83 protein-coding genes and 2 pseudogenes (1 of these 85 only partly in view) are annotated in these 89,885 nt (G+C 65.6%); 52 read left to right on the forward strand and 33 right to left on the reverse strand.

Annotation, left to right across the window (positions count from 1 at the left end; genetic code table 11):
* From ACK5JE_RS04905 to ACK5JE_RS04935, 7 genes are all read left to right on the forward strand, one after another.
* A protein-coding gene (locus tag ACK5JE_RS04905; RefSeq protein WP_416800577.1) for an amino acid ABC transporter permease crosses the window boundary here: on the forward strand, positions 1 to 123 show its 3' portion. Its footprint begins 552 nt before the window's first position; the window shows 123 of its 675 coding nt (coding positions 553-675); its start codon lies off the left edge, out of view; it ends in the stop codon at positions 121 to 123.
* Positions 120 to 776: an amino acid ABC transporter permease gene (locus ACK5JE_RS04910; RefSeq protein ID WP_416800578.1), complete on the forward strand. Its 657-nt coding sequence runs from the start codon at positions 120 to 122 to the stop codon at positions 774 to 776. Before ACK5JE_RS04905 ends, ACK5JE_RS04910 begins: the two co-directional genes overlap by 4 nt.
* A gap of 78 nt (positions 777 to 854) precedes the next feature.
* Positions 855 to 1,664: a transporter substrate-binding domain-containing protein gene (locus ACK5JE_RS04915; RefSeq protein WP_416800579.1), complete on the forward strand. Its 810-nt coding sequence runs from the start codon at positions 855 to 857 to the stop codon at positions 1,662 to 1,664.
* 19 nt (positions 1,665 to 1,683) lie between these two features.
* A complete protein-coding gene (locus ACK5JE_RS04920; RefSeq protein WP_416800580.1) occupies positions 1,684 to 2,454 on the forward strand; it encodes an amino acid ABC transporter ATP-binding protein in 771 nt (256 codons plus the stop codon).
* Positions 2,455 to 2,463: 9 nt separating this feature from the next.
* On the forward strand, positions 2,464 to 3,279 hold the full coding sequence (locus ACK5JE_RS04925; RefSeq protein WP_416800581.1) for a sugar phosphate isomerase/epimerase family protein: 816 nt from the start codon (positions 2,464 to 2,466) through the stop codon (positions 3,277 to 3,279).
* A 24-nt stretch (positions 3,280 to 3,303) separates the two neighbouring features.
* Positions 3,304 to 4,254, forward strand: a complete 951-nt coding sequence (locus ACK5JE_RS04930; protein WP_416800582.1) for a sugar kinase — start codon at positions 3,304 to 3,306, stop codon at positions 4,252 to 4,254.
* A 48-nt stretch (positions 4,255 to 4,302) separates the two neighbouring features.
* Positions 4,303 to 5,271, forward strand: a complete 969-nt coding sequence (locus tag ACK5JE_RS04935; protein WP_416800583.1) for a 2-hydroxyacid dehydrogenase — start codon at positions 4,303 to 4,305, stop codon at positions 5,269 to 5,271.
* A gap of 2 nt (positions 5,272 to 5,273) precedes the next feature.
* Here ACK5JE_RS04935 and eda read toward each other — a convergent pair whose 3' ends face one another.
* Entirely contained in the window at positions 5,274 to 5,900 is a 627-nt protein-coding gene (gene eda, locus ACK5JE_RS04940; protein ID WP_416800584.1) for a bifunctional 4-hydroxy-2-oxoglutarate aldolase/2-dehydro-3-deoxy-phosphogluconate aldolase, read from the reverse strand.
* A 218-nt stretch (positions 5,901 to 6,118) separates the two neighbouring features.
* Here eda and ACK5JE_RS04945 point away from each other — a divergent pair, with 218 nt between their 5' ends.
* Complete coding sequence (locus ACK5JE_RS04945) at positions 6,119 to 6,853, forward strand: 2-C-methyl-D-erythritol 4-phosphate cytidylyltransferase (RefSeq protein ID WP_416800585.1); 735 nt, start codon at positions 6,119 to 6,121, stop codon at positions 6,851 to 6,853.
* Positions 6,854 to 6,880: 27 nt separating this feature from the next.
* Entirely contained in the window at positions 6,881 to 7,399 is a 519-nt protein-coding gene (ispF, locus tag ACK5JE_RS04950; protein ID WP_416800586.1) for a 2-C-methyl-D-erythritol 2,4-cyclodiphosphate synthase, read from the forward strand.
* Positions 7,400 to 7,402: 3 nt separating this feature from the next.
* Here ispF and ACK5JE_RS04955 read toward each other — a convergent pair whose 3' ends face one another.
* The 3 genes from ACK5JE_RS04955 to ompR all read right to left on the reverse strand — a co-directional run bounded on the left by ACK5JE_RS04955 (position 7,403) and on the right by ompR (position 10,236).
* Positions 7,403 to 7,951 (reverse strand): peroxiredoxin, encoded by a 549-nt coding sequence (locus ACK5JE_RS04955; RefSeq protein WP_416800587.1) that lies wholly within the window; start codon positions 7,949 to 7,951, stop codon positions 7,403 to 7,405.
* A 95-nt stretch (positions 7,952 to 8,046) separates the two neighbouring features.
* On the reverse strand, positions 8,047 to 9,426 hold the full coding sequence (locus tag ACK5JE_RS04960) for an ATP-binding protein (protein WP_416800588.1): 1,380 nt from the start codon (positions 9,424 to 9,426) through the stop codon (positions 8,047 to 8,049).
* Between the two features lie 75 nt (positions 9,427 to 9,501).
* Positions 9,502 to 10,236, reverse strand: a complete 735-nt coding sequence (gene ompR, locus ACK5JE_RS04965; RefSeq protein WP_416800589.1) for a two-component system response regulator OmpR — start codon at positions 10,234 to 10,236, stop codon at positions 9,502 to 9,504.
* A 127-nt stretch (positions 10,237 to 10,363) separates the two neighbouring features.
* On the opposite strand from ompR, the gene tsaB reads away from it, so the two are divergent.
* Positions 10,364 to 11,602 carry a tRNA (adenosine(37)-N6)-threonylcarbamoyltransferase complex dimerization subunit type 1 TsaB gene (gene tsaB / locus ACK5JE_RS04970; RefSeq protein WP_416800590.1) on the forward strand — a complete coding sequence of 413 codons (1,239 nt, stop codon included), beginning with the start codon at positions 10,364 to 10,366 and terminating at the stop codon, positions 11,600 to 11,602.
* The gene (locus ACK5JE_RS04975) at positions 11,599 to 12,462 is read left to right on the forward strand and encodes a uracil-DNA glycosylase family protein (RefSeq protein ID WP_416800591.1); all 864 of its coding nucleotides are present in this window, start codon (positions 11,599 to 11,601) and stop codon (positions 12,460 to 12,462) included. The genes tsaB and ACK5JE_RS04975 overlap by 4 nt, the downstream gene beginning before the upstream one ends.
* A gap of 46 nt (positions 12,463 to 12,508) precedes the next feature.
* Here ACK5JE_RS04975 and lplT read toward each other — a convergent pair whose 3' ends face one another.
* Entirely contained in the window at positions 12,509 to 13,813 is a 1,305-nt protein-coding gene (lplT, locus tag ACK5JE_RS04980; RefSeq protein WP_416800592.1) for a lysophospholipid transporter LplT, read from the reverse strand.
* Between the two features lie 181 nt (positions 13,814 to 13,994).
* Here lplT and smc point away from each other — a divergent pair, with 181 nt between their 5' ends.
* Genes smc through ligA form a run of 3 tightly spaced genes read left to right on the forward strand, consistent with a single transcriptional unit; the run spans position 13,995 to position 20,793 of the window.
* Positions 13,995 to 17,528, forward strand: coding sequence for a chromosome segregation protein SMC (smc, locus tag ACK5JE_RS04985; protein ID WP_416800593.1), 3,534 nt, complete (start codon positions 13,995 to 13,997; stop codon positions 17,526 to 17,528).
* A gap of 17 nt (positions 17,529 to 17,545) precedes the next feature.
* Positions 17,546 to 18,535, forward strand: a complete 990-nt coding sequence (locus ACK5JE_RS04990) for a cell division protein ZipA C-terminal FtsZ-binding domain-containing protein (RefSeq protein ID WP_416800594.1) — start codon at positions 17,546 to 17,548, stop codon at positions 18,533 to 18,535.
* A 44-nt stretch (positions 18,536 to 18,579) separates the two neighbouring features.
* Positions 18,580 to 20,793: an NAD-dependent DNA ligase LigA gene (gene ligA, locus ACK5JE_RS04995; protein ID WP_416800660.1), complete on the forward strand. Its 2,214-nt coding sequence runs from the start codon at positions 18,580 to 18,582 to the stop codon at positions 20,791 to 20,793.
* Between the two features lie 63 nt (positions 20,794 to 20,856).
* Here the strand turns inward: ligA and ACK5JE_RS05000 are convergent, their stop codons facing one another.
* From ACK5JE_RS05000 to msrB, 4 genes are read right to left on the reverse strand one after another with little or no spacing between them, the layout of a single operon-like run.
* A complete protein-coding gene (locus ACK5JE_RS05000) occupies positions 20,857 to 21,645 on the reverse strand; it encodes a peptidylprolyl isomerase (protein ID WP_416800595.1) in 789 nt (262 codons plus the stop codon).
* Positions 21,646 to 21,653: 8 nt separating this feature from the next.
* Complete coding sequence (locus ACK5JE_RS05005) at positions 21,654 to 21,929, reverse strand: BolA family protein (protein WP_416800596.1); 276 nt, start codon at positions 21,927 to 21,929, stop codon at positions 21,654 to 21,656.
* Positions 21,930 to 21,960: 31 nt separating this feature from the next.
* Positions 21,961 to 22,545, reverse strand: a complete 585-nt coding sequence (locus ACK5JE_RS05010) for a septation protein A (RefSeq protein WP_416800597.1) — start codon at positions 22,543 to 22,545, stop codon at positions 21,961 to 21,963.
* The gene (gene msrB / locus ACK5JE_RS05015; protein WP_416800598.1) at positions 22,542 to 22,937 is read right to left on the reverse strand and encodes a peptide-methionine (R)-S-oxide reductase MsrB; all 396 of its coding nucleotides are present in this window, start codon (positions 22,935 to 22,937) and stop codon (positions 22,542 to 22,544) included. Before msrB ends, ACK5JE_RS05010 begins: the two co-directional genes overlap by 4 nt.
* A 252-nt stretch (positions 22,938 to 23,189) precedes the next feature.
* On the opposite strand from msrB, the gene ACK5JE_RS05020 reads away from it, so the two are divergent.
* The 4 genes from ACK5JE_RS05020 to ACK5JE_RS05035 all read left to right on the forward strand — a co-directional run bounded on the left by ACK5JE_RS05020 (position 23,190) and on the right by ACK5JE_RS05035 (position 28,195).
* Positions 23,190 to 24,359, forward strand: a complete 1,170-nt coding sequence (locus tag ACK5JE_RS05020) for an ABC transporter substrate-binding protein (protein WP_416800599.1) — start codon at positions 23,190 to 23,192, stop codon at positions 24,357 to 24,359.
* 184 nt (positions 24,360 to 24,543) lie between these two features.
* On the forward strand, positions 24,544 to 25,488 hold the full coding sequence (locus ACK5JE_RS05025) for a branched-chain amino acid ABC transporter permease (protein ID WP_416800661.1): 945 nt from the start codon (positions 24,544 to 24,546) through the stop codon (positions 25,486 to 25,488).
* Positions 25,488 to 27,365, forward strand: coding sequence for an ABC transporter permease subunit (locus ACK5JE_RS05030; protein ID WP_416800600.1), 1,878 nt, complete (start codon positions 25,488 to 25,490; stop codon positions 27,363 to 27,365). Before ACK5JE_RS05025 ends, ACK5JE_RS05030 begins: the two co-directional genes overlap by 1 nt.
* 77 nt (positions 27,366 to 27,442) lie before the next feature.
* The gene (locus tag ACK5JE_RS05035; protein ID WP_416800662.1) at positions 27,443 to 28,195 is read left to right on the forward strand and encodes an ABC transporter ATP-binding protein; all 753 of its coding nucleotides are present in this window, start codon (positions 27,443 to 27,445) and stop codon (positions 28,193 to 28,195) included.
* A 75-nt stretch (positions 28,196 to 28,270) separates the two neighbouring features.
* On the opposite strand, the gene ACK5JE_RS05040 is transcribed toward ACK5JE_RS05035, so the two are convergent.
* From ACK5JE_RS05040 to ACK5JE_RS05085, 10 genes are all read right to left on the reverse strand, one after another.
* Positions 28,271 to 29,239 (reverse strand): branched-chain amino acid ABC transporter permease, encoded by a 969-nt coding sequence (locus tag ACK5JE_RS05040; RefSeq protein ID WP_416800601.1) that lies wholly within the window; start codon positions 29,237 to 29,239, stop codon positions 28,271 to 28,273.
* Complete coding sequence (locus tag ACK5JE_RS05045) at positions 29,236 to 30,123, reverse strand: branched-chain amino acid ABC transporter permease (RefSeq protein WP_416800602.1); 888 nt, start codon at positions 30,121 to 30,123, stop codon at positions 29,236 to 29,238. The genes ACK5JE_RS05040 and ACK5JE_RS05045 overlap by 4 nt, the downstream gene beginning before the upstream one ends.
* Positions 30,124 to 30,207: 84 nt before the next feature.
* Positions 30,208 to 31,419, reverse strand: a complete 1,212-nt coding sequence (locus ACK5JE_RS05050) for an ABC transporter substrate-binding protein (protein WP_416800603.1) — start codon at positions 31,417 to 31,419, stop codon at positions 30,208 to 30,210.
* A gap of 63 nt (positions 31,420 to 31,482) precedes the next feature.
* The gene (locus ACK5JE_RS05055) at positions 31,483 to 32,196 is read right to left on the reverse strand and encodes an ABC transporter ATP-binding protein (protein ID WP_416800663.1); all 714 of its coding nucleotides are present in this window, start codon (positions 32,194 to 32,196) and stop codon (positions 31,483 to 31,485) included.
* 64 nt (positions 32,197 to 32,260) lie between these two features.
* Positions 32,261 to 33,046, reverse strand: coding sequence for an ABC transporter ATP-binding protein (locus ACK5JE_RS05060; RefSeq protein WP_416800604.1), 786 nt, complete (start codon positions 33,044 to 33,046; stop codon positions 32,261 to 32,263).
* A gap of 180 nt (positions 33,047 to 33,226) precedes the next feature.
* Positions 33,227 to 33,865 carry an endonuclease III gene (gene nth / locus ACK5JE_RS05065; RefSeq protein WP_416800605.1) on the reverse strand — a complete coding sequence of 213 codons (639 nt, stop codon included), beginning with the start codon at positions 33,863 to 33,865 and terminating at the stop codon, positions 33,227 to 33,229.
* Positions 33,862 to 34,500, reverse strand: coding sequence for an RnfABCDGE type electron transport complex subunit B (locus tag ACK5JE_RS05070; protein ID WP_416800606.1), 639 nt, complete (start codon positions 34,498 to 34,500; stop codon positions 33,862 to 33,864). Before ACK5JE_RS05070 ends, nth begins: the two co-directional genes overlap by 4 nt.
* Before the next feature lie 31 nt (positions 34,501 to 34,531).
* Positions 34,532 to 35,749: a polyhydroxyalkanoate depolymerase gene (locus ACK5JE_RS05075; protein WP_416800607.1), complete on the reverse strand. Its 1,218-nt coding sequence runs from the start codon at positions 35,747 to 35,749 to the stop codon at positions 34,532 to 34,534.
* Positions 35,750 to 35,928: 179 nt separating this feature from the next.
* Positions 35,929 to 36,255 carry a ferredoxin FdxA gene (gene fdxA / locus ACK5JE_RS05080; protein WP_416800608.1) on the reverse strand — a complete coding sequence of 109 codons (327 nt, stop codon included), beginning with the start codon at positions 36,253 to 36,255 and terminating at the stop codon, positions 35,929 to 35,931.
* 109 nt (positions 36,256 to 36,364) lie between these two features.
* The gene (locus ACK5JE_RS05085) at positions 36,365 to 36,868 is read right to left on the reverse strand and encodes an NAD(P)H-dependent oxidoreductase (RefSeq protein ID WP_416800609.1); all 504 of its coding nucleotides are present in this window, start codon (positions 36,866 to 36,868) and stop codon (positions 36,365 to 36,367) included.
* A 104-nt stretch (positions 36,869 to 36,972) separates the two neighbouring features.
* Between ACK5JE_RS05085 and ACK5JE_RS05090 the strand changes: the two genes are divergently transcribed.
* The 4 genes from ACK5JE_RS05090 (at position 36,973) to accD (ending at position 42,233) form a co-directional block, all read left to right on the forward strand.
* Positions 36,973 to 39,171: a RelA/SpoT family protein gene (locus tag ACK5JE_RS05090; RefSeq protein WP_416800610.1), complete on the forward strand. Its 2,199-nt coding sequence runs from the start codon at positions 36,973 to 36,975 to the stop codon at positions 39,169 to 39,171.
* 138 nt (positions 39,172 to 39,309) lie between these two features.
* Entirely contained in the window at positions 39,310 to 40,509 is a 1,200-nt protein-coding gene (gene trpB, locus ACK5JE_RS05095; protein WP_416800611.1) for a tryptophan synthase subunit beta, read from the forward strand.
* 15 nt (positions 40,510 to 40,524) lie between these two features.
* Complete coding sequence (gene trpA / locus ACK5JE_RS05100) at positions 40,525 to 41,358, forward strand: tryptophan synthase subunit alpha (protein WP_416800612.1); 834 nt, start codon at positions 40,525 to 40,527, stop codon at positions 41,356 to 41,358.
* The gene (gene accD / locus ACK5JE_RS05105; RefSeq protein WP_416800613.1) at positions 41,355 to 42,233 is read left to right on the forward strand and encodes an acetyl-CoA carboxylase, carboxyltransferase subunit beta; all 879 of its coding nucleotides are present in this window, start codon (positions 41,355 to 41,357) and stop codon (positions 42,231 to 42,233) included. The genes trpA and accD overlap by 4 nt, the downstream gene beginning before the upstream one ends.
* Before the next feature lie 101 nt (positions 42,234 to 42,334).
* On the opposite strand, the gene ACK5JE_RS05110 is transcribed toward accD, so the two are convergent.
* Complete coding sequence (locus ACK5JE_RS05110) at positions 42,335 to 45,367, reverse strand: Rne/Rng family ribonuclease (protein ID WP_416800614.1); 3,033 nt, start codon at positions 45,365 to 45,367, stop codon at positions 42,335 to 42,337.
* Between the two features lie 481 nt (positions 45,368 to 45,848).
* Between ACK5JE_RS05110 and ACK5JE_RS05115 the strand changes: the two genes are divergently transcribed.
* From ACK5JE_RS05115 to ACK5JE_RS05130, 4 genes are all read left to right on the forward strand, one after another.
* Positions 45,849 to 46,808 (forward strand): RluA family pseudouridine synthase, encoded by a 960-nt coding sequence (locus tag ACK5JE_RS05115; RefSeq protein WP_416800615.1) that lies wholly within the window; start codon positions 45,849 to 45,851, stop codon positions 46,806 to 46,808.
* Between the two features lie 107 nt (positions 46,809 to 46,915).
* Entirely contained in the window at positions 46,916 to 47,554 is a 639-nt protein-coding gene (locus tag ACK5JE_RS05120) for an HAD-IA family hydrolase (protein ID WP_416800616.1), read from the forward strand.
* Between the two features lie 177 nt (positions 47,555 to 47,731).
* Positions 47,732 to 48,694, forward strand: coding sequence for a protein-methionine-sulfoxide reductase catalytic subunit MsrP (gene msrP / locus ACK5JE_RS05125; RefSeq protein ID WP_416800664.1), 963 nt, complete (start codon positions 47,732 to 47,734; stop codon positions 48,692 to 48,694).
* A complete protein-coding gene (locus tag ACK5JE_RS05130; protein ID WP_416800617.1) occupies positions 48,694 to 49,323 on the forward strand; it encodes a sulfite oxidase heme-binding subunit YedZ in 630 nt (209 codons plus the stop codon). Before msrP ends, ACK5JE_RS05130 begins: the two co-directional genes overlap by 1 nt.
* Before the next feature lie 102 nt (positions 49,324 to 49,425).
* Here ACK5JE_RS05130 and ACK5JE_RS05135 read toward each other — a convergent pair whose 3' ends face one another.
* Entirely contained in the window at positions 49,426 to 50,133 is a 708-nt protein-coding gene (locus tag ACK5JE_RS05135; protein ID WP_416800618.1) for an SAM-dependent methyltransferase, read from the reverse strand.
* A complete protein-coding gene (locus ACK5JE_RS05140) occupies positions 50,130 to 50,723 on the reverse strand; it encodes a Maf family nucleotide pyrophosphatase (RefSeq protein ID WP_416800619.1) in 594 nt (197 codons plus the stop codon). The genes ACK5JE_RS05135 and ACK5JE_RS05140 overlap by 4 nt, the downstream gene beginning before the upstream one ends.
* Positions 50,724 to 50,958: 235 nt before the next feature.
* Here ACK5JE_RS05140 and ACK5JE_RS05145 point away from each other — a divergent pair, with 235 nt between their 5' ends.
* The 17 genes from ACK5JE_RS05145 (at position 50,959) to recO (ending at position 66,207) form a co-directional block, all read left to right on the forward strand.
* Complete coding sequence (locus tag ACK5JE_RS05145) at positions 50,959 to 51,459, forward strand: YceD family protein (protein WP_416800620.1); 501 nt, start codon at positions 50,959 to 50,961, stop codon at positions 51,457 to 51,459.
* Positions 51,460 to 51,524: 65 nt separating this feature from the next.
* A complete protein-coding gene (gene rpmF / locus ACK5JE_RS05150; protein WP_416800621.1) occupies positions 51,525 to 51,707 on the forward strand; it encodes a 50S ribosomal protein L32 in 183 nt (60 codons plus the stop codon).
* Positions 51,708 to 51,738: 31 nt separating this feature from the next.
* Positions 51,739 to 52,767, forward strand: coding sequence for a phosphate acyltransferase PlsX (plsX, locus tag ACK5JE_RS05155; RefSeq protein ID WP_416800622.1), 1,029 nt, complete (start codon positions 51,739 to 51,741; stop codon positions 52,765 to 52,767).
* Positions 52,768 to 52,790: 23 nt separating this feature from the next.
* Complete coding sequence (locus ACK5JE_RS05160) at positions 52,791 to 53,765, forward strand: beta-ketoacyl-ACP synthase III (RefSeq protein WP_416800623.1); 975 nt, start codon at positions 52,791 to 52,793, stop codon at positions 53,763 to 53,765.
* A 10-nt stretch (positions 53,766 to 53,775) separates the two neighbouring features.
* A complete protein-coding gene (fabD, locus tag ACK5JE_RS05165; protein WP_416800624.1) occupies positions 53,776 to 54,708 on the forward strand; it encodes an ACP S-malonyltransferase in 933 nt (310 codons plus the stop codon).
* 1 nt (position 54,709) lies between these two features.
* On the forward strand, positions 54,710 to 55,450 hold the full coding sequence (gene fabG / locus ACK5JE_RS05170) for a 3-oxoacyl-ACP reductase FabG (protein WP_416800625.1): 741 nt from the start codon (positions 54,710 to 54,712) through the stop codon (positions 55,448 to 55,450).
* Between the two features lie 187 nt (positions 55,451 to 55,637).
* The gene (gene acpP, locus ACK5JE_RS05175) at positions 55,638 to 55,877 is read left to right on the forward strand and encodes an acyl carrier protein (RefSeq protein WP_043680887.1); all 240 of its coding nucleotides are present in this window, start codon (positions 55,638 to 55,640) and stop codon (positions 55,875 to 55,877) included.
* 270 nt (positions 55,878 to 56,147) lie between these two features.
* On the forward strand, positions 56,148 to 57,377 hold the full coding sequence (gene fabF, locus ACK5JE_RS05180; protein ID WP_416800626.1) for a beta-ketoacyl-ACP synthase II: 1,230 nt from the start codon (positions 56,148 to 56,150) through the stop codon (positions 57,375 to 57,377).
* An 81-nt stretch (positions 57,378 to 57,458) separates the two neighbouring features.
* Positions 57,459 to 58,058, forward strand: a complete 600-nt coding sequence (gene rpoE, locus ACK5JE_RS05185; RefSeq protein WP_416800627.1) for an RNA polymerase sigma factor RpoE — start codon at positions 57,459 to 57,461, stop codon at positions 58,056 to 58,058.
* 9 nt (positions 58,059 to 58,067) lie between these two features.
* Positions 58,068 to 58,574 carry a sigma-E factor negative regulatory protein gene (locus ACK5JE_RS05190; protein WP_416800628.1) on the forward strand — a complete coding sequence of 169 codons (507 nt, stop codon included), beginning with the start codon at positions 58,068 to 58,070 and terminating at the stop codon, positions 58,572 to 58,574.
* The gene (locus ACK5JE_RS05195; protein WP_416800629.1) at positions 58,574 to 59,563 is read left to right on the forward strand and encodes a MucB/RseB C-terminal domain-containing protein; all 990 of its coding nucleotides are present in this window, start codon (positions 58,574 to 58,576) and stop codon (positions 59,561 to 59,563) included. Before ACK5JE_RS05190 ends, ACK5JE_RS05195 begins: the two co-directional genes overlap by 1 nt.
* A 26-nt stretch (positions 59,564 to 59,589) precedes the next feature.
* Positions 59,590 to 61,071 (forward strand): Do family serine endopeptidase, encoded by a 1,482-nt coding sequence (locus tag ACK5JE_RS05200; protein ID WP_416800630.1) that lies wholly within the window; start codon positions 59,590 to 59,592, stop codon positions 61,069 to 61,071.
* Positions 61,072 to 61,280: 209 nt separating this feature from the next.
* Positions 61,281 to 63,074: a translation elongation factor 4 gene (gene lepA / locus ACK5JE_RS05205; protein ID WP_416800631.1), complete on the forward strand. Its 1,794-nt coding sequence runs from the start codon at positions 61,281 to 61,283 to the stop codon at positions 63,072 to 63,074.
* Between the two features lie 14 nt (positions 63,075 to 63,088).
* Complete coding sequence (lepB, locus tag ACK5JE_RS05210; protein ID WP_416800632.1) at positions 63,089 to 63,976, forward strand: signal peptidase I; 888 nt, start codon at positions 63,089 to 63,091, stop codon at positions 63,974 to 63,976.
* The gene (gene rnc, locus ACK5JE_RS05215; RefSeq protein ID WP_416800633.1) at positions 63,976 to 64,740 is read left to right on the forward strand and encodes a ribonuclease III; all 765 of its coding nucleotides are present in this window, start codon (positions 63,976 to 63,978) and stop codon (positions 64,738 to 64,740) included. Before lepB ends, rnc begins: the two co-directional genes overlap by 1 nt.
* Positions 64,737 to 65,624, forward strand: coding sequence for a GTPase Era (gene era, locus ACK5JE_RS05220; RefSeq protein WP_416800634.1), 888 nt, complete (start codon positions 64,737 to 64,739; stop codon positions 65,622 to 65,624). The genes rnc and era overlap by 4 nt, the downstream gene beginning before the upstream one ends.
* Entirely contained in the window at positions 65,617 to 66,207 is a 591-nt protein-coding gene (gene recO / locus ACK5JE_RS05225) for a DNA repair protein RecO (protein ID WP_416800635.1), read from the forward strand. The genes era and recO overlap by 8 nt, the downstream gene beginning before the upstream one ends.
* Before the next feature lie 97 nt (positions 66,208 to 66,304).
* Here the strand turns inward: recO and ACK5JE_RS05230 are convergent, their stop codons facing one another.
* From ACK5JE_RS05230 to ACK5JE_RS05240, 3 genes are all read right to left on the reverse strand, one after another.
* On the reverse strand, positions 66,305 to 67,006 hold the full coding sequence (locus tag ACK5JE_RS05230) for a Bax inhibitor-1/YccA family protein (RefSeq protein ID WP_416800636.1): 702 nt from the start codon (positions 67,004 to 67,006) through the stop codon (positions 66,305 to 66,307).
* A gap of 154 nt (positions 67,007 to 67,160) precedes the next feature.
* Entirely contained in the window at positions 67,161 to 67,622 is a 462-nt protein-coding gene (locus ACK5JE_RS05235) for a DNA polymerase III subunit chi (RefSeq protein WP_416800637.1), read from the reverse strand.
* A 19-nt stretch (positions 67,623 to 67,641) separates the two neighbouring features.
* Positions 67,642 to 69,138 carry a leucyl aminopeptidase gene (locus tag ACK5JE_RS05240; RefSeq protein WP_416800638.1) on the reverse strand — a complete coding sequence of 499 codons (1,497 nt, stop codon included), beginning with the start codon at positions 69,136 to 69,138 and terminating at the stop codon, positions 67,642 to 67,644.
* A gap of 62 nt (positions 69,139 to 69,200) precedes the next feature.
* Here ACK5JE_RS05240 and lptF point away from each other — a divergent pair, with 62 nt between their 5' ends.
* Complete coding sequence (lptF, locus tag ACK5JE_RS05245; protein WP_416800639.1) at positions 69,201 to 70,316, forward strand: LPS export ABC transporter permease LptF; 1,116 nt, start codon at positions 69,201 to 69,203, stop codon at positions 70,314 to 70,316.
* Between the two features lie 7 nt (positions 70,317 to 70,323).
* On the opposite strand, the gene ACK5JE_RS05250 is transcribed toward lptF, so the two are convergent.
* On the reverse strand, positions 70,324 to 71,289 hold the full coding sequence (locus tag ACK5JE_RS05250) for a LysR family transcriptional regulator (protein ID WP_416800640.1): 966 nt from the start codon (positions 71,287 to 71,289) through the stop codon (positions 70,324 to 70,326).
* A gap of 207 nt (positions 71,290 to 71,496) precedes the next feature.
* Here ACK5JE_RS05250 and ACK5JE_RS05255 point away from each other — a divergent pair, with 207 nt between their 5' ends.
* The 3 genes from ACK5JE_RS05255 (at position 71,497) to ACK5JE_RS05265 (ending at position 75,437) form a co-directional block, all read left to right on the forward strand.
* A complete protein-coding gene (locus tag ACK5JE_RS05255) occupies positions 71,497 to 72,711 on the forward strand; it encodes an ABC transporter substrate-binding protein (RefSeq protein WP_416800641.1) in 1,215 nt (404 codons plus the stop codon).
* A gap of 35 nt (positions 72,712 to 72,746) precedes the next feature.
* Complete coding sequence (locus ACK5JE_RS05260; protein ID WP_416800642.1) at positions 72,747 to 74,240, forward strand: CoA-acylating methylmalonate-semialdehyde dehydrogenase; 1,494 nt, start codon at positions 72,747 to 72,749, stop codon at positions 74,238 to 74,240.
* Between the two features lie 228 nt (positions 74,241 to 74,468).
* A complete protein-coding gene (locus tag ACK5JE_RS05265) occupies positions 74,469 to 75,437 on the forward strand; it encodes a CysB family HTH-type transcriptional regulator (protein ID WP_416800643.1) in 969 nt (322 codons plus the stop codon).
* A gap of 19 nt (positions 75,438 to 75,456) precedes the next feature.
* On the opposite strand, the pseudogene ACK5JE_RS05270 reads toward ACK5JE_RS05265, so the two are convergent.
* The 5 genes and pseudogenes from ACK5JE_RS05270 to ACK5JE_RS05290 all read right to left on the reverse strand — a co-directional run.
* Positions 75,457 to 76,101 (reverse strand): annotated as a pseudogene (locus tag ACK5JE_RS05270) (ABC transporter ATP-binding protein); the annotation flags it as partial.
* An 89-nt stretch (positions 76,102 to 76,190) separates the two neighbouring features.
* On the reverse strand, positions 76,191 to 77,021 hold the full coding sequence (locus ACK5JE_RS05275; RefSeq protein ID WP_416800644.1) for an ABC transporter ATP-binding protein: 831 nt from the start codon (positions 77,019 to 77,021) through the stop codon (positions 76,191 to 76,193).
* On the reverse strand, positions 77,018 to 77,968 hold the full coding sequence (locus ACK5JE_RS05280; protein ID WP_416800645.1) for a branched-chain amino acid ABC transporter permease: 951 nt from the start codon (positions 77,966 to 77,968) through the stop codon (positions 77,018 to 77,020). Before ACK5JE_RS05280 ends, ACK5JE_RS05275 begins: the two co-directional genes overlap by 4 nt.
* Positions 77,965 to 78,828, reverse strand: a complete 864-nt coding sequence (locus ACK5JE_RS05285) for a branched-chain amino acid ABC transporter permease (protein WP_416800646.1) — start codon at positions 78,826 to 78,828, stop codon at positions 77,965 to 77,967. The genes ACK5JE_RS05280 and ACK5JE_RS05285 overlap by 4 nt, the downstream gene beginning before the upstream one ends.
* 33 nt (positions 78,829 to 78,861) lie before the next feature.
* Positions 78,862 to 80,079 carry an amino acid ABC transporter substrate-binding protein gene (locus ACK5JE_RS05290; protein WP_416800647.1) on the reverse strand — a complete coding sequence of 406 codons (1,218 nt, stop codon included), beginning with the start codon at positions 80,077 to 80,079 and terminating at the stop codon, positions 78,862 to 78,864.
* 333 nt (positions 80,080 to 80,412) lie between these two features.
* Here ACK5JE_RS05290 and ACK5JE_RS05295 point away from each other — a divergent pair, with 333 nt between their 5' ends.
* The gene (locus ACK5JE_RS05295; RefSeq protein WP_416800648.1) at positions 80,413 to 80,817 is read left to right on the forward strand and encodes a DUF2325 domain-containing protein; all 405 of its coding nucleotides are present in this window, start codon (positions 80,413 to 80,415) and stop codon (positions 80,815 to 80,817) included.
* A gap of 207 nt (positions 80,818 to 81,024) precedes the next feature.
* Here ACK5JE_RS05295 and ACK5JE_RS05300 read toward each other — a convergent pair.
* Positions 81,025 to 81,666, reverse strand: a pseudogene (locus tag ACK5JE_RS05300) (C40 family peptidase); the annotation flags it as partial.
* 322 nt (positions 81,667 to 81,988) lie between these two features.
* Here ACK5JE_RS05300 and ACK5JE_RS05305 point away from each other — a divergent pair.
* From ACK5JE_RS05305 to ACK5JE_RS05320, 4 genes are all read left to right on the forward strand, one after another.
* The gene (locus tag ACK5JE_RS05305; protein ID WP_416800649.1) at positions 81,989 to 83,875 is read left to right on the forward strand and encodes a propionate--CoA ligase; all 1,887 of its coding nucleotides are present in this window, start codon (positions 81,989 to 81,991) and stop codon (positions 83,873 to 83,875) included.
* 101 nt (positions 83,876 to 83,976) lie between these two features.
* On the forward strand, positions 83,977 to 85,236 hold the full coding sequence (locus ACK5JE_RS05310) for an MFS transporter (RefSeq protein WP_416800665.1): 1,260 nt from the start codon (positions 83,977 to 83,979) through the stop codon (positions 85,234 to 85,236).
* Positions 85,237 to 85,375: 139 nt separating this feature from the next.
* On the forward strand, positions 85,376 to 87,355 hold the full coding sequence (gene acs, locus ACK5JE_RS05315; RefSeq protein ID WP_416800650.1) for an acetate--CoA ligase: 1,980 nt from the start codon (positions 85,376 to 85,378) through the stop codon (positions 87,353 to 87,355).
* Between the two features lie 64 nt (positions 87,356 to 87,419).
* A complete protein-coding gene (locus ACK5JE_RS05320) occupies positions 87,420 to 88,124 on the forward strand; it encodes a glutamine amidotransferase (RefSeq protein ID WP_416800651.1) in 705 nt (234 codons plus the stop codon).
* A gap of 39 nt (positions 88,125 to 88,163) precedes the next feature.
* On the opposite strand, the gene ACK5JE_RS05325 is transcribed toward ACK5JE_RS05320, so the two are convergent.
* Positions 88,164 to 89,810: an electron transfer flavoprotein-ubiquinone oxidoreductase gene (locus tag ACK5JE_RS05325; RefSeq protein WP_416800652.1), complete on the reverse strand. Its 1,647-nt coding sequence runs from the start codon at positions 89,808 to 89,810 to the stop codon at positions 88,164 to 88,166.
* Positions 89,811 to 89,885 lie beyond the last annotated feature (75 nt).

Here is an 89,885-nt window from a genome sequence, read left to right on the forward strand (position 1 = left end):
TTCCGCAGTTTCGAGATCTACATCGTCATCACGCTGATCTATCTGGCGCTGACGCTGTGCTTTTCCTATGTTTTCCGCCGGATCCACGACCGGTACCTGAGCTATCCGGACGGCCGCGCATGAGAACCTTCGGCTCCTCCGATTTCTGGTACATCCTGCAGGCCGCCCAATGGACCGTGCTGCTGTCGATCATCGCCTTCATCGGCGGCGGGGTGGTCGGACTGGTCGTGGCGCTGGCGCGCACGGGCGCGAACCGCACGGCCCGGGCGCTGGCGACGGGGTTCATCCAGGTGTTTCGCGGCACGCCCCTGCTGTTGCAGCTGTTCCTGGTGTTTTTTGGCGCGCCGGTGATCGGTTTCGAGGTCGATCCCTGGACGGCGGCCGCCGTCGCCCTGACGCTGAATGCGGGATCGTTTCTGGGCGAGATCTGGCGCGGCTGCATCGAGGCCGTTCCGCGCGGCCAATGGGAAGCCGCCGCCGCGCTGGGGCTGAGCTATCGAGACCGCCTGCGCGATGTGATCCTGCCTCAGGCGCTCAAGATCGCCGTACCGCCCACGGTCGGCTATCTGGTCCAGGTCATCAAGGGCACGTCGCTGGCAGCCATCATCGGATTCACCGAGCTGACCCGTGCGGGGCAGATCGTGAACAACGCCACGTTCGAGCCCATGGTGGTGTTTTCCATCGTGGCGGCCTTGTACTTTCTGCTGTGCTGGCCGTTGTCGCTGCTGGCGGGGCGGATGGAAAAGCGTCTGGCGCTTGCCCAGGCGCGTGGATAGGCGGACGGGATGACGGGGCATGTCCGGCCCCATTTCGATGTCAACAGGCCTCGGGCCGACAACCTCACGGAGACTTCCATGTTCAAGAATCATACGTTACGCGGCATCCTGGGCGGCGCCCTGCTGGCCACCTGCGCCACGCTGGCCATCGGTCTGGCGCCCGCGGCCTCGGCCGAGACCATCGATCAGGTCAAACAAAAGGGCGAGCTGACCATCGGCATGCTGGTCGATTTCCCGCCCTACGGCATCATGAACACCGAAAACCAGCCCGACGGCTACGATGCCGATGTGGCCAGGCTGTTGGCCAAGGATCTGGGCGTCAAGGTCAAACTCGTGCCGGTGACCGGCCCCAATCGCATTCCCTATCTGCTGACCGACAAGGTCGATGTGCTGGTGGCCTCGTTGGCGATCACGCCGGAACGCGCCAAACAGGTGCAGTTCTCGCATCCGTACTCGGCCGCGCAGATCGTGGTGTTCGGTGGCAAGGACCTCGAGATCTCCGGACCGGAAGGTCTGTCGGGCAAGCGGATCGGTGTGGCGCGCGCCAGCACCCAGGATATCGCGGTCACCAAGATCGCCCCCAAGGACGCCGATGTCCGTCGCTTCGACGATGACGCTTCGGCCATGCAGGCGCTGCTGTCCGGCCAGGTCGATGCGATCGGCTGCTCGACCACGGTCGCTGCCGGCATTGCCAAGCGCGCCCCGGACCGTTTCGACAACAAGTTCGTGCTGCTGCAGCAGGAAATGGCCGTGGCCATGCGTCCGGGACAGCCCGAAACCCTGAAGGTCATCAATGAACTGATCGATCGCAACGTGCAGAACGGCGAATTCAGCAAGCTCTACCAGAAATGGCTGGGCACGCCGCTGCCGACGCTGAAGCAATCCTGATCTCTTGCGGTCCGCCGACATGACTGCGACTTCGACCCGGGATGCGCCTGCCGGCGCCCCGATCATCCAGATCGAGAAACTCAACAAATGGTACGGGCAGTTTCATGCCCTGACCGACATCGACCTGACGGTGGCGGCGGGTGAACGCATCGTGATCTGCGGCCCCTCGGGCTCGGGCAAGTCCACCCTGATCCGTTGCATCAACGGCCTGGAAACCATCCGGGACGGGCGCATCGAGGTGGACGGCATCACCCTGGGTGCCGATGGGCGCGGGGTCGATGCCGTGCGCCAGGAAGTCGGCATGGTGTTCCAGCAGTTCAACCTGTTCCCCCACATGACGGTGCTGCGCAATTGCATGCTGGCGCCGATGCGGTCGCGGGGGCTGAAAGCCGATCAGGCCGAGGCCCTGGCGATGGAGTATCTGTCGCGTGTGCGGATCGCCGAGCAGGCGCACAAATATCCCAGCCAGTTGTCAGGGGGGCAGCAGCAGCGCGTGGCGATTGCCCGTGCGCTGTGCATGACGCCCAAGGTCATGCTGTTCGACGAGCCCACTTCCGCGCTCGATCCGGAAATGGTCAAAGAGGTTCTCGACACCATGATCGGCCTGGCGCGCGAGGGCATGACCATGCTGTGCGTGACCCACGAGATGGGCTTTGCCCGCAGTGTGGCCGACCGGGTGATTTTCATGGCCGACGGGCGCATCATCGAGCAGGCGCCGCCGGATCAGTTCTTCGACGCGCCGAGTCATGAGAAAACGCGCAGTTTCCTCGGCCAGATTCTGAATCACTGAGGCGCGACCATGCATGCGCAGATCCCGGCGCGTGGTGCGCTGGTTTCCCTGACGGCCTTTGGCGCGGACGCCGTCCGCCTTCATGGCCAGGCTTTTTTCGCCCGTCTGGCCGCCGAGGCCGGCGCCGACGGGATCGAGGTGCGTGGCGAACTGCTGCGCGACGACGTGAACCGCGAACTCGACGTATTGGCGGCCTGGGCTGACGAGGCAGGCCTGGCGCGGGTCTATTCGAGTCCGTCGGGCCTGTGGGATGCCGCGGGCTGTTTCGACGCGGCAGCGGTCCGGGAAAGTCTGGATCGCGCCGAAAGGCTGGGCGCCGGCTGGTTGAAAATGTCGATCGGCGGCTTCGGGCCCGATGCGCTGTCTGGCCTGGGCGCGTTGCAGGCGATGCTGGCCGGCCGGCCGGTCGAATTGCTGATCGAGAACGACCAGACCGAATCCGCGGGGACGATTCCCGCGTTGACGGCGTTTTTCCGCGCGACCGATGAGGCCGGGATGCTGCTGGGCATGACCTTCGACATGGGCAACTGGCATTGGGTGGGCGAATGTCCCCTGCGGGCGGCCGACGCCTTTGCGTCCCGGATCCGCTATGTGCATTGCAAGGGGGTGCTGCGCGGCCCCGACCGCTGGGTGGCCGTGCCGCTGGAATCCTCCGCCGCGCCCTGGCGCGCGGTGCTGCGGGCGCTGCCCGTCATGTCGCCCCGGGCCATCGAGTATCCTTTGACCGGCGCGGATCTCGTGCGGGTCACTGGTCAGGCGCTGGTTGCCTTGCGCCGGCTGGAGCGTTCTTTCCCTGATGCGCCGGCGGGCGCGGTCTTGCCCTGACATGCCGAAAGGAGCCGTCTTTTTATGACTGTGAGTGAATCGTTCGATGTCGTCACGCTGGGCGAGGCTATGGTGATGCTGGTGGCCGGACAGCCCGGGCCGCTGGAACAGGTGGATGTCTTTCACAAGCGCACGGCAGGGGCGGAGACCAACGTGGCCATCGGGCTGGCGCGGCTGGGCCTGCGGGTGGGCTGGGGCAGCCGCCTGGGACAGGACTCCATGGGCCGTTATCTGCTCGACAGCCTGCGAGGCGAGGGCGTGGATTGCTCGCAGGTGATTCTGGCGCCGGGGGAACGAACCGGCATGCTGTTCAAGGACCGGGTCATGGATGGCAGCGACCCCGCGGTCGAATATCATCGCGCCGGTTCGGCAGCCAGCCGCATGCGCCCGGGCGATGTGGACCGGGACTGGCTGCTGTCGGCGCGCCACCTGCATGCCACCGGGGTGTTCGCGGCCGTGTCGGCAGACAGTTTCGACGTCATGGGGCAGGCCATGCGCCTGATGCGAGAGGCTGGCCGGAGCGTCTCCTTCGATACCAATCTGCGACCTTCGCTGTGGGCTTCGACCGAGGCCATGCGTCAGGGCATCCACGAACTGGCCGCGCTGGCGGACTGGGTGCTTCCAGGCATCGAGGAAGGCCGCCTGCTGACGGGCGAGCACACGCCCGAGGCGATTGCGCGCTTTTACCTGGATCTGGGCGCGCGCCTGGTGATCGTCAAGCTTGGCCCCGACGGGGCGTATTACGATGATGGCGCGCGCCGTGGTCATGTGCCGGCCTGTCCGGTGCCCCGTGTGGTGGATACGGTGGGGGCGGGGGACGGGTTTGCCGTGGGGGTGATCAGTGGCCTGCTCGAAGGCCTGCCGTTGGATCGCGCCGTGATGCGTGGCGCCTGGATCGGCGCCCGCGCTGTGCAGGTGCCGGGCGATACCGAAGGCTTGCCGACGCGAGCGGTGTTGCAACAGGCCGGGCTGTAGCGGCTGTCATCGCGCCTGCCGGCGAGATTGTTTTCTTGAGAGTCTGACATGTCACGACATACCGTCCTCGTCTACCGCGATCTGCCCGGGCCGCAGTTGGCACGGATTCAGGCTGAGCACGACGTCATCCTGGCCGATCCCCGGCGCGAGGATCAGCGGGAGGCGTTCTTCCGGGCGCTGGGCCGGGTCCAGGGCATGATCGGCTCCAGCTTCCGCCTGGATGCCACGCTGCTGGACCGGGCGCCGTCCCTGCGGGTGGTGTCCAGTATCTCGGTCGGGGTCGATGTTTATCCGCTGGCCGCCTTGCGTGAGCGCGGCATTGTGCTGTGCCATACGCCGGGGGTGCTGACGGAATCGGTCGCGGATCTGTTGTTCGGCATGGTGCTGGCCACCAGCCGCCGCCTGTGCGACATGGCGAACCTGGTGCGTGACGGCCGCTGGCGGCAGAATGTGGGGCCCGAGGAATATGGATGGGACGTGCATGGCAAGACGCTGGGCATTGTCGGCTATGGCCGGATCGGGCAGGCGCTGGCCCGCCGGGCGGCTCTGGGTTTCGGCATGCCGGTGATCTATCACGCGCGCCGCCCGGTCGAAAGCGGCCTGCCACCCGGAATGGCGCGGGCCGCCGGGCTGGACGCATTGCTGGAGGCGGCCGATTTCGTCGTGCTGGTGCTGCCATTGACCGAGGCCACGCGGGGGCTGATCGGACCCGAGGCATTCGCCCATATGAAGCCCGGCGCGATTCTGATCAATGGCGCGCGCGGCCCCATCGTCCAGGAGCGCGCCCTGCTGGATGCCTTGGACAGCGGCCGGCTGCGCGCCGCCGGGCTGGATGTGTTCGATGTCGAACCCCTGCCGCTGGATTCACCGCTGCGCGACCATCCGCGCATCCTGGCGCTGCCGCATGTCGGTTCGGCCACGCACGAGACGCGCACGGCCATGGCGGTCATGGCGGTCGACAATCTGCTGCAGGTGCTGCGAGGCGAGGCGCCTGCGGCGGCCTATCCTCTGGACTGAGTTCACCCTGCGGAGAGGGCCGAGGCCTGACGGGCGAGGACGGTAATGGCGTCCCACTGACGGGACTTAATGGCCGCTGCCGGCGTCAGCCAGGATCCGCCGACACAGCCGACGTTGGGCAGTGCCAGGTACTGGGCCGCGTTGCCCGCGTGGATGCCCCCGGTGGGGCAGAAGGTCAGGTCGGGCAGGGGGCCATGCAAGGCCTTGAGCAGCGCGACGCCGCCCACGGCCTCGGCCGGGAACAGTTTTTGCACCTGGAAGCCCAGTTCCGCCGCGCGCATGGCCTCGGATGCTGTGGAGACGCCCGGCAGAAAAGGGATGCCTGCGTCGCGCGCGGTGCGCGCCAGTGATTCGGTCAGTCCCGGGCTGATGCCAAAGCGGGCGCCCGCGTGCACGGCGGCCTCGAGCTGCCCGGGCGTGCGCACGGTGCCCACGCCGACCACGGCGTTGGGGACTTGCGCCTGGATGGCGGCGATGGCGTCCAGCGCGGCGGCCGAACGCAGGGTGATTTCCAGTGTGCGGATGCCGCCCGCGACCAGGGCGCGCGCCAGGTCCACGGCGGTCTCGGCGTCGTGAACCACGATGACCGGCATGACGGGACTGAGCTGGATCAGTTCGGAGGCATTCATGGACATGGGATTCGGGGCTCCAGGCTGGCAAGGCCGCCATTCAAATGCCGTTATTTTACAGAGCATGGGCAGCGATCCTGCGTCCAGTGGCGGAACGGTTTTCATGGACCTTCGCCGGTTATGTGGTTTTTCCGGATCCCGTGGGTGCCTTTCTCCCCGGGGGGCGGCGCGTGCGCTGGCCCGGGATATGCGTTTTCGGTAGGCTAAAATTGTTTCCCATGAAAACAAGGCCATCCCTGATCGCCCTGGTGCCGGCCGCCGGTATCGGCGCGCGCGCCGCCGACCCCGAGGGCCGGCCCAAACAATACCGCCGCCTGGGTGATGCGCCCATGTTGCGTCATGCCGTGCAGGCATTGCTGGCCGATCCCCGTATCGGACAGGTCCGGGTGGCAGTGGTCGCCGGTGATCCCTGGGTGGATGCGGCGCTGGCCGGGCTGCCGCGTACGGTCTGGCGGCCCTGCGGCGGGCCGACACGGGCAGAGACCGTGCGTGCCGCGCTGCGGGATGCGGCGCTGGCCGACGAGACCTGGGTGCTGGTGCATGATGCGGCCCGGCCGGGCCTGCCGGCCGATGTCCTGGGACGCTTGATCGATGCCTGCCAGTCGCAGGATCGTGGCGGGCTGCTGGCCTTGCCGGTAGCCGACACGGTCAAGCAAGGAGGGGGCGTATCGGGAGATTTTTCCCGGGTGGCGCGGACGCTGCCGCGCAAGGGCTTGTGGCTGGCCCAGACGCCGCAGATGTTTCGTGCCGGGGAATTGCGGGTGGCGCTGGAGGCGTGCGCCGGTGATCCCCTGGTGACCGATGAGGCTTCGGCCGTGGAGCTGGCTTGCTCCGCCGACCGGGCGCCCTTGCTGGTGCGTGGGGCGCGGATCAATGACAAGCTGACCTGGCCGGAGGATTTCCTCTGGTTCGAGGAGCGGCTGGCGGCGGCCCATGCGCCGCCTGGCCGTTGAGCGGCATTCCACTGGAGCAGTCTCATCATGACGTCTTCCTTTCCATTCCGCATCGGCCAGGGCCATGACCTGCACGTGCTGGCCGAGGGCCGGCCGCTGATCATCGGCGGTGTGTCCATCCCCTACGAGCGGGGCCTGGTCGGCCATTCCGACGCGGATGTGCTGCTGCATGCGGTCACGGACGCCGTGCTCGGCGCGGCGGGGCTGGGGGACATCGGCCGCCATTTCTCGGATTGTGATCCCCGCTGGGCCGGGACCGACAGCCGTCTGTTTTTGCGCGAGGCGGCGCGCCTGGCCCGCGAGGCGGGCTGGGAGGTCGTCAATGTGGACGCCACGATACACGCCCAGGCCCCCAAGATCGCTCCCCACGCGCCGGCCATGGCCGCCTGCATCGCCAGCGATCTGGGGATCGAGTCGGCGGTGGTCAACATCAAGGCCAAGACCAATGAGGGGCTGGGCCATCTGGGGCGTGGCGAGGGCATCGCGGCCAGCGTCGTGGCATTGCTGGCCCGCGCCGAGCCCCCGGCCGATCCGGCGAGCCCTTAGGGTTTACAGGGTCGTCCCCCCGATGGGACGGTTGCAGGCGCACAGCCCCTCGGTCAGCAGCGCGTCGAGCACGCGCAGGGTTTCTTCGGGATTGCGGCCGACATCGAAATTGTTGACCGACACATGCTGGATGATGTTGTCCGGGTCGACGATGAAGGTGGCGCGCAGGGCGACGCCTTCGGATTTTTCGCGGATGCCCAGCGGATCGACCAGCGCGCCCGCTGTGTCGCTGAACTGGTAGTGATTGAGTTTGCCCAGTTCGGGACTGGCGCGGCGCCAGGCGAGCTTGACGTATTCATTGTCGGTCGAACCGCCCATGAGCACGGCGCCGCGTTCTTCGAATGCGTCCGCCAGGGCGTTGAAGCCGACGATTTCCGTGGGGCAGACCTGGGTGAAGTCCTTGGGGTAGAAATAGATCACCTTCCATTTGCCTGGGAAGGATGATTCCGTAATGTCCTCGAAGGCCGAGACGCCGTTTTCCTCGTGCTGATTGAATCCGGGTTTGACGCCGGTGACGTGGAAGGCCTCGAGCTTGTCGCCTATGGTTTTCATCGGGGCTCCTGAGAAATGCGCGGCCATCGCAGCCGGCATTCCATTCTACGCTATGGTCCGGCCTGCCGTGCCGCGCGTCTTCGTGGGAGGGGGTGTCAGGCTTTTCCCTGCGGCTTGACCTTTGGGATCTCGATGCGGGCCAGGAGGCCCCGGGGCGCATTGGGCACGAGCGTGAACTTGCCGCCGACCTGACCCAGCAGCCGTTCGACGATGGACAGGCCCAGGCCCGCGCCACTGACGCCGGTGCGGGCGGATTCGCCGCGCGAGAAGGGGCGCAGCAGGCGCTGGATGTCGGTCTGGGGGATGCCGACGCCCTGATCCCGGACCTCGATGGTCAGATGGTTGCCGCTCTGGTAGGCGACCAGGCTGATGTGGGCGCGCTGGTCACTGGCGCTGCGGCCATAGCGGCGGGCGTTTTCGATCAGGTTGCTGACGATGCGCTTGAGATCGTTGGCGCTGATCCGCGCCTGCAGATTGGGCTGGATGGAGGCGTCCATTTCGCCGCCCAGGGATTCGGTATGGCTGCGTTCGCGCTCGAACAGTTCTTTCAGCACCAGCGAGACGTCGATGCCGGCCTCCGGCACGTGGCCGGCTGGTCGCGCGTATTCCATCAACTGTCCGATGCTGTGGTTGATCTGGGCCAGATCATCGTCGATGGCCTGGCGGGCCTCGTCCGTCATGTGGCTCATTTCGATTTCCAGGCGGATGCGCGCCAGGGGGGTGCGCAGGTCGTGGGAAATCCCCGCCAGCATGATTTCCCGGTCGGCTTCGTTTTGCCTCAGGTCGCGCGCCATGCGGTTGAAGGCGATGTTCATGTCGCGGATCTCGACCGGTCCTTTTTCGGGCAGCGGGGTCGGCGTCATGCCGCGCGCCAGTTGCTGGGCGACCTTGGCCAGCTGGGACAGCGGCTGATTGATGAAGCGCACGCTGATGGCCGCGCCCAGCAGGGCCAGCGTCAGGGAGGCCGCCACCCAGCCCAGCCATTCGCGGCCGGTGGTCAGGCGCAGCTGGTCGCGGTCGAAGACCAGCCAGTACAGGTCCTCGTTGATGTTGAAACTGATCCAGATGCCCGGGGCCTGATTGACCGACCACATGATGGCGGTCTCGTTGCCCAGGCGCTTGCGGACCTCGCCGGAGACGTTGTTCCAGTAGCTGGAATGAGGCAGTGGCTCGAGGATGTCGGCGCGTTCGCGGGGCTGGACGCGCAGGCTTTCCTGCGTGGCCAGATCCAGCAGCAGGGAAGGGCGCTCGGGTGGCGCGGCGTAGATCAGGGCCGAGCGTGTGATGCTGACCGTGGTGGCGATCCGCTGCGCGAGCTGCGCGGCGCGAGGGCCTTCCTCGATGTTGAAGACGATCTGCAGCCACGCGCCCAGACTGACCAGCATCAGAAAGGCGATGAGGACGAAAGAGCGACTCAACAGCCCGAGCCGCAGCCAAGGCCGGAAGACGCGCCCGAGCTGCTTCAGAAAAGTCATGGGGGCCTCGTACTCCGTTGGTCTGGCCGGACGGGCCGCTGCCGGCGGGCGCGCATCCGGAGAACGGATAAGAGTTTACTGGCCGCCGTCGGGGACGAACACATAGCCCAGCCCCCAGACCGTCTGGATGAAGACCGGTTTGGAGGGATTGGGCTCGATGAGCTTGCGCAGTCGCGAGATCTGGACGTCCAGACTGCGGTCGAACGCCTCGTATTCGCGGCCCCGGGCCAGTTCCATGAGCTTGTCGCGCGAGAGCGGGACTTTTGGGTGGCGGGCGAAAACCTTGAGGACGGAGAATTCGCCGGTGGTGATGGGCACGGCCTCGCCGCTGCGCATCAGGGTGCGGGTGGACAGATTCAGCACATAGGGGCCGAATTCGACGGATTCGTTTTCCTGGCTGGGGGCGCCGGGGTGTTCCTCGGTGCCGCGCCGGCGCAGAATGGCGTTGACGCGGGCCAGCAGCTCGCGCGGATTGAAGGGCTTGGTGAGGTAATCGTCGGAGCCCATCTCGAGGCCGACGATCCGGTCGATTTCCTCGGCCTTGGCGGTCAGCATGATGATGGGCGTGTTGTCGTGATTGCCTCGCAGCCGTCGGCAGATCGACAGGCCGTCTTCTCCAGGCAACATCAGGTCCAGCACCAGGAGGTCGAAATGTTCCCGCTGCCAGAGCTTGGCCATTTCCTTGGCGTCCTCGGCGACATACACGTTGAAGCCCTGTTCAGACAGATATCGGCGCAGCAGATCGCGCAGTCTGGGATCATCGTCAACGATGAGAATTTTGCGGGAGAGGGTCTGGGTTTGCGTGTTCATGCGGAAAATGTAACAGGGACGAATAGAGGGGTTCCAGTGCTTACACAACAAATTACATAAGAATCGTTTGGTCTTCGTTTTTGAAACAAAACGGCTGCGGCGGCCTCTCCTTTAAAATGGCCGGGCCATGGACGATTTTCACATTCTAGCGTTTGAGACATCAAGCATTTTGTGCGGTGTCGCGCTGCTGTCACGGACGGCCGGCCGCACGCGGCTGCGCACGGCCATGCACGAGGGCCGCAGCGCCCATGCTGAACGCATCCTGCCCATGGCCTGGGGCCTGCTGGACCAGGCCGGCCTGGCCCGGTCCGATCTGACCGCCGTCGCCTTCGGCCAGGGGCCGGGGGGATTCACGGGCCTGCGCGTGGCCTGTGGGGTGGCGCAGGGCCTGGCCATGGCGCTGGGTATTCCCGTGCTGCCGGTGGATTCCCTGTGCGCGGTGGCGCTGCAGGGGGCAGGCGAGGATCCCGCCGGGGTTCATGTGGTGGTGCAGGACGCCCGCATGAACGAGGTCTACGCGGCTGCCTACCGGATCGATGGCGCGGACTGGGTGACGCTGCGGGCGCCCGCCTTGCTGGCCCGCGCCGACGTGGCGGCCTGGGCCGCCCGCGAATCAGCCGGCTGGGGCATGCGGGCGGGCGGCGGCTGGACGGTGCATGGCGATGCGCTCGATGTCTTTCCCGGGCTGGATCGCGAGCTCGAGGCCCTGGGCGCGCGGCGCGCATCCCCGACGCCGGAGGGCGTGCATGCCCAGGCAGGCACCATTGCCCGGCTGGCGGAAAGCGCCTGGCGCAAAGGGCGGGCGGTGGACCCCGCCCTGGCGGCCCCCGCCTATGTGCGCGACAAGGTGGCCTACACCACGGTCGAGCGGGCCGGCGGTCTCGGGGGCAACCCCCAGGTCGATGCCGCGACCCTGACCCTGCACGACATGACGGCTTCCGATATCGATGAGGTTGCCGCCATCGAAAGCCAGGTGCAGTCCTTTCCCTGGACCCGGAAAAATTTCGCCGATGGCCTGACGGCCGGCTATCGCGGCTGGGTGGTGCGCCGCATGGGAGCGATGCTCGGTTTTGCGCTGGTGATGGACGCGCCGGACATGGCGCATTTGCTGGTCATCGGGGTGCGGCCGGATGCTCAGCGTCAAGGGGCGGGCGCGCGTCTGCTGCGCCGTTGCGTCGACCATTGCCGCCAGACCGGCCTGCCGGCGCTGACCCTCGAAGTTCGTCCCAGCAACGCGCATGCGATCGCTTTCTACCAGCGGCATGGCTTTTCCCGGGTCGGCGTGCGGCGCGGTTATTATCCGGCGGCCCAGGGCCGCGAGGACGCCTGGGTCATGACCCTGGCGTTGCAGGCGGACGCCGCATGATGCCGCGCGCCTTGCTGCGTCCGGGCCAGATCGCCTGGCTGTCCGAAATCGGACTGGATACGCATTGGCTGGCGACCCGTACGCAGCGGGCGGCCGGGCCCGCTCCGGCGGTATCGGCGTCCGTTCCCGCGCAGGACGCGCCGGGGGAGGGCCGTCCCCCCGCCGGGCATGCCCGAGCCACGGCCGGACATGGCGAAGCCCTGGCCGGGCAAGCCCCGTCTCCGCTGGCGCGTGTCGCGCCTCAGGCGCCGGCCGTCGAGGTCGCTGCGCCGACGGATTGCCCGGATGTGGCTGCGCTGGGGCTCGCGGTATCGGCCTGCGGCCAGTGCGAGCGCCACGGCCAGCGCGCCCGGGCGGTGTCCGGAGCGGGTCAGGCCGTCCGGCCGTACTACCTGGTGATCGGCGAGCAGCCCGGCATCGAGGACGACACGGCCGGCCAGCCGTTTCTCGGCGATCAGGGGCGCCTGTTGGCCGCCATGCTGGCGGCTGCGCGGCTGCCGCATGCCGATTCGGTCTTCTTGACCCATGTGGTCAAATGCCGCGCCGTGGGCGGGCGTGAGCCATCCCCGCAGGAGATTGCGGCCTGTCTGCCCTGGCTGCGCCGGCAGATCGCGCTGCTGCGGCCCCGCTGGATTCTGGCACTGGGCCGGGTGGCCGCGCAGGTCGTGACCGGCATGGACGCGGATCTGGATGGATTGCGTGGTGGGCCACATCGGCACACGCCCGATCAGGGCGACCCGATTCCGGTATGGGTCACGCATCAACCCTCATCGCTGCTGGTGCGATGCGCCTGGAAAGCCGAGGCCTGGCGTGACCTGGCGGGTCTGGCGCGGGCGGTGAACGCGGATCAGGAGGCGTAGCTGAACGGGGTGCGGTCCGCGCCCGTGCGGACGATTCACCGCCGGATCAGTGCAATGCCGTGCCGTGACCCGTCTGGCCGATCGACTGGCTCAAGCCGGGATCGGCGCGGTGATTGAGCCGGTTCCATTGGATGAAGACGAGCATCAGGCAGGCCACCAGAATGCCGAACAGGGCGATGATCAGATTGATGGACAGGCCCAGCCACAGCATCAGGCTGTAGATGGCCAGCATCAGCAGGATGTTCAATTGCTCATTGAAATTCTGCACGGCGATCGAATGGCCGGCCGACAGCAGGACGTGGCCGCGGTGTTGCAGCAAGGCATTCATGGGCACCACGAAAAAGCCCGACAGTCCGCCGATGAGCAGCAACAGGCAGTACACCGCCCAGGTCGCGTGGACGATCGGCATCAGCAGCACCACCAGTCCCATGGCGACCCCCACCGGCAGGACCGACAGCGCGCGGCGCAGGGGGACCCGGCCGGCGCAGATGGCACCGATCACGGTGCCGAAAGCGGCCGCGCCCATCAGCACGGAGGCCTGGTCGAGACGATAGCCCAGATGCTGGGCGCCCCATTCGATGACGATGAATTGCAGGGTCGCGCCCGCGCCCCAGAACAGGGTGGTGACCGCCAGCGAGATCTGGCCCAGTTTGTCAGACCACAGGATGCGGACATAGCGGCCGAAATTGCGGATCAACGCGACGGGGTGGGGCTGCTGGCGGGGGTAGAAGGCGTGCGTGTCGGGGATCAGCAGATTGCACACGGCGGCGGCGATGTAGACCAGCCCGATCATCAGGATGGCGCTTTGCGCGGAATTGTTCGTCAGATGGTCGACCCAGTCGAAGGACATCAGCCAGATCGAGACCGACGGACTGATGAGCAAGCCGCCCAGCACCGTGCCGACAATGACCGACAGCACGGTCAGGCCCTCGATCCAGCTGTTGCCCTTGACCAGCAGCTCAGGCGGCAGCATCTCGGTAACGATGCCGTATTTGGCGGGGGAGTAGGCCGCGGCGCCGATGCCGACGATGGTGTAGGCGATGAAAACCAGGATCAGCTGGTGCCCGTGGTGCAGTCCGAAGGCGCCGTAGCTGAACATCAGCAGACAGCCACAGGTCTTGAGCGCGTTGGTGGCGAACATGACCCGGCCCTTGGGGAAGGCATCCGCGAAGGCGCCGACAAAGGCGGCCAGCACCACGTAGGCCAGGGCGAACCACCATTTCATCATGGGCGCCATCCAGTCCGGACCATCGAGGTCGGTGATCAGTCCGATGGCAGCGATGAGCAGCGCATTGTCCGCGATGGACGACAGGGCCTGCGCGGCCATGACCATGTAGAAGCCCTTGTTCAATCGCTGATCCCGAGATGGTTGAGGAATGGCGCGGCTGCCGCGAGGCGCGTCCGTAAGAAAGAGTTGCAGTATAGCGGGTGGCTGTTTCGGTGATGGTGGCGAGGGGGGCTGCCGTCCGGCTCTGGTGCGTTATCATACGCTGTCCATTCATATACCCTGATTTTTCGTCCGCCTCAGCATCGTGCGCCTCACGCAGATCAAACTTGCCGGATTCAAGTCCTTCATGGATCCGACCGTGATCCCCACGCCCAGCGAACTGGTCGGCGTGGTGGGCCCCAACGGCTGTGGCAAATCCAACATCATCGATGCCGTGCGCTGGGTGCTGGGCGAGACCAAGGCGTCCGAATTGCGCGGCGCTTCGATGCAGGACGTGATCTTCAACGGGTCGGATCAGCGCAAGCCGGCCGCGCGCGCCTCGGTCGAACTGGTCTTCGACAACAGTCAGGGCCGGGCCGCGGGCCAGTGGTCCACCTTTGCCGAGATCGCCGTGCGCCGGGTACTGACCCGCGACGGCAACAGCAGTTATTTCGTCAACAACCAGCCGGTGCGCCGCCGCGACATCCACGATATCTTTCTGGGGACGGGGCTGGGCACGCGCGGGTACGCCATCATCGGCCAGGGCATGATCAACCGCCTGATCGAGGCCCGCCCCGAGGAGCTGCGCGTCTATCTCGAAGAAGCCGCCGGGGTCTCGCGCTACAAAGAACGCCGCCGCGAAACCGAGAACCGCCTGGCGGACACGCGCGAGAACCTGACCCGGCTGGACGACATTCTGCGCGAACTCGCCAGCCAGCTCGAAAAACTCGAATCCCAGGCCCGCGTGGCGGCCGATTACCGGACGTTGCAGACGGAGGGCGAGCTCAAGCAGCATGCGCTGTGGCTGCTGCGCGAGCAGGCCGCGCGCGAAAGTCGCCAGTCCCTGGCCGTGGACACTGAACGTGCCCAGGCCGAACTGGAATCCGCCATCGCCGGCCTTCGTTCGCTGGAATCCGACCTGGAAACCCGCCGCACCGCGCATTTCGAGGCCAGTGAGCGGGTCCATCAGACGCAGGGCCGGCTGTTCGAGGCTGGCGCCCAGGTCAGTCGCCTGGAAGCCGAAATCCGTCATGTGGTCGATTCGCGCAATCGTTTGCAGGTCCGGCGCACCCAATTGCAGGCCCAGCAGCAGGAATGGGGCGACCAGCGCGTGCACAGTCAGGCGTCGATCGAAGACACCCAGGCGCAGATCGAGGAGGCCGAGGCCCGGGCCGAACAACTGGCCGAACAGGCGCAGAACGCCCAGAGCGGCCTGCCGGAACTCGATGCCCGGCTGCGCGATCTGGCGGCCCGGCGCGATGAGGATCGTCGCACCCTGGCGCGGACCGAACAGGATCTGGCCCTGGCCGCGCAGTCCCAGCGGGACGCCGACAGCCAGTGGCGCGCACTCGAAGACCGCCGTGCGCGGCTCGAGCAGGAGCGCGCCACCCTGGGAGCGCCCGATTCGGCCGAATTGCAGCGCTGGGCGGGAGAATGCGCGGTGGCGCAGGAGCGTCTCGAGGAGGCTCAGGCGCGCCTGCTCGAACTCGAATCCCGCCTGCCGGAACTCGAATCCGCCCGGACAGAGGCCTTGCAGGCCAGCCAGGCGGCCCGCCTGGACCTCGAAAAACTCGACGCGCGCCGCCAGGCGCTGATCGCGCTCCAGGAAAAGATTCAGTCAGAGGATGCGCTGGAGCCCTGGTTGCAGCGCCAGGAACTGGGCGGCCTGACGCGCCTGTGGCAGCAATTGCAGGTCGATGCAGGTTGGGAAACCGCCCTGGAGGCCGTGCTGCATGAGCGCATGAACGCGCTGGGCCTGCGCACGCTGGAACATGTGCGCGCCTTTGCCCAGGATGCGCCGCCTGCGCGCCTGGCGTTCTACCAGACGCCAGGCGAGATCCGGCAGCCCGTCAGGTCGGGGCCGGATGCGCCCGGCCTGCTGGATTTCGTCCATGCGCGCGATGCCGCGCTGCAATCCCTGCTGGCTGCATGGCTGCAGGGGGTATATGTGGCTGACGATCTGGGAGGCGCGATTGCCCGCCGGGGCGAGTTGCCTCCGGGCGGTGTCTGGGTGTTGCGCGACGGCCACCGGGTCGATGCCTGCAGCGTGCGGTTCTACGCCGCCGATTCGGACCAGGCTGGCCAGCTGGCGCGCCGTCAGCAGATCGATAATCTGGCCCTGGAAATCCGCGCGTCGCAGCTGATTGCCGATCAGACGCTGGATGCGCATGCCCAGGCCGATGCGGCCTGCCGCAATCTGGTCCAGGCGCTGCAGCCCGCGCGCCAGCAGATCGCCGAGCGCATGCGCGCACAGCATGACGCCCAGATCCGCCACCAGCAGCTGACCCAGCAGGCCGCGCAGTCCGATGAGCAGTCCCGCCGGCTGGATCGTGATCTCGAGGATCTCGCCGGGCAGCAGGAGACCCTCGATGCCCGGCGCGCGGAATCCGAGGCCCGTTTCGAATCGCTGGATCAGGTGCTGGCCGAGCAGCAGGAACGATTGGCCGAACTGGACCTGCAGGCCGAGGACCTGTCGCGTCAGGCCGAGCAGTCCCGCCAGCAGGGTCGCGACCAGGAACGCGCCGCCCAGGAGGCGGAATATGCCGTGCGCACGTTGCGCCACCGGCTGGATGAATTGCGCCGCACGCTGCAACTGGCCGAGGAGCAGGCCCGCCGTTCCGGGGCCGAACTCGAGTCCCTGCAAGGCGAGTTGTTCGAGCTGGACGAATCCATGGCCCAGGCGGGCCTGCAGGATGCGCTCGAGGCGCGCGCCGCGTGCGAAGAGGCGTTGCGCGAGGCGCGCCTGGAGCAGGACCGGGCTGCGGCGGTGCTGCGCGAGGCCGATGAGGGCCGGCTGACGCTGGAACGCGGTCTCGATCCTCTGCGGGCGCGCATCACCGAATTGCAACTTAAGGAACAGGCTTCGCGCTTGTCGATCGAGCAGTTCGCCGAACAGCTCGACACGCGCGAAGTCGATCGCGATGCCTTGCGCCGCCACTTGGACGAACAGCCGCCCCAGTGGCGGCGTCTGGACTGGCTGCAGTCCGAGGTCCAGCGCATCACGCGCAGCATCGAGTCCCTGGGGGCCGTCAATCTGGCGGCGCTGGACGAACTGATGGCGGCGCGCGAGCGCAAGGGGTTCCTGGATGCTCAGCATGCTGACCTGCTGACGGCCATCGACACGCTCGAGAACGCCATCCGCCGCATCGATCGCGAGACCCGCGAACTGCTGTCGCAGACCTTCGAGACGGTCAACACGCATTTCGGCGAGCTCTTCCCCCGCCTGTTCGGTGGCGGCGAGGCGCGCCTGACCATGACGGGGGATGAGATCCTGGATGCCGGCGTGCAGGTGATGGCCCAGCCTCCGGGCAAACGCAACAGCACCATTCACCTGCTGTCGGGCGGCGAAAAGGCCCTGACGGCGACCGCGCTGGTGTTTGCCTTGTTCAAGCTCAATCCGGCTCCCTTCTGCCTGCTCGACGAGGTCGATGCGCCGCTGGATGATGCCAATACTGAACGGTACGCGAACCTGGTGCGCGGCATGAGCGACCAGACGCAGTTCCTGTTCATTTCGCACAACAAAATCGCCATGCAGATGGCCAGGCAACTGATCGGCGTGACCATGCAGGAACAGGGCGTGTCGCGGATCGTGGCCGTGGACATGGATTCGGCCCTGCAGTGGGCAGCCGAGGCGGCCTGATCCGGAGAGAGAATTTTATGAGCGACTTGCAGATCTTGCTGATTTCGATCGGGGTGGCGTTGATCGTCGTCGTCCTGCTGTACAACACATGGCAGGACTGGCGGGCCCGGCGCAGCATGCGCCAGTCGCTGCCGGAAGCCAGCCACGATGTGCTGATGCGTGATGCGGCGCCCCGGCGCGAGCCGGGGCTGTGGCAGGCCGGCCCGCCCGCGGCCGATGAAAGTCCGGAGGCCGATCCGGCCTGTGAGGCGGTCATCGACATCGCGCTGGCGCATCCGGTGGCCGGGGAGTCCCTGTCCGAGCCCCTGTATGCCATCAGCCGCGTCGGCAAGAAACCCGTGCGCGTGTTCGCGGAGCGCGAGGGCGGCGGTCATCGCGCCGAGGCGCTGCCGGGCGAATCCTATGTGTCGCTGCAATTGGCCGTGGTCCTGGCCAACCGCAGCGGCCCGCTGACGGACATCGAATGGTCGAACCTCTGGACACTGGCGCAGAATCTGGCCGAGCGTTTCGAAGGCGTGATCGAGGCGCCGGATCAGGACGTGGTGCTGCGGCAGGCCGCGGAACTCGATGCGCGCTGTGCCGCCATGGATGCCCAGGTCGGGCTGATCCTGCAACTGGCCCAGCCGCGCCCCGTGGCCGCCATCGCCAAGGCGGCCGCCGAGGCGGGGTTCGTCCAGTCGCGCGGGCAGTGGGCCTGGATGGCGGAAAACGGTCTGCCACGGTTCCTTTTGCAGGTCGAGGCGCCTGAAAGCGAGGCCGCGCACCGCGTCGACCTGATTCTGGACGTGCCCAACAGCCTGCCGGATGACCAGGCATTCAGCCGCATGGTGACCGTGGGCCGCGACCTGGCCGCGCGCCTGGATGCCCATGTGCTCGACGATCAGGGCCGCACGTTCCAGGACAGCTCCTTGCCCGCCATCGACCGGCAGATCAGCGCCCTGTACGACCAACTCGATCAGGCCGGTTTCCTGGCCGGGACGGAACGCGCGGCGCGGGTGTTTTCGTGACCCGCCGTCCTGGCGCGGGTGCAGAGGCCACCGCTCGCCAGCGCCTGCAGACACTGCGTGCCGAGATCGAGGCGCACAACCGCCGCTATTACGTCGAGGATGCGCCTTCGGTCTCGGACGCACAGTACGATCGGCTGATGGCCGAGCTCCAGGCCATCGAACATGACCACCCCGACTGGGTGACCCCCGATTCTCCCACACAGCGGGTGGGCGCCGCGCCGCTGGATCATTTTGTCTCCGTCCGGCATGCCGTGCGCATGCTGTCGCTGGGGAATGCTTTCGAGGACGAGGACATCGTCGCTTTCGACGACCGGATCGTGGCCACCCTGATCGAATCCGGTCTGCTGGCCGGCGCGACCGCCCATGCCGATACCGACGCGCACGACTGCTCGAAAGACGCCGGAGCGGTTCAGGGGACGCTGCCGCTGGCTGACGATGCGCCTGCCGGGCCGCAGACCGCCTCCGTAGGGCCCGCCGCCGCCCCTCCCGGAGGCCTCTCTGTCACGCCTCCCGTGGCGTCCGGTCCGGGCGTGGCCTATGTCGCGGAATACAAGTTCGATGGTCTGGCCGTCAGCCTGCGCTACGAACAGGGTCATCTGGTTCAGGCGGCCACCCGGGGTGACGGCGCCCAGGGAGAGGACATCACCGCCAACATCCGCACGCTGCGCTCGGTACCCCTGAGACTGCAGGGAGAGGACATCCCCGCCGTGCTGGAAGTGCGGGGCGAGGTCCTGATGACACGGGCGGATTTCATCCGTCTGAACGAGGCTCAGGCCGCCCGGGGAGACAAGCCGTTCGTCAATCCGCGCAATGCCGCGGCCGGCAGTCTGCGCCAATTGGATCCCCGGGTGACGGCGACCCGGCCACTGCGCTTTTATGCCTATGGCTGGGGCCAGATCAGGGACGAGGCCGGCGCCGATCTGTTGCCGCGCGCGACCCATGCCGGGATGCTGGACTGGCTGACCGGTTTCGGCTTTGCCGTCAGCCCCGGACGGGCGTTGTGCCGGGGCGCTGCGGCATTGCTGCGTTTCTACGAGACGGTGGGCGCTTCCCGCGCGACCCTGCCCTACGAGATCGACGGTGTGGTCTACAAGGTTGATGACTTGCGTGCCCAGGAGGTTCTGGGTTTCGTCGCGCGCGCGCCGCGTTTTGCGATTGCGCACAAATTTCCCGCCCAGGAAGAAACCACCCGGCTGGTCGGTATCGACGTCCAGGTGGGGCGCACCGGCGCCCTGACGCCGGTGGCGCGATTGCAACCGGTTTTCGTGGGCGGTGTGACCGTCACCAATGCCACGTTGCATAACGAGGACGAAATCCGCCGCAAGGATGTGCGCATTGGCGACACCGTGGTGGTGCGCCGCGCGGGCGATGTCATTCCCGAGGTCGTCGGGCCGGTGCTGGCACTGCGGCCCGCCGGAGCGCAGGTCTTCGACCTGCTGGCCATCTGTCCGGCGTGCCCCGAATGCGGCTCGGCGGTCGAGCGGCCGGAGGGCGAAGCCATCACGCGTTGCACGGGCGGGCTGTTCTGCCCGGCGCAACGCAAGCAGACCCTGTGGCATGCCGCCAGCCGCAAGGCACTGGATATCGAGGGGCTGGGCGACAAGCTGATCGAGCAACTGGTGGACAACGGCAAGGTCCACACGCTGGCGGACCTGTATACGCTGGCGGACCCCGCCGGCGGCGGGGAGCTGGAGCTGTCCACCTACCCACGCATGGGTGCGAAATCGGCGCGCAATCTGGTGGAGGCGATCAACCAGCGCCGCCATCCGGCCCTGTCGCGTCTGCTGTACGCGCTGGGAATCCGCCACGTGGGCGAGACCACGGCGCGCGACGTGGCGCGCCATTTCGGCTCGATCGAGGCGATCATGGATGCCTCGGAGGAGGCGCTGCTGCAGGTGCCGGATGTCGGCCCGGTGGTGGCGGCTTCGATCCGGCGTTTCTTTGCCGAGGCGCACAACCGCGAGGTCATCACCGCGCTGGGGGCGGCCGGGGTCGAGCCCCAGGCCGATGTGGTGCCCGCCGGCGAAAAACCCTTGGCGGGCAAGACGCTGGTGCTCACGGGCACGCTGCCGACGCTGAGTCGCGACGAGGCCACGCGCCTGATCCTGGCGGCCGGTGGCAAGGTCAGCGGTTCGGTGTCGCGCAAGACCGCCTGGGTGGTGGCCGGCGAAGAGGCCGGCAGCAAACTCGCCAAGGCCGCCGATCTGGGCGTGCCCGTGATCGACGAGGCCGGGCTGCAAGCGCTGCTCAGCGGCTGAATCCGCATGAAAAACGGCCTCCCTTCCGGGAGGCCGCTGTTGCGCCGCGCAGGCCAGACCTGATTATTTGGCGCTGTCCTCGATCTTGGCGTCTTTCATCAGGCTTTGCTGGTAGCCGGCCAGTTTTTGCTGGCGCATCATCTCTTGCAGCTGGGGCTTGGCCTCGTTGAAGGACGGGAAGGTCACCGGACGCACGTCCTCGACCTGGATCACGTGCCAGCCGAATTGCGTCTGCACGGGTTGTGTGCTCAGCTCGCCTTTTTTCATGCTTTCGACTGCCTGGGCGAATTCGGGCACATAGTTGGTGGCCGGTCCCCAGCCCAGTTCGCCGCCGTTCTTGCCGCTGCCGGTATCGATCGATTCTTTTTTGGCGGCGGATTCAAAGGAGGTTTTCTTGGCCTTGATCGACTTGATCAGGTCCTTGGCCTTGGCCTCGTCCTTGACCAGGATGTGGCGCAGTTTGTATTCCTTGCGTCCGGCCTGTTCGGCCTTGAGCGTGTCGTATTCCTTTTTGAGGTCGGCTTCGCTGACGGGGTTGTCCTTGAGGTATTTGGCCATCAGGGCGCGCACCAGGATGCTTTGCGTGGCCAGTTCGGTTTCTTGCTGGACGGCGGGATCCTTTTGCAGACCGGCCTTCTCGGCGGCCTGGACAGCCACCAGCCGGTTGATCATTTCCTGCTTGACCTGGGTGCGCAACTGCGGCGTGTCCTGGGCGCCTTGGGAGACCAGCATGCTGACGAACTGGTCGAATTTTGCCTGGGGGATGCCCTGGCCGTTGACGGAGGCGATATCCTTGGCCCAGACCGGCAGCGTCAGGGAGCAGGCCAGAGCGACAGCAGCGATACGTTTCATGAAAATCCTCAGGTTGGAGAAGTGCCAGCCTCGATGGCCAGCGCGTGGATCGGATAGGGCATCAGATCTCGCACGCAATCATACACAAGACGATGGCGGGCGAGGGTGCCGAGCCCCAGGAATTGCTTGGACACGATACGGAGACGAAAGTGCCGTGCGCCGCCTTGCGCGCCGGCGTGGCCGACGTGCAGGTGGGATTCATCGACCAGTTCCATCTGGATGGGTTCGAGCGCGGCCAGGCGTTCGGCCAGTCGGGCGTGCAGGTCGGTGGCGGCGTCGGTCATGACGAAATTCCGGCGAAGGGTCGATGGACGGTCATCCGCGCGGCTCGCCCTCTGAAGGATCGGAGCGTGGCGCGGCGGGCTCGGTCTGGATATGCCGGCCCAGCCACAGGGACTGCACCACCACGAACAGCACCAGCAGGATCATCAGGCCGAAGACCTTGAAATTGACCCATTGCGATTCGGTGAACCGGCCGGAGAAGGCCACATACAGATTCAGGGCGCCCGAGGCGATGAAGAATCCGGCCCAGCTGTCATTCAGGCGGTTCCAGGCGCGGTCGGGCATGGTGATTTTTTCGCCCATCAGGTGACGCATCAGATTGCGCCCCGTGAACAGGCGCGCGCCCACCAGGATGGCGGCGAACAGCCAGTACAGGACCGTGGGTTTCCATTTGATGAAGGTATCGTCGTGGAACAGCAGGGTGGCGCCGCCGAAGACGACGATCACCGTCAGGTTGATCCAGTGCATGGGTTCGATGGCGCGGCCGGTCAGGCGCAGCCACAGGATCTGCAGCACGGCCGCCGCCATGGCCGCGCCGGTGGCGACATAGATGTCGGCAAAGCGGAAAGCCAGGAAAAACAGGATCAGCGGAAACAGATCGAACAGAAATTTTTTCATTCGGCGGGGATGAAGCGCATGGAAAGAGAGTTGATGCAGTAACGCAGGCCGGCGGGGGGGGGACCGTCTGGAAAGACATGGCCCAGGTGGGCATCGCAGACGGCGCACAGGATCTCGGTGCGGATCATGCCGTGACTGGTATCGCGCAGCTCGCGCACCCGGTCGGGCACCAGCGGCTGAAAATAGCTGGGCCAGCCGCATCCCGCGTCGAACTTGGTGTCCGAGGCGAACAGCGGGGTGTCGCAACAGACACAGACGTAGGTGCCGGCCTGGGTGGTGTCCCAGTACCGGCCCGTGAACGGTCGCTCGGTGTGTTTGAGTCGCGTGACCGCGAACTCGTCGGCGGAAAGCTGCGCGCGCCATTCGGCGTCCGTGCGCGTGATCTTGTCCACGAAGCACCTGTCCAGAATTTTGATTCAATTCTCCATCTTAATCGACTTTCGCGCGGATGGCAGGGGGTGTCCGGGATCGTCCGGGGGCGATGATAAGAGACTGCGTTTGCGATGATAGGAGATTGCCCTTGGTATGGCAGCAAATTGCTTCAGGCTGCGCTAATATGAGATTCGTTCATGTGTTTATGCCTCGATTTCCTGGGGGTTGAGGCCATGAATTGCAAAGTCTGTTAAAAACATTCGGAGACAAACATGACATTTCCGGTTTCGATTCGGCTCACCTTGGGTGCGGCCGCGTTGCTGGCGGCGCTGCCCCTGGCCGCCACGGCTCAGATCAAGGTCGGTGTGACGGTGTCGGCCACCGGGCCGGCGGCCTCGCTGGGGATTCCCGAGCGCAACACCGTGGCCCTGCTGCCCAAGGAAATCGGCGGTCAATCGGTGGAATATATCGTCCTGGACGACGCGACCGATACGACCCAGGCGGTCAAGAACATCCGCAAGCTCACCGCCGATGATCATGTCGATGTGGTGCTGGGCACTTCCGTGACACCGGCGTCGCTGGCGATGTCCGATGTCGCGGCCGAGACCGGCACGCCCATGATCAGCGTGGCCGCCAACGCCAAGCTCGTCGAGCCGGTGGACGGTCCGCGCAAGTGGGTCTACAAGACGCCCCAGAACGATGCGCTGATGGCCGCCGCGCTGGCCAATGCGATGGTCAAGCAGAACGTCAAGACGCTGGGATTCATCGGATTCAGCGACGCCTATGGCGACGGTTGGCTCAAGGAGATGAAGGCCGCCGCCGAAGCCAAGGGCATCAAGGTCGTGGCAGCCGAGCGCTTTGCCCGGCCCGACACCAGCGTCACCGGTCAGGTGCTGAAACTGCTGGCCGCCAAGCCCGATGGCATCCTGATCGCCGCTTCGGGCACGCCGGTGGCGCTGCCTCAGCGCGAACTGGTCGAGCGTGGCTACAAGGGACACATCTATCAGACCCACGGCGCAGCCAACAATGACGTGCTGCGGGTGTGCGGCAAGGCATGCGAGGGCATGATTCTGCCCGCCGGCCCGCTGCTGGTGGCGTCCCAGCTGCCGGACAGCAATCCGGTCAAGGCCAGCGCCCTGGTGTACGTCAAGGCCTACGAGGCCAAGTATGGCGCGGGGTCGACCAATACCTTCGGCGGCCATATGTGGGATGCGGGCCGGTTGATCAGTGATGCCATTCCCCGCGCGCTGAAGACCGGCGCCAAGCCCGGCACGCCGGAATTCCGCTCGGCGCTGCGTGATGCCCTGGAACAGGTCAAGGAACTGCCCGCCTCCCAGGGGATCTTCAACCTGAGCCCGACCGACCACGCCGGGCTGGACGAGCGCGGCCGCGTCATGGTCAAGGTCGTCGACGGCAAGTGGACCTACCAGCCGGATCTGTGAGGATGCGGTCTGTCGTCTCTGATGTCCTGTCCGGAGCGGATGGGCCGTTCGCTCCGGAGGTTCATGCGCGTGTCCGGTGGGAGGCGTGTCCTTGGATCTGACGATTGCGTTGATCCTGTTGCAGGACGGCATTCTCAACGGGGCCATCTACGCGCTGCTGGGGCTGGCGCTGGTGCTGGTGTTCGTGGTGACGCGGGTCATCCTGATCCCTCAGGGTGAGTTCGTCACTTTCGGCGCGCTGACACTGGCGTTCCTGGCCAACGGCAAGGTGCCCGGAACCGCGCATCTGCTGGTGCTGCTGGGCATTCTGGTCTGCCTGGCCGAGGCGGTTTCCTGCTGGCGCGCGCGCCAGTGGCGCGGCTACGGCCGCACGCTGGGCTGGGCCCTGGTCCTGCCACTGGCGCTCGAGGCGCTGGCGCCGCTGGCGGCGGGCCCCGATGTGCCGCTGGCGCTGCGGGTGCTGTTTGCGCTGGCGCTGGTGGTGCCCATGGGACCGATGATCTACCGTCTGGTGTATCAACCGGTGGAGCAGGCCAGCGTGCTGGTCCTGTTGATCGTGTCGGTGGCCGTGCATTTCGCCCTGACCGGTCTGGGCTTGCTGTTCTTCGGTGCCGAGGGCTGGCGCACCCCTGCACTGGTCGAGGGCTCGGTGCAGATCGGCCCGGTGGCCTGGACCGCTCAGACCTTTGCGGTCCTGGGGACCTGCGCCTTGCTGATCGTCGGCCTGTGGCTGTTCTTCAGCCGGACCTTGTACGGCAGCGCTCTGCGCGCCACGGCCGTCAACCGGCGCGGCGCGCGGCTGGTGGGCATCAGCACGCGGGTTGCCGGCAGCCTGACCTTCACCCTGGCGGCGGCCATCGGCGCCTTGTCCGGGATGCTGATCGCGGCCATCACCACCATCTATTACGACACCGGTTTCCTGATCGGCCTGAAAGGTTTTGTGGCGGCCATTTTCGGCGGCCTCGTCAGCTACCCGGTGGCGGCCGCGGGCGCGCTGTTCGTCGGCATTCTGGAGGCGTTCTCGTCGTTCTGGGCCAGCCCCTTCAAGGAAGCCATCGTCTTTACCCTGATCATTCCGGTACTGTTGTGGCGTTCGCTCGGCAGCGTTCATCTGGATGAGGAGGATTGATGCGTCCGCGTCATGCCCTCATGATCCTGATTCCGCTCCTGGCGCTGCTGCCCTGGATTCCGGGGGTGCCGGTCTTCTGGATCACCCAGATGAACTATATCGGGCTCTACAGCCTGGTGGTGCTGGGCCTGGTTCTGCTGACCGGCGTCGGCGGGCTGACGTCCTTTGGGCAGTCGGCCTTTGTCGGCCTGGGCGCCTACACCACGGCCTGGCTGACGACGGCGGCCGGGCTGTCGCCCTGGGTGGGCCTGGTCGCGGGGCTGGCGCTGACTTGCCTGGTGGCGTATGCGCTGGGAGCCATCACGCTGCGTCTGTCCGGCCATTACCTGCCCTTGTGCACCCTGGCCTGGTGCCTGGCGTTGTACTACCTGTACGGCAACCTCGATTTCCTGGGCCGGTATGACGGCATTGCAGGTATTCCACCGCTGACGATCGGCGGCTGGTCCCTGGGAACCGGGCCGCGCATGTACCTGTTGATCTGGCTGATCCTGCTGCTGGCCTTGTGGGCGACCCACAATCTGCTGAATTCGCGCGCGGGCCGGGCCATCCATGCGTTGCGCAGCGGTTCCATGGCCGAATCATTCGGCGTCGATCTGGCGCACTACAAGGTCGTCATCTTCGTGCATGCCGCGCTGCTGGGCTGCGTGTCGGGCTGGCTGTATGCGCATATGCAACGCGCCGTCAGCCCCAGTCCCTTCGGCCTGGGATACGGCATTGAATACCTGTTCATGGCCGTCGTGGGCGGCTCGGGCAGCGTCTGGGGCGCGGTGGCGGGCGCCGCGGCAATCCTGATCGTGAAGGATCAGTTGCAGAACGTCCTGCCGGACCTGGTCGGAACCAACGTCAACCTGGAAATGCTGGCGTTCGGCGTGTTGATGATCCTGGTGCTGCAATTTGCCCGCGACGGCCTGTGGCCCGTGCTGGCCCGGTTGTGGCGGCGTATGGGGGGACGTGCCGAGTTTCGCGGCCATGATCCGGCACGCCTGGCGGCAGCCCCCGAACTGACGCGCCGGCCCGCGCCCGCTGCGGGCGCCCTGGTGCTGGAAGTCGACCGGGTGCGCAAGGAATTCGGCGGCCTGGTGGCGGTCAACGACATCAGCTTTCGTCTGCGGGCCGGAGAGATCATGGGGCTGATCGGTCCCAATGGGGCGGGCAAGAGCACGACTTTCAACCTCATCAGCGGCGTGGCGCCGCTGTCCGGCGGCACGGTGCGTTTCATGGGCGACCGGATCGATGGCCTGCCGGCGCGCGAGATTGCCCGCCGGGGCATGGCGCGCAGTTTTCAGCATGTGCAGTTGTTGCCCGACATGAGCGTGCTCGAGAATGTGGCCCTGGGAGCCCATCTGCGCAGCCGCGCCGGTGTGGTGTCCGCGGCGCTGCGCCTGGACAGGGCCGACGAGGCGTCCCTGTTGCGCGAGGCGGCGCGTCAGATCGAGCGGGTGGGGCTGGGCGATGTCATCGACCAGCCTGCCGGCAGCCTGCCGCTGGGCCGGCAGCGGATCGTGGAGATTGCGCGGGCCTTGTGCTGCGACCCCATCGCGCTGCTGCTCGATGAACCGGCGGCCGGCCTGCGCTACCAGGAAAAAAAGGCGCTGGCGGCGGTGCTGGATCAGTTGCGCCGCGAAGGCATGAGCCTGCTGCTGGTCGAACATGACATGGATTTCGTGATGAACCTGACCGACCATCTGCTGGTCATGGATTTCGGCACGCCGCTGGCCGAGGGGGTTCCGGCTGACATTCAGCAGGACCCGGCCGTGCTGGAGGCCTATCTGGGCGGCCTCGATGAGACCTGGGGCGTGCCGGGAGCCTCGCCGGATGCGGCGGCCGCCGCGCCAGCCGCCGCCGCGCGCCCTGCGTTGCAGGGAGATGCATCGTGAGCATCGAATCCCGCGTCGAGGCGGGCGGGCCCATTCAGCCGACGGGCGGGGCTGTGGCGGGTCCGGCGACGCGTACCATGACCGACAGGGTGCTGTCGGTCAGCGGCCTGTCGGCGCATTATGGCAAGGTGGCCGCCCTGGATCCCATCGACCTGACGGTGGGGCGTGGCGAGATCGTGACCGTCATCGGCGCCAATGGCGCCGGTAAATCGACGCTGCTGGCGGCCATCATGGGGGCGCTGCCCCTGCGCGGCCACAGCCGGGGCTCGATCCTGTTCCAGGAAGAGGAAGTGCAAGGCTGGGATATCGAGCGCCGTGTCGGCCAGGGCATGGCGCTGGTGCCCGAGCGGCGTGAGTTGTTCGCCAGCATGACGGTGCGGGACAATCTGCTGCTGGGCGGTTTTCGCCTGTATCGCACGGGCGTGCGAGGCTGGCGCGATACACTGGAGCAGGTCTATGCTCTGTTTCCCCGCCTGAAGGAGCGCGCCGCGCAGGCGGCGGGCACGCTGTCGGGCGGTGAGCGCCAGATGCTGGCTCTGGGCCGCGCGCTGATGGCGCGTCCGGCCCTGCTGATGCTCGATGAGCCCAGCCTGGGTCTGGCGCCCCGGGTGGTCCGGGAGATCTTTCAGACCATCGCCCAACTGCGCAGCACCGGCGTCTCCATTCTGCTGGTCGAGCAGAACGCCCGCGCGGCGCTGCATGTGGCCGACCGGGGCTATGTGCTGGAAACCGGCGCCGTGGTGCTCGAAGGCGAAGCCCGCATGCTCGCCGGTCACCCCCGGGTCATCGAAAGCTATCTGGGCCTTGCGGGCGCGCAAAAGCACCCTTGAGGACGCTTCTGCGTCGGGCCAGAGGGCAGGTCAGCACGAGGCGGGGGCAGCACGAGGTCGTGCTGCCTCCGGCACTCAACCCGTCTTTTGCCGCCGGTTGATCCATTCGCCGACGATCCCGCGGCGGAAGGCCAGCACGCAGACGATGAAGATCAGGCCGATGACGATGGTGACCGATTCGCCCAGGACGCGGAACCACTCGATGCCGGTCTGGTGCATCAGGAACCGGCCGAACTCGCCGACCTTGTTTTCGAGCGACACGACGATGATGGCGCCCAGCACCGGACCGGTGAGCGTGCCCATGCCGCCGATCAGCGTCATCAGGATCACCATGCCCGACATCTGCCAGGTGGCGTCCGACAGCGTGGCCGACACGAACACCAGCGACTTGGTCGCGCCGGCCAGCCCGGCCAGTGTGGCCGAGAGCACGAAGGCCAGCAGCTTGAAGCGGTCCACGTCGTAGCCCAGCGAGATCATGCGCGGCTCGTTCTCGCGGATGGCCTTCAGGACCTGGCCAAAGGGCGAGTGCACGGTGCGCCAGATCAGCGCGTAGCCCAGCACGAAGATCAGCACCACCACGTAATACAGGTTGATGTCCTCGCCGAGATCGAGCCCCAGGATGCTGCCGCGCGGGATGCCTTGCAGGCCATCCTCGCCGCCGGTGAAGGGCGCCTGCAGGAAATAGAAGAACTGCATCTGGGCCAGGGCCAGGGTGATCATGGCGAAATAGATGCCGCTGCGCCGGATCGAGAGGATGCCGAAGACCAGCCCCAGCACGCCGGCCGCGGCCGTGCCAAAGAGCAATCCGCCCAGCGTGGGCCAGCCCCAGACGCTGAGCGACTGGCCGCAGGCATAGGCGGCCAGTCCGAGAAAGGCGGCATGACCAAAGGACAACAGCCCGGTGTAGCCCAGCAGCAGATTGAAGGCGCAGGCAAACAGGGCATAACACATGACCTTCATGATGAAGATCGGGTAGCCGCCCATGGAGGGCAGCGCCACGAGCACGGCGATGACGGCCAGATAGCCAAGCAGTTGTCGATTCATGATTCTTTTCCGAACAGTCCGGCAGGACGGGTCAGCAGCACGATCACCATGATGATGAACACCACGGTGCTGGAGGCCTCGGGCCAGAAGACCTTGGTGAAGCCTTCGACGATGCCCAGGCCCAGGCCCGTGAGGATGGAGCCCAGGATCGAGCCCATGCCTCCGATGACGACCACGGCGAAGACGACGATGATCAGGTTCGAGCCCATCAGTGGCGAGACCTGCAGGATGGGGGCGGCGAGCACGCCGGCAAAGCCTGCCAGGCCGACGCCGAAGCCGAAAGTGAGCGAGACCATGAGCGGGACGTTCACGCCGAAGGCCTCGACCAGTTTGGGATTCTCGGTGCCGGCGCGCAGCAGGGCGCCCAGGCGGGTTTTTTCGATGATGAACCAGGTCAGCAGGCAGGCCAGGACGGAGGCCACGACCACCCAGGCGCGGTAGATGGGCAGGAACATGAAGCCCAGGTTCACGCCGCCTTGCAGCAGCGCGGGAGTGTTGTAGGGCTGGCCGGAAACGCCGTAGAAGCTGCGAAACAGGCCCTCGATGAGCAATGTCAGGCCGAAGGTGAGCAGCAGGCCGTAGAGCGGATCGAGCTTGTAGAGACGGCGCAGCATCAGGCGTTCGAGGATGATGCCGAACAGGCCTACGACGATCGGAGCGGCGATCAGCATGATCCAGTAGTTCAGGCCCAGGTACTGCAGGCCCATCCAGGCGACGAAAGCGCCCAGCATGTACAGGGCGCCGTGGGCGAAATTGATGATATTGAGCAGGCCGAAAATGACGGCCAGCCCGAGCGAGAGCACGGCGTAAAACGAGCCGTTGACCAGGCCGAGCAGGAGTTGTCCCAGCAGGGCCTGGATGGGAACACCGAAAAGTTCAGTCATAGGGCTGCGGTGAAAGCGGGCGGAAGGAAGGCTGCGGATCCCGGGCCCGCGCCCGAAGGCGCAGGTCCGGAGATCATGCGCCGCTTATTGTTTGAGCAGGGCGCAGGTGGAGGTCGATTCCGCGCCGTAGACCGACTCGGCCGGGAGCGTGCGGACGATGTTGTAGTAGTCCCAGGGCGCCTTGGACTGTTCGGGTTTTTTGACCTGGGCCAGGTACATGTCGTGCATCGTCAGGCCATCCTTGCGGATGTAGCCGTTCTTCATGAACATGTCGTTGATCTTCATGGACTTGAGTTGCTTCATGACGGCATCGCCGTCGTCCGTCCCGATGGCCTTGACCGCGGTCAGGTAGGTCTTGGCCACCGAGTAGTCGCCCGCTTGCAGGAAGGAAGGCGCGCGGTTGTGCTTTTCGAAGAAACGCTTGGACCAGGCCCGCGATTCGTCGTTCTGGTTCCAGTACCAGGCGGTCGTCAGGTAGAGTCCGGCGGTATTGTCCAGACCCAGGGAGTTGACGTCGTTGATGAACACCAGCAGACCCGCCAGTTCCATGGTCTTGGTGACGCCGAATTCCTTGGCGGCCTTGACGGAATTGATGAAGTCCCCGCCCGCGTTGGCCAGGCCCAGGACCTTGGCGCCGGAGCTTTGCGCCTGCAACAGGAAGGAGGAGAAGTCCGTCGTCGCCAGCGGCGCGCGCACGGAACCGAGGTTCTTGCCGCCGGATTTTTCCACGACTTTCATCGTGTCTTTTTCCAGGGAGTGGCCGAAGGCATAGTCGGCCGTCAGGTAGAACCAGGACTTGCCGCCTTCGTTCACCACGGCCGAGCCCGTGCCGTTGGCCAGGGCGACGGTGTTGTAGGCGTAGTGGACGGTATAGGGCGTGCACTGGGCATTCGTCAGTGCGGACGAGCCGGGGCCGACGGCCATGAAGGGTTTTTTCTTTTCGGCAGCGACGGCGGCCATGGCCAGCGCGGTGGCGGAATTGGTGCCGCCGATCAGCATGTCGAGATTCTGCTGGTCGAACCATTCGCGAGCGCGGGCCGAGGCGATGTCAGCCTTGTTCTGGTGGTCGGCGGTCAGCAGTTCGATTTTTTTTCCGTTGATCTCGCCCCCCATGTCAGCGATTGCCATGCGGATGGCATCGGCTCCGGCATTGCCATCGATGTCGGCATAGACGCCGGACATGTCGGCGATGAAGCCGATGCGGATGACGTCGTCGGAAATCCCCGCGGCCTGGGCCGAGAGACCGAAGCCGAGGCCGGCAACGGCCAGCGCGGCAGATAGGGTACGCAGTTTCATGGGAAGTCTCCTGTGGATGCCGGTTGTGCCGGCGGATAGGTGAGAAAACGGGATGGGCGTCGGTCAGACGCCCAGCAGGCTGTCCAGGGTGGACTGTTTTTCCTGGAGCTGGTCGGCGGGGAACTGTTCCACGATCTGACCGTGCTCCATGACATAGAAATGATCCGCCAGAGGCGCGGCAAAGCGGAAATTCTGTTCGACCATGACGATGGTGTAGCCCTTGTTCTTGAGCGTGCGGATCATGCGGTCCAGTGCCTGCACGATCACCGGGGCCAGGCCCTCGGAGATCTCATCGAGCAGCAGCAGGTTGGCTCCGGTACGCAGAATGCGGGCGACGGCCAGCATCTGCTGCTCGCCGCCGGACAGGCGGGTACCCGGCGAGTTGCGCCGTTCGAGCAGGTTGGGGAACATGTCGTAGATCTCGGTCAGCGACATGCCGCCGCCCAGCGTGTCGCCCAGCGTGGGCGGCAGCAGCAGGTTTTCCTCGCAGGACAGCGAGGCGAAGATGCCGCGTTCTTCGGGGCAATACCCGATGCCCAGGTGCGCGATGCGGTAGGTGGGCAGGTGGATCGATTCGGTGCCCTGGATGCGGATCGAGCCGGTGCGCCGGCTGGTCAGGCCCAGCAGCGCGCGCAGCGTGGTGGTGCGTCCGGCGCCGTTGCGTCCCAGCAGGGTGACGACCTGGCCGGGTTCGACGCGCATGTTGACGCCATGCAGGACATGCGATTCACCGTACCAGGCGTGCAGATCGGAGATTTCGAGTGCGGCGCTCATGATGCTCCCTTGGCGCTGCGCGCCGTCCCCCCAAGGGGGAATTCGCACTTGGGGCGGCCCGGCGTGCTCATGCGTGTGCTCCTTCAAGTTCGCCCTGGGTGGTGCCCATGTAGGCCTCCATCACGGCCGGGTTGTTCGAGACGGCATCATAGTCGCCTTCGGCGAGGACCGCGCCGCGCGCCAGCACGGTGATGCGATCGGCGATGGATGAGACGACCTTCATGTTGTGTTCGACCATCAGGATGGTGCGCCCGGCGCTGACCTGCTTGATGAGGCGGGTGACCCGGTCGACGTCTTCATGGCCCATGCCCTGGGTGGGTTCATCGAGCAGCATCAGGCTGGGTTCCATGGCCAGGGTGGTGGCGATTTCCAGGGCGCGCTTGCGGCCGTAGGGCAGATTCACGGTCATGTCGGCGGCGAAATCGGCCAGGTCGACCTCGGTGAGCAATTCCATGGCCCGCTCGTTCAGGTGATGCAGGCTGGTCTCGCTGCGCCAGAAGTGAAAAGAGGTGCCGGTGGCGCGCTGCAAGGCGATACGCACGTTGTCGAGTACCGTCAGCTGAGGAAAGACGGCCGAGATCTGGAAGGAGCGGATGATGCCCCTGCGCGCGATTTCCGCCGGCTTGTCACGGGTGATTTCCTGACCGTCGAAAAAAATTTGGCCCTGGCTGGGCACGAGAAATTTGGTGAGCAGATTGAAGCAGGTGGTCTTGCCTGCGCCGTTGGGGCCGATCAGCGCGTGGATATGGCCGCGCTGGATTTTCAGATCCACGGAGTCCACGGCGGTAAAGCCGAGAAAGGTTTTGGAGAGTCGACGGGTTTCGAGGATGATATCGGTGGGTTCTGTGCCCATGGTGCCTTGTATCCAATGTCGCGATGCGGCGGTCGATAGCGGAATGCCTCTAAGTATGGGGCGGTCTCATGCCTGGATCCATAGGGGTTTTACAGAGTTGCTCTTGCGTCTGCCGCATATTGCGGTGCAATAGCCGGTGCCGGGGCAGGGGACAGGGCCGTCGGACTCTGATGCGGGGCCTCAATCAAGGCGGGTCTTGTCCGGGAAGTCGCACAGATCGGCGATCGGACATTGCGGGCATTTCGGCTTGCGCGCCACGCAGACGTAGCGACCGTGCAGGATCAGCCAGTGATGCGCGTCCAGCAGATAGTCTTTGGGCACCCGGCGCAGCAGGGCCTGTTCGACGGCCAGCACGGTTTTTCCCGGCGCGATGCCGGTCCGGTTCGAGACGCGGAAGATGTGCGTGTCCACGGCCATCGTGGGTTGGCGAAAGGCAGTGTTCAGCACGACATTGGCGGTCTTTCGACCGACGCCGGGCAAGGCTTCCAGGGACTCTCTGTGAGCGGGGACCTGCCCATCGTGCCGCTCCAGCAGCAGTTCACAGGTGCGGATGACGTTGCGCGCCTTGGTCTTGTACAGGCCGATGGTACGGATCGCGCCGGCCAGTCCGGCCTCGCCCAGGGCCAGCAGACCCTCGGGCGTGCCGTGTTCGGGAAAGAAGCGGCGGGTGGCCAGATTGACGGAGCGGTCTGTCGCCTGGGCCGACAGCATGACGGCCACCAGCAGCTGGAAGGTGCTGCCGTATTCCAGTTCTGTCCTGGGGTGGGGGTTGGCTTCGCGCCAGCGGCGGAAGCAGGTCTCGATGGCGGCGCGTTTCATGAGCGGCGGGCGCGCGCCCGGGCCAGGGCCTGGGCGATGCGATCCTCTTTGTCGTGCGGTTCGGTGGCCGCCAGGACGGGTTTGTTGGCCAGGGTGCGTGCGGCCGGACCGGCGGCTTCGTCGTGGCGCGCCTGCAGCCGCTGATTGCGTGCCTGGTAACGTGTCCGGGCGTCATGGGCGTTTTCCGGCGTCCATTCCCGACCGGCCGGCACCATGGCGATGCAATCGACCGGACAGGGCGCCACGCAGCGCTCGCAGCCGGTGCAGTCAGCCTCGATCACGGTATGCATGCACTGATTGGCCCCGAGGATGGCGTCCACGGGGCAGGCCTGGATGCAGAGTGTGCAGCCGATGCAGTGGGCCTCGTCGATGAGCGCCACCCGGAATGGCTGGTGGGTGCCACAGGCGGGATCCAGGGGGTGCGCCGGCCGGCCCAGCGCCTGCGACAGTGCTTCGATGGTGCGCGGACCGCCGGGCGGACAGCGGTTGGTGTCGGCCTGGCCCTCGGCCATGGCCTGGGCGTAGGGGCGGCAGCCGTCATAGCCGCATTGTGTGCACTGGGTCTGCGGCAGCAGGGTGTCGAGAAGGTCGGTCAGTGTGGGCACGGCGAACAACGCGCGCAGGGGACAGCCCATGCCATCCCCGGATGCGGGCAGTGATGCGCCCTCAGGCGTGGGCGCGGATGAATGCCGAGATTTTAGGACAGATCTGCTGGCGCCAGCGGCGGCCGGAGAAAATGCCGTAGTGGCCGCAGTTGGCCGCAGTGTACTGTTGCCGCATGGCGGCGGGGAGGCTGGCGCACAGGCCATGGGCTGCATGTGTCTGGCCCAGGCCGGAGATGTCGTCCAGCTCGCCTTCGACCGTCATGAGGGCGGTCTTGCGGATGGCGGCGGGGTCGACCCGCTCGCCGTCGATCGTCCAGGTGCCACAGGGCAGGCGGAATTCCTGGAAGACGGTGCGGATGGTGTCCAGATAGAAGCGGGCCGGCATGTCCAGCACGGCGTTGTATTCGTCGTAGAAGCGACGGTGGGCCTCGGCGTCACTGTCGTCGCCTCGCAGCAGATGCAGGTAGAAATCGTAGTGGGATTTCAGGTGGCGGTCCGGATTCATGGCGACGAAGCCGGCATGTTGCAGGAATCCGGGATAGACCAGCCGGCCTGCCCCCGGATAGCGGGCAGGCACCCGATGGATCAGGGTGTCCTCGAACCATTGGTAGGGCTTGGTCGTGGCCAGGCGGTTGACCTGCGTGGGCGATTTGCGCGTGTCGATGGGGCCGCCCATCATGATCATGCTGCGCGGCTGGCAGGGATCGTCGGCGGCGGCCAGCAGGGAGATCGCGGCCATGACCGGGACCGTGGGCTGACAGACCGAGATCACATGCGTGTCCGGGCCCAGGTGGCGCAGGAACGTCTGGACGTAGTGAACGTAGTCGTCCAGGCCGAAGGTGCCCTCGGCTGCCGGTACCATGCGGGCATCGATCCAGTCGGTGACGTAGACGTCGTGATCGGGCAGCAGGGTGCGGACGGTGTCGCGCAGCAGGGTGGCATGGTGACCGGACAGGGGCGCCACCAGCAGCACGCGCGGATCCTGGCGGCGCGTATCGCGCTGGAAATGCACCAGCTGGCAGAAGGGCTGGGCCAGGGCGATTTCCTGGGTCACGGCGATTTCGCGTCCGCCGATCTGGGTGGAGGGCAGATCCCAGGCGGGTTTCTCGTAGTCTTTGCCTACGCGGTGCGCCAGTTCGTACGCGGCGGCGAATTGCCGTGACAGCGGCGTATAGGCCAGCGGGCTGTAGGGATTGGAAAACAGGTGTGAACCGGTTTCAGTGAAAGCCGTGAAAGGTGCCAGGAGTGAGCGTTGCAGCTCGTGCAGGTCATAGAGCATGGGTATGCGTTCTCGTGAGTCTGTTCCGGCGCGTGCGCTGGGAGGCCGGTCGTGCCGGTTTAAAGCAAAGGTAATGGGAAAAGTGACAGAACGCTACCGGTATTTCCCGTATCGGTGTCATCCATTGTCAAAATGTGGGTTTTTACCGACGCTGGGGTGGTTCCCGATTGCCGTCCGGCTCAGGGCCGTTCCAGGTATTTGAGTTTGCCGGCAATGCCATTCCATTCGTCGGCGCCGTCCAGCGGGCTGACGGAGCGGTTGATTGGTCCGAACGAGGGGGAAAGCTCGGCGTTCAGGGGGATGTAGTCGACCTGATCCTGGGGGACGTCTTCTTCGGCGAAGATGGCGTTGGCAGGGCATTCGGGCACACAGACGGCGCAGTCGATGCATTCTTCGGGGTCGATGACCAGGAAATTCGGCCCCTCGCGGAAACAGTCCACAGGACAGACATCGACACAGTCGGTGTACTTGCACTTGATACAGTTTTCGGTGACGACGTGGGTCATGATGGCGCTCCGGGCTTGCAGACAGGGCCTTGAAACAGGCCAGACGGGATTTTACCGAATTTGTCAGGGTGAACCCGAAGAGTCCGTGCAACAGGTAGGGCTGGCCCGTTCAAAGCAGCAGGGCGGCCAGGGTGCCGCCCAGCTCGGAGCCGCGTGCCAGCCAGTCCTCGGGCACGGTCTTGGGGGCCAGGATGGCCTCTGGTGTCTGGGCCCGCATTGGGATGATCAAGGTCGGAGCGATGGCCTTGAGGCGCCAGCCGGTGCAGATGCGCTCGAGCTGCCGGCGGGCGCCCTCGCCGTCGGATCCCGCCGTGATCAGCGCGCCATAGGGCCGGCCGTTGAGCCGGTCCAGCACATGGTAGTAGTTGCGATCCAGGCATTCTTTCATGGCGCCGCTCAGCGCCGCCAGGTTTTCCGGCGCGGCGAACAGGTAGCCGTCGGCCTCGAGGAGGTTCTCGGTCCGCACGGTGTCAGCGGGGCGGACCTGCAAGTCGAAGCGCGCGTCGGCGCCGAGCTCGCCGGCCACCGCCCGCGCGCCGGCAGCGGCTGCCTGGGCCATCTGCCGGGCGGCGCCTGTGCGGGAATGCCAGATGATCAGCAGTCGGGTCGTCATGAGGAGCACTTCTGCGGGAGCGGACTCACTCAAGTAGTATAGAGGTTCTGATCGAGACTTCGAACCATGGATTCGAAGGCTCCGTTTTTCCTTGGCATGGCATCATGAGTGTCCCCCCGCAGTCCGCTTCCGCAGATCCTTTTGGCCCCGGGTGGTTTCAGGCCGCCCGCAGTGGGCTGGATGACGCCGATGCGGCCATTCTGCGTCAGGCGGCCGACTGGGCGCGCGAGCCCTTGTGCGGCGCGCGGGCCAGCACGGGCGAGGCGCTGGACACGCATGCCGCTGCGGTCGTGCTGATCCTGAGGGATCTGGATTCGGATGCCGCGACCCGCGCGGCGGCCTTGCTGGCCGTGCAGCCGGTGCCGGTCGGAGAGATGTTGCGCACCGATCCGTTGCGCAAGGCCTTCGGGGCCGAGATCACTTCGCTGGTTCAAGGCGTGCGCGCGTTGCTGCGCCTGGGCGCCGTCGCGGGCCGGGCCGGTGATGTGTCGGGCGCCGACCAGAAAGAAATGCAGCGCAAGATGCTGCTGGCCATGGCGGCGGATTTGCGGATCGTGCTGATGCGGCTGGCCTCCCGATTGCAGTCGCTGCGCTGGCATGCGGCCAGCCGCACGCCTTGTCCGCCGGAATTCGCCCGCGAGACCATGGCTCTGTATACGCCACTGGCCAACCGGCTGGGGATCTGGCAGCTGAAATGGGAAATGGAGGACCTGGCCTTTCGTTTCCTGCATCCCGATACGTACAAGACCATCGCCCGCCAGCTCGAGGAAAAGCGCGCCGAGCGCGAGACCTTCATCGAGGAGGTCATGGCGCGTCTGCGCGCGGCGCTGGCCGAGGCCGGCATCCGGGCCGATCTCAGCGGCAGGCCCAAGCACATCTACAGCATCTGGAACAAGATGCGCATCAAACACCTGGAATTTCGCCAGTTGTTCGACCTGCGCGCCTTGCGGGTGATCGTCGATGACGAGCGGGCCTGCTATGCCGCGCTGGCCCTGGTGCATGCGCTGTGGACGCCGGTGCCCGAGGAATTCGACGATTACATCACCCGGCCCAAGCCCAATGGCTACCGCTCTCTGCACACGGTGGTGGCCGACGCCGAAGGCCGGGCCTTCGAGGTCCAGATCCGCACCCGCGACATGCATCATTTCGCCGAATACGGCATGGCGGCTCACTGGCGCTACAAAGAAGCCGGCGCCCGGGGCGGTCAGGTGGCGGCTGCCGGAGAATACGATCAGAAGATCGCCTGGATGCGCCAGTTGCTGTCCTGGAAGGACGAGGGCGGCGCGGCTCCCGCGCCCGGCGCCACACCGCCCGATGCGCGGATCTATGTGATGACGCCCCAGGCGCGTGTGCTGGAACTCCCCGCTGGCGCCACGCCCGTGGATTTCGCCTATCTGCTGCACACGGATCTGGGCCATCGTTGCCGGGGCGCGCGGGTCGATGGGCAGATCGTGTCCCTGTCCTCGCCGCTGCGCACAGGCCAGACCGTGGAAATCACGGCGGCCAAGTCCGGCGGCCCCTCGCGCGATTGGCTCAATCCTCAGCTGGGCTATCTGGCCAGCCCGCGCGCGCGCGCCAAGGTCCGGGCCTGGTTCAACGCCATCGAATTGCAGCAACGCATCGCCCAGGGCCAGACGCTGGTTGAAAAGGAACTTCAGCGTCTGGGCCGCACCGCTGTCAATCAGGAACATCTCGCCCAGCAGCTGGGTTTTGCCCGCGCCGACGATCTGTACGTCGCGGCGGCCAAGGAAGAATTCAGCCTGCGGCAGATCGACCATGTGCTGCGGGAACCCGAGCCGGTCCGCGAGCCTTCCGACGAGGCCCGTGTCTATGCCAGTGATGCGGGCAGTGTGGCCCGCACGGGCAAGAGCGGCGTCCTGGTGGTGGGGGTCGATTCGCTGATGACGCAACTGGCGCGCTGCTGCCGGCCCGCGCCGCCCGATGCCATTGAGGGCTTCGTCACACGCGGCCGGGGCGTGTCCATCCATCGTCACGACTGCTCGTCCTGGGCGGCGCTGGCGCAGCGTCATCCGGAACGCTGCATCGAGGTCGCCTGGGGGCAAACCGATCAGGCCATGTACCCCGTGGATCTGGGGATTCACGCCCAGGACCGGCCCAACCTGCTGCGCGACCTGTCCGAGGTCTTCGCGCGTTTGCGGCTGCGGGTCGTGCGCGTGACGACCCACAGCCGCCGTTCGCTGGCGCACATGGTGTTCACCGTCGAGGTGCGCGACGGCGAGCAGATCCGCCAGGCCCTGGCCGCTGTCAACGAACTGCCCGGTGTTCAGGCCGGGCGTCAATGAACGGTCCGCGGTCGGGCGGCACCCTGTCCGAGTGGCCGGTTCGTGTCCACCCGGGCCCTGCGAGGCTGCTAAAATGCCTGTTTGGTCTATGCGCCTATCGGGACATTCTCCGCTGGCGCCCTTGATGCGAGACTGAACTTGAAATCCTATCATCTGCCGGATGCCCGGGGGCATTTCGGGAAATTTGGCGGTTCGTTCGTCGCCGAAACCCTTGTGCATGCCCTGGATGCGTTGCGCGAGGCTTACTCGCACTATCGCGACGATCCGGAATTCCAGCGTGAATTCGCCTACGAGCTGGAACATTTCGTGGGCCGGCCCAGTCCGGTCTATCACGCCCGCCGCTGGTCCGGGCAACTGGGGGGCGCGCAGATTTGGTTCAAGCGCGAGGACCTGAATCACACGGGCGCCCACAAGGTCAACAACTGCATCGGCCAGGCGCTGCTCGCCAAGCGCATGGGCAAGCCGCGCGTGATCGCCGAGACCGGGGCGGGCCAGCACGGGGTGGCCACGGCCACCGTGGCGGCGCGCTACGGCATGGAATGCGTGGTCTACATGGGCAGCGAGGACGTCCGCCGTCAGGCCTCCAATGTCTATCGCATGAAACTGCTGGGCGCCCGGGTGGTGCCCGTCGAGTCGGGCTCGCGCACCCTGAAGGACGCACTCAACGAGGCCATGCGCGACTGGGTCACCAATGTCGAGGACACCTTCTACATCATCGGCACCGTCGCCGGTCCCGACCCCTATCCCCGGATGGTGCGGGATTTCCAGACCATCATCGGCCGTGAATGCCGTGAGCAGATGCCTCGCGACGCGGGCCGTCAACCGGACTACGTGATTGCTTCGGTGGGCGGCGGGTCCAATGCTATCGGCATCTTTCATCCCTATATCGAGGATGAATCCGTTCAACTGATCGGTGTCGAGGCCGCCGGCGAGGGTCTGGACACTGGCCGTCACGCCGCCTCGCTGAACCGCGGCGTGGTCGGGGTGCTGCATGGCAACCGCACCTATCTGCTGCAGGACGCGCACGGCCAGATCACCGAGACCCACTCCGTCTCGGCCGGCCTGGATTATCCCGGCGTCGGGCCGGAACATGCCTGGCTGCATGACAGCGGGCGCGCCCAGTATGTCGGCGTCACCGATCAGGAGGCCCTGGCGGCCTTTCACGATTGCTGCCGCATCGAGGGCATCATGCCGGCGCTGGAATCCTCGCATGCCATCGCTCAGGCCGTGAAACTCGCGCCGACCCTGTCGAGCGACCGGATCATCCTGGTGAACCTGTCCGGCCGGGGCGACAAGGACATGCACACCGTGGCCGAATGCGGCGGCATCACGCTCTGAGGCCCGGGAATGACCATGAATGCTTCGAATACACGTCTGGCGGCCCGGTTTTCATCCTTGCGGGGACGGGCGGCCCTGATCCCTTATGTGACGGCGGGCGACCCGCTGGTGACGTCCACCGTCGAGCTGATGCACGCCCTGGCGGCCGCCGGAGCCGACGTGATCGAACTGGGTGTGCCGTTTTCCGATCCCATGGCCGACGGTCCGGTGATCCAGCAGGCCGGCGAGCGCGCCATTGCCGCAGGCGTCAGTCTTGACGCGGTGCTGGGGATCGTGGCCGGGTTCCGCCGTCAGGATGCCGATACGCCGGTGGTCCTGATGGGCTACGCCAATCCCATCGAATGCATGGGCCAGGAGGCCTTTGTGCGGCGGGCGGCCGAGGCAGGCGTCGACGGCGTGCTGACCGTGGACTACACCCCGGAAGAATCCATCGAGTTCGCCGGTCTGCTGGGGCGGGCGGGGCTGGATCCCATCTATCTGCTGGCGCCGACTTCGGTCGAGTCCCGCATTCGCGACGTTGCCCGTCTGGCCCGGGGCTATGTGTATTACGTATCGCTCAAGGGTGTGACGGGCGCCGGCCACCTGGACACCGAGGATGTGGCGCGTCATCTGGCCGATATCCGCCGCCATGTCAGCATTCCGGTGGGCGTGGGTTTCGGCATCCGCGATGTCGACAGCGCCGCGCGCGTGGCGCAGCATGCCGATGCCGTGGTGATCGGCAGCAAACTCATACAGATCATCGAGGAAACATCCCTGCGCGACGGCCCTCGGGCCGCCATCGATACGGCAGCCCAATGGCTGGCCGAGGTGCGTCAGGCCATCGAATCCACCCAAAAAGGTCGACCATGAGCTGGTTTGAAAAAATCCTCCCCCCGCGTATCAATCGCAGCAGCGACTCCGCCTCCAAGCGTGTGCCCGAAGGCCTGTGGGTCAAGTGCCCGTCCTGTGAGTCCGTTCTGTACAAGGAAGACCTGCAGGCGACGCTGAATGTCTGCCCCAGGTGCAGCCATCACATGCGCATTGGCGCCCGGGACCGGATCGACGCCTTGCTGGATCCCGAAGGCCGTGTCGAAATCGGCGCCGAGACCCGCCCCATGGATCCGCTCAAATTCAAGGATTCCCGCAAATACCCGGAGCGGCTGGCCGAGGCCGTCAAGCAGACCGACGAGACCGAGGCGATGGTGGTCATGAGCGGCACGGTGCTGTCGGTGCCGACGGTGCTGGCCTGCTTCGAATTCGCCTTCATGGGGGGCTCGATGGGTTCGGTGGTGGGGGAGCGTTTCGCCCGTGGCGTGCGGGAATCCATCGACCGGCGGATGCCTTTTGTCTGCGTGTCGTCCTCGGGCGGCGCGCGCATGCAGGAATCCCTGTTCTCGCTGATGCAGATGGCCAAGACCACGGCGATGCTGCAACAGCTGTCCGAGGCCGGGCTGCCCTTCATCAGCGTGCTGACCGATCCGACCATGGGCGGGGTGTCGGCTTCCTTTGCTTTCATGGGCGACGTGGTGATGGCCGAACCCAATGCCCTGATCGGTTTTGCCGGTCCGCGCGTGATCGAGCAGACCGTGCGCGAAAAACTGCCGGAAGGCTTTCAGCGTGCCGAATTCCTGCTGGAAAAAGGTGCCATCGATTGTGTGGTCGATCGTCGCGAGATGCAGTCCGAACTGGCGCACCTGCTGGCCCTGTTCACCCGCCAGCCGATCGAGGTCGTGAAGGCCGCCTGAGACCGATCGCCTGGGCTTTCTCTGCGGTCGCGCCTTCTTTCGGGCGGCCTCCCATAAAAAAACCCGAAACCATCCTGGTTTCGGGTTTTTTTAGTGGTGCGTCAGTTCGAGGTTTCGACCTGTTGCAGCGGTTCGCTTTGCGTCTGCGCGACCGGCTTGCGCGCGCGTCCCAGAGGTTTGGGCGGTTCGGGCGGCACATAGGGTGTGCTGGACCGGGTTTCGATCATCTGCATGCCGGCAGCCTGCAGGGAATCGTCGAGCGAGGGCAGGGCGATCGGGCGGGATGCGTCTGGCGTCCGGGAGGCAACTGGCGCCTTCCGGCCCTCGTCCTGGATCACGACGGCGGCCTCTTTGGTCTCGATGATCTCGTCCGTTTCGAGGATCTCTTCCGTTTCGAGGGTCTCTTCCGTTTTGGCCTCGAATGCCGTGATGGCTTCGGTGGCCGGGGGGGTCCCGGTGGTCGCCCGGGGCTCGGCCGAGGGGCGGGGCTCAGGGGCCGGCACGGACTCGACCGATGAGGAGGGCTCGATCACCGGGGCTTCCGCGGCAGGCGTTTCTTCGGGCGCGACTTCAGCCTGAGCCGGCCCCGATGAGGTCGGCGTATCGGCGGGGCCGGCTTGCGCGGGCCGTTCGACCGGGGACGCATCGGTCATCGGTTCGGCGGTGGTTTCGGCCGCCAGTGCTTCGGGATCGAAACGCGGTGTTTCATGCGTTTCGATGGGCGAGGCATGGTCATCCTCGTCCGCCGAGGCGGTTTCTGTGGACGGCGCATCGGCGCCCTCGCCACTGCGGCGGCCGCGGCGGCCACGACGACGGCGACGCTTGCGTTCCGGATCCGGGCTGTCCAGGGTGCCGTCGGTCTCGGTGTCCACTGCGGGCCCGGCGACAGAGGTGTCATCGGTCTGCGGTTCGGCCATGGACAGATCTTGCGGCGCCTCAGTCAGGTGACTGGCATTCGCCTCGGTCCGCGCTTGGGACGCGGTCATTTCGTCCGCCTGCGCGGCGGCCGCTCCAGCGGTCTGGAGGGCGATGGCTTCGTCGGCCTGGACAGTGGATTCTTCCTGGCGGTTGCGGCTACGGCCACGGCGGTTGCGCCCGCGGCGCGGCTCGGTCGTGGCGCCCTGGGCTTCGGTGGCGCGGGTGGGATCCAGCTGGATCGGCGCCGAGGCGTCGGCTGGCCGCTCGCGACGCGAAGCGGTCCGGCCGTCCGATCGGGCGGCGCGCTCGGTGCGTTCCTGGCGCTCGCCCCGTTCACCCCGTTCGCTACGGTTGCGTTCGCTGCGGGGCGAGTCGGCGCGGCGCTCGCCCCGGCGGTTGCCGTTGCGGCCGTTCGCTCCACGCCGGCGGCCATCGCTGGATTCGCGAGAGGGAGCGGGTGTGGCCGGTTCGGCGGCGACGGGAGCGCTGCTCGCGGAACCCGTGAACCAGCCGAGCAGGCGTTTGATCAGGCCGCCTTGCGGTGCGGCCGCCGCTGCCGCGGGAGTCCCGGTGGCGCGGGGCGCGCGTTCCACATGGGCCGGCGCCGGCTGGGCGGGCTGGATCCCCTTGACCAGGGCCTCGGGCCGGGCCTTGTTGGCTTCCTGGTCCTTATTGGGCTGCCAGACGAGTTTGTCCTCGGGTTCCTGCACCAGCTCGAAGCTGGTCTTGTTCTCGTCCAGGCGCGGATCGTCGTGGCGCAGGCGCTCGATGTGGTGGTGCGGGGTTTCCAGGGATTTGTTCGGGATCAGGACCAGATTGACCTTCAGGCGGGACTCGATCTGGCCGATGTCGCGGCGCTTTTCGTTGAGCAGGAAGGTCGCCACATCGACCGGCACCTGCGCGTGCAGGGCGGCGGTGCCTTCCTTCATGGCTTCTTCCTGGAGCAGGCGCAGCACGTGCAGGGCGCTGGATTCCGCGTCGCGGATCACGCCGGTGCCGGTACAGCGCGGGCAGGTGACGTGCGAGCCTTCGTTCAGGGCCGGACGCAGGCGCTGGCGGGACAGCTCCATCAGGCCGAAGCGGGAGATCTTGCCCATCTGAACGCGGGCGCGGTCGAAATGCAGGGCGTCACGCAGGCGCTGTTCGACGGCGCGCTGGTTCTTGCTGTCCTCCATGTCGATGAAGTCGATCACGATCAGGCCGCCCAGGTCGCGCAGCCGCAGCTGGCGGGCAACCTCGTCGGCAGCCTCCTGGTTGGTGCGCAGAGCGGTTTCCTCGATGTCGGCCCCGCGCGTCGAGCGCGCGGAGTTGACGTCCACCGCCACCAGGGCCTCGGTGTGGTCGATCACCACTGCGCCGCCCGAAGGCAGCGTGACCGTGCGCGAGTAGGCGGTCTCGATCTGGTGTTCGATCTGGAAACGGGAGAACAGGGGCACGTCGTCACGATAGCGTTTGACGCGACCGACATTGTCGGGCATGACCACGCTCATGAACGCGGTCGCCTGATCGTGGATGTCGTCCGTGTCGATCAGGATTTCACCGATTTCCGGCGAGAAATAGTCGCGGATGGCGCGGATGACCAGGCTGGATTCCAGATAGATCAGGATCGGCGCCTTGTTTTCGCGGGCGGCCGCGTCGATGGCGGTCCAGAGTTGCAGCAGGTAGTTCAGGTCCCATTGCAGTTCCTCGACGCCGCGGCCGATGCCGGCCGTGCGGGCGATCATGCTCATGCCGGACGGGATTTCCAGCTGGTCCATGGTCTCGCGCAGTTCCTGGCGATCCTCGCCCTCGACGCGGCGCGATACGCCGCCGCCGCGCGGGTTGTTGGGCATCAGCACCAGATAGCGGCCGGCCAGGGAGATGAAGGTGGTCAGGGCTGCGCCCTTGTTGCCGCGTTCTTCCTTTTCGACCTGGATGATGAGTTCCTGGCCTTCGGACAGGGCGTCCTGGATGCGGGCGCTGCGCACGTCCACGCCTTCCTTGAAGTAGCTGCGGGCGACTTCCTTGAAGGGCAGGAAGCCGTGGCGGTCTTCCCCGTAATTGACGAAGCAGGCTTCGAGGCCCGGTTCGATGCGCGTGATGACGCCTTTGTAGATGTTGCCCTTGCGCTGTTCGCGCCCGGCGGTCTCGATATCCAGATCGATGAGTTTCTGGCCATCGACAATCGCGACGCGTAGTTCTTCTTGGTGCGTCGCGTTGAACAGCATGCGTTTCATGAGTGGGTTTCTCCGTAGTCAGGGTGCGCCGGATTCGGCGCACGGCCACGGGTCACTCGGTGTGCGATGCGGCAGTCTGCGAGGGGATCGGTGCGCTGACGAGGTCAGACCGCGCCGGTCTCCTGGGGAGAGGGCACGGTGCGCCGGGAGGCGCGGGGTTCTGTCAGCAGGGCGGTCAAGAACACGATGGGTGGTTGACGAAAAGATTGCTGGGAACTGCGGATGCCTGCCGGGGGCGGCATCCGGTGCGGAAGAGCGAGCAGAATCTGCGGCGTCGCACGCGGCCTGGCATCGATTCCGCCGCTCGCGGTAGCACGGAGGGGCGGGAACCGGGACTGAGCCGGCGACCAAGGACCTGGAGGCTGGAAGTCAGGCAGTACAATGGGGTCCCTGCTGCCCGACGGAGATGCATCCATTGCGTCTCTACATCAGGCGATTTCCAGCCTCTATGGGCTACTGCGATTATATGCCGCTTTTCCCTATGCGCAAAATAGTTGATTCTCCGGTTCCGCCGCCCGCTGTCCGTCAGGTGGTCGTGGGGGTCGAACACGAGGGACAGCGGCTGGACAATTTCCTGCTGAGGCTTTGCAAGGGCGTGCCCAAAAGCCACGTCTACAAGGCCATCCGTGATGGTCAGGTCCGGGTCAACAAGGGCCGCTGCCGGGCGGAAACCCGTCTGGCCTCCGGCGATACCGTACGTGTTCCGCCGCTGCGACTGCCCGCGCCCGGCGCGGCGCGGCCGGTGCCGCCGGCCGCCTTCCCCGTGCTGTACGAGGACGCCCATCTGCTGGTGATCGACAAGCCCGCCGGGGTGGCCGTGCATGGCGGCAGCGGCGTGTCCTTCGGGGTGATCGAACAATTGCGCGCCGCGCGGCCTGGCGAGCGCCTGCTGGAACTGGCGCATCGGCTGGATCGGGAGACGTCCGGCGTGCTGATGGTGGCGCGCAGCCGCAAGGCCCTGGTGGCCCTGCACGACATGATGCGCGAGAGCCAGGGCCGCAAGCATTATTTTGCGCTGGTCGTGGGCGACTGGGTCAACGACCGCCAGCATGTTCGCCTGCCGTTGCTCAAATACCTGACGCCGGACGGCGAGCGCCGGGTGCGTGTCGATGCGCTGGGCAAGCCCGCGCACACCATCATCACGCTGCAGCGCCGCTATGCCGGACACTATTCCCTGGTCGGGGCGGAGCTGCGCACGGGGCGGACCCATCAGATCCGGGTGCATCTGGCCGCCCAGGGGCATCCGATCGCCGGGGACGAGAAATACGGTCCGGACGCCATCCGGGCGGCGCTGGCCGCCCAGGGCTTCCGGCGCATGTTTCTGCATGCGCAGCGGCTCGAAATCCCGCATCCGGTCTCGGGCGAGCCCCTGGTTTTCGAGTCTGCGCTGCCCCCGGCCTGCAAGACACTGCTGGACCGCCTGGAACGGGCGCGCCCATGATGTCCGCCGGGCAGCCGGATGAACCCGGATCGCCGGGAGCACAGAATTCATTGAACGCGCCGACACGGCGGGACGAACAGACGTCGCCGAAAAAGCGGTACGCCGCCGTGATTTTCGATTGGGACGGCACATTGCTGGATTCCACGCATCACATCGTCGGGGCGTTGCTGGGCGCTAGCCGGGATCTGGGCCTGCGTGTACCGACCCGTGAAGAGGCGGGCTGGGTCATCGGGCTGTCGTTGCAGGCGGCGCTGTACCGGCTGGTCCCGGACCTGGACGAGGATCGCGTGGATGCGTTCATTGACCGCTACCGGACGCATTTCATGGCGCTGCAACATGAAATGCACCTGTTCGAGGGGCAGGCGCAGCTGTTGCACGACCTGCATGCCGGCGGAGTGGTGCTGGGCGTGGCCACGGGCAAAAGCCGGCGAGGGCTGAACGATTCGATCGAGCGGCTGGGCCTGCGCGACCTGTTTCGCGCCACGCGCACGGCGGACGAGGCACGCGGCAAGCCGGATCCCGACATGCTGCTGCAATTGCTGGCCGAGCTGGATCTGGGACCCGGGTCGGTGCTGATGGTGGGCGACACGACCCATGACGTCCTGATGGCGCATGCGGCAGGAGTGGACAGCCTGGCCGTGTCCTACGGCGCGCATGCGCCGTCCCTGTTGGAATCCGCGCAGCCGACGGCGCTGGTGGCGACGGTGCCGGATATGCAGGCATGGATCCGGGCGCGGACGATCTGAGCGTTCCGGGAGGGCGGTCACATTTCTTTTAACCAGGGATCACGATTCTTTTAACTTTTCCGCGCCGCACTCTTTATATACTTCAACTATGCGTTCGGACGGACGATTCCCCGGGAGCGCGGTTTTCTTCCGATGGCGATTCAAGCACCGAATTCTTATCAGCCTTTCTGCAGACGGATCACCATGCGCGCACCCTGGGATATCGGTATCCAACCCTCCGAAATCACGCCCGAGTCCGTCTGGCAGGCGCGACGTTGCTGGTTGCAGCAGGCGGCATGGGGGACGCTGGCGCTGAGTACGGCGGGTCTGGCCCGGGCTGAAAATGCGCCTGAATGGCCTCCTCTGCCAGCCCCGCGCGGCCCCCGCTGGTCGGTCGACGAACCGCTCAATACCTGGCAGGAAATCACCACCTACAATAATTTTTACGAGTTCGGTACCGGCAAGAGCGACCCGGCTGAATATGCAGGGCGGATGCGGCTGACACCCTGGACCGTGCGGATCGACGGCGCCGTGCGCAAGCCCCTGACGCTGGATGTGGACGCGCTGCGCCGCCTGGCGCCCTTGGAGGAACGTGTCTACCGGCTGCGCTGTGTCGAGGCCTGGTCAATGGTGGTGCCCTGGACCGGGTATTCGCTGTCCAGTCTGCTGCGCCAGGTCGAACCGACCGAGGAGGCCCGCTATGTCGTGTTCACCACGGCCGTGCAGCTCGACATCATGCCTGGCGTGGCCGATCGCATCCTGGACTGGCCCTATGTCGAGGGCCTGCGCATGGACGAGGCCATGCATCCGCTGACGCTGCTGACCTTCGGAGTCTATGGTCGCACCCTGCCGCCGCAGAATGGCGCGCCTCTGCGCGTGGTCATCCCCTGGAAATACGGTTTCAAGTCAGCCAAGTCCCTGGTCGGCATCCGGCTGCAGTCGGAGCCGCCGGTGACCAGCTGGATGCGCGCCGCTCCCTCGGAATACGGGTTCTACGCCAATGTGAACCCCGCCGTGCCGCATCCCCGCTGGAGCCAGGAAACCGAGCGGCGCATCGGGGCGGGCTTTTTCTCGTCTCGTCTGCCGACCCATCCTTTCAATGGCTATGCCGAGGCCGTGGCCGGGTTGTACAAGGGCATGGATCTGGCGCGCAATTTCTGATGAAGGCTCGCAAAGACAGCGGGCGCGTCATGGCGTCGGGAGGCGAGTGGTTGCTGGGCGCTTGCGTGCATGCCTTTGGCCTGTTCCCTTTCCTGCGCTGGATCGTCCTGGGCGCGATCGGGACGTTGAGCGCCAATCCGCAGGAATTCCTCATCCGTTCTTCCGGTCTCTGGGCGCTGGTGCTGCTGTGGGTCACGCTGGCGGTGACCCCGGCGCGCTGGCTGGGCTGGGGCCGCCTGTTGCGTCATCGGCGCAAGCTGGGTCTGTACGCCTTTTTTTATACCGTGCTGCATGTGCTGGCCTGGGCGGTCTGGGACCGGGGCGCCGTGCTCGCCTCAATGTGGACGGATCTCTGGCGACGCGATTTCATCGGGATCGGCGCGCTGGCCGTGCTGTGTCTGGCGCCGCTTGCCATCACTTCCACCCAGGGCTGGATGCGGCGTCTGGGTCGTGACTGGAAGCGCCTGCACCGGCTGGTCTATCCGGCGGCCATTCTGTCGGCGCTGCATTTCGACTGGATGCGGGCGGGCAAGAACGATTTTCAGGAGCCGCGCCTGTATGCCCTGGTCCTGGCCTTGCTGCTGGCGATACGCCTGCCGGGGTGGTGGCGGAACTGGCGCCGATCCTAGGCCGGGCGTGACGAGCCAGGTCTGCGCCTGAGGGGGCTGAGCCATGCATGAGGCGCCGGGTCTGCGCATGCGGCGCCTGAATCGTGCATGGGGGCGGGGAGATCAGCTGGCCAGGTAGAGGAACAGCGTGGGTTTGCGGTCGAAATCCGGAGGGCCGGCCTTGCGCCATTGGGCGATGGTGCGTGTGGCAATGGTCTCGTCGTCGCAGGTCAATGCGCTGGCGATGCACAGCCGGGTCGTGTCGCGCAGGGTGCGCAGCAGGGCCTCGAACAATGCCACGTTGCGGTATGGGGTTTCGATCAGGATCTGGGTCTGCTGCTGCTTGTGCGAGAGGGATTCCCAGGCGCGCAGCTGGGCGTCGCGTTCGTGTGCCTTGACCGGCGCGTAGCCATGGAAGGCAAAGCGCTGGCCTTGCAGGCCGCTGGCCATCAGGCCCAGCATGATGGACGAGGGGCCCGTCCAGGGGATGACCCGGAGATGGGCCGCGTGCGCCTGCGCCACGACCAGGGCGCCGGGGTCCGCGACGGCCGGGCAGCCAGCCTCGGAGACCAGACCGATATCCTGGCCGGAGGGCACGGCTGCCAGCCAGGCGCGGATTTCGCCTGCCTGCGTGTCCGCTTTCAGGGTGTGGATGGTGATCTCCTGGAGCGGCACGGCGGTTTCGATCAGTTTCAGGAAAGCGCGTGCCGATTTTGCGTTCTCGGCGATGAAATAACGCAGCGTGGCCGTCAGTTCGCTGGCGGCCAGGGGCAGCCAGCGGGCCGGATCCGATTGGCCCAGGCCGACAGGGATCAGATGCAGGGTGGTCATGGTTCGATCTCGGGGTGGGTGGCCAGCGGCTCCAGGCCGAAGATCCGCAGCATGCGGCACAGGGCGATCAGGGGCAAGCCGATCAGCGCGCTGGGGTCATCGCTGCGCATCCGTTCCATCAGGGCGATGCCCAGCTGTTCAGCCTTGGCGCTGCCCGCGGTGTCGAACGGCTGCTCGACCCGCAGGTAGTGTTCGATCCGGGCATCGTCCAGGACCAGGAATCGGCATTCCGTCGATACCTGCTCCAGCAGATGCCGATGCCCGTCGGTCACGCACAGGGCCGTGTGGAACAGGACATCGTGGCCGCCGAATTGGCGCAACTGCGCATGGGCGGCCTCGAAGGTCCCCGGCTTGCCGACGGGTCGGCCCTGGAACACGGCGACCTGATCGGAGCCGATCACCAGAGCGCCTGGATGGCGCGCGGCGATCACGGCGGCTTTTTCCTGCGCCAGGCGCAGGGACAGGTCGAGCGGCGATTCGCCCGGGCGCGGACTTTCGTCGATGTCCGGAGATTGGACGGAAAAGGGCAGTTTCAGCCGTTGCAGCAGAGCACGGCGGTAGGGTGAGCTGGAGGCCAGTATGAGCGGCATGGGAGAAATCCTGGTGAGCGTCCGCCAGTGTACCGTGCGGGCTGTCCGTGTTCCGCTGTCCGCCCTTCGTCGAGGCTACCCGCAGTACTTCGTCGAGGCCACCCGCAGTATCCAGCCGGATCTGCCGATTGCGCACAGGCCGGCCCTGCCTTCGTTGCGCCATGCAAGGGAGTGCACATTGACCTTGAACCTTCAAATCAAGTATCATCCAAGGTTTTTCCGAGCAACAAATTTCATGGTCATCGATGCGATCGGGTTCGCGCGCGCTGGGCAGGCCCTGGATGGCGTGGCGCGGACGGATCACTTCGCGCGCCTGTGCGAGGCTCTGCCCGAGTCTCAGGACGGCGAAATCCGCTGGCGCGTGCAGGGTCGGGCGGATGCACCGACCGGGCGTGCCTGGCTGGATGTCGATGCCCAGGGGCCGGTGCGGGTCATCTGCCAGCGCTGCCTGGAACCCTTCAGCCTGCCGCTGCGAGTGTCCAGCACGTTGGGCCTGGTCGAAACCCAGGCGCAACTGGATGCGCTGGATGCGCTCGAAGCCGAAGGCCAAGGGCCCGAGATCGAACACCTCGTTGCCGAGCAGCGTTTCGATGTCGAGGGCCTGGTCGAGGACGAGTTGATCCTGGTGCTGCCCTATGCGCCCCGTCACGACGTCTGTCCGGGGGGCGGGGATGAACCGGAATCGCCCCGGCGGCCTTCGCCGTTCGCAGTGCTGGAACGGTTCGGAAAAGATTGAATTTTCATTCAACACACGGGCTCGCGCTTACCTTAAAATGAGCGGCCCCGATTACAGGAGTCATCATGGCTGTCCAGCAAAACAAAAAGAGTCCGTCCAAGCGCGGCATGCATCGTTCGCACGATTTCCTCACGGCGCCCGCCACGGCCATCGAGCCTGCCACGGGTGAATTGCACCTGCGTCACCACATCAGCCCGAACGGCACGTATCGTGGCCGCAAGGTCCTGAAGACAAAGAACGACGAATAAGTCATCCGCGCTTCGGTTTCTCCACGCGCCGATGTCCCATTCCAATCCGACCATCGCCATCGACTGTATGGGCGGTGACCATGGCCTGCCGGTCACCGTACCGGCGGCGATGGCGTTCGCCCAGGCGCATCCGGACACCCGGTGCCTGCTGGTTGGCGACGAGGCGATGATCCGTCAGGCCCTGCAGCAGAACGCGGCTTCCGCCGGTCAGTTCGAGATCCTGCATGCCTCCGAGGTCGTCACCATGCACGACTCGGTCGAGGTCGCACTGCGTCGCAAGAAAGACTCCTCGATGCGGGTGGCCGCCCAGGCCGTGAAGGACGGCCGCGCCGATGCCGCCGTGTCGGCTGGCAATACCGGCGCCTGGATGGCGATCTCGCGCTACGTGCTCAAGACCCTGGACGGCATCGACCGTCCGGCCATCGCCACGGCGCTGCCCAATCAGAAGGGCGGCGCCACCACGGTGCTGGACCTGGGCGCCAATGTGGACTGTACGGCCGAGCATCTGTTGCAGTTTGGCCTCATGGGCGCCGCGCTGGTGTCCGCTCTGGATCACCGCGTCCAGCCGTCCGTCGGCCTGTTGAACATCGGCGAAGAGGTCATCAAGGGCAACGAGGTCGTCAAGCAGGCGGCCGATCTGCTGCGCGACAGCGGCCTGAACTTCTATGGCAATGTCGAGGGCGACGATATCTTCAAGGGCACGGTGGACGTGGTCGTCTGTGACGGCTTTGTCGGCAACGTGGTCCTGAAATCCATCGAAGGTCTGGCGCGCATGATCAGCGCCATGATGCGCGAGGAATTCCGCCGCAACGCCCTCACCATGGCGGCTGGCCTGGTGGCCACGCCCGTCCTGCATCGTTTCCGCGATCGGGTGGACAATCGCCGCTACAATGGGGCGGCCTTGCTGGGCTTGCGCGGCATCGTGATCAAAAGCCATGGCTCCGCCGACGCCTACGCCTATGGCCAGGCATTGCAGCGGGCCCGTGAAGCCGTGCTCAACAGTCTCCTCGAGGGGACCATCCAGCGGCTTGACGCGCTGCGCAACCGGCCGTCGGCCTAGTCCTTCTTTTTTCCGGAATCGATATGCCTTACGCCAGGATCACAGGAACGGGCGGCTATCTGCCCCCCCGCGTTGTCAGCAACGATGATCTGGCCGCCGATCTGGCCACCCGCGGCATCGAAACCTCCGATGCGTGGATCACGGAACGTACCGGAATCCGCCAGCGTCATCTCGCCGATCCCGGCACCAAGACCAGCACGCTGGCGACGGCCGCCGCGCGTCTGGCGCTGGAGGACGCCGGCGTGACGGCCGAGCAGATCGATCTGATCATCGTGGCTACCTCCACGCCCGATTTCATCTTTCCCAGCACCGCCTGCCTGGTGCAGGCCAACCTGGGCGCAGGCGGCGGGGCCGCCTTTGACGTCCAGGCCGTCTGCAGCGGCTTCGTCTACGCGCTGGCGACTGCGGACGCCTTCGTGCGGGCCGGGCGCGCGCGCCATGCCCTGATCATCGGCGCCGAGGTCTTTTCGGGCATCCTCGACTGGAACGACCGCCGCACCTGCGTGCTGTTCGGCGACGGCGCCGGCGCCGTGGTCCTCAGTGCCTCTGATGAACCCGGCATTCTGGCCGCCCGGTTGAACGCCGACGGGCGCCAGCAGCACATCCTGTGCGCTGCCGGGAACGTCGCGGGCGGGCAGGTCACGGGCGACCCCTTTCTGCGCATGGACGGGCAGGCGGTATTCAAGCTGGCCGTCAAGTCCCTGGCGCGTTCCGCGCACGAGGTCTGCGACGAGGCGGGCATCGATGTGTCCAGGATCGACTGGATGGTGCCGCATCAGGCCAACATCCGGATTTTGAATTTCATCGGTCGCAAGCTCCATCTCCCTGATGACAAGCTCATCGTCACGCTCGATCGTCATGCCAATACCTCGGCAGCCAGCGTGCCGCTGGCGCTGGACGTCGCCTGTCGCGACGGCCGTATCCGCGAGGGACAGACGGTGCTGTTGCAGGGAGTGGGCGGTGGCTTCACCTGGGGCTCCGTCCTCGTGAAAATCTGAAGACAACATCATGAAGATTGCATTCGTATTTCCTGGTCAGGGCTCACAGACTGTCGGCATGATGGACGCCTGGGCGGATGACGCCGGTGTCCAGGCCACGCTGCGGGCCGGTGACGAGGCTCTGGGTGAACAGCTTTCGGGTCTGATCGCCCAGGGGCCCGCCGAAACCCTCAACCTGACGACCCACACCCAGCCCGCTATGTTGCTGTGCTCCGTGGCCATGTACCGTGCCTGGCAGCAGGCGGGCGGTGCAGCGCCAGTGCTGGTGGCGGGTCACAGCCTGGGCGAGTATTCCGCCCTGGTGGCGGCCGGTGCGCTGGATCTGGCCGATGCGGTACGCACCGTGCGCGTGCGGGCCGAGGCCATGCAATCGGCCGTGCCGGTGGGCGAGGGCGGCATGGCCGCCATCCTGGGGCTGGATGACGATACCGTGCGCCAGGTGTGCGCCCGCGTCGCCGAGGGCCGGGTCGTCGAGGCCGTCAACTACAATGCGCCGTCTCAGGTCGTGATCGCCGGACACACGGCGGCCGTCGAGCGGGCCTGCGAGCAGGCCCGGGCCGCCGGCGCAAAGCGCGCCGTCTCCCTGCCGGTGTCGGCGCCTTTCCATTCGAGCCTGCTGGAGCCGGCGGCTGCCGTGCTCGCGAAGACCCTGGCGGGCGTGACCCTGAATGCGCCGGCCATCCCCCTGATCAATAATGTCGATGTGGCCCGTCCCGTCGAGCCGGACGCCATCCGCGATGCGCTGGTGCGCCAGGCCTGGCATCCGGTTCGCTGGGTGGAAATCATCCAGGCCATGAAACAGGACGGCGTCACGCACATCGTCGAATGCGGGCCGGGCAAGGTGCTCTCGGGCCTGGTCAAGCGGATCGATCGCGAAATCAACACGTACAACATCACTGATCCGGCGTCCCTGCAACAGACGCTGGAAGCTCTCGGAGGCTGACATGACGGAACATGAACTGTCGGGCAAGATCGCGCTCGTGACCGGCGCATCGCGCGGCATCGGCCGTGCCATCGCGCTGGAGCTGGCGGCCCGGGGCGTCACGGTCGTGGGGACGGCGACGTCCGAGACCGGCGCCCAGGCCATCACCGAGGCGCTGGCGTCGCATGGCGGGCGCGGCGCGGTCCTCGAGGTCAATGATACGGCGTCCTGCGATGCCCTGCTGGCCGAGCTGGCCGGCCAGGGCGGGCCCCATATCCTGGTCAACAATGCCGGAATCACCCGCGACGGGCTCATCCTGCGCATGAAGGATGAGGACTGGGCGGCTGTGCTCAACACCAATCTGTCGGCGGTATTTCGCCTGTCGCGCGGCGTGGCCAAGACCATGATGAAGGCCCGTTGGGGCCGCATCATCAACATCACGTCCGTGGTGGGCTACGGCGGCAATGCGGGTCAGGCGAACTATGCGGCCGCCAAGGCCGGCGTCGCCGGTCTGTCGCGCGCGCTGGCCATCGAACTGGGCAGTCGGGGTATCACGGTCAATTGCGTGGCGCCCGGTTTCATCGACACCGACATGACCCGTGCGCTGAGCGAGGCCCAGGCTGCCGCCATTCTGGGGCAGATTCCCCTGGGCCGGCTGGGATCGGCCGCGGAAATCGCCCATGCGGTTGCCTATCTGGCCGATCCCCGCGCGGGTTACGTAACAGGGACGACGCTGCACGTCAATGGTGGTATGTACATGTAGGCATCGGGAACGGAGCTGGCCTGTCTAAGGTAAAATCCGTTCAATCTCAGCAGGCAGTCCCGGGCGTGGCGGTGCTTTCGCCACGGAAGCCGTCCGACGACCGGAACTGTTTTTTTGACTCAAACCCGCAGCCCCGTTAGTGACATTTGGCTATAATTCGCGGGATTTTTCCTTACTGGAGATATGCATGGAAAGCATCGAACAGCGCGTCAAGAAGATCGTCGCTGAGCAACTCGGCGTCAACGAGGCCGAGATCAAGAACGAATCTTCCTTCCTTGACGACCTCGGTGCCGATTCGCTCGATATGGTCGAGCTCGTGATGGCCCTCGAGGACGAATTCGAAACCGAAATCCCCGACGAGGAAGCCGAGAAGATCACGACGGTCCAGCAAGCGGTCGACTACATCACCTCACACAGCAAGCAGTAATCATCACCTCCCTGTTGCGGCTTGCCGCGCCAGGGTTCGACGGCCTGTCGCACCGAGCCGGACAGGCTGCCGGGGCGGTTCGCGGCGGGCGCCATTGGCGGGCTGAAACAGCCCGCCGCCTCTGGCCCGTTGCGGACCGCCTTTTTCATCCGGGGCATGCTCCGGGATGACAGGCCCCTTTTTCCGGGTGACGAGCAAGCGCAGTCCGCGCCGTGCGCCGATTCTTTTTTGGTTTTAGTTATTCCAGTTTCAGTCTCAGGAGCCGTGTCAGTGAAACGACGTGTCGTGATAACCGGATTGGGCATCGTATCGCCCGTGGGCAACGATATCAAAACCGCCTGGGACAATCTCATCAATGGGCGGCCGGGGATCGGCCGCGTGACGCGATTCGATGCTTCGGCGCTCAACAGCCAGATCGCGGGCGAGGTCAAGGGCTTCGATGTGACCGACTACATCGGCGCCAAGGAAGCCAAGCAGATGGACTCCTTCATCCATTATGGCGTGGCAGCCGGCATCCAGGCCTGGCGTGATTCCGGGCTGGACCTGGCCGCCGAGGACGCCGACCGGATCGGCACCATCGTCGGCTCGGGCATCGGCGGTCTGCAGCGCATCGAGGAGACCCAGAACGAATACCTGCAGCGTGGCGCCCGGCGCATTTCGCCTTTCTTCGTGCCGGCCTCGCTGATCAATCTGATCTCGGGCCAGCTGTCCATCATGCTGGGGCTCAAAGGCCCCAGCTACGCGGTGGTCTCGGCCTGCACGACCGGCCTGCACTGCATCGGCGATGCGGCGCGTCTGATCGAATACGGCGATGCCGACATCATGGTGGCCGGCGGCGCCGAAAGCTCCGTGTCGCCGCTGGGCATGGGCGGGTTTGCCGCCATGCGCGCCTTATCGACCCGCAATGACGACCCCGAGACGGCCTCGCGTCCCTGGGATATCGACCGGGACGGCTTTGTCCTGGGCGAAGGCGCCGGCGTGCTGGTCCTGGAGGAATACGAGCATGCCCGTCGTCGGGGCGCCCGCATCTACGGCGAGTTCCTGGGGTTCGGCATGAGTTCCGATGCGCACCACATCACCAGCCCGGATCAGGACGGCCCGCGCCGGGGGATTCTGCATGCGCTGCGCAACAGCGGCGTGAATGCCGATCAGGTCAGCTATGTCAACGCCCATGGCACATCCACGCCCCTGGGGGACAAGAACGAGACCGCGGCGCTCAAACTCGCCTTTGGCGACCATGCATACAAGCTGGTGGTGAATTCCACCAAGTCCATGACGGGCCATCTGCTGGGCGCGGCAGGCGGCATCGAGGCGATTTTTACGACGCTGGCGGTGCATCATCAGATCTCGCCGCCGACCATCAATCTGCTCAACCAGGATCCCGAATGCGACCTGGATTATTGTGCCAATCAGGCCCGCGACCTGAAAATCGACGTGGCGCTGTCCAATTCCTTCGGGTTCGGCGGCACCAATGGTTCGATGCTGGTGGGACGTCTCTGACCCCGCGACCAGGCATGAGGCCCATCCCGCCGGGCGCCCGGGGGGCGGCATGAGCACGCCGGGCCGCCCCGAGGGGGCCGCATGACCGAGCGCGAGGTCGATCTCGCGCTGGTCGAACGCGTCAGGCGCGGTGAGCGCCACGCATTCGACCTGCTGGTGATCAAATATCAGCGCAAGATCATGCGGCTGCTGTCGCGCATGATCCATGATCCGGCCGAAATCGAGGATGTCGCCCAGGAAGCCTTCATCAAGGCCTATCGGGCGTTGCCCCAGTTCCGGGGCGAAAGCGCCTTCTACACCTGGCTCTATCGCATTGCCCTGAACACCGCCCGCAACTGGCAGGCGGCCAGTTTCCGCCGGCCCGCCACCGTGACGCCCCTGGAAAACGAGGACGGTGAAACTTTTGATCAAATCGATGGCCTAACCGACCACAGCACCCCGGAATCGCTCATGGCCAGCCGGCAGGTTGCCCAGGCTGTGAATGAGGCCATCAATGAACTGCCGGACGACCTGCGCCACGCCATCGTATTGCGGGAAATCGAAGGGATGAGTTATGAAGAGATCGCCAGTACCATGCAGTGTCCTATCGGGACCGTCCGATCTCGCATCTACCGTGCCCGCGAGGCCATCGCCGCGCGCCTGCGGCCCGTCATGGACCGCGATTCGGAACATCGCTGGTAAGGAGTCGTCATGAATGCCAAACCCGATTCAGCCGCGACAGAACATGCCTGGGAGGCCTCGGTGTCTTCCTGGGTGGATGGCGAGGCCGATATCCGCGCCGAAGAGCTCGACACCCCCTATGGGCGTCAGATCTGGGATACCTATCACCTGATCGGTGACGTCATGCGCAGCCCGGACCTGGCGATCCGTCCCTCCGACCGGTTCTATGTGCGCGTGTCGGCCGCGATCGAGGCCGAGCCCGCGATCGTCGCGCCCTCGCCGCTGGTCCGACGTCATCTGGTGCGCAACGGCCTGTCGGGGCTGGCGGTAGCCGCCGCCGTGGTGTCCGTGGTCTGGATGGCCCGTCCCTATCTGTTCGCGCCCGCAGCGGCACCGACCGCCGCGCCGGTCATGGCGCAGGCGGACGATCCCGCGCCTGCCGATCCCGAGCTGGCCGACTACATGGCGGCGCATCAGTCGATGGCTGGCGCCGGCGCCGTGCGCCAGGTCTCCTACGATGGGATGGGGACGCCTTGATGCCTGTCTGGGAACGGACCGGGCGGCGGGCGGCGGGACTGTGCCTGGGCCTGATGCTTTCGTACACCGCCGCCTGCGCGGCCGAAACCGATCCGCTGGCCTTCCTGCGTCAGGTCCAGGCGGCCGCGCGCACGCTGGATTACGCCGGTATCACGGTGTATCAGCAGGGCCGCATGCTGCAAGCCACGAATCTGGTGCACCGGGTCGATGGCACGGGCGAAAGAGAACGCCAGGAAGTCCTCGACGGCGCGCCTCAGGAATGCCTGCGTGAGAACGGCATGGAGCAGTGCCTGTTGCCGGAACATCGGCTCATCGTCATGCGGCCCGCGCACAGCGATCATTTTCCGGCGTTGCTGCTCGGCGAGGACGCATCCATTGTCCGGAACTACGACTGGAAGTCCCTGGACCGTACCTATCGTGTCGCCGGGCGCGAGTGCGCCGTGTCCGAATTGCGCGCGCGTGACGCCCTGCGCTACAGCTACCGGATCTGCACCGACCTGAAGAATCACCTGCTGCTCAAGGCTCAGACGCTGGATGCCGATGGACGTCTGGTGGATCAGGTGGCCTTCAGCCGCGTCTCGTTCGGCGCGGACATTCCGCCCGGAGCGCTGGCCTCGCGCTGGGATACGCGCGACTGGAAATTGCGGACCGAATCCAACCAGCCGGTCGATCTGACGGCGCAGGGCTGGCGCTTCACGCCACCCGCCGGGTTCAGCCCGATTGCCGAGGTGACGCGCCAGATGGGGCCCGGCCGCACCGTGCAACACCTGGTGCTGTCCGACGGATTGGCGGCAATTTCGGTGTTCATTGAAACCTTTGACCCGAAACGCGATCAAAACATCAGACAGGGCGGCCTGCGCCAGGGCGCGATCAGCATTTACCGCGTCCGGCTGGCTTCTTACTGGCTGACCGCAGTCGGCGAGGTTCCCGCACAGACCGTGCGGAATCTGGTCCAGACCGTGCAGTACCTGCCCCAGGCGGCCCACTGATCTTGATATCCTCGAAGGAGAACTCCATGGCTTTTCATCTGCCGTATTCCGCCGTGGCGCGCAAGGTGGCGAGCGCCGCCGCCAGTCTGGTGCTGGCGACCGGTCTGCCCCTCGGCGCCGCCCAGGCGCAGGCCCAGGCGGCCGCCGTCACCAGTGCGGCGTTGCCCGATTTCACCCAGGTGGTCGAGGCGACCGAGGCCTCGGTGGTCAATATCCGCACCACCGAAGCCGTGCCGGTGCGTCGTTCGCCCCTGGGCCCGGGCAATGGGGATCCTTCCGAATTGTTCCGCTGGTTCTTCGGCCCCGATTTCATGCCCCCCGGCTTCGGCCAGCAGGACCCGCGTTCCCGGCCCAGAAAGCAGCCCGCCCCCTCCCAGGAGGAACGGACGGTGCCGCGCGGCATCGGCTCGGGGTTCGTGATTTCCGACGATGGCTACATCCTGACGAACAATCATGTGGTGGATAACGCCAACGGGATCTTCGTCACCATGACCACCGGCAAGGAATACAAGGCCAAGGTCATCGGCACCGATGCGCGCACCGACATCGCCCTGATCAAGATCGAGGCGTCCGACCTCAAGCCGATCCCCATCGGGGACTCGGACAAGCTGCGCAAGGGCCAGTGGGTGCTGGCGATCGGCTCGCCCTTCGGGCTGGATTCGACCGTCACCGCCGGCATCGTCAGCGCCATCAATCGCGACACGGGCGACTATCTGCCGTTCATCCAGACGGACGTGGCCGTCAATCCCGGCAATTCCGGCGGTCCGCTGATCAATCTTCAAGGCCAGGTGGTGGGCATCAATTCCCAGATCATCTCGCGCAGCGGCGGATTCATGGGGATTTCCCTGGCGATTCCCATCGACGAGGTCATGCGCGTGGTCGCTCAGCTCAAGGCGCATGGCAAGGTCACGCGCGGCCGCATCGGCGTGCAGATCACCGAAGTCCAGGACGATGTCGCCAAGGCCCTAGGGCTGGAAAAAGGCCAGGGCGCCCTGGTCAGCAGCGTCGAGGCCGATGGGCCGGCCGCCAAGGCGGGTATCCATCCGGGCGATGTGATCACGGCGTTCAATGGTCAGCCCATCAAGCACATGACCGATCTGCCCCGTCTGGTGGGGGCGACCGCGCCTGGCGCGGCCGCGACGGTCCAGGTCTGGCGCAAGGGCAAGTCGCTCGAGCTCAAGGCAACGATCGCCGAACTCGACGACAAGTCGGCCACCAAGGGTTCCGATGCGCCGTCCGCCAACGAAGGGGTGGATCGTCTGGGCCTGAAGGTCAAGGCGCTGTCGGACGACGCGGGCGACCAGGGCGTGGAGGTCGAACAGGCCGAAGGTGCGGCGGCCGAGGCCGGCATCGAGCAGGGTGATGTCATCCTGCGGATCAACGACACCGATATCTCGAGCCCGAAACAATACGCCAAGATCGTCAAGGGTCTGGACAAATCCCGCCCGGCCGTGTTGCTGGTCAGCCGCGATCAGCAGTCCCAGTGGGTGATCATCAAGCCGCAATGATGTCCAACCCGGGAAAAAGCTAAAATACGGTCTGAACGAGAAGGGGACGCCCCGCAGCGTTCCCTTTTTACATGGGAACGCCGGGTCGCCCCCCGGCCCCACCGCTCCGGGGGCGGCGCACAGGGCCTGTCCTCCGCGCCGGCGCCCGGCTCATCCCGGGGGGGCCGCCATCCATCCTGTTGCCCGAGTATTCGTCTTTCTATCTTCCTATGGACCACATCCGCAACTTTTCCATCATTGCGCACATCGATCATGGCAAATCGACCCTGGCCGACCGCCTGATCCAGCGCTGCGGGGGGCTGCAGGATCGCGAAATGGAAGCCCAGGTCCTGGATTCGATGGATATCGAGCGTGAACGCGGCATCACCATCAAGGCCCAGACCGCCGCGTTGCGCTACACGGCGGCCGACGGCCGCGTCTATGCCCTGAATCTGATCGATACCCCGGGGCATGTGGATTTTTCCTATGAGGTCAGCCGTTCGCTGTCGGCCTGCGAGGGCGCGCTGCTGGTGGTCGATTCCACTCAGGGGGTCGAGGCCCAGACCGTGGCCAATTGTTACACCGCGATCGAACTGGGCGTCGAGGTCGTGCCGGTCCTGAACAAGATGGACCTGCCTTCGGCCGATCCGGACGCCGCCGCCGCCGAAATCGAGGATGTGATCGGTATCGACGCGACCGACGCCATTCTGGCCAGCGCCAAGACCGGCCAGGGGATCGACGAGATCCTGGAGGCCGTCGTGGCGCGGGTACCGGCCCCCAAGGGCGATCCCGACGCGCCGCTGCAGGCCCTGATCATCGATTCCTGGTTCGACAATTACGTCGGCGTGGTGATGCTGGTGCGCATCGTCAACGGGACGTTGCGTCCCAAGGACAAGATCCTGCTGATGGCGACCGGCGCCACCCATTTGTGCGAACAGATGGGCGTCTTCACGCCCAAATCCCAGCCGCGTGATCAGCTCTCGGCCGGCGAAGTCGGTTTCATCATCGCCGGCATCAAGGAACTGGAGCACGCCAAGGTCGGCGATACCCTGACCCTGGCCGGCAAATCCGCCGCCGCCCCCCTGCCGGGCTTCAAAGAGGTCAAGCCCCAGGTGTTCGCCGGCGTCTATCCGGTCGAATCCAGCGAATACGACCAGTTGCGCGATTCCCTGGAAAAACTGAAACTCAATGATTCCTCGCTGATGTTCGAGCCCGAGGTCTCCCAGGCGCTCGGTTTCGGTTTTCGCTGCGGTTTTCTGGGCCTGCTGCACATGGACATCGTCCAGGAGCGCCTGGAACGCGAGTTCGACATGGACATCATCACCACCGCGCCGTCGGTGGTCTACGAGGTCCTGCATCGCGACGGCGCCCTGCTGATGGTGGACAGCCCCTCGCGCATGCCCGAGGTCGGTCACATCCAGGAAATCCGCGAGCCCATCATGACCGTGACGCTGTTCATGCCCCAGGAATACGTCGGGCCGGTCATGTCGCTGTGCACTTCCAAACGCGGCGTGCAACTGGACATGAGCTATCACGGCCGTCAGGTGCATCTGCGCTATGAGATTCCCCTGGCCGAGGTCGTCCTGGATTTTTTCGATCGCCTGAAATCCGTATCGCGTGGCTACGCGTCCATGGATTACGAGTTCAAGGAATACCGGGTAGCCGACGTGGTCCGGGTGGACCTTCTGATCAACGGCGACCGGGTCGATGCGCTGTCCATGATCGTGCACCGCGCCAATGCCCGTCACCGGGGGCGCGAGGTGGTCACCCGCATGCGCGGCCTGATTCCGCGCCAGATGTTCGACATCGCCATCCAGGCCGCCATCGGCGCCGAGGTCATCGCCCGCGAGAACGTCAAGGCCTTGCGCAAGAACGTGCTGGCCAAGTGTTATGGCGGCGACATCACGCGCAAGAAAAAACTGCTCGAAAAGCAAAAGGCCGGCAAGAAACGCATGAAACAGGTCGGTAACGTGGAAATCCCGCAGGAAGCCTTTCTGGCCGTCTTGCAGGTCGAAGACAAGTAAACAAGGAACACCGCATGAGTTGGGATTTCGCTCTGTTGCTGTTTGTCGCGCTGGTCGTCACGGGCCTGGTCTGGCTGCTGGACATCGGCGTTTTGCGCAGCCGCCGCCGCCAGCGCGCCGAGGCGGCGCAACAGGCCTGCCGCAACAACGCCGCCGGGCTCGATCCGGCCGCCCTGCAGGTCGAGTGCGACCAGGCCTACGAACAGGCCAATCGCCCGCCCTGGTGGATTGAGTATTGCGTCAGCTTCTTTCCGGTCATCCTGTTCGTGTTCGTGCTGCGGTCTTTCGTGGTCGAGCCTTTCCGGATTCCCTCGGGTTCCATGCTGCCGACCCTGGAAAACGGCGATCTGATCCTGGTGAACAAGTACGAATACGGCATCCGCCTGCCGGTGATCGACCGCAAGGTGCTCGATCTGGGCACGCCCAAGCGGGGCGACGTGGTCGTCTTCCGCTATCCGGTCGATCCCACGGTGGACTACATCAAGCGGGTGGTCGGCGTGCCGGGCGATGTGATCGAATATCGCGACAAGGTCCTGTCGATCAACGGCCGGCCGGTGCAGCGCAGCCGCGACGGGGATTACTACGAGCCCGACCGCGCGGTCTATGTGGGGCAGTACCGGGAACAGCTCGGCGAGGTATCGCATCGCATCCTGCTCAACGTTCAGGCGCGGCAGGAACTCATGCCGATCACGCGCTTTCCCGATTTCCAGGCCTGTGTCTATCAGCCGGACGGGGTCCGCTGCACGGTGCCGGCCGGTCATTACTTCATGATGGGCGACAACCGCGACAACAGTCTGGACAGCCGCTACTGGGGGTTCGTGCCTGATCGCAACATCGTCGGGCGCGCGTTCTTCATCTGGATGAACTTCGGCTCTCCCAGCCGGATCGGCGGGTTCGAGTAATGGCTTCGCTGGAATCCCTGCAGAAAGCCCTGGATTACCATTTCCGGGACACGGGCCTGCTGGAGCGGGCCCTGACGCACCGCAGTCATGGGATGCCGCACAACGAGCGGCTGGAGTTCCTGGGGGATTCCGTCCTGAATTTCATCGTCTCCACGCTGCTGTTCGCCGAACACGCGGAAATGGACGAGGGCGATCTTTCGCGGGTGCGTTCCAACCTGGTCAAGCAGTCCGCGCTGGCCGACATCGCCCAGTCCCTGTCCCTGTCCGGTCATCTGCGCCTGGGCGAGGGCGAGCTCAAGAGCGGGGGGTTCCGGCGGCCCTCGATCCTGGCCGACGCGCTCGAAGCCCTCTTCGGCGCGGTCTACCTGGATGGGGGATATCCGGAGATCAGCCGCGTCATCGAACGGCTGTATCGTCCGATCCTGGCGCACATCGATCTGCGCACCTTCGGCAAGGATCCCAAGACCCTGTTGCAGGAACTCGTCCAGGGGCGTGGCCATCCCTTGCCGCGCTACGAGGTCGTGTCCACGCATGGCGCCGCACACGATCAGTTGTTCGATGTGGTGTGCGAAATCGCGCCGCTCGGGATCCGCGTGCAGGCGTCGGGCAGCAGCAGGCGGGCGGCCGAGCAGGCCGCCGCCGGCCAGGCGATCGCGGCGATCGAATCCCTGGGCCCGACGCGCCGGACGGCGCGCCGCCGCAGGCCGGCGCAACTGTCCTTGCCCGTGGCCGTGGCGCAGGACGAGACTCAGGACAAAAAATGAACACTCCCAGCCGTTGTGGCTTTGTCGCCATCGTGGGCCGTCCCAATGTGGGCAAATCCACCCTGGGCAATGCCCTGGTCGGGGCCAAGCTGTCCATCGTCTCGCGCAAGGCCCAGACCACCCGCCACCGCATTCATGGCGTCCTGACGCGCGATCAGGATCAATTCGTCTTCGTCGACACGCCCGGTTTCCAGACGCGGCATGGCGGCGCCATGAACCGCATGATGAATCGGGTGGTCACCCAGGCGCTGGCAGAGGTCGACGTGGTGGTGCACGTGGTCGAGGCGGGCAAGTGGTCGGCCGGGGATGCCGGCGTGGTGCCTCTGCTGCCCAAGAACCGTCCGGTGATCCTGGCGGTCAACAAGGTCGATGCGGTCAAGGAAAAGAATGCCTTGTTCGCCTATGTGTCGCGCCTGATGGAACAGTTCCCTTATGCCGCCGTGGTGCCGGTCAGCGCGCTGCGCGATGTGCAGCTGGATGTGCTGGTCCAGGAACTTGCCCGCCACCTGCCCGAAGGCGAGCATCTGTTCGAGGCCGACACCCTGACGGACCGGCCGCTGCGGTTCCTGGCGGCCGAACTGATCCGCGAAAAGATCTTCCGTCTGGTGGGCGACGAGCTGCCCTACGGCTGCACCGTGGTCATCGAGCAATGGGAAGAAAACGCCGAGGGTGCGCGCATCGCGGCCTGTGTGGTGATCGAGCGCGACAGCCACCGGCCCATCCTGCTGGGGGCGGGCGGTCAGCACATGAAGCGCATCGCCACCGAGGCCCGCCAGGACATCGTCAAGCTGCTCGAAAAGCCGGTCTTCCTGGATATCTATATCAAGGTTCGCAAGGGCTGGTCGGATCGCGAGGCTGCGCTACGGGAACTGGGCTATGAGTAAACGCAGCCAGCGCATCCAGGATGCGCGCGGCTACGTGCTGCATGCCAGTCCCTGGCGTGAAACTTCCCTCATTGTGCAGGCCTTCACCCGCGACCATGGCTGCGTCGCGCTGGTGGCCAAGGGGGCCAAGCGGCCCTATTCGATCTTGCGGCCGGCGCTGGTCGGATTTCAGCCGCTGTGGCTGTCCTGGACCGGCTCGGCCGAGGTCCGTACGCTGACGCGCGCCGAATCCGGCCCGGTGCGGTTGCTGGACGGCCGGGCGATGATGTCGGGCTGGTACATGAATGAGCTGATCCTGCGGCTGCTGGCGCGCGAGGACCCGCATCCGGGCGTGTTCGATGCCTACGAGGCGGCGCTGGATGTGCTGGCCGGCGTGCGGGGCGGCCCTCATGCCGCCGTCTTGCGTCGTTTTGAGTGGCTGCTGCTGGAACAGGCCGGTTATGGACTGGATGCGCCGATGCCGGATTTTGACCGGATGGGCGCGGGGTCGGTGCTGCGCCAGGCCTTGCGGGAGCGCCTGGATCAGTTGCTGGACGCGCCCTTGCGCACGCGTCAGGTCTTGATGGATTTGCAGCGCTACTAGCGTCCCCGGGGAGAGAGTCTCACCAGACGGGGCATGCCGGCGCAGCGGGGCGCCGGGGCGGCCCCGGCGGGCGCGATGCCCGCCGTGCCGGGGTCTATCACTCGCGGCTGCCGCCGAAGATGCCCAGCAGCATCAGCAGGTTGGCGAAGATGTTGTACAGATCCAGGTAGACCGCCAGCGTGGCCGTCACATAATTGGTCTCGCCCCCCTGGACGACACGCTGCAGGTCGACCAGCAGAAAGGCCGAGAAGATGCCGATGGCCAGCACCGACAGCGTCAGCATCAGGGCCGGGATCTGCAGGAACATGTTGGCCAGTGACGCCACGATCAGCAGTACCACGCCCACGAACAGGAATTTTTGCAGGTGGGTGAAGTCGCGCTTGGTGGTGGTGGCGATGGTGGCCATGACGCCGAAGACCGCCGCCGTGCCGCCAAAGGCCAGCATGATCAGCTGGGCGCCGTTGGCCAGGCCCAGGACATGGCCCAGCAGTCGCGACAGCATCAGGCCCATGAAGAACGTGAATCCCAGCAGCAGGGCGACGCCCAGCGAGGAGTTCTTGTTGCGCTCGATCATGAACATCAGGCCGATGGCGCCCACCAGGAACACCAGGGTGCTGATGCCCGGGCTGGTGGCCATGGCCTGGTTCATGCCGAAGGACAGGCCGACGGCGGCCCCCAGCACCGTGGGGATCAGCGACAGCGCGAGCAGCCAGTAGGTGTTGCGCAGGACGCGGTTGCGGGCGGCGACCGGGGCGGAATAGGCTCCGGCGTCGGGAAGCGTATGGCGGAAGTCGGACATGGCGGTTTCCTGTAGTGCGTGGGGCCGGTGCATGACATCGGCCAGAATCGGTTTGATCTTACAACAAGCTGAACGCTGTCGTCCATGCGAAAAAAGACAGCGGTCGGCGATATCCCGGGTGGATGCGGCAGGACGTGTCAATCAGGTTGGACACTCAATGGCTGCGAAGGTTCCCTGCGGCGGGGTGATCGGCGGGCAGGCGGTGGCCACGCACCTCGTGGCCGGCCTGCTGGTACAGCGTCCAGCGCTTGCGGGCGGCCTGGATATCGGCCTCGTGGCCGGAGACGATCTCGAGGATGCGCCCGAAGCGTTCAGCCCCCGGCGGGCAGTCCAGATCCAGGTTGAGCAGCCAGTCCTGGGGCGGTATCGCGGCCAGGGCCCCGGCGTCCGCCACCAGGATCACGTCGGCTTGATCCGCCAGGGGGTCACCGGCCAGGGCGTGGGGGATGAAACTGGCCGGATCGAACTCCCAGAGCAGGGCGTCGAAGCGCCGCAGGCGGCGTTCGTCGGTGCAGTACACCAGCAGCCTGCGGCCCGCGTCGACGTGGCGCGCCACCGTGCCGCAGGCCATGCGCAGGCGGTGCGCCGCGCCGTAGGCGAAATCCACCCGGCTCACTGAAACGCCCCCTTGAGACTCATGCCTGACATTGTCCCAGCAGATAGTTGACCAGCAGCGGCACGGGGCGGCCGGTGGCGCCTTTCTGCTTGCCTTCGAGCCAGGCCGTGCCAGCGATGTCCAGGTGCGCCCAGGGATATTTGCCGGTGAATCTCGACAGGAAGCAGGCGGCGGTGATCGAGCCGCCGGGCCGCCCGCCGATGTTGGCCATGTCGGCGAAATTGGATTTCAGCTGATCCTGGTAGGCGTCTTCCAGGGGCAGCCGCCAGGCCGGGTCCAGCGCCTGGCGGCCGGCGGCCAGCAGATTCGCCGCCAAGGCCTCGTCCCGGGTGAACAGGCCGCTGTTGACATGGCCCAGGGCGATCACGCAGGCGCCCGTCAGGGTGGCGACATCGATCACGGCGGCGGGCTTGAAGCGCTCGGCGTAGGTCAGGGCGTCGCACAGGATCAGGCGACCCTCGGCGTCGGTGTTGAGGATTTCGATGGTGCGGCCCGACATGCTGGTGACGATGTCTCCCGGCTTGTTGGCGGTGCCGCTGGGCAGGTTCTCGCAGCTGGGGACGATGGCGATGATCTCGCGCGGCAGGTTGAGCTCGGCGATGGCGCGCATCGTGCCCAGTACGCTGGCGGCGCCGCACATGTCGAATTTCATTTCGTCCATGCCGGGCCCGGGCTTGAGGGAGATGCCGCCGGCATCGAAGGTGATGCCCTTGCCGACCAGCACGATGGGGGCGGCCTTGCGGGCCGCGGCCCCGGCCGGGGTATGCCGCAGGACGATGAAAGCCGGCGGTTCGGCCGAACCGCGCGCCACCGACAGGAAAGAACCCATTTTCAGGGCCTCGATTTTTTTCTGGTCCAGGACCTCGGCTTTGAGCGTCTTGAACTGCTTGGCCAGACTGCGCGCCGTGTTGCCCAGGTAAGTCGGGGTGCAGACGTTGGGCGGCAGGTCGCCCAGCAGCCGGGCCAGATTCATGCCCGCGCCGATGGCGGCGCCCTGATCCAGGCCCGCGCGCGCGCGGGCCGCCTGGGCACGGTTCAGGTGCAGGACGAAGGTGTGCAGCTTGGAGGCGGGCTTGGCCTTGCTGAACGTGGTGTCGTAGTGATAGGTGGCGGTGCTGACCAGGCGGGCGGCCGTACGGGCGCAATCGGTCAGATCGGCATCTGCGCAGGGCAGGGTGCACAAGGTGGAGACGGCATGCTCCAGCCGGGCGCGGACGCAGTAGGCGGCCAGGACCTCGTGCGCGCGCGCCATCGAGGCCGCCGCAAAGCGGTCCTGAGCGCCCAGGCCGAGTAAAATGACACGTTCGGCCGAGATGCCGGGCGGGGTGTGCAGCGTCAGGAGGGTACCGGGTGCGGCGTCGAATTCCGCCTTGATGATCGTCCGGATTGCGCCGTTCGATGCCTGATCCAGGGCATCGGCGGCGGGACTCAGGACGCCGTCCTGGAACACGCCGACGGCCAGCGCCTGGGTTTTGAGCGTGTGCAGGGAGGTCGACGTCGTTGTGCTAAATTCCATTCGTTTTCCTTGGGGCCAGTGAGTTCTGGAAGACCAGACGTTTCATTATTCCGCATTTTCCCATGTCATTGTTCAAGCGCGCGGTCTTTTCAGAGATCACCAGTCATGCCGGTATCGTGTTTTCCACGTTGCTGGTGGTGTGGCTGAGCGTTCTGATCGTGCGTCTTCTCGGTGACGCCGCCGAAGGCGACATCGGGGCGAATGTGGTGTTGGGCCTGGCGGCCTTTTCCAGCATCACGGCCTTGCCGGTGATCCTGTCTGCCAGCCTGTTCGTGGCGGTGCTGACCACCATCACGCGCAGCTATCGCGAGTCCGAGATGTCCGTCTGGTTCGCCAGCGGCCTGTCATTGAGCCAATGGCTGTGGCCGGTGATGCGGTTCGCCTTGCCGGTGGCCGCCATCGTCGCGGTGCTGACCCTGTCGGCCTCGCCCTGGGCCTACGGCCAGATCGCCGAATACCGCCAGCGGTTCGAGCAGCGTTCCGATCTGTCCAAGGTCTCGGCGGGCCAGTTCATCGAGACCGATGAGGGGCGGCGGATCTTTTTCGCGGAGTCGCCCACCCGGCCGGGCGACGAGCTGGGCCGCGTCATGGCGCGCATCATCGAGCCCGATTGGCTCAGCGTGGTCACGGCCGAGAGCGCCGCCATCCGCACCGAGGCCAATGGCGATCGCTTTCTGGTGCTGGGACCGGGGCATCGTTACGATCTCAAGCCCGGCTCGCCCGAGGTACGCATGCTCGATTTCGACCGCTACGGCGTACGGATCGAAAGCCGTTCGGATCCCGGCGCGCTGGAGGCCAAGCGCCAGAAAGCCCTGCAGCAGATCAAGGCGCGCCCGACCCTGGATCTGATCGCCCAGGCCGATGCCGAGTCCCTGTCTCAACTGATGTGGCGGCTGGCGCTGCCTCTGGCGGTCCTGAATCTGGCCTTCATCGCGGTGCCGCTGGGCGCCGTCAATCCGCGGCTGGGGCGGTCGGGCGACCTGCTGATCGCCGGTCTTCTGGCCCTGCTGTACATGAATCTGATCAATCTGTCGCGCGGCTGGATCGCCAACGGGACGCTGTCCTTTGGCATCGGCCTGTGGCTGGTTCACGCGGCTTTTCTGGCCCTGGGGCTGGGATTGATGTGGCGGCGGGTGCGCATGCCCCGGTCCAAAAAGCGCAAGGCGCGCCCGGCCTGAGTCCTTTTCAGGCGGCGGCCGGCCGCCGGGGCGCATAAGAGGGGGCCCAGTCCTCGGCCGGCGTGCACAGCCCCCGGTCATGGCCATGCAGCAGGTCGCGATTCAGGGCCACGGCATGCTTGAGGTAATCCCACAGCGCCATCACGCGGCGGGTGCGGCGCAGATCCTCATGGCAGTACATCCAGAAACTGCGCGTCACCAGGATCGAGTCGGTCAGGACGGGTTCCAGGCGTTCGTCCTGCGCCGCCAGGAAACACGGCAGGATCGCCAGCGCCTGGCCTCCCAGGGCGGCCTGGTATTGGGCCAGCACGCTGGTACTGCGAAACACCACCTGCGCCGGCTGGATCAGATCATCCAGGTAGCGCAGCCGGTCGCTGAACACCAGCTCGTCCACATAGCCGATGAACGTGTGCCGGCTCAGATCGGCCTGGCGCCGGATCGGCACATGGCGGGCCAGGTAGTCGCGGGTGCCGTACAGTCGCAGGCTGTAGTCGGCCAGCTTGGTGCACAGATAGGGACCGCGCTTGGGCCGTTCGAGCGCAATGGCGATGTCTGCCTCGCGTTTGGACAGACTGATGAAGCGCGGAACCGGCATGATGTCCAGCGTCATGGCCGGATGGCGGCGCTGGAAATCCACCATCAGGGGCGTCAGGATCGTGCTGCCGAAGCCTTCCGTGGAGCCGATCCGCAGATGGCCTGAGGGCATCTGCGCCGCGCCCGACAACGACTCGCGGGCCGCCACCAGGGTGCTTTCCACTTGTTCGGCATGCGCAAAGAAACGCAGACCCTCCTCGGTCGGGGTGTAGCCACTGGCGCGGGATTTCTCGAACAGTGTCACGCCCAGATCCTGTTCCAGTGCGCGGATACGGCGCGTCACGGTGCTGTGCCGGACGCCCAGCCGCTGGGCGGCGGCGCTGGCCCGCTGTGTGCGGGCGACTTCCAGGAAATAGCGGATTGCATCCCAGTCGGCCATGAATTTCCTTGTGCAAATATCGTCAATGAATGTGCAAATATTTTGATGGTAATAAGTTTTTTACACAACTAAACTAGGAAAATTCCGGACCGGGTCGGGCCGAAAGCACAGACCCGGTGACCGGTTCGGAGAAACCCAGAAAGGGGCCATGACCCCGACGATCCCGCCACGCAGAGGGCGGATTCGAATCAGAACGGAGACGAGACCATGCAGAAATTCACGCTGACCCTGGCGGCCGCCCTGTGCGCCACCGCCCTGTCCATGTCTGTTTCGCAGGCGGCGACGCCGCCTGTCAAGATCGGGGTGTTGACCGATATGTCCGGCACCTACGCGTCCATGGGCGGGATGGGCTCGGTGGCGGCGGCGCAGCTGGCCATCGACGATTGCCTGAAGGCCGAGTGCAAGGGCATGAAAATCGAGCTCGTCTCGGCCGACAACCAGAACAAGGCGGATGTGGGCGCGGCCCGCGCCCGTGAATGGTTCGACCGTAACGGGGTGACGGCCATCGCCGACCTGACCAATTCCGCCGTGGCCCTGGCGGTGCAGAACATCGCCCGCGAAAAGAACAAGGTCGTGATGTTCTCCGGTCCGGCCACCACGGACCTGACCAACAAGAGCTGCTCGCCGGTCGGTTTCCACTGGATGTTCGATGTCTATTCCCAGTCGATCGGCGGCGTCAAGGCCATGTTCGACAAAGGGGGCAAGTCCTGGTTCTTCATCACGGTGGATTACGCGTTCGGTCATTCCCTCGAAAAGGGCGCCTCCGACATGGTCAAGGCCCTGGGCGGCACAGTCAAGGGTTCCGTCCCGCACCCGCTGAATGCCCCCGATTTCGCCTCTTACCTGTTGCAGGCGCAGAGCTCCGGCGCGCAGGTCGTCGCGCTGGCCAATGGCGGCCAGGATACGGTCAACGCGATCAAGCAGGCGCGTGAGTTCGGCATCGTCAAGGGGGGGCAGCGTCTGGCGTCTCTGCTGGTGTTCCTGTCCGACCTGCGCGCGCTGGGCCTGGAAAACGCCCAGGGCCTGACTTACGTGGATGGCTTCTATTGGGACTTTGACGACGCCTCGCGCGCCTGGTCCAGTCGGTTCGCCCAGGCCTTCCAGGGCAAGAAACCCACCATGACCCAGGCCGGCGTTTATTCCAGCGTGCGGCACTACCTGAAGGCCGTGGCGGCTTCCGGGTCCACCCAGGGCGATGTGGTGGCGGCCAAGATGCGCGAGATCCCGATCAAGGATCCCATCATGCACAATGCATCCATCCGTCCCGATGGTCGGGTGATTCACGACATGTACCTGTACGAAGTCAAGTCGCCCGCCGAGTCCAAGGGCGAATGGGACCTGTCCAAGCTGGTCGCCACGATTCCGGCCAAGGACGCTTTCCAGCCCTTGTCGGCCTCGACCTGCAGTCTGGTCAAAAAATGATTTCCGCTTTCACCGAATTTACTCAGGAGGTTTGAATGAGCGACATCCCACGCGTCCCGCTGCTGATCGGCGGGGAACTCGTCCAGTCCGAAACCAAGGAGTGGCGTGACGTCATCGATCCGGCGACCCAGGAAGTGGTCGCCCGGGTGCCCTTCGCCACGCCGGCCGAGGTCGAGCGGGCCGTGGCCAATTCCAAGGAGGCCTTCGAGACCTGGCGCAACACCAGCCAGGCCAAGCGCCGCCAGATCATGGTGGATTTCGCCCAGTTGCTGCGGGAACATACCCCGGCGATCGCCGAGGCCATCTCCCGCGAGCACGGCAAGACCCTGCCGGACGCCGAGGGCGAGGTCGCGCGCGGTCTGGAAGGCGTCGATCATGCGGTATCGGCCAACACCCTGCAACTGGGGGATTATTCCGAGAATGCCGCCACCGGCATCGATGTCTACTCGGTCATTCAGCCCCTGGGCGTCTGCGCCGGGATCACGGCCTTCAACTTCCCCGTGATGCTGCCTTGCTGGATGTTCCCCATCGCCGTGACCTGCGGCAATACCTTTGTGTACAAGCCGTCCGAGCAGGACCCCACGGCCTCGCTGATGGTGGCCCAACTGGCCCTGCAGGCGGGACTGCCCCCGGGCGTGCTGAATGTCGTGCACGGCGGCCCCGATGTGGCCAACGCCCTGTGCGACCATCCCGACATCAAGGCGGTGTCCTTCATTGGCTCGACCCGCGTCGGCACCGAGATCTACCGCCGTTCCTCCGATTCCGGCAAGCGTTGCCAGGCCATGATGGGGGCCAAGAACCACAGCGTCATCATGCCCGACGCTGACCGCGAGGCCGCCCTGAATTCCATGCTGGGCGCGGCTTTCGGCGCGGCCGGCGAGCGCTGCATGGCGATTTCCGTGCTGGTGCTGGTGGGCGAGGCGCAAAAATGGTTGCCTGATTTTGTCGAACGCGCCGGCAAGCTCAAGATCAATGTCGGCACCGACCGCAAGGCGGACCTGGGGCCGCTGATTTCGCCCGCCGCCAAGCAGCGCGTCGAGGGCTTGATCCAGAAGGGCGTGGACGAGGGCGCCGAGCTGCTGCTCGACGGCCGCGGCGTCAAGGTGGCCGGCTACGAGAAAGGCAACTTCGTCGGCCCGACGGTATTCAGCGGCGTCAAGGCCGACATGACCATCTACCGCGAGGAAATCTTCGGGCCGGTGCTGTCGGTGGTGCTGGTGGATACGCTGGAAGACGCGGTCGAATTCATCAATGCCAACCCCAATGGCAACGGGACCTCGATCTTCACGCAGGACGGCGGCCATGCCCGCTATTTCCAGAACAACATCGACGTCGGCCAGGTGGGGATCAACATTCCCATTCCGGTGCCGGTGGCCTGGTTCAGCTTCACGGGCTCGCGGGCCTCGAAGCTCGGTGACCTGGGTCCGAATGGCCGCCAGTCGATCTACTTCTGGACCCAGACCAAGACCGTGACCGCCCGCTGGCAGGCGCATCCGCGCGAGATCAACACCACGATCTCGATGAAGTAATCCTGCCCGACGGCTGCGCCCCCGAGGGGGCGATCCCTGTCGTGGAGGGGGCCGCAGACCGGTGGCGCAGCCGCCGGTCTGCGGCCCTTGTCGTTGCGCCCGCCCGGGCGCCTGCGGTCTGCACGTCCGTGGTCCGTTCAGCCGTTCTTTGCCCTAAATAAATAACAAAAAGTCATATTAAAGGCATTCTATATTCCATATAATGGCTCCTCCTATGGGGCCACCTTCATGAATCTGCAGCAATTCCGATTTGTCCGGGAAACCATCCGGCGTAATTTCAATCTGACTGAGGCCGCCCGTTCGCTCTATACCTCCCAGCCTGGGGTTTCCAAGGCCATCATCGAATTCGAGGACGAACTGGGGGTTCAGATTTTTGAGCGGCACGGCAAGCGGCTCAAGGGGCTGACCAAGCCGGGGCAGGCCGTTTCCGCCGTCATCGACCGCATCATGCGCGAGGTGGACAACCTGAAAAAGGTCAGCGATGAATTCGCGCAGCGCGACGAGGGCTCCCTGGTCATTGCCTGCACCCATACCCAGGCCCGCTATCTGCTGCCCCGCGTGATTCCGGCCTTTCGCGCGCGGTTCCCCAAGGTCCATGTCTCGCTGGCCGAGGGCAATCCCGAACATCTGGCCAAACTGGTGCTGCACGAGCAGGCCGATCTGGCCATTGCCACCGAGACGCTGGCCCAGACGCCGGGTCTGGTGGCGCTGCCCGTGTACACCTGGGAGCACACGCTGGTTGTGTCGCCCGATCATCCCTTGACGGAATTGACCTCCAGCGCGGCCCGCAATCTGTCGCTCGAGCATCTGGCGCAGTACCCGATCGTGACCTACGACCGGGCGTTCTCCGGACGTCGCGCCATCGATGCGGCCTTCGAGCATGCCGGGATCGAACCCGACATCGTGCTGGAAGCCATCGATGCCGACGTGATCAAGACCTATGCCGACATTGGCCTGGGCATCGGCATCATCGCCGGCATGGCCTTCGACCCGCGCCGCGACAAGGGGCTGGTCGGTCTGCCCGCCGGTCACCTGTTCGGCCAGCACACCACCAGCGTGGCGATCAAGCGCGGGGTGTTCCTGCGCGATTTCGTCTACGTGCTGATGGAGATGCTGACCCCCGAGCTGTCGCGTGACGTGGTGGCCGAGGCGGTCGCCCAGCCCGTGTCCGCGGCTGTCATGCGCGACGCGGCCTGAGCCGGCCGGCGCACAGGCGTCACACCCCCAGATAGGCCCGCTTCAGTTCCGGATCCTCGATCAGGTCGCGGGCGGCGCCTTCGCGCACGATGCGGCCCGTCTCCAGCACATAGGCCCGATCGGCGGCCGCCAGCGCCAGATGAATATCCTGTTCGACCAGCAAGATGGTGACTCCCTGGTCACGGATGGCGGTCAGATTCTCCATCAATTGATCCACCACGATCGGGGCCAGTCCCAGACTCATCTCGTCGACCAGCAGCAGGCGGGGCCGCGCCATCAGGGCGCGCGCCATGGCGCACATCTGCTGTTCACCGCCGGACATGCTGCCCGCCAGCTGACGCCGCCGTTCGGCCATGCGGGGGAACAGACCGTAGGCCTTGTCCAGATCCGCGCGTACGCCGGCCTTGTCGTCGCGGCGGTAGGCGCCCATCAGCAGATTGTCCTGGACCGACATTCTCGGAAAGAGCTGCCGGCCCTCGGGTACCTGCACGATGCCCAGACGGAAGATCGCATCCGGCGTGCTTGCGCCGATGGGCTGGCCGGCCCATTCGACGACACCCTCCTGGGCCGGCAGCAGGCCGGAGAGTACCCGCAGCAGGGTGGTCTTGCCCGCGCCGTTGCTGCCCACCAGCGCCAGGAACTCGGCGGGGCGGACGTCGAGAGAGACGGACTGCAACACCTTGACCAGACCGTAGCCGGCCGACAGGTCGCGGATGCTCAGCAGGGCATCCCGGGTGGGGGCGGGAGCGTCGCTCATGCGCGTTTTTTTCCGAGATAGGCTTCGACGACACGACTGTCGGTGAGCACACTGTCGGGGGCGCCATCAGCGATCTTCTCCCCGTGGTGCAGCACCATGATGCGGTCCGACAGTGTACGGATTGCCTTGATGACATGCTCGATGACGATGATGCTGATCCCGGTGTCGCGCACTTTGCGGATGATGTCGATGACCTCGTCGATCTCCACCAGGTTCAGGCCGGCCATGACCTCGTCGCACAGCAGGACGCGTGGCTGCATCGCCAGGGCCTTGGCCAGTTCCAGGCGCTTGCGGTCCGGGCCGCCCAGATCCTCGGCGCGGTGATCGATGTGTTTGCCCAGTCCCACGAAGTGCAGGCATTCGCGGGCGCTCTCCCGCGCCCGCTCGAGTCTGGCCTGGCCCTTGCCATGGCCGAACAGGGCGCCGACGGCCACGTTGTCCAGCACCGACAGGCCCGGAAAGGGCTGCATGATCTGAAACGTGCGGCCGATCCCCAGACGCGCCCGGCGGAAAGCTGCCATGCGATCGATGCGCCGTCCCTCGAACCAGATTTCACCCTCGGAAGGCTCCAGCGTGCCGCTGAGCAGGTTGATCAGCGTGGTCTTGCCCGCGCCGTTGGGGCCGATGAAGCCCAGAATCTCGCGGGACGTCAGGGAAAAGCTGACATCATGCACAGCCACCAGTCCGGCAAATCGGCGTGTCAGGCCCCGGGCCTCGAGGATCGGGCTCGCGGCCTCTGCCATCGGGTTCGTGGTCTTTGCCGGGCGGAACGGCGCGTCGTCTCGCCGCAGGTCCGCCTCGCCGCCGGGGGCGCTATGTGCATTCATAGACGGTGCATCCGGATGTTTTCGATGAAATAACGCCAGCCCATGCGGCGATAGCGTCGCGCCACGTCGGCCAGCCCTTGCGGCATGAGGACAACGGCAATCACGATGACGGCACCAAAGAACAGGCCGGCGATGCTGGTCACCTCGCTGGACAGGAATTCGGAGAGAGCCGACAGGATGAAAGAGCCGACGATGGGGCCGAGGACCGTGCCCGGACCGCCGAAGACCGCCATGATGATCATTTTCACGTTCAGCGTGATGTCAAAGGCGCTTTCCGGGTCGAGAAAGGTGATCCAGTAGGCATGGATGCCGCCCGCCAGGGCGCTGAACACGCCCGCCAGGGTAAAAGCCAGGACTTTGTAGCGCGTCGTGTCCACCCCCATCACGACGGCGCCTTCCTCGTTTTCCCGGATCGCGATGAGGCCGAAACCGAAGCGGCTGCGGGTCAGCCACCAGACCGTCAACGTGGCCGCCACCAGCAGAATCAGGGAAAGTTCATAGAACAACGGGTCGTTGTTCAGCGGCGGCAGCACCAGACCGATGTTCTGACCGGCCAGTGCCACGTTGGAGACGATGGCGGCCATGACCTGGGCCAGGGCGAGGGTGGCGATGGCAAAATAATGGCCCTTCAGGCGCAGCACCGGGAAGCCCAGGCAGATGGCAAACATCACGGCCAGCACCACGCCGAACACCAGCCCCACCGAAAAGGGGAGCTGCCATTGCACCATGGCGATGCCCACGCCGTAGGCGCCCAGGCCGTAAAAAGTGGAATTGCCAAAGGAAGGGTAGCCGGCGTAGCCGCCGATGATGTTCCAGCCCTGGGCCAGCACGGCCAGCAGCAGGGTGCTGATGCCGAACTGGATGATCGTATCCGAGCCGTACAGCGGCAGCAGCGCAAGCGCCGCCAGCAGGACCAGGATCAGGAGGATGCGCAGGAGGGGGGTCATGCTGTCCTCCCGAGCAGCCCGCTGGGCCGCACGATGAGCACCAGCACCAGGACGCCAAAGCTGGCCACATCGGCAAAGGTCGGCCCGATGTACAGTGTAGTGAGGGCCTCGATCAGGCCCAGCACCAGACCGCCGGCGATGACGCCCAGCGGCGTATCCAGTCCGCCGATGATCGAGATGGCAAAGGACTTGGCCGTCAGGGTCGCGCCGATATAGGGATTGATCTGCGACACAGTGCCGTACAGACCGCCGGCCGCGCCGGCCAGCGCCAGGCCCAGGCCGAAGGTCACGGCATACAGGTGGCGCGGTTCGACGCCGTACAGCCGCGCCGCCGAGAGGTTCTGGGCGGTGGCGCGGATCGCGCGGCCCAGCCGCGTGTGCAGCAGAAAACGCCACATGGCCAGTGTCAGCAGGATGGCCAGTCCCGAGGCTGCCAGACGGACGACCGGAACGGTCAGGCCCATGATGTCGATGTTCTGCCCGGAATAGGTCGGATTGATGGTGCGGAAATCAGCCGAAAACACCAGCTGCGCCAGATAGGTCAGCACGACCTCCAGGCCGAAGGTGATCAGCAGCGTATTGAACATGGGCGCCCGGGCGACCAGATTCAGGATGCCGCGCTGAACGGCGTAGCCGACGCCGAACATCAGCACCGCAGTGATGGGCAGGCCGAGAAAAGGATCCAGCCCCAGCCAGGTGAAGCTGTACCAGGAAATGTAGGCGCCCAGCATGATGAAGGCGCCATGGGCCAGATTGACGATGTTGAGCACCCCCCAGACCAGGGCCAGGCCGAGCGCCATGATGGCGTACAACCCGCCCTGCAGGATGCCGTTGACGAGAACTTGCAGCAGAAGATCCAAGACAGGCGCTCCCCGCGTCGTGATCAGGCGCGATCAGCGCTTGGACCAGTCGGGCATCGGGTATTTCGCGTCGCGCAGGAACTTGCTGCCATCGAAGACCGCTGCGGGCTTGCCACCCTGCACCTGGATCACGGTCTGGTCGAGGGCGATCTGGCCGTTGTCGGCAAAGGCGATATGCCCATAAAGGCTCTGGAAATCGCTGGCGGCCAGGGCGTCGCGCACGGCCTTGGGATCCAGCGAACCCGCCTTCTCGATGGCTTTCACGATGGCTTCGACATCCGACACGCCTGAGGCGGCATGGTAGTCGGGTTCATATTGGTACTTGTCATGCCAGGTCCTGGCGAACTGGGCGGCATCGCCGAACCAGTCGTCCTTGAGCGTTTCACTGGGCAGCCAGGCCGTCATGCCGAAGGCGTATTCGGCATCGGCGCCCAGCGCCTTGCGAAAGTCCTCGCTGGGCACGCCGACCGTAAACGAATAGAGTTTGGGCGAGACGTCCAGGCTCTTGGCCTGACGGATGAAGTTGAGGATTTCGGTTTCGTGGCCCGCCACCAGCACCGCATCGGCCTGCTTGGCCTTGATCTGGGACAGCAGAGTGTTGAAGTCGCTGGCGTTGCTGCTGTAGCGCTCATCGATCGCGGTGTTCAATCCGGCCTTTTCCAGCAGGGGGCGGGTGCCCTTGGCCACCGACACGTCGAAGGCGTCATCCGCGTAGAGCAGGGCGATCTGGGCCGGTGCCGGCTTGAGTTGCTTCAGCATTGCGATCGTGCTGCCAAAGTAGTTGCTGGCTGGCGCCAGGGTACCGAAGACATACTTGAAGCCACGCGAGAAGATCTGATCCGAGGCGCCGCCGCCCTGGACCATCGGAATCTGATATTTTTCCGAGACGGCGGAGTCGGCCAGAGCGAAATTGCTGGCAAAGGGACCCAGCAGAAAGTTCACCTCGTCCTTGGAGACGAGCTGCGTGTATTGACGCACGCTCAGGTTCACGTCGGATTGGTTGTCGTAGAGTTTCAGCGCCAGCGTGTATTGCTTGCTGCCGACCTTGATGCCGCCCTTCCGGTTGATCTGGTCGACTGCCAGCTGGTAGGCATCTTTGTAATAACGTCCGGTGTTGGCCACGGGGCCAGTCAGTTGGACCGATGCGCCCAGGACGATTTCGTTGTCGGCAGCCTGGCTGGCCGGGCCGATCAGGCTGAGGGCCAGGGCAAGGGCGGCACAAGGCAAACCGTCGCGCAACAGCGTGTGCATGATGAGTCTCCGTTAGATAGATTTTCTATGTAAATTATGCGCCTGTCCGATAACAATTCTCTGAACGAAAATTGACGACAGGCTGAATCTTCCGGAGGAGGGATGACGCGTCGGGCAGGCGAATGAGCGAGGACGCGGACGATACGGCGATTCGGATGGGCGGATGGGCGGATGGGCGGATGGGCGAGGGGGCCGGCGCAGGGTGGGGATGGTTCTTGGGGTAGAGAGAGAATCAGAATTGCATTTCTTAATAAGAATGATTACTATTTAATCAGCAAGACCCCGATGACGAGTCGGTCATGTGGCCTCGACTCACCACCAGGAACCCATCTCATGGCGCAATCTCAAGTCAGTGCATTGATCGTCGGTGCAGACCGTCTGGGCAACATCCCCGATCTGCTTCGCGACCACAACATCGCCATCCGTCACCATATCAGCGGCCGTGACCCCGCCCATCAGAAGAAAGCGCCTTCGCTGCCTTCCGGCACAGATCTGGTCATTCTGCTGACGGATTTTCTCGGGCACAACGTGATGAAGACATTCCGCCTGGCGGCGCAGCGCGCCGGTATCCGCGTGCTGGCCTGCCGGCGCTCGGTCTGCAGCATGCAGCAGGCGCTGGATCAGTGCGGTTACTGTAAAGCATGCCCGCTGCGCGAAGCCAACGAGGCGAAGCGGTCGATCACGCGGGTTTCCGCCAAGGGCCGCCGCGCACAGGGCGGGCTGGCCTTGCAGGGATAGTCGGACTCGGGGGCGGGGGACTCAACGACGCGAGGCCTTGCCCCGGGATCGAGCCGTCTTGCCCTTGGTCTGCGGAGCCTTGGCCTGCGTTGTCCTGATTCTGACGTGCGAGGTCTTGACGCTGGCCTTGGCCGGTCTGGATTCAGCCGCCGAAGGCTTGAGTTCGACCTGATCGGCCTGAGCCGGAACCGTGTCGGCCCTGGCCTGGAGACGCCGGGCGCCGTTGTAGCGCTTGCGCCAGTAGGCCACGTCCATATTCTCGACGCGAACGCTGGCGCCAGAGCGCGGGGCGTGGATGAACTTGCGATCACCCAGATAGATGCCGACGTGCGAGAAACGACGGCCCAAAGTGTTGAAAAACACCAGGTCACCGCGCCGCAGTTCGTTATTGGCGACGGAAATCCCCTGTTGCGCCTGGTCGCTCGCTCGGCGCGGGAGTTTCAGGCCCAGGGATTTTTCAGCCGCGTAAGCGACCAGTCCGCTGCAATCAAAACCTTCGCCGGGGTTGTCGCCCCCGTAGCGGTATTTGACGCCCAGGAATTTCATGGCGGTGGCGGCCACGGCTGCCTTGGGGGCCCGGCTCACGCCGTAGGTCTCTGATTCGGGGGCGCCGATCGCCACGCTGCGCCTGTTATCGAGCCAGGCGCCCAGGGGATCGGATTGTGTGCTGAGCAGGTAGTTGTCGCGTAGCAGGTGGCTCGAATCGAGGTCGGCTGCGGCCGTCTTGCGGCCCTGGGTCGCGCAACCCGCCAGTGCGACAAGGCCGGAGCAAAGCAGCAGCTTCAGGGACCGGATTGCCAGGGGGCGGAGTGGGTTCTGTTGAATCGGGTTTGAATGAGGCGGAGGCATGAAGGCGCAGAACCATGGATGTCGCCGCCCGCAGCCATCGCAAGCCATCGCGGCGGTCAAAGGACCACGCGGCGAGGCGCAGACTGGCTGGATACCGGACGCCGGGTTAAACGGGTGGGTTGTTTACACTGCGGGCAACTCCTTCAAGTTTAGTGTATTAAATGAGTCGAGTAAAGAACTGAACGGACGTCATCCTGATGTCAGGATGACGTCAGGATGACGTTGTACTTTCAGGGGCAGGTGTAGCATGTCATCCATTCCATTCTTATAAAAAAACATCCGCTTCCCGATCGGGATGCAGGGTGGCACCGGAGACGAGTTCATGCAGAAAGTCCGCGAGTTTCATCGTCAATCGATCCAGGATCGAGAGACCTTCTGGGCGCACGAGGCCCAGCGCATTCATTGGGAAACCCCCTTTGCCCAGGTGCTGGATTATTCCAGGCCGCCGTTCGTTCGCTGGTTCGTGGGCGGTCGCACCAACCTGTGCTACAACGCCGTCGACCGCTGGCTGGATACCCAGGCGGATCAACCCGCCCTGATCTGGGTGTCCACGGAGGTCGACCAGGAGATCGTCTACACCCGTGCCGACCTCGCGCGCGAGGTCAATGCCGCAGCCGCGACCTTGCAGGAGCTCGGTGTCGTCAAGGGTGACCGTGTCCTGATCTATCTGCCCATGATTCCCCAGGCGGCGTTCTTCATGCTGGCCTGCGCCCGGCTTGGGGCCGTTCATTCCGTGGTCTTTGGCGGGTTTGCGGCGCACAACCTGGCCCAGCGCATCGACGATGCCCGGCCTCGCGTGATCATCTCGACCGATGCCGGTTCACGCGGCGGCCGCCCGATCGCCTACAAGCCCTTGCTGGATCAGGCGATCGAACAGTCCTCCCATGCGCCGGAGCATGTCGTGCTGGTGGACCGGGGCCTGGTCCCCATGGACCTGAATGCCGGCCGCGATCTGGCATATGCTCCGCTTCGCGCCCGGCATCTGGATGCCCAGGTGCCGGTCGTCTGGCTGGAATCCAACGAGCCCAGCTACATCCTGTACACCTCGGGGACGACGGGCAACCCCAAGGGGGTCCAGCGGGATGTCGGCGGCTATGCCGTGGCGCTGTGCGCGTCCATGGAATATATCTATGGCGGTAAGCCGGGCGACGTCTATTTCTCCAGCAGCGACGTGGGCTGGGTGGTGGGGCACTCCTATGTGGTCTACGGGCCGCTGCTCAACGGCCAGGCGACCGTCATGTACGAAGGCACGCCGGTGCGTCCCGACGCCGCGATTCTCTGGCGCATCATCGAAACGTACCGCGTCAATGTGCTGTTCTCGGCGCCGACTGCGATCCGCGTCCTGAAAAAACACGATCCGGCCCTGCTGAGCCGCCATGACCTGTCCAGTCTGGAGCGCATCTACCTGGCCGGAGAGCCGCTCGACGAACTGACCGGTCAGTGGCTGTCCGAAGCGCTGAACAAACCGGTGATCGATAATTACTGGCAGACGGAGACCGGCTGGCCGATCCTGTCGGCCCAGCCCGGCGTCGAAGAGGTGCCCACCCGGTTCGGCAGCCCGTCCTTTCCGGTCTACGGTTACGACGTGCGGGTGATCGATGAATCCACCGGCAAGGATTGCGGCCCGGACCAGAAGGGCGTGGTGGCGATCGAGCCGCCGCTGCCGCCGGGTGCGATGTGCACGATCTGGGGCAACGACGAACGCTTCGTGAGTACCTATTTCCAGTCCTTCCCGGGACGTCTCTGCTATTCGACCTCCGACTGGGGGCTGGTCGACGATGAGGGCTACTGGTATATCCTGGGCCGCACCGATGACGTCATCAATGTGGCTGGACATCGTCTGGGCACGCGCGAGATCGAGGAATCCGTCAACACACACCCCGCCGTGGCGGAATCCGCCGTGGTGGGGGTGGCGGATCAGCTCAAGGGCCAGGAGGCCATGGCATTTGCCGTCCTGCGCAATCCCGCTGCGCTGGACGAACCCGGCGCCCGTGACCGGCTCGAGGCTGAAATCAAGCGCGTCATCGAGCAGCGCAATGGCGCCGTGGCCCGTCCGGCCCGCATTCTGTTCGTCAATACGCTGCCCAAGACTCGCTCCGGCAAGGTCCTGCGCCGCGCCATCGTGGCATTGTGCGAACGCCGCGATCCAGGCGACCTGACGACGATCGAGGACCCGGGCGCGCTCGACCAGATTCGCGACGTGCTGTGAGAGAGGGTTGAGGCGTGCCTGGCCCGCAGACCCGCCGTGACCGGCCTGTCGCCTCGCCCCTGAGGCCGGGCGTGGGGCGGCGCGAGGTCTGGTCCTGGGCCATGTACGACTTTGCCAATTCCGGCTACACCACCGTGGTGCTGACGACGGTGTTCAACGCCTATTTCGTCGGCGTGGTGGCGGCCGGCAAAAGCTGGGGCACGCTGGCGCTGACGGCGGCCCTGTCGCTGTCCTATCTGGCCGTGATGCTGTGGATGCCCGGCCTGGGCGCCCGGGCGGACGCCCGCGCCGGACATCGCCGGCTGCTGTTTCTCAGCACCACCGGCTGCGTTCTGGCGACGGCGGCGCTGGCCAGTGTGGGGCCGGGGGATATCGTCTGGGGCCTGCTGTGGTTGGCCTTGTCCAACCTCTGCTATTGCATCGGCGAGTCGGCGGTCGCGTCATTCCTGCCCGCGCTGGCCCGGCCCGAGGCCATGGGCCGGGTGTCGGGCTGGGGCTGGAGTTTTGGCTATTTTGGCGGCATGCTGGCGCTGGGGCTGGCGCTGTGGGTGGCGTCCTCGGCGGAGTCCGACGGATTGCCGGCCCAGGCCTATGTGCCCTGGATCATGGGGTTGACGGCCGCGCTGTTCGCGGCGGCGGCGCTGCCGGCCTTTCTGTGGCTGCGCGAACCCGGCACGGATGTCGGACGGGCACCGAGCGCGATGCTGGTCCAGCTGCGGCTGGCATGGCGCGAGACCCGGCGGGATTTTCCCGACTTCCGCCGCCTGCTGCTGTGCATCGCCTGCTATCAGGCGGGGGTCGCGGTGGTGATCACGTTGTCGGCCGTTTATGCCACCGAGGTCATGGGGTTCGGAATGCAGCAGACCATGCTGCTCGTGTTCGTGGTGAATATCGGTGCCGCTGTCGGGGCCTTCAGCTTCGGCTACCTGCAAGACCGCATCGGTCACCGCAAAGCGCTGGCCCTGACCTTGCTGGGCTGGATCGTCATGGTGTTGCTGGCGGCCTCCGCCCGTGCGCTGCCGGTGTTCTGGTCGGCCGCCGCCCTGGCGGGGCTGTGCATGGGGACCAGTCAGAGCGCGTGCAGGGCCATGGTGGGGGTGCTGGCCCCCGCCAGCCGCCCCGCGGAATTCTTTGCGCTGTGGACCTTCGCCGTGCAGCTGGCCGCCGTTGTGGGGCCGCTGTCCTATGGTGTGCTAGTCTGGGCAACGGAAGGCAATCATCGCGCCGCGCTGCTGGCGACGGGCCTGTTCTTCCTGGCAGGGCTGGCGTTGCTCCGGCGGCTGGATTTTGATCGCGGCATCATGGCCCGGGATGCCTACGAGTCCCGGGGTTCTGGCCGGGATCGGGCCTGTGCCGCCTGAAACCAGAAGCGGTCCGTGATTGTCAGTATCGAGTAAGTATCGTGCAGTACGGTTGCAACATTCAGACGGGTTGCAACATCCAAGCAGATTGCGACATTCAAACCATAAAGTGATGCATCACTAAACTCAGGAGCGAGCCATGACTACGGGAATTGAATCCATCTTGGTTGAAAACCGCGTGTTTCCGCCACCGGAGGATCTTGTCAAGCAGGCCAATGTGTCGGGGATGGAGGGCTACCAGGCCCTGTGCGACGAGGCCCGTCGCGATCCCGATGCCTTCTGGACCCGCCTGGCCAACGAGAATCTGGTCTGGACCAAACCCTTCACCCAGGTGCTGGACGAGTCCGAGGCGCCCTTCTACAAGTGGTACCCCGATGGCCAGATGAATGTGTCGGCCAACTGCCTGGACAAGCACCTGGGCACGCCCGCAGAGAACCGGACCGCCATCATTTTCGAGGCCGACGACGGCAAGGTGACCAAGGTCACCTACAAGGAACTGCACGCGCGGGTCGCGCAATTCGCCAATGCGCTCAAATCGTTGGGCTACAAGGCTGGCGAGCGCGCCATCATCTATTTGCCCATGTCCATCGAGGCGGTGGTCGCCATGCAGGCCTGCGCCCGCCTGGGCATCATCCATTCCGTGGTGTTCGGCGGTTTCTCGTCCAAGAGCATTCACGAGCGCACCGTGGACGTCGGCGCCACGCTGATGATCACCTCCGACGCCCAGGTCCGTGGTGGCAAGGTCATTCCGCTGAAAGACGCCGTGGACGAGGCCATCGCCATGGGAGGTTGCGAGGCCGTGCGCAAGGTCATCACCTACAAGCGCGCGGATGCCAAGGTGCAGTGGAACGCCGACCGCGACCTGTGGTGGCATGACGTCACCCAGGGCCAGTCCGCCGACTGCCCGCCAGTGCCGGTCGATGCCGATCATCCGCTGTTCATCCTGTATACGTCCGGCTCCACGGGCAAGCCCAAGGGTGTGCAGCACTCCAGCGCCGGCTTCCTGCTGTGGTCGCTGATGACGATGAAATGGACGTTCGATGCCAAACCCACCGACGTATTCTGGTGCACGGCCGACGTGGGCTGGGTCACGGGGCACTCGTACGTGACCTATGGCCCGCTGGCCGCCGGCGTGACCCAGGTCGTCTTCGAGGGGGTGCCGACCTATCCGGACGCCGGCCGGTTCTGGAAGATGATCCAGGAACACAAGGTCACGGTCTTCTATACCGCGCCGACGGCCATCCGTTCGCTGACCAAGGCTTCCGAGGCCGACCCCAAGGTCCATCCGAATTCGTTCGACCTCAGCACGTTGCGCATCATCGGCTCAGTGGGCGAGCCCATCAATCCCGAGGCCTGGGTCTGGTACTACAACAATGTGGGCGGCCAGCGCTGCCCGGTGATCGATACCTGGTGGCAGACTGAAACCGGCGCGCACATGATCACGCCGCTGCCGGGCGCCACGCCGCTCAAACCCGGTTCCTGCACGCTGCCGCTGCCAGGCATCGATGCCGCCATCGTTGACGAGACCGGTGAAGAGGTCGAGCGTGGCAAGGGCGGCTTCCTGGTGGTCCGTCGTCCATGGCCTTCGATGATCCGCACGATCTGGGGCGATCCGGATCGCTTCAAGAAGACCTATTTCCCCGAGGAGCTCAAGGGCTACTACCTGGCGGGCGATGGGGCGCAACGCGACAAGGACGGCTACTTCTGGATCATGGGCCGTATCGATGACGTGCTGAACGTCTCCGGGCACCGGCTGGGCACGATGGAAGTCGAATCGGCGCTGGTGGCGCATGAGATGGTGGCCGAGGCTGCCGTGGTCGGCCGTCCGGACGATACGACCGGCGAGGCGGTCGTGGCCTTCGTGGTGCTCAACGGGCCGCTGCCCGAGGGGGATCAGGCCGCCGCCGTGGCCAAGCAGCTGCGCGACTGGGTGGCCAAGGAAATCGGCCCCATTGCCAAGCCGCGCGAGATCCGCTTTGGCGAAAACCTGCCCAAGACGCGTTCGGGCAAGATCATGCGCCGTCTGCTGCGCGTGGTCGCCAAGGGCGAGCCCATCACTCAGGATGTGTCCACGCTGGAAAACCCCGGCATTCTGGACCAGTTGTCCCAGGTGCAGTGACGGGATGTTCTCCGAGGGCGGGTGGCACTGACCTGCCACCCACCCTCGGGGCCCCTGAGTTGTGATGAAAAAACCCGTTGTTCTTGTCGTCCGGCATGTCGCCTATGAGGATCTGGGGATCCTGGCGCCTTTGCTGACGCAGCGCGGGTATGACCTCCAGTATGTCGAGGCAGGCGTGGACCGGTTGCACGCCGGCAGCCTGCTGGCTGCGGATCTGGTGGTGATCCTCGGCGGGCCGATCGGGGTCTATGAAACCGACCGCTATCCGTTTCTGTCGGACGAGCAGCAGGCCATCGCGGCGCGGCTCGGGCAGGACAAGCCCACCTTGGGGATTTGCCTCGGCGCCCAGCTGATGGCCCGGGCGCTGGGCGCTGAGGTGTCCGCGACGGGCCGGGTGGAAATCGGCTATGCGCCGTTGCGCCTGACTCGCCAGGGAGAGGCCTCGGCGCTGCGCACCGTGGCGGGGGTGCCGGTGCTGCATTGGCATGGCGACCAGTTCGCCATCCCCGATGGGGCGTCGCGGCTGGCGGAAACTCCCGGGTTCCCCAACCAGGCGTTTTCCTTTGGTCCACGGATCCTGGGCCTGCAATTCCATCTGGAAGCCGACCATGCGCAGATCGAGCGCTGGCTGATCGGGCATGCGCATGAGTTGTCGGCCCGGGGCGTGTCCCTGGATGCGATCCGGCGGGATGCGGTCCGATATGGTCCGGACCTGGCTCGCTGCGCCGGCTCAGTCCTGACGGACTGGCTGGACGCCCTGGCGCACTGAGGCCTGGGCCTCTGTTCACAGGCATCCAGGCGCGTCGGGTCACATCCCGTTGTAGACCGGTCCTTCGCCGCCCTGAGGCGTCACCCAGACGATGTTCTGCGTCGGATCCTTGATGTCGCAGGTCTTGCAATGGACGCAGTTCTGGGCATTGATCTGCAGGCGATCCTCGCCGGTATCGGTCTTGACGAATTCATAGACGCCGGCAGGACAGAAGCGTGCTTCGGGACCGCCGAATTTTGCCAGGTTGACGGTGACCGGGACAGACTCGTCCTTGAGGGTCAGGTGGACGGGCTCGTTCTCGTCGTGGTTGGTGTTGGAGATGAACACCGAACTGAGGCGATCGAAGGTCAGCTTGCCGTCGGGTTTCGGGTAGTCGATCCGCGCACATTCGGCCGCGGGTTGCAGACAGGCATGGTCGGGCTTGGCGCGATGAAGGGTCCAGGGCATCTTGCCCTTGAGCAGCCATTGCTCGATGCCGGTCATCAGGGTGCCCACCGTGCGGCCCTTTTTGAACCATTGTTTGAAATTGCGCGATTTATTCAGTTCCGTGTGCAGCCAGGAGCGTTCGAACGCCGCCGGGTAGGCGGTCAGTTCATCCTGACTGCGGCCTGCGCCCAGGGCCTCGAAGGTGGCTTCGGCGGCCAGGGCGCCGGACTTGATGGCGGAATGGCTGCCCTTGATGCGGGAGGCATTCAGCATTCCGGCCTCGCAGCCGACCAGCACACCGCCGGGGAAGCAGAGCTTGGGCAGCGACAGCAGCCCGCCCGCCGTCAGGGACCGCGCGCCATAGGCGATGCGCTTGCCGCCGTCGAAGATGGTGCGGATCGTCGGGTGGGTCTTGTAGCGCTGGAATTCCTCGAAGGGAGAGAGCCACGGGTTGGCATAGTCCAGCCCCACGACCAGGCCGACGGCCACCAGGTTGTCGTTCAGGTGATAGAGGAAGGAGCCACCATAGGTATCGGAATCCAGCGGCCAGCCGGCCGTGTGCATGACCGTGCCGGGCCGGGATTGCGAAGGATCGACTTCCCAGAGTTCCTTGATGCCGATGGCATAGCTCTGCGGATCGCGGCCGGCGTCCAGGCGGTATTTCTCGATCAGCTGGCGGCCCAGGTGGCCGCGAGAACCTTCGGCGAAGATCGTGTAGCGCGCCAGCAGTTCCATGCCGGGCTGGTAGGCGTCGGTGTGGCTGCCGTCGCGCGCCACGCCCATGTCGCCGGTGAGCACGCCGCGCACGGCGCCGGATTCGGTATAGAGGATCTGCGCGGCGGCGAAGCCGGGGAACACGTCCACGCCCAGGGCCTCGGCCTGCTCGCCCATCCAGCGGGTGACGTGTCCCAGGCGCACGATGTAGTTGCCGTGGTTCTTGAAACAGTCCGGCAGCAGCCAGGCCGGGGTGGAGCGCGCGCCCGATTCGGTCAGGAACAGGAACCGGTCGTCGGAGACCGCCACGTCCAGCGGGGCGCCGCGTTCCTTCCAGTCGGGGATGAGTTCGCTCAGCGCCTGGGGATCCATCACGGCGCCCGAAAGGATGTGGGCGCCGATCTCGGCCGCCTTTTCCAGTACGCAGACGCTGACGTCCTGGCCGCGCTCGGCCGCCAATTGCTTCAGGCGGATGGCTGCCGAAAGCCCGGCCGGCCCGCCTCCGACGACGACGACGTCGTATTCCATCGATTCACGTTCAGTCATGGGTGCATCCCCGTTTTTTTGATGAGCGTTGGGCGAGGCCGGACCCCGCCATGTTGCGGGCCATTGTATTGCAGA

The sequence above is a fragment of the Castellaniella sp. genome (genome assembly GCF_047971665.1).
Lineage (GTDB): Bacteria > Pseudomonadota > Gammaproteobacteria > Burkholderiales > Burkholderiaceae_B > Castellaniella.

Bases quoted from the DNA above. Each gene is read 5' to 3' on its own strand.
- ACK5JE_RS04910 (WP_416800578.1), top strand. From the start codon at position 120: ATGAGAACCTTCGGCTCCTCCGATTTCTGGTACATCCTGCAGGCCGCC.
- ACK5JE_RS04915 (WP_416800579.1), top strand. From the start codon at position 855: ATGTTCAAGAATCATACGTTACGCGGCATCCTGGGCGGCGCCCTGCTG.
- ACK5JE_RS04920 (WP_416800580.1), top strand. From the start codon at position 1,684: ATGACTGCGACTTCGACCCGGGATGCGCCTGCCGGCGCCCCGATCATC.
- ACK5JE_RS04925 (WP_416800581.1), top strand. From the start codon at position 2,464: ATGCATGCGCAGATCCCGGCGCGTGGTGCGCTGGTTTCCCTGACGGCC.
- ACK5JE_RS04930 (WP_416800582.1), top strand. From the start codon at position 3,304: ATGACTGTGAGTGAATCGTTCGATGTCGTCACGCTGGGCGAGGCTATG.
- ACK5JE_RS04935 (WP_416800583.1), top strand. From the start codon at position 4,303: ATGTCACGACATACCGTCCTCGTCTACCGCGATCTGCCCGGGCCGCAG.
- eda (WP_416800584.1), bottom strand. From the start codon at position 5,900: ATGAATGCCTCCGAACTGATCCAGCTCAGTCCCGTCATGCCGGTCATC.
- ACK5JE_RS04945 (WP_416800585.1), top strand. From the start codon at position 6,119: ATGAAAACAAGGCCATCCCTGATCGCCCTGGTGCCGGCCGCCGGTATC.
- ispF (WP_416800586.1), top strand. From the start codon at position 6,881: ATGACGTCTTCCTTTCCATTCCGCATCGGCCAGGGCCATGACCTGCAC.
- ACK5JE_RS04955 (WP_416800587.1), bottom strand. From the start codon at position 7,951: ATGAAAACCATAGGCGACAAGCTCGAGGCCTTCCACGTCACCGGCGTC.
- ACK5JE_RS04960 (WP_416800588.1), bottom strand. From the start codon at position 9,426: ATGACTTTTCTGAAGCAGCTCGGGCGCGTCTTCCGGCCTTGGCTGCGG.
- ompR (WP_416800589.1), bottom strand. From the start codon at position 10,236: ATGAACACGCAAACCCAGACCCTCTCCCGCAAAATTCTCATCGTTGAC.
- tsaB (WP_416800590.1), top strand. From the start codon at position 10,364: ATGGACGATTTTCACATTCTAGCGTTTGAGACATCAAGCATTTTGTGC.
- ACK5JE_RS04975 (WP_416800591.1), top strand. From the start codon at position 11,599: ATGATGCCGCGCGCCTTGCTGCGTCCGGGCCAGATCGCCTGGCTGTCC.
- ACK5JE_RS04990 (WP_416800594.1), top strand. From the start codon at position 17,546: ATGAGCGACTTGCAGATCTTGCTGATTTCGATCGGGGTGGCGTTGATC.
- ACK5JE_RS05000 (WP_416800595.1), bottom strand. From the start codon at position 21,645: ATGAAACGTATCGCTGCTGTCGCTCTGGCCTGCTCCCTGACGCTGCCG.
- ACK5JE_RS05005 (WP_416800596.1), bottom strand. From the start codon at position 21,929: ATGACCGACGCCGCCACCGACCTGCACGCCCGACTGGCCGAACGCCTG.
- ACK5JE_RS05010 (WP_416800597.1), bottom strand. From the start codon at position 22,545: ATGAAAAAATTTCTGTTCGATCTGTTTCCGCTGATCCTGTTTTTCCTG.
- ACK5JE_RS05020 (WP_416800599.1), top strand. From the start codon at position 23,190: ATGACATTTCCGGTTTCGATTCGGCTCACCTTGGGTGCGGCCGCGTTG.
- ACK5JE_RS05030 (WP_416800600.1), top strand. From the start codon at position 25,488: ATGCGTCCGCGTCATGCCCTCATGATCCTGATTCCGCTCCTGGCGCTG.
- ACK5JE_RS05035 (WP_416800662.1), top strand. From the start codon at position 27,443: ATGACCGACAGGGTGCTGTCGGTCAGCGGCCTGTCGGCGCATTATGGC.
- ACK5JE_RS05040 (WP_416800601.1), bottom strand. From the start codon at position 29,239: ATGAATCGACAACTGCTTGGCTATCTGGCCGTCATCGCCGTGCTCGTG.
- ACK5JE_RS05045 (WP_416800602.1), bottom strand. From the start codon at position 30,123: ATGACTGAACTTTTCGGTGTTCCCATCCAGGCCCTGCTGGGACAACTC.
- ACK5JE_RS05050 (WP_416800603.1), bottom strand. From the start codon at position 31,419: ATGAAACTGCGTACCCTATCTGCCGCGCTGGCCGTTGCCGGCCTCGGC.
- ACK5JE_RS05060 (WP_416800604.1), bottom strand. From the start codon at position 33,046: ATGGGCACAGAACCCACCGATATCATCCTCGAAACCCGTCGACTCTCC.
- nth (WP_416800605.1), bottom strand. From the start codon at position 33,865: ATGAAACGCGCCGCCATCGAGACCTGCTTCCGCCGCTGGCGCGAAGCC.
- ACK5JE_RS05070 (WP_416800606.1), bottom strand. From the start codon at position 34,500: ATGGGCTGTCCCCTGCGCGCGTTGTTCGCCGTGCCCACACTGACCGAC.
- ACK5JE_RS05075 (WP_416800607.1), bottom strand. From the start codon at position 35,749: ATGCTCTATGACCTGCACGAGCTGCAACGCTCACTCCTGGCACCTTTC.
- fdxA (WP_416800608.1), bottom strand. From the start codon at position 36,255: ATGACCCACGTCGTCACCGAAAACTGTATCAAGTGCAAGTACACCGAC.
- ACK5JE_RS05085 (WP_416800609.1), bottom strand. From the start codon at position 36,868: ATGACGACCCGACTGCTGATCATCTGGCATTCCCGCACAGGCGCCGCC.
- ACK5JE_RS05090 (WP_416800610.1), top strand. From the start codon at position 36,973: ATGAGTGTCCCCCCGCAGTCCGCTTCCGCAGATCCTTTTGGCCCCGGG.
- trpA (WP_416800612.1), top strand. From the start codon at position 40,525: ATGAATGCTTCGAATACACGTCTGGCGGCCCGGTTTTCATCCTTGCGG.
- accD (WP_416800613.1), top strand. From the start codon at position 41,355: ATGAGCTGGTTTGAAAAAATCCTCCCCCCGCGTATCAATCGCAGCAGC.
- ACK5JE_RS05110 (WP_416800614.1), bottom strand. From the start codon at position 45,367: ATGAAACGCATGCTGTTCAACGCGACGCACCAAGAAGAACTACGCGTC.
- ACK5JE_RS05115 (WP_416800615.1), top strand. From the start codon at position 45,849: ATGCGCAAAATAGTTGATTCTCCGGTTCCGCCGCCCGCTGTCCGTCAG.
- ACK5JE_RS05130 (WP_416800617.1), top strand. From the start codon at position 48,694: ATGAAGGCTCGCAAAGACAGCGGGCGCGTCATGGCGTCGGGAGGCGAG.
- ACK5JE_RS05135 (WP_416800618.1), bottom strand. From the start codon at position 50,133: ATGACCACCCTGCATCTGATCCCTGTCGGCCTGGGCCAATCGGATCCG.
- ACK5JE_RS05140 (WP_416800619.1), bottom strand. From the start codon at position 50,723: ATGCCGCTCATACTGGCCTCCAGCTCACCCTACCGCCGTGCTCTGCTG.
- ACK5JE_RS05145 (WP_416800620.1), top strand. From the start codon at position 50,959: ATGGTCATCGATGCGATCGGGTTCGCGCGCGCTGGGCAGGCCCTGGAT.
- rpmF (WP_416800621.1), top strand. From the start codon at position 51,525: ATGGCTGTCCAGCAAAACAAAAAGAGTCCGTCCAAGCGCGGCATGCAT.
- plsX (WP_416800622.1), top strand. From the start codon at position 51,739: ATGTCCCATTCCAATCCGACCATCGCCATCGACTGTATGGGCGGTGAC.
- ACK5JE_RS05160 (WP_416800623.1), top strand. From the start codon at position 52,791: ATGCCTTACGCCAGGATCACAGGAACGGGCGGCTATCTGCCCCCCCGC.
- fabD (WP_416800624.1), top strand. From the start codon at position 53,776: ATGAAGATTGCATTCGTATTTCCTGGTCAGGGCTCACAGACTGTCGGC.
- fabG (WP_416800625.1), top strand. From the start codon at position 54,710: ATGACGGAACATGAACTGTCGGGCAAGATCGCGCTCGTGACCGGCGCA.
- acpP (WP_043680887.1), top strand. From the start codon at position 55,638: ATGGAAAGCATCGAACAGCGCGTCAAGAAGATCGTCGCTGAGCAACTC.
- rpoE (WP_416800627.1), top strand. From the start codon at position 57,459: ATGACCGAGCGCGAGGTCGATCTCGCGCTGGTCGAACGCGTCAGGCGC.
- ACK5JE_RS05190 (WP_416800628.1), top strand. From the start codon at position 58,068: ATGAATGCCAAACCCGATTCAGCCGCGACAGAACATGCCTGGGAGGCC.
- ACK5JE_RS05195 (WP_416800629.1), top strand. From the start codon at position 58,574: ATGCCTGTCTGGGAACGGACCGGGCGGCGGGCGGCGGGACTGTGCCTG.
- ACK5JE_RS05200 (WP_416800630.1), top strand. From the start codon at position 59,590: ATGGCTTTTCATCTGCCGTATTCCGCCGTGGCGCGCAAGGTGGCGAGC.
- lepA (WP_416800631.1), top strand. From the start codon at position 61,281: ATGGACCACATCCGCAACTTTTCCATCATTGCGCACATCGATCATGGC.
- lepB (WP_416800632.1), top strand. From the start codon at position 63,089: ATGAGTTGGGATTTCGCTCTGTTGCTGTTTGTCGCGCTGGTCGTCACG.
- rnc (WP_416800633.1), top strand. From the start codon at position 63,976: ATGGCTTCGCTGGAATCCCTGCAGAAAGCCCTGGATTACCATTTCCGG.
- era (WP_416800634.1), top strand. From the start codon at position 64,737: ATGAACACTCCCAGCCGTTGTGGCTTTGTCGCCATCGTGGGCCGTCCC.
- recO (WP_416800635.1), top strand. From the start codon at position 65,617: ATGAGTAAACGCAGCCAGCGCATCCAGGATGCGCGCGGCTACGTGCTG.
- ACK5JE_RS05230 (WP_416800636.1), bottom strand. From the start codon at position 67,006: ATGTCCGACTTCCGCCATACGCTTCCCGACGCCGGAGCCTATTCCGCC.
- ACK5JE_RS05240 (WP_416800638.1), bottom strand. From the start codon at position 69,138: ATGGAATTTAGCACAACGACGTCGACCTCCCTGCACACGCTCAAAACC.
- lptF (WP_416800639.1), top strand. From the start codon at position 69,201: ATGTCATTGTTCAAGCGCGCGGTCTTTTCAGAGATCACCAGTCATGCC.
- ACK5JE_RS05250 (WP_416800640.1), bottom strand. From the start codon at position 71,289: ATGGCCGACTGGGATGCAATCCGCTATTTCCTGGAAGTCGCCCGCACA.
- ACK5JE_RS05255 (WP_416800641.1), top strand. From the start codon at position 71,497: ATGCAGAAATTCACGCTGACCCTGGCGGCCGCCCTGTGCGCCACCGCC.
- ACK5JE_RS05260 (WP_416800642.1), top strand. From the start codon at position 72,747: ATGAGCGACATCCCACGCGTCCCGCTGCTGATCGGCGGGGAACTCGTC.
- ACK5JE_RS05265 (WP_416800643.1), top strand. From the start codon at position 74,469: ATGAATCTGCAGCAATTCCGATTTGTCCGGGAAACCATCCGGCGTAAT.
- ACK5JE_RS05275 (WP_416800644.1), bottom strand. From the start codon at position 77,021: ATGAATGCACATAGCGCCCCCGGCGGCGAGGCGGACCTGCGGCGAGAC.
- ACK5JE_RS05280 (WP_416800645.1), bottom strand. From the start codon at position 77,968: ATGACCCCCCTCCTGCGCATCCTCCTGATCCTGGTCCTGCTGGCGGCG.
- ACK5JE_RS05290 (WP_416800647.1), bottom strand. From the start codon at position 80,079: ATGCACACGCTGTTGCGCGACGGTTTGCCTTGTGCCGCCCTTGCCCTG.
- ACK5JE_RS05295 (WP_416800648.1), top strand. From the start codon at position 80,413: ATGGCGCAATCTCAAGTCAGTGCATTGATCGTCGGTGCAGACCGTCTG.
- ACK5JE_RS05305 (WP_416800649.1), top strand. From the start codon at position 81,989: ATGCAGAAAGTCCGCGAGTTTCATCGTCAATCGATCCAGGATCGAGAG.
- ACK5JE_RS05310 (WP_416800665.1), top strand. From the start codon at position 83,977: ATGTACGACTTTGCCAATTCCGGCTACACCACCGTGGTGCTGACGACG.
- acs (WP_416800650.1), top strand. From the start codon at position 85,376: ATGACTACGGGAATTGAATCCATCTTGGTTGAAAACCGCGTGTTTCCG.
- ACK5JE_RS05320 (WP_416800651.1), top strand. From the start codon at position 87,420: ATGAAAAAACCCGTTGTTCTTGTCGTCCGGCATGTCGCCTATGAGGAT.
- ACK5JE_RS05325 (WP_416800652.1), bottom strand. From the start codon at position 89,810: ATGACTGAACGTGAATCGATGGAATACGACGTCGTCGTCGTCGGAGGC.